Here is a 115,343-nt window from a genome sequence, read left to right as displayed (position 1 = left end):
TACAGCGACACTAGAAACCATCGCTTCATGGTATCCCGGCATTGATGTGGAAGAGGTTCGTTTACGTTTCCGCGCTAATATTGAAATTTCAGGTGTGCCTGCCTTTTGGGAAGATCATCTGTTTGCAAAAGCAGAGCAGACTGTTGACTTCCAAATTGGAAATGTAAAATTCATGGGTGTAAACCCTTGTCAAAGGTGCGTTGTCGTCACCCGCGACTCGCAAACAGGAGAAACTTACCCGAATTTCCAAAAAACCTTTGTCGTGAAGCGGCAACAATCTTTACCTGAATGGGCAGAGCGATCGCGCTTCAATCACTTTTATCGCCTCGCAATCAACACACGGCTACCTGCATCTGAGGAGGGGAAAGCGATCGTCATTGGCGATAAGCTTCAAATTTTCACCCGATAAGTAAGTAACACGACACCATTTTTGGAAATCTTGCTATCAGTGAGTTTTAAATCGGTTTGCTTGATGGCTCCTGAAAAGAGCGGAGTCTTAAAATGGCTATAGGAATTCTTCTTTGTGCTCTTTGTGTCCTTTGTGGTTCGTATTCAAAATCATTCTTAAAACTAAAATGAAATTTCTATAGAATACACGAGTAAATAGGCTTATTTTTGACTTAAATAAGTACACTTTTGCATGGATTAGTAGCTTTTTAAACGCAGAGGTACGTAGAGTCAGCGCGGAGAGGCGCAGAGCCTTTATGAACTTGTGAAATCCTGTACTCTTTAAAATCTCTCTAAGTACGCTGCTTGCTCGTTCTATAAATTCTTGTTCGGTTTCGTTTTCTCTCGGTTCACCTATCTGTTTGCTAAGAGATGAGATCACCTCATCACTAGTAGCATAATTTGCAACCTCTCTACTAAATTTCTCTGCTTTTTGTGCATTATTGAGTTCAAATAACCCTCCAACCATAGGTAATAAAAGTTGCTGAATGCTAGCACCTATACTTAATTGTAAATGCTTAGTATTATCCTCAGGTAATTGTTCTGATTTTTTGTAGAAATCCTTAAAGCTATTCATTTATCCCTCTAAATATTTTTATTCTTGTTGACGAGATTTATAGTACTGGTAGTATTTTTTGAAGACTTCTATATAGGCAGAAACTATAGATCTTTCAAGATGCTGCACTTATGGCTTGGGCAAATATCAGGGAAAATGTCCGCTTACCCTTAAAGTTAGCGGGAATGCCCAAGAAAGATTCCCTGGTATTGGTGAAGCAGGCGATCGCACAAGTAGGATTGCAAGATTTTGAGCAAAGCTATTCCCGCGAGTTATCAGGCGGGATGAAAATGCGAGTATCAATCTGATTTAGGAATTGTAAAAATGACAATCACCGATCCACAAGTAGAAACTGCCAAACCAAATGTTGCTATTATTCTTTTAGCGGCAGGGGCGTCAACCCGGATGGGTGTACCTAAGCAACTCCTAACCTTCGAGGGACGAAGCTTAGTTAACCGCACAATTGAGAGTGCGATCGCTTCAGTTTGCAAGCCTGTAGTAGTGGTTTTGGGAGCAAATTGCCAACAGATACGTGCCCAAATTAACCAAACTAGTGTTGAGGTGATAGAAAACCCGGAATGGAAATTGGGAATGGGCACTTCAATCAAGAGTGGAATTCTATCACTTTCCAAGTGTTTGGAAAGAATAGATGCAGTAATTCTTGCTGTTTGCGATCAACCATTTTTTTCTACTGAAATTATTAATAACTTAGTTGCAGCATATTGTTCTACAGGAAAACCGATTGTAGCTTCCCATTATGCAGAGACAATCGGTGTACCTGCTTTATTTAGTCACAAATTTTTCTCAGAACTAGCAGCCTTAAGAGAAACTGTAGGTGCCAAATATTTGATTGAAAAACATTTGAGCGAAGTGTCCTGTGTTCCCTTTCCCTTAGGCAAGATTGATATTGATACACCACAAGACTACGAGCAATTGCAGGGGATGCATTCTGCAAATCTGTTAGAAAAGTAAATAATATTTTTGGCAAAAAGAAGCGACTATAAGGTTTTATGATAGAGGAATTATTCCTCAATTAACGTCTACTATATAAAAGCATAGAAAATGAATGCTCTGTACCGCTTGAATCCGCTTGTTCGGATTATACAAATTAAACCCACGAGTATTTGTGGTATTTGGTGATGAAGAAATTAATTAAAGGTCTGCGTGAATTCAAAGCTAGCTACTTTTCAACGCATCAAGAACTGTTTGAGCAACTTTCTCACGGTCAAAAACCCAGGGTGCTGTTTATTACCTGTTCTGACTCGCGTGTAGATCCAAATCTAATTACACAAGCCCAGTTAGGTGAATTATTTGTTATCCGTAATGCTGGTAACATTATTCCACCATTTGGAGCAACGAATGGGGGAGAGGGTGCCACAATTGAATATGCTGTTCAAGCCTTAGATATTCAGCAAATTATTATTTGCGGACATTCTCATTGCGGTGCCATGAAAGGGCTAATGAAGTTAAACAGTTTACGAGAGGAAATGCCGCTCGTACATGATTGGCTCAAATATGCAGAAGCAACCCGAAGACTGGTTTTAGATCACTACAGTCAGTACCAGGGGGAAGAACTGCTAGAAATCATGATTGCCGAGAATGTACTTACCCAAATTGAAAATTTGCGAACCTATCCAGTAATTCATTCTAAGCTTTATCAGGGACAACTTAGCATTTATGCTTGGATTTATCACATTGAGACAGGAGAAGTTTTAGCATACGATCCGCAAAAGCACGCCTATGTCTTGCCCCAAAGCCAGCTTCCAGAAACAGAAACAGATGAGAAACTGCTACACCAGTTTCCAGCTTGCGATTTAGCTATTCATTCTCATCAAAATCAGCACATAGAGGTTGAACCTCCTGAGAAACAAATTATCTCTACACATGAGCGGTTTCCAATGACACGGCTTTCTCCAGAGCAGATGGAGCGAATTTATCGAGGATCGAATCAGGCAAATTGAGGTGAGAAGTTTGAATCTCTCTGACAGTGGCGATCGCATGATTTGTAAATGTGCTGCATCTCGATTTCTCGTTCCATATTTTTCCTTGAAGAATGGGTAGGGATGCGATCGCCGATCTGTTCTATAAAGTCGGTTACCAAAGCAACTCCTCCATCAAACTCAAGTGGCGATACAAAATGCACTTTATCCAGTTAGTTCACCTGACTGGAGATTTTGGACAACTTCTGGACAAACTTGATTATGCGGCGTCTTGTACTCGCTCCCAGGTGGTTGCAGATTCTAATTGTTGTAGTGTTGGCGGTTGGTATATTTTTTCGCTTTGTAAATCTGAATAGTAAAGTTTACTCCCATCATGAAATTTATACTTCATTGCGGATTGCTGGTTACACAAATTTACAAGTAAAACAGCAAATTTTTAATGGGCAAGTAATTTCTAAAGATACTTTTGCTAAATTCCTGGATCTTAATCCTCAAAAAGGCATCAACGACACGATTAAGTCATTGGCTGTAGAAGCTCCTCAGTATCCGCCAATGTATTACTTAATTGCTCGATTTTGGGTGCAAATTTTTGGTAATTCAGTAACGGCAATCAGAAGTTTATCTGCCATGATTAGCTTACTGGTGTTCCCCAGCATTTATTGGCTATGCCGAGAATTATTTAAAGTGCCTTTATCGGTACCTGGGATTGCGATCGCACTCGTAGCTATCTCTCCTATTCACCTCATCTACGCCCAGGAAGGGCAAGCATATATTCTTTGGATTGTCACTATTTTAATATCCAGTGCTGCTCTACTGCGAGCTTTGCGATTAGAGTCAGCACGGCAAACAGAAGAAGCTCGCATTTATAATTGGGGAATTTATACAGTTAGTTTGGCTTTTAGTTTCTATACTTTTTTGTTAAGTGGATTTATAGCAGTTGCTCATGGTATTTATGTAATTGCAACTACAAAATTTTTTCGGAATCAGATAGCTAGAGCATATTTATTATCTTCGGGCATAGCATTTTTAGCATTTACACCTTGGTTTATAGTTGTCCTTGCTAATATCTTCCAATTCTCATCTTACTCGCAGATAAGCCATTCTTTATCACCTATAAATTTAATAGCATCTTGGCTAGTACAAATAAGTCGTATTTTCTTTGATTTAAACTATAGCTCGGATAATCTATTTATCTACTTATTTACCTTCATATTTTTAGTGATAACCGGATATGCCATATATTTTATTTGGTGTAGTAATCATGAGAAAACATCATTATTTATTATTAGTTTAATAGCAGTTCCGGTAGTACCTTTGCTACTTCCAACTTTAATTTTTGGAGGAGCAAGTTCGATTCAGCGTTCATATTTGATACCTTCTTATTTAGGGATTCAAATAGCTTTTGCTTACCTGTTTGCAGTTCAACTATATAATGGTCGTTTTTCACGACGGCAAATCTGGCAAATGATTCTAGCGCTGTTGATTAGTGCTGGTATAATTTCTTGTGCTGTTAATTTACAAGCAGAAACTTGGTGGAGTAAATTTGTGAGCTACGGTAATCCACAAGTTGCTAAAATCATTAATCAAACTTCTCGCTCATTGTTGATTAGCGATGATTTTGAAAATAACTATGGAAATTTATTTTCTCTTAGCTATCTTGTCGAACCACAAGTTCGTTTTCAGTTAGTAAAAGATAAAAATCTACCTAAAATTCCCCAAAGTTTCAGGAATGTATTTTTGTTTAATCCTTCGCCAACTTTGAGAAAAGGAATAGAAAAAAAATATAAGTTCAAGACTCAAATTGTTTACAAAGATAAATATTCTTCGCTTTGGAAAGTAGTAAAGCTGACTTGAAAATAGGTGACAGGGTACAGGGAAAGAGATTTTCATCGCCTCGTTGTAGGTTTTTCCCATGAGGGGCTGTCTTGAAAATAAGGCAGAGGGACGTTAGGAGACGATAATTAGAATATTTTGGAAAAAATTGCCGAAACTTTTATCCAATTCTCAGCTTAAATTAATTTTGGGAATACAAGTAAGATTTAAATTGTATCTATAAGTAGAAGGAATAAATAGAGACTAAGGACAAAAAAGAGGACAAGGGAAGGAATTGTACCAGACGCGATTAATAGCGTCTCTACCCAATCCCCTCTTAGATTACTTAGTTCAGCGATATCTACTTGGTTAATTATATTACTTGCAATTTATGAAATTCAAACCTTTTGTAATTCTTGGTATCGCTACTCTTTTAGTAGTAGGTTGTACAAGACAGGTAAGCTCTAATCAGGCAAATACTGAAACTACACCAACAGTAAATGTAACTGCACAAAACACAACATCTGCTGAAAAGACTGGTGTGTTTAAATCTGCGGAAACACCAACTCAGGGAATGGTTAAATTTATAACAGAAAAAGGACAGCGTTATCTAGAATTTGACCAGAATTTTAAGACTAACCGAGGCCCTGACTTATTTGTTATCCTTTATCGAAATAGTACAGTGCCAGTATCTGGCATTAAAGAAAAAGATTACATCAGAATTGCCCGTTTGCAAAAAACTAGTGGCACTCAGCGCTATGCTATTCCTAGTAATGTGAAACTGGAGGACTTTAAATCGGTGGCGGTTTGGTGCCGTGCTTTCAATGCAACGTTTGGCTACGCACCTTTAGCTAGTTAGTTTAATTACACACTTATTGCACCCTTCTCAATAATTCTAAGGTGGGCACTGCCTAACTTTCCTCAAACCCTTATTTTTAGGTTGTGGATAGTGCCCACCCTACAAAAATTGTAATAAAGCAACTTATGTTTGATAAATAGCTATAATTTTGTTTTATAAATCGGCAGATTATCATGCCGATCGCATTACTCACTCTCCTAAAACTAATAGTGAATGAAATTACCAAAATTTGGAGGAAAATAGATGCCTGTTCGTTAAGATTACGTTTAACAGTTGGGATTGCTGTAGTTTCAGCTTTAGGTATTGGTAGCATTGCTATCTGGGCAGGCTGGGAAATGCAGAAAATCTTAATCAACAGTCACAAGCAAAATATAGAACACATTGCTGTCAGATTTCCGCGTGATGTAGAACTATATAGTGAAATGATGCCACCAGAAACTGGTGTGCAAAAAGCAATTAATAATTTGACTTCTACAAATATATTTTTATGGGTAAAAAGTCCCGATCGCAGAATTCTGGCAACATCAACAACTGCCGATAATTTATCTCAGGCGAGACTAACTCAGCTAATGTCTCTAGCCGAGATGCCGCTGAATCCGCAAATTCACCAAATTAACCAGCGCTACTTTATTTTTTGTGGTAATTCTTTACAAGTGCAGGGTAAGGATTTGGGGAAGGTGTTTGTAGTGCAGGATATCAGCCGCGAACAGCTAATGTTTTTAGCGAGCAGACGCAGCATGGGAATTGCCAGTTTCTTGGTAATTATAGTGATTACAGGAGCGATCGCATTTTACGTTCAGCGTTCATTGCAGCCCTTACGCCAACTCAGCCAGATGACAGCTGTCATTTCTGCCCAAGATTTACCACAAACGCAACTGCATCTAGAAAATGCACCCAAGGAGGTGAAAGAATTAGCTCAAACCTTCAACATGATGTTATCTCGTCTTTCCCAATCTTGGGAACAAGAGCGACAATTTGTGAGTAATGTTTCTCATGAGTTACGCACCCCGTTGACGATAGTACATGGATACTTGCAAAGTGTCTTGCGACGGCAGCATAACTTAACAGAAATGCAAAAAGAAGCCTTGGCAACTGCGGCATCAGAAACAGAACATACTATTCGCCTGCTACAAGATTTACTTGATTTGGCGCGAGCAGATAGCGGTTATTTGCATTTTCACATTCAGCCGTGTATGTTGAATGATTTAGTAACAGAAATAGTAGGAATGGCAGAACAGTATAGTGAAAGAGTCATTAATATTGAAGCGAGTGATATTATTCAAGTGAAAGCTGATCGCAACCGCCTCAAACAAGTACTCTTAAATTTAATTGACAACGCTGTTAAATATTCTGCACCTGATACGCCCATTTTCATAAACTTAAGTCAGCAAGGGCAAGAAGCAATCATTCAAGTCTGCGATCAAGGTGACGGCATTCCTTTGCAATACCAATCACGAATTTTTGAGAGATTCTATCGCGTAGATGAATCTCGCAATCACGCTACTGGTGGCACTGGTTTGGGTTTATCAATTGTTAAGACGCTCGTAGAAGGTATGGGTGGAAGTGTATCAGTGCGATCGCGCTTGGGTGAAGGTAGCGTGTTTACAGTGACTTTACAGCTTCACTACTGAGAATAACTGCCTTATACTAAATCTTATGACTCTAATTCTCACTAATGATGATGGTATCGACGCCCCAGGCATTAGGGCACTGATGAAAGCTATCAATGATCTCAACACTGGTAATCAGGGATTATTAAATGAGAGCTACCCAGTCGTGATTGCTGCTCCCAAAGATCATTTATCAGGCTGCGCCCATCAAGTTACCACAACTAGCCCTATTTACGTTCACCGCCGCTCAGATTCTGAGTATGCAATTGCAGGTACTCCCGCCGATTGTGTGAGAATCGCGCTTACACATATTTGCAAGAATATTCAATTTGTAGTTTCAGGTATCAATGCGGGTGGCAACTTGGGAGTAGATGCTTATATATCCGGTACTGTAGCCGCCGTGCGAGAAGCAGCTATGCATGGTATTCCTGGAATTGCAGTTTCTCACTATCGTAAAGGTAAGCTGAATGTTGATTGGGATGTGGCTGCACGCTGGACGACTAATATTTTAGCTGACTTACTTACTCGTCCCTTAGAGCCAGGAACTTTCTGGAATGTGAATTTACCGCATCTGCTACCAGGAGAACCCGATCCTGAAGTTGTGTTTTGCCAGCCCTGTACTAAACCGTTGCCTGTCAACTACCGAATTGAGGGCGATGAATTCTATTATGTTGGCGTTTATCAAGAGCGCGATCGCACTCCTGGCAGTGATGTTGATGTCTGTTTTGCAGGTAAAATTGCAGTCACTAAGTTAAGGGTTTAAATTCACAAATAATTGGGCGAATAGAATTCGCTACTATACGTCTAATGTGAATTAGCCGAACTCACCTTGAGTCGCACTCTCATAAATAGATTGATTGTAAAATCCAATTTTATTGTGATAACGAACACAGATGGACACAGATAAACACAGATAAATTATCCGTGTGCATCTGTGTTTATCTGTGGTCGATTTTTATAATATGATTTTTGCTTGCTATTTTAATTCACATCAGACGTACTATACAAATAAAGTCCAGATGATGCGTAGACTTGATAAAATAACCTGCGCAGGCAGGTTTTGATTGTGTAACCGCGATTTCTAATCGCCAAGGCTTGATTTCTTTCCCAATCAAATCTCTTCATTGTTAATCATCTGACTCTTCAACTAATGTCATCAAACGTTCTAGAGATTGTGTAAGTTGGCTGAGTTTTTGCAGGGAATTATCTTGGATTTCAGCAAGAGTTTGCACCGCGTCGCACAATGCCAAAATTTGATAGCCTTGTTGCTGTACTTGTTTTCCCTGTTCTTCAACTTGAGCTGAGAGATTGTCTACTCTATATGCGAGACGCTCAATTGTCTCCGTCGTAGAGAGTACTGCTTCTCCAATTTGCTCAACGATTGATTCTAAACGACCTAATTTCACTTCTACTTCTGCTACAACCATTTTTTAACTCCTCAATAATTGAGATGAATGACAGCAAACTTTTTTACTTGATTTTTAAATATTTTGAATAATTGAATACAAACGCCTGTTTCAGCAGATTTTGTCAACGTATTTTAGATTGATGACGCTATTAGTTTAGATATTGCCTATATATGGCAAATGCGACTGTGGAATATATCTAAGTACGTTAGTTGACTTTCACACAAGTAAAGTACTGATGATATCCACTAAGCACAGCTATGCTCAGTAACCAAAAAAGCCACTTAAGAAAAGTAGGTGCTTGCGATCGCTCCCCAGATAAAGGAATAGAACTGCTATTGATAAATAACTAAGATAATCGTTAAATCTTCAAATACGCAATGTTTTGATAGCAAAATATAACACAACTATCCCCAGTATCTACATAAAAAGTAGATATTCATCATCCCTAAGGGATATTCCAGTGACTTTATCCGAATTTTATCAAAAATAATCATTTCCCTGAATTTTGATGAAGATTCAGTGAATACACGGTTGTAATTGTGTGCTTGAGTGAATAGTGAGCTTATATTCTAAAGGTAAATCTTTGTAAAAATAAATTATTAGCTCAACATTCGGCTTGACAATGTACCAATTACCATTCACAACCGTTGTTGAAAGTGCAACTTCCAATACTAAAAAATTAGAATTAGTAGTTCACCCCTCGGTTAGTTCAAAATTTAAACGTTATTTAGATATAGTAGGTAGCTTAGTAGGACTTTTAGTTCTAGCAATCTTATTTATACCGATCGCGATCGCTATTAAAATTGATAGTCCAGGCCCTATATTTTTTACACAACAGCGCTACGGACTGCAAGGGCGTCCATTTCGTATCCGCAAATTCCGTTCCATGGTAACTGATGCCGAGCGGTTAAAGTCTCTAGTCAGTAACGAAGCAAACGGGTTGATTTTCAAGAACAAAAACGACTTTCGCGTCACAAAAATCGGGCGGTTTTTGCGGAGTACCAGCTTGGATGAACTGCCTCAATTTTGGAACGTCTTAGTTGGTGAAATGAGTTTAGTGGGAACACGCCCGCCAACGGCGGATGAAGTGATGCACTACAACCAGCGTCACTGGCAGCGTTTAAATGTCAAACCAGGATTGACAGGTGAATGGCAAGTTAACGGGCGTTCTCGTGTTAAGGATTTTGAACAGATAGTCGATTTAGACTTGCAGTATCAGAAAAAATGGTATCCATTGTATGACATTCTGTTGATTGCCAAAACTTTTTATGTCATCTTTGGCAGGATTGGAGCTTGTTAAAGGAGCTACTCTAGTCGTTCATTGTATCTCTACGTAAGTGTCCTAAAGAAATAAATGGAACAACTAAATTAAACGTAAAACGCGCCCTGCAAAATCCCCGACTTCTCACCAGAAGTCGGGGATTTGTGTTTTTAGTTAGGCGATTTACCTAAAGACAAATCTGTAGAGACGTGCCATGGCACATCTCTACAAAAATCGAAACTCACCACAGGCAAGTGAAGATTTAATGCAGTAATTCCTCGACTTGATGCTGGCTCCATAAAATTCTATACAGCCCTGGTTCTTTAAGCAGATCTTTGTGCGTACCTATTTGTACGATTTGGCCTTTATCCATCACAAAAATTCGATCAGCAGTCGCCGCAGCAGATAGCTGGTGCGTAATAAAAACTACGGTTTTGCGTTTTGTGCCGCTAGAAAGATTGTTGAGAATTGCTGTTGCAGTTTGATTATCAACGCTGGAAAGGGCATCATCCAAAATTAACACGGGAGCATCCACTAGTAGTGCCCGTGCGAGGGCAGTACGCTGTCGTTGTCCGCCAGAAAGAGTGATACCGCGTTCACCCACAATAGTTTCATATTGCTGTGGAAAAATGCTGATTTCTGGAGCAATTTGGGCAACTGCGGCGGCAGATTCTACTTCTTCTTGCTTGGCAACAGGATCGCCATAGCGAACGTTATTTTTAATCGTGGTACTGAAGAGAAAACTATCTTGAGGTACGTAGGCGATCGCGCTTCTTAAATCTGGCAACTTGATTTTAGTAATGTCGATCCCATCCAAAAATAGCTGTTCCTTCCCAATATCCAATAATCTAGGCAAACAATTAGCCAAAGTAGATTTTCCGGAACCAATAGCTCCCACAATTGCTACCGTTTCTCCAGGTGCAATCTTAAAGCTGACGTTATCTAAAGCGGGAGTGTCGGAACCAGGGTAAGTGTAACTGAGACTTTTAGCTGTGAGTTCTCCTTTTACTTGCTCTGTTGGCAACTCAACTGCATCTGATGCATCTTGAATTTTGGGCGTGACACCTAAAATTGCCTCAATCCGATCTATACTCACTTCACCTCTTTGATAGGCAGTGATTGTAAATCCTAATAAAGCAGTAGGGAAAACCAAGCGCTCCACATACAACAGCAATGCCACAAAGTCTCCAATATCCAGCACTCCAGAGGCAATCCTCGTCGCTCCTAATAAGATAATCACCAGCGAACTGATATTAGCTAACCCGCCAATCAAAGGAAACAGCGTATTTCGACTTTTTGCTAGTTTGAGATTAGCTTGCAACAGTTGTTGATTTCTCTTAGCGAAGGCGCGACGCTCATTTTCCTCTTGGGCATAGATTTTAATTAAGGCAATGCCGCTGATATCTTCTTGAATCAAGTCGCTGGCATCAGAAAGTCGATCCTGCACTTCTAGCTGCTCGTTGCGGAGGCGATCGCTAAATAAATGTACCACCAAAAACATGAACGGATAAACTGCCAACGAGAAGACAGTTAGATCCACACTGATAGAGAGCATGACTGGCAGCGTCAAAGCATAGGCAAACACCGTATTTGCCAAACTCAGCACAGCAAAACCCAACAATCGCCGGATATTGTCTACATCACTAGTAGCACGACTGATTAAATCACCAGCCGTGTTAGTCACAAAGTAGGCTGGTTCCAACTTTAGTAAGTGTTCAAAAATTCGTTGTTTGAGTTCAAACTCTACCTGACGCCCCACACCAAAAATCCAAATGCGGGAAGCCATGCGAATTAGCCACATTGCCGAAGTAAGTAAGACAATGGGTACTACATAATTTAGTAATTGGTTAAAGCTAAAAGCTGCCGAGAGTTTGTCAACAGCCGAACGAATTAATAAAGGTATGTAAACACCCAATCCGTTCACAGTTAACAAAGCAAATATACCTAATGTTGCATCCCGCCAATGAGGACGTAAATAGGCACCAAGTTTAGCAAGGCGTCGCGTTTTTGCCATTCCAGCAATTGCACTTTTTTAATCGTAGAGTAAGCCAAAATCTGGCATTTTGTAGCTACCGACAGAAATATAAAATAAAAAAAGGTCACTCAGCTACAAAAGTAACATTATGACCTTTTTTAGAGCCAGTTTTTTTAAACTTACGGTTGGCGTCCGCGCAAGAAAAAATAAACTTGATTAAGATAACTTTCCCAAACTCGCGTTGTTAGCGAAAGTGTTTCAGCATTTGGCACAAAATCTTCTAACCGCAATCCGCGCCTGGGTATGTCATTAGGAGTTTGCAACAAATAAGGTGAAACTGCTGTGGGAGACAGAATGCTGCTTCCTACATCTGACACGCTAGCCACAGTCGAGTCTTGTTTGAATGCCACTAGTGTTGGAGATAGAGTGGAAGTGAGGGCTTGGTTGAGATTACTTGCCGTTGCTACAGGCGATCGCACCAAAAAGTAAGCGACAGCTGGAGTGCTTGCTAACAGCATAATTGTTAACGCCCAAGCTAAGTAGATTCCTCCTGGTTTATCTATCGCTCCAGCTTTAATCTTCTGGGCAGCAAGAATTAACAGCAAAAGTGACGCTCCCAAAGGCTTGAGGGGAAAAGAAACTACCCTCCATAGTGAGGCGACAGCTGGTTCGTTGGGGTTAATAAACGATAGTAAGATAATCAGGAATAGAACGACTAAAAGCAAGCGTCCGACAAAAGTCCCTGAAGGATAAAATCTTTGAAACAAAGTGACTAAAATCGCTATCAGCAGCAGCCACAGAAGTACCCGGCTTAACAATATAAACATAGATTAACTCTCACATTTTTTCGTGCGGTCAGCCTAATTGTTTTGGAAAATTGAGTTATTTTACCGTCAAATTGTAATCGCACAGTCACTAACTGCAAATACCCCACAACGTCACTTCATGAAAGGATATTTCCGCAGGCGGATGACTATCCTTCACATCAAGACTACCGTCGTAGTGATTTTAGAGCAATTTTTTTCAACTGACTGCAATATTTGTAATCTTCTAGATCAGTAATCCTGTTCAGGTAAATTAATTTAATTGAGTAGTTGTTTAATTACAAGGAAAAACTATGTCGCCTGGAAAGCCCACTATTTTGGTTACAGGCGGGGCTGGATATATCGGCTCCCATGCAGTACTTGCTTTGAAGCGAGCAGGTTACGAGGTGGTAATTCTTGATAATTTAGTGTACGGGCACCGTGAATTGGTAGAAAAAGTTTTAGATGTAGAACTGATAGTGGGAGATACAGGCGATCGCCCCCTGTTGGATAAGTTATTTCAAAGCCACGATATTGCAGCTGTAATGCACTTTTCTGCCTATGCCTATGTGGGAGAATCAGTTGTCGATCCAGCCAAGTACTACCGCAATAATGTTGTCGGCACCCTGACATTGTTAGAGGCAATGTGTGATGCCTCTGTCAAGAAATTTGTCTTTTCTTCCACTTGCGCAACCTATGGGGTTCCAAATGTCGTACCCATCCCAGAAGATCATCCTCAAAAGCCCATCAATCCCTATGGCAATAGCAAGCTGATGGTAGAGCAAATTCTTGCTGATTTTGATGTCGCTTACGATTTCAAATCAGTAAGTTTCCGCTATTTCAATGCCGCAGGCGCAGATCCGAGTGGTTTGTTAGGAGAAGATCACAATCCAGAAACTCATTTGATTCCTTTAGTATTGTTGGCGGCTTTAGGTAAGCGCGAATCTATTTCAGTTTTTGGCACCGATTACCCCACACCAGACGGCACCTGTGTTCGAGATTATATCCACGTCAGCGATTTAGCAGACGCTCACGTTTTGGGCTTGGAATATTTATTAAAAGGCGGTAACAGCGAAGCTTTTAACTTAGGAAATGGCAACGGCTTCTCTGTCAAAGAAGTCATTGAAACCGCCAAGCAAGTAACAGGCAGAGATATTAAAGTAGTGGAGTGCGATCGCCGCCCTGGCGATCCACCAGCTTTAATTGGCAGTGGCGATAAAGCCCGAAAAATTTTAGGCTGGCAACCACAGTACTCAGCCCTGTCGGAAATTATCACCCATGCATGGCAGTGGCATCAAAAACGACATCAATAACAGATAGGGAAAAGGGGATAGGGTTGGGGGAACAGCAAAATAATGTGTGTAATTAATTTTGTGTGAGTACTTAAATGGTAGGGGCATCCACAAGGGATGCCCTTTTATTGGTGCTTGATTATTCCGCGCCAAAGCCATACAACCTACTCCCTATTTAATTGTTGTACTACGGCGAGAAAAACACCAACTATAATAAGACCGAAAGAAGCGATCGCCCAAAACGGCAAACCAGAAGTTCGTGCCTGTGTAAAATTCTGATTCACATCCTGCGTACCTTGCACGTTTTCTGACACTTCATTACCAGCTGCCACAGTAACATTAAACTTTAATTCAAAAGGTTTAAAACTTGCCCCTGTTTTGGGTTTACCGCGCAGTTGTAATTGGTAATTGCCTTGCCTGGGAAATGTAATTTCTGTGCCAGGTACTCCCTGGTAGCGCTCCGCAGTCAATGCTTGTAATGCAGGTTCCAACAGAGGAGGTTCTCCAGAGGCATGAGGTTCTGCGTAAACCTGCAACTGACAATTGCACTCTGCTAATCGAATCACCTTACCGCCTTTGCGAGTCAAGGCAAACCATGCTTTTGTCCGTTCCCCAGCGCGAGGATTGTCATTTGGTTCTATGTGGAGAATTGCACCCACATCCCTTGTCGTTTTCACTTGATGGGCAGATGCAGTGGAATGAGGAGAAATAAAATTAACAAATAACAGTAGTGATAATACATACTTTGCCGTTACATGACAGTGCCGAGAAGTGCCTTGTAACAAACTTTGTCTGAGCATTGTGGAGGTAGTAGCCTCTGATGAAAGTGAAAATGCGACTGCATTTGAGAACGGCAAATCAAATCCTCCCTAATGTGAAACACTTATTTTTGAACATAGAGAATATCATTACAAAATTATTGCCATACAAGCAAATTTTTAGTCGAATAAGGATTCTTGAAATTATTTTTTGTATTTTATTATTTAAACATTTGTTATTTTCAGATTATCACCATTAAGGTTTACGGAAAATTTCTCTAAAATCCTCTTTAATCAGTGTTCTCCGTGTCCTCTGCGGTTTATTATTCCATAACTTGTGCGTAAAAATTGACCATTTTCTAAACTAAATTTGACCAGATACTTGTATATTTTTCATCAATGTATAGACGCCTTTTTATATTTTAATTTAAATCAAAATTGTATAAATTTAACGTGACTTACTCAACGGTACGTAAAATTTTTCTAAAGATAGCATCGACCAAAAAAAACGGTTTCTCACTATCAATACACCAAGAGTAATTATTACCAACAGTACTGATGCTAATTTATTGAAATCTGTTAATCGCAAAGAACCCAGGTAATGCGAGCCAATCATAATTGTATGAATGGTAGCCAATACCAAAGCCGGTATGCTCAATAAATGAATTTGCCGCCAACGCTTGCCCAAAATCTTTTGCAATGAATCAAAACTTGTTAATGCGGCGGGAGTCATCAACACCAGTGCCACCACACCCGCAGCCATTCCCCACTGAAAATCTGGCGGCAAAAACCAGAAGGCAGCAAAATTCCATTGCAGCGAGTGTTCTATCATGTGGGTAGTGTGAGCAACAGAAAGCACAAAAGCGCCTACTCCCAAAGCACGACGATAACGCAAGGGAGCAGCCCACAAACCGCTTACAGGACGAGCAATCAGCGCCAGCATTAACAATATTAGCGCCGCGTGTCCAGTGTAATCTACCATTGTGTCGCCCGTCCGCAGCAGTGTAAGTACACCAATGGTGAGAGTTACCCAACCACCTAAGCGAAACAACTGACTGCGCCTGTCTTTACTTACCAACGATGTAGAAACACCAACACCTAACATCGTGGGTAGGGTTCCGATGCCAAAAGCCAGCATCGTTGCTGCACCCATCCACAAATTGCCTGTTTCCGCAGCTTTAATTTGGGCAGCATAGAGGAAACCACAAGGCATTAAACCCCAAGTCATACCTAAAGCTGCTGGTGTCCACCATTTGCTTTTGAGGGAAAGTTTAACCATCCCCGCACTCAAGCGGTTGTGTAAACCTCCTTTCAACAAGGGGTGCAATACTGGTATTCGAGGCAAAAAGTCTGGTTTGATTTGTCCTAGCCCAAACCAAATCAACATCATGCCAGTGATAATTGCAATCCATTGGCGTAAATCACTACCAATTCCCGCAATTTGTCCACTCTTGAGCAAAACAGAACCTAACGCGCCAATCCCAGCACCAACAAGGGTGTAGCTCAGTAGTCTGCCGAAGTTAAGCAAAGTATGAAATGTTAATTGCTGCCGCCAATTGAGAGTTTCTTGTTGATGAGATAGAGAAAATGCTACAGCTAAAGGGCCACACATCCCCAAGCAGTGTCCAAAACTTCCTAGAAACCCCAAAGATATGATGAGCAAATAATCTAGCATATTGGCGGCTAATGGCTAATCGAGAACATTTTACGATTAGCAATTCTTAAAATTTTTACTTGTTATGTAAAATCAGCTAGTCCAATTGTTGCGAAAAATTTCGTGGGCATAGCCAATCATGAGGAACTTTAAAGTAAATTTTCAACTCTGTCAAAAGACAAGTTGTCAAACTTGAGTCAAGCGCTATCCTAAATCAGGAAGGCACGGAAAAATCAGATGAAAAAGTGGATTTGGCTGGTGCTGGCAATACTGGTGGCATTTGCGGCTGTTGTTGGTAGCGGATTTCTCAGACAAGGTGAGCAACCATCGGTCATTGAAACTATTAAAGTTGAAAATCCGCACTTAGGGAAAGAGGACAAGGGGACACGGGGAGGTGGAGACACGGGGAATGTTTCTCTCTCCGCGTCACCGCGTCTGGTGCTCTTTGCGTCATCTGCTCCCCAAGTATCTGCCAACAAGCTGTTTGCCCATGTTCAAAATTTAAACTTCAAGCGTTATACCGATGCAGAGCGATCGCGTACCCGCACGTACATTACCAGGGAACTAAAAAAATTAGGCTGGAAATCCCAATTACAAAAGTTCTCTGAGGGTGTAAATGTATTTGCAGAACGAAAAGGCACTGACAAACAAGCAGGAGCTATTCTCGTTGGTGCACATTACGATACCGTTGCCATCTCTCCCGGTGCTGATGATAATGCTAGTGGTGTTGCCGTGCTTTTAGAAATTGCCCGACTTTTGGGTTCTCGTCCAACACCAAGAACTTTACAATTAGTGTTTTTTGACAAAGAAGAAGCAGGATTGTTGGGTAGCAGAGCTTTTGTTACCAAAACCGCACACTTATTGAAGAATCTACGCGGCGTCATTGTTATGGATATGGTGGGCTACGCTTGCCACACTCCAGGCTGTCAGAAGTATCCTGCGGGTTTGCCTATTACACCACCCAGCGATAAAGGTGATTTTTTAGCTGTAGTCGGTGATACAGAAAATTTGCCACTGCTCAACGTTTTTCAATATTTAAATTCAGTTGCAGTCAAGCCAGAAAACAAGCGCAGTTTTGATAACAAAAATATCTCCGTGTCTCCGCATCTGGGTGCCTCCGCGTCAATTTCTCTACCACCCATATTTACCTTACCAGTTCCGTTCAAGGGCTTGCTCATACCAGATACCCTCCGTAGCGATCATGCTCCATTCTGGCTACAAGGAGTGGGTGCAGTATTGGTGACAGATACTGCCAATCTACGCAGCCCACACTACCATCAACCCAGCGATACACCAAAGACTATAGACCGTAATTTTTTTACAGGAGCAGCACAGGTTGTTGTCAATGCTACTACGGTTTTCTTAGAAAATCAAAAAGCTTTAGATACACCAAAATCAAATTCGTGAAATACTCAGAACATCAGGAGTGATGAAAAAGCAATACATTGCTTGATTTATTGACCTTATAACCTTATTTGAGATTCTGCCCATACTAAAAATTGATTGGCTATAGCTTCAAAACTCTTTGGCTCTAGAAGCGCCTCGTGTATTTTCATATCAGAAAGTGCTCTCCATATTAACCTCTGCTTACCACTTTTAGTTTCAACAAGAATTAGATTAAATTTATCTGAGAAAGAAGACATGCCAAATGAATCTAAATGGAAGCGTCTTTCAATATTCTCATAGAGAAGTTGAGCTTTATCATTAGATGAATTATAAATTGAAACTATTTCACTCAAAGTTGTTATCCCAGTTGGAATTGTGTAAACAACTGAATCAAAAATCAACTGAAAAACTTCTTCTTTAGACTTTTCATCTAAATTAGGCTCATATCTATCGCCAGTAAACTTTAAGAAATCTAACAAATAGCTGATACAGCTGGATAAAACTATTTCATCTTCATAGTCACCGATGGGCTTTCCTCCAACCCATAACCGAAGGTGAGCAAATGTTTGACCATCAATCACACGTGAGACTTGACACTCAATAGCAAAGCTCGATTTATCCCCAAAAATACTCACGTTTTAACTCCTAAACACCTTCAAAGCATAGTCAGTAATATTTCTTATTTCATCTCCAACGTCACTTCTAACACTAGCAACTAGTCTTTTGCAGAAAAATAATTTAATATCAAACTTCTGGTGACAATAAAAGGTTTTAGACTGTTGTGGATGAAGCTTAAATCAAAAATTACAATCGCAGAATTTTTAGTGATTGCTAATTAAAAATAGCGATCGCATTACTGGGAAGGTGATTTTGCAAGCCTTTAACTCAAACATGTTTAGTTTATGAAAATTAGATGCGTTTGCCCTGTTGGGGGACTGCGATCGCTACAGAAAGCAACGAGTAGCGAACCTCCTACCCTTCGGGAACGCCTAGCCTGCGGCAAGGGCTACGCCCAACGGCGAACAGAGGAACTTCACTAACGCTCGTGCTTTAGTAGCTCAACTAAAATTAGTCCTAGCAGATGAACCAACTTCATCATTAGATGATAAAACTTAGACACCAAAAGACTTTTAACCCTATCACCTGCTATATCTACAGCCCATGATGTTAGTCACAGGAAACCTTCACACTAAAGTTACAGTTGTATTTGTTACGTCTGACACTAGCGTAGATCAGCTTTAATTTATACAATGCCAGAGAGAAAAAGCATTTTATGTACAGGTAAGCAAATCAGGGGGAGAATTTATCAGTGAGTTACTACAATTTTGATGAACATTTCTGGTCTGCCCAGACGGTTTGTAGCAAAAAAGCATTACCAAAGTCAAATCAAAAGATTTCTCGTAAAAGTAGCGTCAATATATTAAGAGTAATTTTGGCTTCAATATGTATTGGGATTTGGACACCATTGCTACTCCAAATCTTAATTCCCGTAGTAAATCAGAATCAGGAAGAAAGTTCTTTGTATGCTGATAACTCTGGAGTTCATCGCCTGTATCTCAAGCGAGCCGTAATTTTAAATACGAAGTAAGTAGAAGGCAGAAGGGATAAATAAGGGATAGTTTTGTAGGATGTGTTGTCGCGTAGCGCAACGCACTATCTTAACTAGATTCAAGGCTAATGTGGATGAGTTTTTCCGAATTGTATGTACACCTTAGCCTATATGGGGAGAGGTTAATAGACTGTGTAGAGACGCGATATATCGCGTCTCTACAAAATTATATGTGTATCGTGATTAAGGTGAAATTTTATTAGTATCAATTGAGCTGTTGTGAGGGTTGAGTCAAACGTTCTCTAAAAAATCCTGCTACATTAGCCACCTGCGACACTACAAACAATACTGAAACTAATATTCCTGGCTGACTAGATTGTTGTAACAACGGATACGTCAACAAATTAAAATAGAATTTCAATGGCTCAACTTTAATACGCCCTTCGCTACGTTGAGATCTGCGAGCGTGAAAACAGAAAGCACCGCGTCCATAGTTAAAATGCTGACGCCAGAATGTAGATAGGGTGAGCTTATGGGCATGATAGACATGAACTTCTGGGGCGTAAATCATCCTATAACCGTGATGCAACCAGCGATCGCAAAATTCCCGATCTTCTCCCGCAGCCAAAGGAAAGGTAGTGTCAAAGCCGCCCAGAGTGTGGAAGAGAACTGCTGGCAATGCTAGGTTGTTGGAGGCAAAGAAGCTGACTTGATGAGAGTTAGTGTTGTAGTATTTATAAAGATAATCTATCAGTACTTGGCTGGCGGTGGAATACAGATTTTCAGGAAGCGCGTTGAGAGTTCGACCACCAATCATGCTATTGTCTGCTGTAGCAAAACGAGCAGCTAAATTTGTCAACCAATCAGGCGCAGGCATACAGTCATCGTCAGTGAAAGCTAGGAACTTTCCTAGTGCTTGTGCAGCACCTGTATTACGTGCTTTTGCCGGGCCAGTATTATCTTGCCTGAGAAACTTCAGGTTAAGCTGTTCTTGGAAACGAGCGATAACAGGTTCCAAAGACACTTGACTACCATCATCAACTACAATTACCTCAAAGTCAGCACGGGGATATTCTAAGCGCACCAGAGACTCAAGACAGGTAGCAAGTCGCTCTGGACGATTGTAGGTGGGGATAATAATTGAAAATAAAAGTAGTTCTTGTGCCATTAGAACTTGTATTTTTTAAATTTACTGATACGTTCAGGGGAAATATATTTTTGCAGTCTTTCTTTGAAGGGTATGGCAACTTGGGTGAGGGTATGCAGTGGATCTAGCCGCATCGCCCAAAATAAGCTGGACAAAGCTGCTTCTTTTTGACCAAGTTTGTATGACATACGGGCGTGTTCGTATACAAAGTTAGCAAACATCTTGGGATGTGCTTTAAACAACTCCTGATGCTTGGCAATCATTCTGTGAAAGCTTTCCTGACGCAGAGACGGATTGCGAGATACGCGATTTCCCTCGTAAGTATATAGTTGGTAAGTAATGATAGGCACACCAATAATAGAACAGGCTGGGTTGAGCCGCAGAAACAGTTCAGAATGGACGCGAGAGCGAAATAACTCGTCCCAACCGCCGATTTGACGAATAACCTCGCGCTCTACAACCAGAGTTTGTTTGGTGTTGTAAGAACTACCAGGTTCTGGCTCCTCCAGAAAAAAGTGAGCGCCTCTAGCTCGAAATGGAGGCGGAAGGCGTTTGTTGATGACTTCTCCTTCGGCGTTCACCACTTCTATGCCGGAGATGACAGCTACAGGTGATGGTAGTGTTGTTTCAGCCAGCGCCTTGAGAGACACCTCTGCCATGTGGGGAAGGAGGCGATCGTCGTCGTCGAGGTATGTAATCCAACGACTTCGCGCCGCTTCAGTGCCAACGTTGCGCGCTCCTGCGCCACCGCGAGAGGTATCAAGGCGTAAAAGCCGCAGCCGTGGCTCCTGTGGTAACTTAACTGGCTGCGCTGAACAGTCATCTACGACAATGACTTCTAAATCGTCCACAGTCTGTTCCAAGGCACTTTTGACAGCGCGGGGTAGTAAGTGAGGGCGATCGCGCGTTGGGATAATGATGCTGAGTAGAGGATTGCTCATTTTCCGGATCTTAGTTTTTGGAATTATGCGATCAGATTAACCTTGTTTAATCATGTATTGTTTCCGTAACTGCATGACTGATAACATTCCAATTTCTTGGTTGATAAAACAAACATTTACTGATGTTTTTACTTGCTCTCACCATAAATCTAAAAGATTCAACTATATCGAAGGAGCGTACCCCTTCTCTGATGTAAATTTTGGAAGTGTAAACACCAGGAATTAAACCACAGTAGGGCATTCGCATCTGAATCTCTACTATGCCTGGAGATATTTTTAAAGGCTCATTATCACTCGCTGAAGTCAGATACAATATATTCTCATTTTCTCCTGCTAAAGCTTTAACTAAAATTCCTAAATTTGCATTATCAACTTTTTTATAAGCTTTGCATTTTACACACAGAGTAACAGACTCACCAGTCATTGGTTCTGAAATCACATTCCCTTGGTCATCCTGAAAATGTATGGCAAGAATGTCTATTCCCAAACTTTCTCTTTCAGGTTTTTCTGGCAATACCATTGACCCTAAAATATTTTTCGTTCCATTTAAATAGAGGTCTTCTTCGTATTTCCGAATGACTGATTCTGTTTCTCCGGCTAAAATTAACTTACCTTTTGCAAGATAAAGTGAATGATTACATATATTTAATACGCTGTGAGAATTATGAGAAACCAGCACAAAAGCTGTACCTTTTTCCCGCAGTTTTGCTAACTTGTTATGACACTTGACTTTAAATTTTATATCTCCGACAGAAAGCACTTCATCAATCAACAAAATATCTGGCTCGATATGAACTGCACAAGCAAATCCTAACCGTGCCGCCATGCCAGAACTATAAGTTTGCACTGGTGCATCAATGGCATCCGCAATTTCTGCAAACTCTACTACATCTTCAAATTTCTCCTTAATTTCTTTTGTGGATAAACCTAAAATTGACATATTTGCATAAATATTTTCTCTGCCAGTGAGGATTGGGTTAAATCCAGCTCCTAATGCAATCAAAGGAGCCAACCTACCCCTAACCTTGACAGAGCCAGTATCTGGCTTAATCAAACCACTAATAATTCGTAGCAGCGTACTTTTACCAGCTCCATTCGCCCCTACCAAACCTAGCGCCTCTCCCCGCCGGATTTGAAAATTAACATCCTTAAGTGCCCAGAATTCTCCCGCTCTCAGCACATCACTCTTGCGGCGTCCCCCTACCAACTCTGTAGCGATATCTTGAACACCGTAAAATAAGGACTGCTTTAAATCCCGACAAAACTTTTTAGAAACATTCTCAACTGAGATAAGTACATCATCATCTGTAGATTGAGTAGCAGTTTCTGTATCAGTTATTCCACTTACGATCATGAACTCACCCTCTCAATCACAAAAGGCATCGCCAGACGAAACGCTACCCACGTTAATAGTAAGCCAACCAAGGTAATAGCACTAACAATCCAAAATCCATAAGCATTTGATATCACTCCAGTGGTTGCCAATTCTCGTGTTGTTACCAATAAAGGAGTGACAGGATTGAGTTTTACCAATAAACCAAAGGTTCCACTAGTTGGCAGAGGATAAATGACTGGAGTTAGGAAAAGCCAAAAACCTGTCACCATTGTCAGTCCCTTTGACACATCCTGATATAGTATCCCCAATGGAGATAGTAAAGTACCAATGAATGTTCCTAGCAAAATCAGGTGAATTAAAGCCACGGGAGCTAAAATAACTGTCCAACTGACAGGCACCCGAAACCAAATAAAAAAAGCCGCTATCAAAATCAGCTTGATGGCAAAGTTAAAAAACACCTCACCCAGCTTTGCTAAAATAATTGCCTCTCGCGGAAAATTGACTCTGGCTAACATTGGTTTTGCTACAGTCACCGCTTGCACAGGGCCGTTTAATGCTTCTACAAAAGTCTGCCACAAAGCCGTGCTAAACATCACATAAACTGGATAAGGAAAATCTGTTACCCCAACATTAATCACCTTTGCATCATTTGCCAGAGTAAATCCTGCTGCCATCACAATTGGCGGTAAAAAAGCCCAAGCAAAACCTAGAACTGACTGGCGATACTGGGCGCTAATATCTCGTACCATCAATCGCCAAGCCAGTTCTCTAGAAGCTAGCAAATCTCGCCACATGAGTCTGAATAATAGCAAAGGATGCCTGAGCAAACTCTCTGGCGTGTAAATTACCTCCGGCAGCATCTGCAATCTGTCCTCGTGCTTTTTCCTTATCCTTTTCACGGCATTATCCATAATCTTTTCTTCTAGTTCAAGTTTGCGATAATGCTCTAGTTGTTGATTGGTGTGCCTGCTCTGACGCTTGCTGTTGCATCCGTTGAGCTTGCTGTTTAGCATAACGATCAGTGAGATAGCGGTTCAACATCTTGTCTAAAGGAATTAAGATGCGATCGCCCAAGTGATTGCTCAACCCAAAGGTAAGGAGACGGTTTAAAGGACTCAGAATTGACATTTGTCGCCTCCATCCCAATTTCTTGTATTTGGCTTGGAAATATCCATCCTCAGCTAGATTCCATTTGTCACGCAAGCGGTGTAAGCTACCAAGCTGCCAGGCATCACTCCAACGCAGCATATAGTAATGTAAGTCTGTCCACTCTAAAGGCGGCCCTGGAACATAGGTCACAATAGAGGCAGGTTCAAAGTAGACAGTACCGCCTGCCTGCCTGACACTCATGCAAAAATCTAGATGCTCTTTGGTATTGAGCATCGCTTCATCTAAAAAGCCAATTCGCTCAAATATTGCCGTGCGCGCGAGTACGCAGTGGAACTCTGCTAGTTCAGTTTGGGTGCGTTGCAGTTGGTTGTGTACATCCTTGACCAACTGACCTTGTTTGTACATTTTCTCTCGCAGCCGCTGTCTAGCTTGCTCGCCCGTTTTATCAAGCCAAATATGCGATTCTCCGCCTGCAAAATGTACAATTTCGTGTAAAGGCTCATTTTGGCACATTAAAGGCCCGACAACAGTGGCTTCTGTTGCCTCAGCACACTCAACCAAAGCTTTCAGCCAGCCAGGAGAAACAATCACGTCGTTATCAATAAAGACAACATACTTTGTTTTCACCTGACGCAAACCCAAGTTTCTAGCATGGTTAGGCCAGAGGTAATAATCAGTCCGAAGCAGTTGAAATCCCTTAGCCTGTGCTTGCGCTTCTAAATAACGCCGAATCTTAGCAGGTGAATTACCATCTACATAAACTAATTGGAAGGGAAAATCTGTGTGTTCGTAAATACTCTCCAGCGATTCATGAGCACAGCTAAAACGCTCTCGCGGGACAACAACAATCGTAACTAGTTCGTCGTTCATAATTGGCAACTCCATAGTAAATTTCGACTAGCTCGTCGTTAAGCTTTTCGATGTCATAGTGTTTTTCTACATATGCACGCCCAGATTTGCCCATTTGGGGCCAAATTTCTGAATGCTCGATCAGATAACCTAATTTCTCAGCCAAAGCATCTACGTCACGCTCTGGAACCAGAAAGCCAGAAACACCATCTTCTACCAGTTCAGGTACACCACCGTGTAAAGTGCTAACAACTGGCAAACCCATTGCCATCGCTTCTTTTAAGACATTCACTGGCGCATCTTGGTTGCCATCTTTAGCTGTGACGCAGGGTGCTGTAAAAATATGCGAGTTGTCGAGAATTTCAATCAGCTCTTGTTGGTTTTTCTGACCTAGTAAATTGACTATATGACTTACATCCAACTCCTGTATTAATTCCTGCAACTCTTGTTTTAAAGGGCCATCACCAATGATGTTGTACTCAATATTTGGGTTGGTTTTTGCTAGTTTCGCCACTGCCCTAATGCTGTACTCTATACCTTTTTTTTCTACAAGGCGACCAGTGGTAGCAATCCGCACTTTCCCGTCGGGGTGGGGGTAACGGGGGGCAAAGCGAAAACAACTGCAATCAATTCCCGAACCATGTACGACAATTTTATTTGGGTCGCAGCCAAGCGCGATCGCTCGTTGTCTAAAATACTCGCAGTTAGCAAGAAAAAAGTCTCCGCTGCGGAATAGTTGGCTGTAAATGCGATCGCCGCGCTGTTGAACATAGCTGCTGATATCATGCCCGCGAAATGTGGTAATTAATTTTGCTTTAGGAGCATTCATGTGACGAAATGCCATGCCGCTGAAACTTTGTGTCCCAAATTGGCAATGAATGATATCGTATGACTTTTGCAATAAAGGTATGGCTGTATACAACAACCACAACGAAATCGCTTCTTTACCATACTTAAAAAAGTTTAGCGATCGCAGATATAGCAAGGGGTCTTTGTAGAAATTGACGCACAGCAATCCAATACCTTTTACAAACCGCCACAGAAGATTTTTTGGTATTTGATTTAAATAGTAAGTACGCTCAAGTAGTTGATATTTTGTCACATCTGGATGGACTTTCGAGATATCGCCCTGTTGGCTGGCATAGATATCAACCTCATGCCCCCGTTTAATTAAACCGACAATTTGATTCAATATAAATGTTTCTGATAAAATTGGAAACTCCCAGACAATAAAAGCTATTTGCATAATAATTATTTTCTAGATTTTCACTTCGAGTTACTGTTGAGTTGCTTTTATTTTAATGCCCTTAATAAATATAATTCTTAATGCTTAGTCACTGCTATTCTTATTATTTAAAACTTACGCAAAATCCCTCTAAAATCCTCTTGACTCCGTGTCCTACCCTTACGGGAAGCCGCTCCGCGTCTAATGTGTACTCTGCGGTTTATTATTCCATAACTCGTGTATAAGTCCTGTTATTCTCTTGCAGAAACACCTCCAAATCTCAGCCGTATTAACTCCCATGCATATGTATATCTAATAAAGAACATCACAAAAGCAACCTTGATTTTTTCATCAAAATTTTTTAATCTTGCATCTAAAAAAGCGCTACCAACCCACATCAAAGGAGGAATCAAATTTTTAACTAAATTCTCCAAAAATAAAATATTTTGTCTCAAATTAGAGGATTGCTTCTTGATTTGCAAATCAAAAAATCCCCCAGCCAATCGGATTGTTCTTTTATAGAGTTGAGCAAAAGAATATCTGGCCGGATGAGCTACGCGAGTGTCATCTGCATAAATCTGTTGATAACCAAACGAATAAACACGCTGTCCCCACTCAGCATCACCACTAGATTTTAATGTGGCATCAAATAACCCAACTTTTTCAATCACACTTCTAAAAGTAAAAACATTAGCCGTTGCTCCATATTTATGCTTTTCCAGAAATTCCTTTTGGGGAAGAGCCATAATACTCTCGTAGAGTTCCACAGGCGTTGCTCGATTTGGATCTTTGAGGAAGACTTCTACTTTGCCTGCAACTAAACCACAATTAGGAACTTGCAGCAAATTTTTCACACCCTTTTCAATCCAATCACTAGCGGGAATGCAATCGGCATCAGTAAAAGCAATTACCTCTCCCTTTGCCAAAGATATTCCTTTGTTGCGAGCTGCGTAGGAGCCAGGAAGACTTTCTGAAGTAGCGATCGCCTGTCCAAACTGAGCAACCACACCCTCGATATCTTCGTCTTGATCCGAACCGTTATCAACAACAATAACCTCGTAAAAATGCTTTGGATAAGTTTGATTTTCTAAAGCCTCTAAACAAATTTTCAGATTTTGAGCATGATTGAAAACTGGAATGATAACGGAAACAAGTGGGCTATATTTATCAGCCGTCAGTCTATTTTTATCTTGATAATTTAGACTGTTCATATTTCTAATTGATTGCAAAATCCAATTTTTAGATAATAATGGCCACCGGATAAACACAGATGCACACGGATAAATTATCTGTGTTTATCTGTGTCCATCTGTGTTCGATTTCTAAAACATGGTTTTTGGTTGCCATTTTAATTCACATCAGATGTAAATTACTTGATTTTAGATTGGCTTACAAGTTCTTGCTCCTGATTCTGACTATCTACCTCTAATACAGTTACGTAATTTTTATTATCTAATGACAGTTCTTTCGACTGCCATTCCTGTTTTGTAAATTCCTCGTAGTAAGAGCGCTCAGTGTTAACATTCCACAAATCGTGTTTTTCTCCCAAGATATTTCTGACAGCAAGCATTCCTGTTAGCATCGAGTGGTCTTGATTATTATATCGATGCATTCCATTGCGACCAACAGTTTGTAGGTTTTCAAAGGTTTCTAGATAATCTTGAATCACTTGCAGATGTTGGCGATATTCACCGTCGTACACCGGATAGGCTTTACGCTGTCGAATTACAACTCCATCTTCTATATTGCTGAACTTTTTTACTAAACCCAATTCAACAATTTCACGACTAGCTAAATCAATCAGCTTTGTGTCAGACATTTCCCAAATTTCATCGCCCTGACTGCAAAAGTATTCCATCCCCAAGCAAGTTTTGCTTGGATCGGGTACCATTGCTGGACTCCAATTTTTAAAATTCTGAATCCGTCCGACTTTGAACTCTGGGCTGTGGATGTAAAGCCAGTTGTCGGGAAATAGGCTTTCTTCATCAATAATTAGCGACACAATCAAGAAATCTCGGTATTTAAGACCGCGGGAAGCTTCCAAAACATACTCAGGTGCTGGAGGATCTAGTCGATTAATCAATGCGCTCACCGGCATACTAGAGATGAAGTGGTCACCAGAATATTGGATTGTCTTCTCTCCTTGTCGGACTGTAATACTCTGAATGCGATCGCCTTCTCGTTCTACACGGGTTACTTGAGTATTAAGAAGGACTGGAGCACCTTTACTTTCTACCTCTTCCTGAAATCGCTCCCACATCATTCCCGGCCCTAAAATCGGATAGTCAAATTCCTTGATTAAGCTTTTGGCATTCTGACTTCCGAACACAGCATTGATAACTGCTCTTTTGAGCGACATTCCTTGAATCCGTTGTGCTGCCCAGTCTGCACGAATTTGAGTACAGGGAATTCCCCATACCTTCTCGGTATAAGTCTTGAAGAATATTTGGTAGAGACGACCACCAAAGCGATCGCTTACCCATTCTTCAAAATTTTCAGGTTCAGCCCCAGGTTGCAATCTCGCTTTGAGTTTTGCCTTGAGGTAGCTCAATAAAATCAACAAGCTTTGTTTGATACCCAGATTGGACAGTGTATTGAACAGAGAAAGGGGATAGTTGAAAAATTTACCCTGGTAGTAGATCCGCGACATCCGAGGGACTTTGATGAAATCGTCTTTTAAAACTTCTTGCCAAAGCTGTTGCACTTCTGTAACTTTGGTGAAAAAGCGATGACCACCGATGTCAAAACGATAGCCTTTGTACATCTCTGTGCGGGAGATACCGCCAACTTTGTCAGCTTGTTCAATCACAATAGGTTTAATACCTTGTTTAACTAATTGATAAGCAGCAGTCAAACCAGCTGGGCCAGCGCCAATAATGACAACAGGATACTTTTCCATTGATATTTTCCTATTGGTGATGATTGCAGATGTATTTTTTCTAAAATTTGTATGTAGCATTAAATACACTATGCCTATGCAAACCTGACAGAAAAAATGTAGCGGGCTGTCCCTATTACAAATGCTAGACCGCCATAAAGGTAGTAAAGCCAATGCCACGGAATGACACGCAGCGCAAACCAAAAACCGCGCTTGTGATGGAAGAAACGATAAACTTGGAGATTCAACACGAAAAGTAAAAAGCCTAACACAAAAGCTACTGCTAGAAATCCTGGTGACCACCAAGCAGCAAGCAATGAGATGACAAGTCCATAGGTCAAAATCACGCTCAAGCGGCTATTAAGCCCTAGATTCAAATCGTTACTTAACTGGCGATCGCGCCAAATCAATTCAGTCCAAGGTAGAGCACGGTAAAAAATCTCAGCTTTTAATAAAGAAACTATACCCCAATACTTTAAGTGCTTAACTTGCAAATCTTTGCAAAGTCGAATTTTGTAGCCAGCGTTTTTCAAACGATAGCCTAACTCAATATCTTCAATGCTCGGTCGGCGATAACTTTCATCGAAGCCTCCTAAGCCCAGGAATATCTCACGTCGAATAGCTCCGCAAGCACCCCAGAATGTAAACGCTTCTTCCTTTGCTGTCTGATGAGTATAGTGGTGAAACAAGTTTTTATACTGCGACAAAAAATTGCTTGCACCAGGTGCGTCGTCATATGAGCCAATCAGAGCAGCCAATTCTGGTTCATCACTAAAAGCCTTCTCCACCTTGCCAATGGCATCTGGAGTGATGGTTACATCAGCGTCTATAAAGAAGAGAATATCACCTATTGCGGCACGCGCACCTAGATTACGCGCTTTAGCCGGGCCACCAGATGTAGGTATTCTCAGTACTTTTGCGCCAAATTCCTTGGCTACAAGCCATGAGCCATCTGTATCTCCATCCGCTACAACGATGATTTCAGCGGGAGCAGGCATGGCATTAGCCAAACTAGATAGGCAGTAGCGAAAGCTAGCACCTCCATTGTGAACTGGAATAATGACTGAAATCACCAATTTAGCAGGTAAAGTCATTTTTACAATCGGTTGTGGAAGGTCTAATTAACCGTTCAAACGAACGATAAAAATAACTAAAAATTTCTACTACTTCATTTCTCATGTTTGACTTTTTACTTAATTTTAGAAGTAATAGAAACAATTACAGAAAATTAACTACATCTCAAATCTTACATCCGATATAAAAATGATTTATGTAAATATGGCAAATAATTTTGTCTACATCTTTACTAAAATTTCATATTTAATTCTAATTCTAATATTTTATGATTCCCAGATTTGTTATTAAAATTCTTGATAAAAACATAGTAATAATTTTTACTTCTAGTAGCTAATATTTTTGATAAATGCGCATATAAATAGCTACAATTACGCGTTTTTAAGTATAAAAATAAACATTTATTGTTAGATAAGCTTGTCAAATATTTCAAACTAAATAGTAATAAGATTTAGGAGTTGCCAAATCATTTGCTAATGTTTTGTCTGTTCAAAAGGCTTACTCAGTAATCATTTCAAGCTTTAGATTAGTCCCGGAATTATTTATTAGCGCTTTTATTTATATTTAGGTTAACAATTATTATGTAAAGGTTAAAGAAGGTTATGAAATGGTTAAAAGACTGAAAAAAATTTTATTTATTGGGATACTACTGATACAAGCTAACAGCCGAACTTTTACCACTGTCAACATTCTCTGCCGAAATTATTAGTTATTGGATTTGGCTGCGTTTCCCATTCTCTTTGTTCTACTAAATATCGAGAAATATAGAAAAATAGAATTATTTTTATTCGTATCCAGTCTAAAATTCAAAATTAGATAGTAAGCCAACACAAATAAACTAAAAACACAGATCCCCCAATTCTGGTGAGAAGTCGGGACTCTTGTAGGATGGATATTACAAGGCAAGGATTTGCAGTGACAAAAAAACAAGTCTTAATAGGGCGACGCCATTTTTTATTGGGCATGGGTAGTTTTGTGGGAACAGATGCCTTGGCGATCGCTAGTAGATATGGGCATGGCAAAAATCCTATTCAAGTGACTGCTCAAAAGAGTAGAGATTTTTCAGTGGCAGAGAATACTCCTTTGCGTAACCGAGCGGCAGCAAAAGGATTAATTTATGGAGCTGCCACTCAAACATCTATATTGCGCTCAGATACTAAGTTCGCGACTAGGTTTGCTCAAGAATGCGCCATGCTAGTACCAGAGAATGAACTGAAGTGGAAAATGCTTCGTCCTAGTCTAAACAGTTTTGACTTTACTCGGAGCGATTGGCTAGCTAATTTTGCCAGCAAGAATAATATGTTTTTTCGCGGGCACACTTTGGTATGGCACAAAAGCTTACCGGAGTGGTTTAAGGCTAGAGTCAATAGTCAAAATGCCGAGCAGATCATGCTGAAACATATTACAACAGTCGTTAAGCATTATGCTGGGAAAATTCACTCATGGGATGTGGTTAACGAGGCTGTTTTTCCTGAACACGGGCGAGCTGATTATTTGCGAAACACACCGTGGTTGAAGTTTTTAGGGCCAAATTATATTGACTTTGCCTTTCGTGTGGCAGCACAAGCAGATCCGAAAGCGTTATTAGTTTACAACGACTATGGATTGGAGCACAGCACTCCTAATGATGAAGCGAAAAGAACTGCTGTTTTAAAGTTGCTAGAGCGCTTGAAGTCAAAGGGAACACCAGTGCAGGCTCTTGGCATTCAAGCTCACCTAGAAGGAGAAGCTCCTTTTAACACTAAAAAGTTAAGGGCTTTTTTGAAAGATGTTGCGGATATGGGTTTGAAAATTATGATTACCGAACTGGATGTGGCAGATAATATGCTGCCTAAGAATGTTTTGGTACGCGATCGCCTCATTGCCGGAATTTATGAAGATTTTCTGTCGGTAGTTTTGGATGAAAAAGCAGTAATTGCTGTTTTGACTTGGGGATTAAGCGATCGCTATACCTGGCTGCGCGATCGAAAATCTCGGAAAGATAGTGCATCAGTGCGCCCCTTGCCACTTAATGCACACATGGAGCGCAAACTAGCATGGTATGCCATAGCACGCGCTTTCGACAAGGCTCCCAAGCGCGGATTCTAGGAGTTACCATACAAATCTACTTTCTTTGCACCAAATACAAATAATACTTTTCGTCGCCAGCAAGTGTTTTACTAAAGCTTTGGAGCGGAGATATCTGAAGGTTAGGGGGTTCGATTGTCAAAGGAGAATTTAAAATTAATAGAATCTGATTGTTTGTTTGCATAACAAAACTATTAACCTGTTCTATCACTTCTTGCGACTTGACATTTTTTCTTTTACCCCAATCAATAAAGCTGCCAAAGCTATTAATTTCAGGATAATAGATTTTTCTATCTAAAAGAGCAGCCAAAGGAGAAATTATATAATCTTTACTGCCAATAATGATATTGTTATTTAATTGATTATTAATAATATATTTAGCTGCATCTCTACTAGCAGAAAACGGATAAGCTAAATCTATACTAAATGCAAAGATTCCTGCAAACAGATGAGTTAATAAAATACTAGTTATTAATTTATCTTTTTGTTTATACCAAAAATTCGTAAACCTTTTAAATCTCGGAATAGACCAGCTAGAATTTTGATAATAATGGTAAAGCCATAAACAAGCTATAAATAATATAAATAAGTGTCCATGATGTCTTAATACTCCTCGAATTTTTGTGTATGCAAACAAAAGAATGCCAAAGGTTCCAGAACAGTAAAGAAAAAGTACAAATGGTTTTCGGATAAAAATACATATAGCAAAACACAACAAAATTATTGAAAGTAATAGAGATATTGCAGGTGGAAAGATACTAGTATTCCAAAATTGAAAATTCAAAAATTGTGGTATAGGAATGTAACTTCTTGATATTAATGTAATTATTCCAGCAAGTTTTTTTACACTATTAATTAATATTTCAAACTGTGTAACTACAATTGTATTTCCTGCTTGTGATGGAGTATTAACAGAAGTCACTCTTAGAATTTGGCTGAGAGAAACTATTAATCCTAAAGAAAATATAGCCAAGCTGAAAATTAGATTTTTCTTGTTGCGAGAGTAATGATTCCTTAGATTTTGATTAAAAACATATTCAATAAATAATGTCATTGCTAAAGACAAAGCAATTATCATTATATAAACATTTGTATTTACCATTAACGCCAGAAGAATAGCTAACCATACATAACTCTGGTGACGTTTTGGGAACAAACAACAAAACAGAAAAAGAAAAAGAACTCCTAAATTGTAATTCCTACTGATTAAGTTATATTCAAAAAAAGGAAAATATCCGAAAGTAAATAAAGCTTTTTGTAATCTATTAAAAGGTGAATATTTGACAAAAGTATAAATGACAAGCGTAGCAATCAGCAAATGAAAAAACTGCATTGCAATCGGATTATGGGTGAAACGAGTGATGATATACAAAAAGGTGTGCCATAATCCGGGATGTCCTTCGTATCTCAAATTGTTGAATACATCAATCAAGGATGAGCTATCTCTAGCTATCAGCCATGCTTGTAGCTCATCTCGCCACATTTCATGATTAACAATACCAACAAGACTCAAAATAAAGAAAATGGAAACTAGTAAAATTGTAAAATTAGTTTGATTTTTCAAACTTAGATTTAGGAATTTATTCCGAACATTAGTTTGGCTATTTTCCATAGCAGTATATTAAGACTTAAGTTGACAATCAAATGTGGACATTAAGTTAAACATTGACCTAGTAGCCAAGTTTGTGGAGGTAGAGGCACAGGTTTTGAATAACGGATAAGTGGTTAGGCAAAATTAAAGTTACGGGTGGAGGCAAGGGAACAGGGAAGAGGGAACAGCATAGAAAATGTGTAATTAATTTTGTTTAGGTACTTATTTCTAGCTGGTTGATGCAAAAGTTAGTCCAATAATACCAATAAATCTTAAATCATAGTACTGAATATTCGTATTTCCCTGAGCGTCTACGGTGTACACACAAGCTTATTTTTTCTCATTACCATGCTCTGCATGGTGATGAAAACTGTAAGGCTGTGCCTCCTCTTCATCAGGCAGAGCCTCAATCAATGCTTTCTTGGGCTGCCAGCCTGGGAAAGAGAAAAAGGGAATTTAGACTGCTTGAGTTTTGATTCCTTTAGAAATGACTTATAAAGTCAAGTTTTAATTGTAGGAGAGTGATGACGGTGAATGGTTTTCCCTACTTCTAGATTTAGACTCCTTGACTCTAAAGTAAGTGCTTTTGCTTATGCTGTATTTTATTGCTAGCTGGACTGTTTTGCTCATCAGTTGCAGTGTAATTGGAATTGCGCTGTTAAATTACTTAGGGGCAAACCTTTTTACTAGAGTTGGCGATCGCCTCATGGCTGCTGAATGGCTAGGCATGATCGTGCTCTCTATCTGTTTATTAGCAGTTTCTCTAGTTTTACCATTATCTTCGCTGACTGGCATACTGGTTGCAGTCACTCTTTGTGGAGTCTCTTTTGTATCTAGACGCACCCGTATTGAGGTAGTGGCGTTGTTGAAAGCATCATCCTGGCAACTAGTTCTGAGCTACATCGGATTAGCGATCGCTGTGGCTGCTTTCACAAATCGGCAAGTGACTTGGATTGACACAGGGCTTTACCACTATTCAGTAATTCAATGGCTTCATCAGTACGGAACAGTCACAGGTGTCGCATTAATTTTCAGTAATTTGGGCTTTACCTCATCGTGGTTTGCACTGGCAGCTCCGTTCAATCCACCTAGTCTGGAGGCACGGGTAAGTGCTGTCACCAATGGATTTATTTTCTTGCTAGCAATATTACATTTTCTAGCTTGTCTGAGGCACAGTATCAAAGGAAAAGCTTTATTCAGCGATTGGTTTGCGCTCGCCTTTCTGGGGCTGCTCTTGCCCTTTACGCTTTTATATAACCTTTTTCGAGAAATCCTGATTTCTCCTTCTCCAGATTTGCCTACGGGATTGCTAATTGGGATTGGATGTTGGGCAATTTTAGTAGTGTCAAATCCTCAGTCATCAACCTTGCCAGATTCAAAAAATCTAGGTAATGGTAACGCCCAGGCAGTACCGCTGATCCTATCGGTGGGAGCTTTGACGATTAAGCTAACAGCCATTCCCCTCATGCTTGTGACGAGCCTATTTTATGCAGTTCACCATCGGCGCTCAATCACAAAACTTTGCATTGGTGGTGCGATCGCTTTGGTGTTGCTGGCTCCCATGCTAGCTGCTGGCATCAAAGCATCTAGCTGTCCATTGTATCCTTCTTCTATCTTCTGTCTCGATTTACCTTGGTTGCCTGATGCACAAAATATCAATCAAGTTGCCCAGGGAACCCACGGTTGGAGCAACTGGTACGGGAAGCCCCCAGAGGGGAGAAATCGGTGGCTGTGGTTATTGTTGACTTGGCTAAACTCTGAGCGCCCCAATCAGGTAATGGTGGCAGTGGTGATTGCAACTATCGTAGGGATGATTATTACCTTCAAATCATTTCGCAAAATTCCAATCAAAGGCAAGTACTGGATTGTAGCAATTGAAGTCTTGGGTTTCCTGTTTTTAATGATGACTGCTCCCTTCTTTCGGTTTGCTCTGCCTTACCTTCTTTTGATTCCATCCCTATTAATAGCCATTTATGCTCAGTCGCTACTGTCGCAGAGCGTGTCGATGGTGTCTAAATATTCTCAGCCAAGTGCGATCGCTTTTTCACTTGCCTTCATAGCTGCTATCGTTGCCATCTTCACTCAAACTCACACAACATCTCAATGGTTGTTGCCTCCAGCAATGCAAAGAGTTCCGGTAATCCAAAGACGGGTAAATGATATTGTTTACTTTTATCCTCTAAATAAGAAACTGTGCTGGGCAACAGAACTACCCTGCGGATTTGAGATTGAACCAAATGTCAGACTACGCGATCGCGATCGCGGCATTGCAGGGGGATTTATTTACACCAAGGATTAACACAAAGTCAATAGAATATCAGCAAGTTGAGCAGGATGAGACAAATAAGGGCAATGTCCTGCGGATAATTCTATCGCATCAACTCCCAGACGCTTACGTGCAGCATATCTTGACCATTGAGGGGAAATTATTCTATCCTCGGTGCAGACAATATAGACAGACTCTATATCTGGTAAAGCTGCCAAGGGAAAAACCTCTGTTATATGTGCAGATGATAGATGATTTCGCATCTTAGATATTGCCCAACTCGCGACATCAGGTTTGCAGTCGTGAAAGAAAAATTCCATCGCCACTGCTTCATCTTCAAAGTTTTTCCCCAGCGAAGCCGGATTAAATATATCAGGCTCGTCACGCACCTGCTCAAGTTTACTGGCTTCTGGCTGCTCGTAACCTACTGCCTTCGCCATATCAGGAGGAATATCTTCATAAGTTTGTTCAATCATATTCATGCCTGGGTATGGGATAAGTGCGGCAAGGAACACGAGCTTGCGAACTGGGTGCTGGTTGACAACAAGGGGAATCACAGTACCAGCCATTGAGGTTCCCACAAGTATCACATCGTTTTCATCTGGTGGGAGCGATCGCACTACGGCTTCTGCAAAATCTGATAGAGTGGCGGAGGGATTTTCAATAGGTAAATCCATTGCTATCGCCTTGTGTCCTTGGGCTTGTAAATAGGGAATTACTAGATCCCAAGCCCACGCACCTAGATAAGCGGCGTGAACTAAACAAAAAATACTCATCTTAACTCCTTGCTCAAAATCTGGCGTTGCTCAATTGCGGTATGAATCTGGATGTAGAGACGCGATATATCGCGTCTGGGCAGGGGTTTTGGCATTACGCAAAATTATTTTCATAGATGAAATCAGCAACGCCCAAAATCTGATCTTCCGTTGCATAATCCAGCAGCCAAGGTGCGGCAAATTGCTGGGCTTGTTCGGGTGGATGGCTTCTTTGCCAGTCAATAGTTCGTCGCAGTGCCTCATCTAGTGGCGCAATTTCGCTGTATCCCAATTCTTGACGAATGCGAGTTGTATCTACAAACCAGTCTTGCTCAGGATTCAAAGGCAATTGCCAATCTGCGGGCAAATCCTCTTGAGGCACGACAACAACTCTGCCTTGCCATCCTGCTACTTCCTTGACTTTGGCAATGCGTTCCGCCTCGCTCAGTACTTCTGCATCCGCAACGTGATAAATACGACTTGCTGCCGTTTCCTTTGTGACTGCTAAAGCGATCGCATACGCCACATTCTCTACATATCCATAAGAACCACGCCATCTGGCAATCTTCTCTGGCACTACGATAGCAGGGCGATTTTCATCCATGCGTTGCAAGTAGGGAAAGAGGCGATGTAGTGGATCGTTAGCACCGTAAACCATCGGCAATCGTACAATTGTCCCTGGTAAGTTGGAGTTGCCCATTATCACTCGTTCCACTAAAATTTTTTCATAATCTATCGGTGCATTGAGAGGTCGATTGGGCATTTCTCGAAATGGATAGAATGAGGAACGTAAAGGTGAATCTTCAGTGAGCGGCACTGGTAAAACATCAGATTCTCTGCCCAAAATCACCCCATAGGCACGATAGACATCCATACTGCTAATTACAACCGCACGTTGAGCAATTCCCTCAAATGTATTTACTAGAGTTTGTGCATCTTGCTCAGTGTATGCAACCATATCTAAGACGACATCGAGCGAAAGCTGCTGCAACTCGTTTTTCATGTTCGGAAGTTGGGAGCGATCGCCCAAAATTTCATGCACATTTGATGGCAATTTAGCTGTTGTTTTCCCCCGATGAAATACTATTATCTCATGCCCCATTTTCACAAGCTGAGAAACTACAGGAGGGCCGATAAAATTGGTGCCGCCAATGATTAAAATTTTCATAATTATTCCTCCAAAATATGCTTTATTATAATGTCCGCTAAATTACCCATAATAAATAGTTTGTAGTAAGGACTTCAGTCCTGGCTTGAGGACTTTAGTCCTCACTACGAGCAAACATTTTTATTCAGTTTGATTAGCTGGATATGATATTATAAACCACTACAATCATGTGGTACGTTACAGCTAATTCTCATTCTCTTAAACTCTCAAATCCTTGCATAGCCGTAACACACCCTACTGAACTAACTACTGTACGGACGGGTTTTATTAGTAATCTCTCAAAATAACGAAATATCTAAAATAAACCCGCCCCTACTAATGACCAATGACTAATGACTATATCGTGGTGTCTTCAAAATGATGCTGTCAATTAAGCCATAATCTTTAGCTTGTTCAGCACTCATAAAAAAGTCACGTTCTGAATCCATTTCTATCTTTTCTATTGATTGCCCGGTATTAGCAGCTAAGATTCTGTTAATTAATTCTCGGAAATACAAAATTTCTTTGGCTGCTATCTCAATATCAGTTGCTTTACCTTCAGCACCTCCTGAAGGTTGGTGAATCATAATTCGAGCATTTGGTAAAGCATATCTTTTACCCTTAGCTCCGGAAGAAAGTAAAAATGCTCCCATTGATGCAGCCACACCAACACAGACAGTAGAAACTTGAGCGCGGATTTGGTTCATCGTATCGTAAATAGCCATGCCAGCCGTAATTGATCCGCCAGGGCTGTTGATAAATAATGAAATATCTCGCTCTGAATCTTCAGCATCTAAAAATAGTAATTGTGCAACAACTAAATTAGCTGTTTCTTCATTTACTTCTCCTCTCAAAAAGACAATGCGTTCTGCAAGCAAGCGAGAATAGATATCTAAAGCTCGCTCTCCCCTTTCTGATGGCTGAATAATAATTGGTATGTTGGGTTGAATGGGAGAATTCATATTTTTTATCTCCAAAATTCAATATTTTAGAATTAGAAATTCCTGAGAAATTGCAGTATTTGTGTTCCTGGAAATTTCTCAACTTTTAGCCATTGTTGAGTATTTGTATTAATAAAAGCTTGTTCAAGCATATATATTTAATTGCTTAAGGATGAAATTTATCTGACCAGATTTTGTAATTATGCCAAGCTTCTGTTGTATCCACTTCTGGCATATGCTTTTTCACTAAGACAAATATTTCCTCTATCAATTCACCAAGTTGATTAACCGCTATTTGGGGTTCTTCACGAAAAATCTGCTGAAGACGAAATGAAAGTTGATTGGGAGCGATCGCCATTTTATTAATAAACTTATCCATTCCTTTAAATGGCACAGAATTAACAGGATGATACAAGCGATTTAAGCCCAGCAACACCCCAATAATGTTCTTGACTCCATTCAATAATTCATTAGTCAAAAAAAGCACATCATCTCTTTCTATCCCATAAAGTTGTAGCACCCACAAAGCACGAAAATGTAAATGCTTTTTCACCATTGCTTGAGCTAATTTATCGGGATAGTTGGCTACCTTCTTCTGCCATTGTGCAAGCAGTTCACCATTGTACAATGGCAGCATATCAACGATGCCAGCTAGCACATTTAGCAGAGGATCGTCAGGGTTGCACTGCTCCAGCAAATTGTCTATATCCCGCTCGCAACACTCAATTGTGATATGACCAAAATCACATTTGACGCCTTGAACAAAGTACTGTTCGACTATGTATCCTGCTTGGCGATCGCTAGCATGAAGTCTATAGTCAGATCCTTGATTTTGTTCATAAGCTACTTTCAATTCTTCATCTGTTGGTAGTTCATCATAATAAATACTCATGTCAATATCTGAGTAGATATCGGCTTTTCCACGAGCAACAGAACCAGCGATTCCAATTGCTTTCAATTTTGGATTAACTAAGTAGCTAGCCGCGTTTTTTCGCGCCAAAGCAAGTAGTCGTTTGCTGGCGTCATTCATTTTTTCTCCAATTCATCTGTTATTGATTGTTACTGGCAAGACTAACTAAGACTTGTGGCATTTTTTCATTAAGCCTGTAGTCCCACCCACCATTAAAAAAGGAATTAAGAATTACACTATCTAACGCTGCATACATACCAACAGGTATTGACGGTAACACGATACTGCGAGCATTTGGTGCTAGCGTCTGAGTTACTACTGTAGACTGATGCGTAAATTGGCCTTGCCATGATAGAGAATGGTGCATTGACTCTTGCACAGACGCGGCATGAGGTGTCTGTACAAGTTCGTGCCTCAATTCTTTGTGCTCAAGTTGCACTCGTGTACCGCCATCTACAGGTTTGAGCGTCCAAGTCACAATCGAAGGCTGGCGCATCATACTATCCTGCCAAGTGTACGAAAGCCGCTTTGGCTCATCTAATTCAATCACTTCACAATCAATGCTTCCATTTAGCCCTGGCAGTGGCGGGCACATAAATCGAAATCTATGACCAATACGCGGTTCAAAGTCATTTTCCATCAGCCATGCCGCCAGTACTTGGCTATTAGTAAGTACCTGCCAAACTCGTTGGGGAGGATAGGGATAGAAAATTTCTTTCTTCAAGTTTCGGAGCATTGATTTTCCTCCAAATAGTCGCCAAGGGCATCTAGTTTTTCTTGCCAGAACTGCTCGTAATGAACAATCCAGTTAGATATCTGCTTCAGTGGCTCTGGATTCAACCGATACAAGCGCTGTCGCCCTGCTTTCCGCATTTCTACTAAGCCTGCTTCACAAAGAACTTGCAAATGCTGAGAAATTGCTGGCAAGCTCATGGCAAATGGTTCTGCTAACTCTTTAACTGGTTGCTCTCCAAGACGCAACCGATCTAGTAGCGCCCTTCGAGTTGGATCTGCGATCGCAACAAAGACATCGGCACTGGCAGCAGGTCTACTCATCTAGGTAAACCAAATATTTAAGTATTTACTTAACTATCTTCTAATAATATATAAGCAATTGCTTAAATGTCAACTTTGACTCGTAAAAATTTTGCTAACAAAAAAAGATGTGTTAAACTTAACACACCTTCGGTTCTTAAAAATGGGTATTGGGTACTAGGATTTCTTAATTCCTAGTTCCTAGCACCGAGTCCCTAGTCCCTATTTTCAAGACAGCTAAACTATGGTGAGGTCTCGTATTTTACCTCGTGTACATGAGTTTGACTCGTATAACTCATCCAACCATCACCCTTTTCTACAGTAGTTGTAGTATTTTCATCAGGCTTAGTAGTACTTGCAGATGAAGGCACACTAAATATACCCATCATGGGAACAAAGGAAGGGTAAATAAATGGCACAAACATACCGCCTGCAACCATTTCGCTCTCATCATTGCTAAGTTCTTTACACAAACCAACAGATTCAAGCTCAGAAATTTTTTGGTCAAATAAATGACTCATAATTGGCTCCTAAAACTTTCGACTCATCTATGCGATCGGTTATTTTTTTGTCGTCTAAATTTGATCACCCTAATTAAAATTTAATTCCAGTAAATATATATTTCCAGGTTAATTACGAAATCTAAATTGCATAAATCTGAGTACAAAATTTCGTGTTTAAGAAATTTTTGTGTCAGTTAACAACAAATATTCTTTCATTTCTAAGTATTAAATACAGTAAAAGTTTAAGCTCAAAGGCTTAAAATGATAAAACAGTGCGCTTATTTATTTGAGCTATATACTAATAAAAGCAATTATTACTTATGGAGGATGAATATGCGTCAGATATCTGTGTTTGCTCTCCTCATGCTTGTAGGTAATATTCTTTTCTCAAATGCGATCAATGCTGAGGAACCTGTTACCATAACTAGTTTGGTAATGCGCGATCGCATAGTTGTAATTGCGAATAGCAAAGACGGGCTGAAGTACTCAGTCAAAATGAAGGATGGTACTGTGCTGAGTGCTAATTTAAGCGAAGATGAACTAGCCCAACAGCATCCTGATATTCACGATCAGGTTCATCCAGCCTATGCTAATAATAAAAACACCCCTGGTTTGCTGATGTGGGTGGGAGACTTAGAGGTTAAGTAGAAGGCAGACGGCAGATTGCAGAAGGGAAGTAAGGTAATAGGGGAACTCGGGGCCCCCACGACCGCCAGGGAGTGGGGATTAGGGGCGAAGGGGACAGGAGACAGATATTAATTGTCCTGTTCCCTCGTTTTTAAAACAAATAAGCGCAGAGTAAACACGGAATTTACTCATCCGAGTTTACGAAATGTAGTAATTAAAACTAAAGTACTCTTGTTGAAGAACGATTTAATTGTTCAACAATCCAATCCCGAACAACTTGGGTAACTTCATCAGCCACTTGATCTAAGCCATGATCGGCATTCGGATAGAAAATAATGCGCTTGGGTTGCAGGGCAAGTTGATAGACACGTTGCGAACAATGAGGAGGCAATACCCGATCCTCTGCACCGTGCAACAACAAGAGCGAGCAACGCGTTGCTAAATCAGCAACTGTCTCTGTACCGTAAACTTGGGTAGCAATGGTAACTACAGTACGAACATCTGGAGCTTGAACCGCAGCCTTAATTACTACCGCACCACCAAAAGAGTGTCCAACCAAGGCAAAATTTTGTATGCCCTCGTCATGTAAATAGCTAATACCAGCTAAAACATCTAAGACTGACTCTTCAAGTTCTGCTGGATAGCGGTAGCGTACTCTCAAAGAAGCTATCCCTTCTTTAATTAGCTGCTGGCAAAGTAACGGATAAAGCCCACGAGCAGGTGTATCCCAGTCACCACCCACACCACCAACCCAAATCACCGCCCGATCGCTATCCTTTACTGGGTAGTAACGGCATTGTATGGTACCTCTACTCGCGATCAGTTTAACTGGGTAATATTCTTCTTGCTGTTGTCCGATCTGAACGTCTCGGACTATCCTCTCAAAAGATTCATCGTATATGTGCTGCATATCATCCTCCGCTACCCACCTCTCTACAAATTCCTAACAATTAAAGAAAAACTTTTGGCTCTCCCAAATTACGATGGGAAATAGCTGTTTTGAAAATAGGAATTAGGAACTGGAAAGGAAAAATTTTTTATTTAGTTGCAATCATTTTTTCAATTAGTATCATGTTTGCTTTTATTCAACCCTATAGCGTCAAGCAATTAGTGTGCCTTGACCTTTAGGAATATTTTCGTATTTTCTCTTATTCATAGGTCAATATGGTTTAGTTAGTGATGCACATTTTGTACGATCCCTCTTATACTATTTCATTCACATCTTGCACCAGTTGTTTGATTGCGATTGTTGTAAGGTGGAAAGAATTCCTGTAGGCGGGTTTCCCACGCCCAGGGAACTTCGCAGCATTGCTTAGATTTGACTCAAAACCTTATTTTGACGTTACAGGCAATGCGCACCCTACGGTTATTGAGAAAGTTGCAAGATCTCAGTTCACAAAAAATCTGATACATATACAGACTGTGCCCAGACGCGATCTATCGCGTCTCTATAAATTTCATATGTATCATAATTAACTTGAAATGGTATTAGTCCACGGTAATAAAGCGAGAACTCAGAGCGGCGGCTACTTTCAGAAGCCCTACAAAGTAACTCGTTAACATTAACACCAAACAACTTTCGTTACTGGATGCAGTAGCACGAATATCTCATTCAACTTAAACTATGCTCATTTTGTATATCTTGTACAAATTAGCTGATAGGAAGAGTTTGTCTAGTATTGAGTTGTTCAAAACCTTGTTAATGCAACAGGAAAATAGGGAACTATAAAGCAGAAAAGTGAGCAAGAAGTATAGTGACTGATTTTGCTCTCTTTCATCAGCAGCTGTTTCATAAAAACCAAGCATTAATAAAGGCTTAAAAGTCATGACAAGATATTTATCCTGGCAATATAGATCCTTAGCGATCGCTTTGGCTTCATTGCTTACCCCACTGGGTTTTGGTTGTACATCGCCATCCTCAGATAACAATCCCCAAGCGTCAGCAACTCCCGCTAGCAGTACTGAAAACCAGACAGCAACGGTGCACGTTGCCGTTGTTCCCTGGCAAAGCCGCGAAGAACAGCAAAAGAAACTACAGCCCTTAGCAGACTACCTGCACAAGTCAACTGGACGTAAATTTGATTTCCAAATTACCAAAGACTATAAAACATCGGTTGATTTATTGGTAAATGGCAAAGTTGATATTGCCTACTTGGGAGGTTCAACTTACGTTTTAGCGCGACAGCAAAATCCTAACGTCGAGCCAATTGTTGCGCCCATCGACCAAACTACGGGACGTCCCTGGTATAGTGCTGTGATTGCGGTGAATACTGGCAGTGGCATTAAATCTCTTGCAGATTTGAAGGGCAAACGCTTCGCCTTTGTCAGCCCAAATTCTACCTCTGGCTACCTGGTGCCAATGGTAAAGTTTAAAGCCACGGGAATTAATCCTGAGCGCGATTTTGCCTCAGTCAAATATTCCGGCAGTCATGATAAGGTGCAAGCAGATTTGGCAGCAGGCGTTGTGGATGCGATCGCAGACGAGAAACCTTCTTTCCTGCGGAGTCAAAAGTCAGGCAAGCTTAATACTACCAAGTATAAAATTATCTGGGAATCCGATCCCATTCCTACCGGGCCAATTGTAGTCTCAACTAAGCTACCACCGCAGTTAATTGCCGATCTCAAGCGAGTATTAATTAACTCTCCTGCGGGGCTTGTAGATGTCAGTGGCACCCAGTCAGCCGGATACACGCTGACAAAAGATAGTGACTACGAACCGATAAGACAACTGAAAACTAGCCTGGAGTCAAACACAGGTGCAGCAAAATGAAACTTCTGCATAAATTCCTCGGTTCTTCAGCAATTGTTGTGGGATTGGTTGCCTTGCTGATGGGAGGTAGCACCTTTGTAATTAGAGGTGCAGAAATAGCACAAGAAGTGAGTCGCGAGAAAACTAGTCAAGCGTTGCAAAAAGCCCTAGCTTTGCAACTTACGCTTGAAAAACAAACTTCAGCCTTGAAAAATTTTCTGTTGCTCAATCGCAACACCTCCGACATGACGGAGTATCACCAGGCAATGTCGAATTTTTTATTGCTGGTGGATGAATTAGATCGCTTGATGCCAGAAGCGACTGAGCCGGCTGTGGTGCGTCAACGTCATCAGTTTCTCGTTAACTTAGCGAATGAATTGGAGAACAATACTAAGTCTACTCAGGCGCAGTCTCAGCAAGATGTCAAAGCGATTAATTCATTTGGTGATGACATTGCTTTGTATTTAGATCTGCTGGTTGGTAATGCTCAAAAGCAATATAACCAAACTCAGCAAGCAACAGAGCAATTCAAGCAAACTGCTCAAATTGTTACTTACAGTGCGATCGCGTTAATTCTACTAATTTTTGTCGGGCAGTTTTTGTTGATCCTACTTCCTGTAATTCGTTCAATCCAAAAGCTACAGCTAGGTGCAGCCAAGATTGGTTCAGGCAATTTAGATTACCGTCTAGAAATTAAAACTGGAGATGAGATTGAGCAACTATCTCACGAGTTTAACCAAATGTCGGCAAAACTAAATGAGTTCTATCGCTGTTTGGAAGAAAAAGTAATTAAACGCACCAATGAACTAAGTATAGTTAACGAAAGTCTCAAAAGCGAAATTAGCGATCGCAAACAGACAGAGTCAAAATTGCAACAGGCGCTAGAAGAACTACAAGAAACTCAAATTCAACTGATTCAAACTGAGAAAATGTCTAGTCTCGGTCAATTGGTAGCAGGGGTAGCGCACGAAATTAACAATCCCATCAATTTTATTTTTGGTAATATCAATCACCTAAATGAATACACGCAAAATTTACTGGAACTGGTGTGTTTGTATAACCAAAATTTTCCGAAACCTGGCGAAAAAGTTGAACTGAAAATAGAAGAAATAGACTTAGAGTTCCTCAGTGAAGATTTGCCCAAAATCCTAACTTCAATGAAGATGGGAGCTAACCGCATTCGCGAAATAGTTTTATCTTTGCGTAATTTTTCTCGTCTGGATGAGGCGGAAATGAAGCCCGTTGATATTCATGAAGGAATTGATAACACTTTGCTAATTTTACAGAATCGGCTCAAAGCCAAGCCAGAACATCCTGAAGTAAAAATTGTTAAAGAATATGGTGATTTGCCCTTGGTAGAGTGCTACCCAGGACAATTGAATCAAGTATTTATGAATATTATTAATAATGCTATTGATGCTTTAGAAGATTATGATAAACAACGTTCTACTGAACAAATGCGCGATCGCCCCAGCACAATCGCCATTACTACCAATATCAGTGGAGCCAACTCAGTCACAATCAAAATAGCTGATAATGGGCCGGGAATGCCAGAAAAAGTTAGACAAAAATTGTTTGATCCCTTTTTTACGACAAAGGCAGTAGGTAAAGGAACTGGTTTAGGATTGTCGATTAGCTATCAGATAATTACAGAGAAACATCGAGGCACAATCCGGTGTATATCAGAGCCGGGACAAGGTGCAGAATTTTGGATTGAAATTCCCTTACGGCAACAGGCTAATTTAATTGGTTTGTAACCATAAGTGCGATCGCATTCGACAAAAACGAAATCAGATCGCAGTTATCATCAAGATAAATAATAATATTTTCCCAGATAAGCTGATTTAGCCAAAGCAGAAGATGAGACAAACAAAACAACTCATTGCAATTATTGAGCGCGAGGGTGATGGCTATGTAGCGCTGTGTCCAGAACTTGATATTGCTAGTCAGGGTGATACCGTTGAAGAAGCAAGGAATAATTTAGTTGAAGCATTGGAGCTATTTTTTGAGACTGCCGATCCTTCAGAAATCGAACAAAGGCTGCATACAGAAGTTTTTGTTACACGTTTAGAGGTGAGTATTGGGTAAACTGCGTGTTCTTTCTGGACGGGAAATTTGCCAAATTCTGGAGCAACACGGCTTTGTGCAAGTACGTCAACGTGGTAGCCATATTATTATGCAGCAGCAAACGGAAGACTCAACAATAACGGTTCCTGTTCCTGATTGCGAAGAAGTACGCATAGGCACTTTGCGGTCTATCATTCGTCAGTCAGGACTACCACGTATTCTTTTTGAAGTGAACTAATATCAACAGCGATCGCACTGAAAATGTGAGTTAAGAAAAAATCACGGTGATGACCCTGGAAAAAGCAACTATATTTTAGTTACCTTGTTTTGAGAATCCAATCAAGCAATACCCAAAACTTTCCGCAATACAACTTGGTCTTCTAATTTTACTTTCAGGCGACCTTTTTCGATATCGCGAATCCAGCTTTGACTTTTACCAGCCAGCTTTGCTAGTTCTCTTTGCGAAAGATTGAGATTTTTTCGCGCTCGTAAAATCTGATCGCCAATCAAATCACTTGTGGTTTTTGACTTTCTTTTGTTTTTTGCGGTTCGCTGTTGCTTTTTTTCGGAGTCTGCAATTTGCTGTTCCCAGTCTGGAGGCAAATCGAAAGCCAAGATGCGGGCATTCATCAGGAGATTCCATTTGCCACGAGGGCCTATATCTGTAAGCCGCGAGGTGTTGCCACCATCATTCATCCAAAATTCTAGTGCCTCATCTGGATCTTCGGGAATATCAACTAACTTCGCCCACAATGGTTGAATGGCAGGTGGGTAAGTAACTGGATCGAAACAGGGTTTCATTCCATAATGATTCAGGACTTCTAAATCATGCTCAAAAGTCCGCAGCAATCGTTTGCGTTCCTCTCTTTGCCTGAATGCTAAGGTAATTTTTTCTTCACCGTAGGCAACACGCATTAAGGTAGGAACGGTAATGCGTTGCTCTTTACCCATCTTGGTTTTAAACAGCAACCACAGCATCAATCGCGCGGCACCTTCATGTTGCTGCCAAATGCTCATCACTGTAGTTAACAAGGATTTTGGCAGACTACCGTATTGATAAAATGCGGTTCTTTCCTTGCATCCCTGTTTGTTTAAAAAGTGTTGTGCCCAGATACCTGCTCTAACTTTAAAGGTTAAGCCAACCAGATATTTACAACCAAGTTCATCTTCTTGAAAGTGGTGCTGAATTGAGACTAACTCCCACAAACGACTTCCTGTGACAGAAAACCCCTTGACTTGCCCTTGTTGAGGCCAGTCAATAGAAATCATGAGTGAGCAAGCTTGCTGTACCAAGTTTTTCATTAAAGCCAGCTTGACAGCTTTGCTCAAGTCTTTGCGTTTCTCTAAGCCCAAATATTTCTCTAGTTGGCGCTCATCAATTGCAAACTCTCGCTCCCAAGGTCGATCCAAACTTGTAGCATAAGCTGCAAAAATCAAATGGATACAAGCATTTCTAATATCCAGCGCCTCAATCGCTCCTAGATCTGTTACTAGTTTTTGTGGCACCTCAGTCACAGATGTGCTTGGTTCTGCTGATGCAAGGATATGAAAAGCGATCGCTCCCTTACCTTGGTAGACTTGGCGGCGATAACACAAATTTCCTTGTTCATCTGTTTCCCAAGGCAGCGATGTGCGTTGTGCCAGCACATTGCAAGCTTCCCAAATCACAATTGCCGAAGCAAAGGGGTTGCTCTTGCCATTAGAAAACAAGTCTGGGCTAGTCACCTCTCTCGGTTCAACTCTGCATCTTCCCCTTTTTGCTTGCCAGGGAATAGGAGAGTTAGTAGGACACGCTACCACACATTGAGGTTCGGGATAATAACCCTCGCAGTTGTTACAAAGACTCGGATCGATCCAGTATTCATCGTTTTCGATTTTGATAGCACCTGTAGGACATTGAGGACGGCAATTATCACATCCAACGCAACTGTTATTCGGAATTGTATAAGGCATAAGGCTATTGCCACTATATTCGTTGAGATGTTTGGCTCAAGTCTCCCCTGGATGTGTCCTTTCTATGCACTACTCACTACCACATTCTTCTTTCGGCAGCAATAATTTATGACTGTAAATTATTACTGTACTAACCACCCACATCCATACTCGGACAGACCATCCAATTACAAGCTATTTACAGCTGTTAACTACGATCAACAGAGCCAGATTGCTCTAGTTCTTGTTACCAGGTTGAACCTGGTAACGAGGGATGAGCCATCAAATCTTGATTATCTATAAATTTCATAATCTTTTCCAGAAATGTGTTCATCATGAGCGAAAGTTCATTTCTTTATTTTTCTGACCCGTAATTACCGAACATTTTTCTCTTAATAAAAACTCTTACTGAATTTATCTGTGATTACTAACATTTCAAAATAGAAGTTAGTGGCTTGAAGTTGAATTATTAATAATATTAATCTTTAACAAATCTTATTATTCTGTCAATTGGTTTACATTTTTTTGTTTTTCACTCATATTTTGGATGAAATTTTTACCATAATTTGTATGATAAATGGCTGAAAAAGGCATTAAATGCAAAATGAGTGATATAAAAGTTGCTAAATATACAACTAAGAATTCAGAATCCAGAATCTCTGATGGAAAGCCGCCCTTTTGAGAGAGCCAGAGGCTCTACTTTTCGTTACCAGGTTAAACCTGGTAACGAGGGTTTGTGGGCTGCTGCATGAGGAACCCCATTCCCTGTTCCCTTTTAATGCAAACAAGTATCATCATTTTTGAGAGTTACAATAAAACCTCCCCAACCCTGTTCCCTTTTAATTTAGATGTATTATCAGTACACCTTTTATCTAATGGTATTTTGCTATTCATGTTCACAAACATATTGTTGGTAATTAATTTCATTTAATATTTAGACTATAAAAAACAAGCCAAAAATTTTGTGCAAGTTATAGAATTTTGATAAAACAAAAGGTTAAATTAGAACATTAAAAAAATCAAATGAAGGTTATGTTAGGATGAGCTTAAAGCGCAAACATATTCGTCAACAAAATTGCAGAAGGTACTTACATGGCAGTATTAACAGGATTGACATTAGGTGGAAAAACTTGGACGCCAAAATTCATTGAGTCAATTGACCAAGACAAATGTATTGGTTGTGGCAGATGTTTTAAAATCTGCGGACATAATGTGCTGGAACTAAAGGCGATGAATGAAGAAGGAGAATTTGTAGAAGATGAAGACGATGATGAAATCGAAAAGAAAGTAATGACAGTTGCTCATCCAGAAAACTGCATTGGCTGTGAAGCCTGTGCCAAAATTTGTTCTAAGAACTGCTACACCCATGCTGCATTAAATAACTAGATTTTTGGGTTGAAGAGAGGTATTTTTGTGAAAGGAAATACTGTTTACCTTGAAGTGTAATCAATGTAGCAAGAAAGCTAGAGGGGAAATTTAGATATTTACAGTAACTCTACAAAAAGTTCACAGTAAACAAATCCGTAAATCACAAATTGTTAGCTATTAACAACTTAAATCTTGCTACTAAGTTAGCCTCATGATTTTTAAGGAAACAGTTCACTATCAACAATAAAACTTCTCTACGAGCAGAAATATACTGGCAAATAGGAACAAATATATAGTCTCAAATTTGGTGGGGGAACATAAATTAAAACATGATTAAATTCCCCCAATTATTTATTAGAAACAGAGAAAATAAAATAGTTAGATAAAGTTGCCTGATAAAGGTGTAAATCAAAATAAGCACAAAAATTGTAGCAACTGCGAATCTAGACACTAACCTAACAATTCTCTTCTTTGGTGTGACGTATGCATCGAAAGCACAGGATGCAATGTACTACTTTACAACAGGCGAGAATCACACCTTGAACGACGTGTTAAAGAGCAGGTATATATGCAACAAATTCCTGTTTCGCTGTTAACCTTAGTTGCTGGAGTAGTAATCACACTCTTCAGTATTTGGGTTGGTCAACACCACAGTCTACTACCGGAACAAGCATCTCAACAAGCGCCTTTAGTAGACGGTTTTTTTAATATTATGGTGACAATTGCCACCGCACTATTTGTAGTGGTAGAAGGAACCATTCTGATTTTCTTGTGGAAATTTCGTCATCGCAAAGGTGATGATACAGATGGTGCGCCCATCGAGGGTAACTTGCCTCTCGAAGTTTTTTGGACGGCAATCCCAACCATTATAGTTATTGTCTTAGGAATTTACAGTGTAGATGTATACGGGCGCATGGGTGGGTTAGATACTCACAATCATGCTCCATCTCATGTTGCTCAAATGCCTGGAACTGCTTTAGCTGCAACGTTGAATGATGCATCTGGGATGGAAATGGCAGCACCAGGAAATGAACCGGAAATAGGGATCGGTGCAGCTAGCGATCGCCCACAAAAACCCGCCGATTTAGCAGTCGATGTGACGGGGATGCAGTTTGCTTGGATTTTCAACTATCCCGACAGCGGCGTGATGAGTAGTGAATTGCACGTTCCGGTTGGTGCTGATGTACAGCTAAACCTGACTGCCACAGATGTAATTCACTCTCTTTGGGTGCCGCAATTTCGTTTAAAGCAAGATGCAATTCCCGGTATCCCAACTAAATTGCGGTTTGTCGCCACTAAAGTCGGTACATATCCCATCGTTTGTACAGAATTGTGCGGTGGCTATCACGGTTCGATGCGATCGCAGGTAGTTGTTCATCCTCCCGCCGAGTTTGAAAGCTGGTTGACAGAAAACCGCATTGCCCAACAAGAACTAAAACAAGCAGTTGCGGTTAACCCTGCTGAATTATCAACATCAGATTTTCTCGCTCCCTACGCCCAAAAGATGGGGGTAGAGACGCGATATATCGCGTCTCTACAACAGTCAAGAGTCAAGAGTCATTAGTCAATAGCTCTTTCTCTGTAGACTACAGACTAACTGCAAATTATCGCGGAAATTGCTTATGACGCTCGAAATTCCACGGAATCATCCACCGGGAAGTGAAGCCTCTACTGTTGTGGTTGCCGGAACCACTCATCATCCCCAAGCGTGGAAATGGTATCACTACTTCACTTTTAATGTTGACCATAAAGTTATCGGCATCCAATACTTAGTAACGGCGTTTTTGTTCTATCTCATCGGTGGGCTGATGGCAGTTGCCATGCGTGCTGAGTTGGCAACACCCGATGCTGATTTGCTAGAACCGAATCTTTACAACGCTTTCATGACGAACCACGGAACGATCATGATTTTCTTTTGGATCGTTCCTAGTGCGATTGGAGGATTTGGCAATTTCCTGGTGCCATTGATGGTGGGCGCTAGGGATATGGCTTTTCCGAAGTTGAATGCGATCGCTTTTTGGTTGAACCCACCTGCGGGTTTACTACTATTAGCTAGTTTCTTCTTCGGTGGTGGTTCCCAATCTGGTTGGACAGCTTATCCACCTCTGAGCCTGGTTACTGCTCCTGTTGCTCAAACCCTATGGATACTCGCCATTGTTTTGGTAGGAACCTCCTCCATTTTGGGTTCGCTGAACTTTGTCATCACCATCTTGTTCATGAAAGTTCCCAGCATGAAGTGGGATCAAGTTCCCCTATTTTGCTGGGCGATTTTGGCAACTTCTGTCTTAGCACTGGTATCTACACCAGTGTTAGCAGCAGGATTGATACTACTGTTATTCGACCTTCATTTTGGCACATCCTTCTTCAAACCAGATGCAGGCGGTAACGTAGTCCTTTACCAACACCTATTCTGGTTCTATTCCCACCCGGCAGTTTATCTGATGATTCTGCCCATCTTCGGCATCATGTCCGAAGTCATTCCCGTACACGCCCGCAAACCTATCTTTGGCTATAAAGCGATCGCCTATTCCAGTTTGGCTATCTGCGTTGTGGGTTTGTTCGTGTGGGTACACCATATGTTTACCAGTGGCACACCCGGCTGGATGCGGATGTTCTTCACCATCTCTACCCTGATCGTTGCCGTTCCCACTGGTGTGAAGATATTTGGTTGGGTTGCTACCCTCTGGGGTGGCAAAATCCGCTTTACCAGCGCCATGCTGTTTGCGGTTGGCTTATTGATGATGTTTGTTCTCGGTGGGATTGGTGGTGTCACCCTGGGAACAGCACCCTTTGATGTTCACGTTCACGACACCTACTATGTCGTAGGACACTTCCACTATGTATTGTTTGGCGGTTCCGTATTTGGTATCTACGCTGGCATTTACCACTGGTTCCCCAAAATCACCGGACGGATGATGAATGAAACCTTGGGTCGCATTCACTTTATCCTTACGTTTATCGGTACAAATTTGACCTTTTTACCCATGCACGAATTGGGTTTACAAGGAATGCCCCGACGAGTGGCAATGTACGATCCGCAATTTACCTCGATTAACGAGATTTGTACGATTGGTGCATATATTTTGGGCTTATCGGTAATTCCCTTCACGATTAACATTCTCTGGAGTTGGGTTGCTGGTAAGAAAGCTGGTGATAATCCTTGGAATGCTATGACTTTAGAGTGGACAACCAGTTCTCCGCCTCTAATTGAAAACTGGGAAGTCTTACCAGTGGTTACTCATGGCCCTTACGATTACGGTGTTCATAATGCTGAAGTTCAGGCTGCTACTGTAACGGAAGCTAGTGCTTAATCACTAAAGTCTTACTGTCTCTTTGTGCCTTTGTTTTGAACGAACCACAAAGGACACATAGACACCCGGAGGGTGGCTTCCCGTACGCCGGAGGCGTTCCCGCAGGGAAGGGTAGGACGCAAAGAGAAGAGGTATAGAGAGAATTTATAGTGCAAACAATATGGCGATCGCAACAACGACGAGTCCAGCTCATCACGAAGAACATCAAGATTTACGAGTCAAGGGACTATTAGCGTTCCTGATTTCTGAGTCGTTAATGTTTGGCGGATTTTTTGCTACTTATTTGTTCTTTCGAGGAAGTAACGAAGTTTGGCCTCCAGAAGGAACGGAAGTAGAGTTATTATTGCCGACAATTAACACTATTATTCTGGTGTCTAGTAGTTTTGTGATTCACTTTGGTGATACGGCAATTAAAAGGAATGATGTTCGAGGAATGCGCAAGTGGTATATCATCACCGCAATCATGGGCGCAGTTTTCCTACTCGGACAAGCTTATGAGTACATGACCTTGGGATACGGTCTAACTACTAACATATTTTCCAACTGTTTTTACTTAATGACAGGCTTCCACGGGTTACACGTTTTTGTGGGACTGCTGTTAATTTTGGGTGTGTTGTGGCGATCGCGTCGTCCTGGTCATTATTCTGCCACTAAACATACTGGCATCGAAATGGCAGAAATTTACTGGCACTTCGTAGACATTATTTGGATTATTCTCTTTACTTTGTTGTACGTTCTCACAAAATTTTAGGGAACGGGGAACGGGGAACAGGGAACAGGGAACAGGGAACAGGGAAAACTGTAACCTGTATCCTGTAACCTATTCCCTTTTTCTCAAGAAGAGCCAGAGGCTCTAGTTCTCGTTACCAGGTTGAACCTGGTAACGAGGGTTTGGTGGCTCTGCCTGGTGGCTGTCGGTAGGAGTGCAAGAATTATATACAAAGGAGATTTATATCAGGTGGATGCAGAAAAATTTTCATGGTTTAAAGTGCCAGAAGATATCAAAAATTTATTAATATTAGCAGCAGAAAACTGGGAAAACTCCTCTTTATCTGAAAATTATATAAATCAAGCTTTAGCCAAAACTGGAGAACAAATAGATGTTTTGGTAGCAGCATATAGATACTTTTATTACAAAAATAATTATGCTATGGCGTTAAAAATAGCAATTAAAGTCATTGATAAAATTGAAAAATCAGCAAATCTACCAGATGATTGGAAGCAGCTAAAGCCAATACTAATTAGGCGGAAAGAAGACTCAGAAATTCGTATGTATTTAAATGCTTGTGCTGCTTGTGGATTGGTATTAGCGAAATTAGGAGAAATAGAAAAAGCAAAAAAAATATGTACTCAAATAAAAGAAATTGATGATAAGCATGATTTTGGTGCCGGACTATTATTTGATATTTTGACACGCGCACCAGAAGAAGATGACGAGTAAATTTAAGCTATATTAATACCTTCAAAAATATGCAAGGAAAAAATTGGCTTGTCACTGGAGATGGAAATTATCAAATCTGTAACTCTATGAGAGCATGGGATTTACTCAGGGATAATTATCGCCTTTACAGATTTTTAACTGAGTTAGAAGATGTTCTTGAAAATGTAGAGGATGAAGCCAGCCGTCTACCAGAAATTCAAATGCTAGTTAGACGATTAATTGTTAACTCTTACTGGGTACAAAGCCAATATTTAGAACCTTGTCCTCAAACTGGCACTTCGGTTTTACTCCTATATGATGAATTAGGTTTTCCGTTTACAGTACAAACAGTAACATTTGCACCAGAAACAACTTCAAATATTCATAATCACGGTACTTGGGGAGTGGTTGCAGTATTAAAAGGACAAGAAAAAAATACCTTTTGGCGACGCAATCCTGACTCAGAATCACCAGATAAAATTGAAACAACGGGAGAATTAACTTTATTCTCAGGTGATATTATTTGCTTTACACCTGATGCAATTCATAGTGTAGAAGCAGTAGGTAATGAACCAACTGTTACTTTTAATTTGTATGGAGAAACCAACCCCAAACAACGCTTTGAGTATAATTTGCTAACTCATACTGCTAAAAATTTCTAGTCGCTAAATGGTAATTATTTTTATTAGCAAAATAATTTGGTTTTTTAATTAAAATTTAATTAGGTGAGTAATTTTCAGTGAACAGTAAACAGTTATCAACTGGTAACTGATAACTGGTAACTGAACATTTATTTTCTATTCTTAAAACCAGTAGGAGTTACTGTAATGGCAAGGGTAATTTTTTATGAAAAACCAGGTTGTAAGAATAATACTAAACAAAAAACTTTGCTTACAGCCGCAGGTCATGAAGTGATTGCCTACAACCTACTCACGGAACCTTGGACTATTGAGCGTTTGCGCTCATTTTTTGGCGATCGCCCTGTATCGGAATGGTTTAATCGTGCTGCTCCACGAGTGCAATCGGGCGAGTTAGTACCCGAACAAGTTGATGCTGAGACTGCTTTGCTGTTGATGCTCAAAGATCCATTGTTAATTCGCCGTCCTTTGATGCAAGTAGGCGATCGCTACGAGGTAGGTTTCGATACCGAGAAGATTGATGCTTGGATTGGACTAAAACCTAAAGATGCAACTCTCAAAGAAATCACCGAAAAACTGATCGAACAGGATTTACAAAGCTGTTCCCACAAGCACGGGCACGGGCATCACCAAAATGAACACGAGCCAAAGCAAGGTTCCTGCAATCATTAATTCCAAATTAGCTGCCAAAAAATTCGCGATCGCCAGCGTGCGATCGTGTTTTTTTTCTCATATTTTTCATTATTTAAGTAATATTTCTCAGTGTAAAGTATTTTAAATTACTTTAAGTCTTGAGACAAATCCCACTTTGGATATTGTGTTGTTACGCCTTTTCTTCGCGAATTAGTGGTTTATCCTGATATGTGCAGTACAGAAATAGCGTAAATCGGCGAACTAAAGCCAAGCTGAAGTTAGATTAGCCTATATTTACAAGCTAATCTGCACAAAATACTACTTAAATTGACAAATATAAGTAATTTCCCATAAAAAAATAGGTTGTAATAATCACGGAAGACTTTGGCTAGAAGTAAAGCTAAATTGTAAGCAAAAGCAGTGAAAACAAAAGCAGTACATCATATGCAGCTTATTTATTAGCATGAACTATGCGATAGTAAAAATCTGTTTTTAATCTTCAAAGTCTACTAATTCATTGGCAGTTTTAATTTAGCTCTGCTATAGTTTTGGAGTCATAAATTATCCTTTTTAGCAAAAGATTTGTACGTAAAAAATTAGTTTAGTATAAATTATCTGAAAATACTCCAACATAGCTCAGGACGGGGTTTTTCAGATTAAATCTCATTGCTAAATATTAATTAGAGAGCAATTTTAATCAGTAAAACTTGAATAATACTCAAGCTCATCTCAACTAATTTTAATGCTAGCTGAGACTAATTGTTGCAGATATAAATTCATGCAATGACGATGTTACTCATGTTTTTTCATGAGAATTCAATTTTTTTGAAAATAAAAAACTGAACTGAAATCTTTGCTGAATCAAGAGTGGAGGTTGTAATGCTACGTAGGGTGTATCTGATATGTTTAGTGTTGATTGGAACTTTAGTGTATCCAATCAAAGGAACAGCTGAAAGCGAAGGTCAAACTGATAGTTCAAATCTCACGATTCAAGATTTTATTGAGCTAGGATCTCAATCTCTCAAAAGTACGGATGCTACCAAGATAACTGGCGCTAACATAGATGAATCAAAAGTATCTCAAATTATTTATGTATCAAAAAGTACAGAAGCATCTGACACTAACGATGGCAGCCAAAAAAAACCACTTTTAACAATAGGTGCAGCATTAGAAAAGGCTAGAGGATATTTATCACAGGGTATCTCAACGAAAATAGCATTGAGTGCCGATGTCTATCGTGAGGGTTCACTCAAAATAGATTACCGCTTTCCAAAAGTTCCCGATGGAGTGGTGTTAGTGATTGAGGGACAGGGAAGTACACCTACAGTTATCAAGGGTTCTGAGTTAGTGCCGCTTTCTGCATGGACACCAACGATTAAAACTGACAAAGGCTTAATATATCGTATCCCTTGGAATTATGATTTTGGTAATAATGGCGGGCCATACGGTAAATATGGGCCAAAGAACATACTTGCACATCGAAGAGAACTTGTATTTGTAAACGGCAAACAACAGAGGCAAGTTTTACTTGAAAAATATAAATATACATTCCCTAACGCTTTCCGAGGTACTGGCAGTTACGAGTACTTAGAATTTGTAGAGCCTCAAGATGCACTCCAGCACTCTGGGAGCTTTGGTGTCGCCGAAAAAAGCGAAAACGGAGATTTTCTCTACCTTTTGCCCAATAGCAATGTGAACTTTAAAAGTGCAACCATCGAAGTAGGAGTGCATCCATTCCTGATGCGGTTTTACCAAGTGCGTAATGTAGTCTTACGAAACATTTCATTTCGGCATTCAGTCGGCGCGTTGGGTGGAACTGCTGCTGTGATCTTTGGTGAAGAGTGGAATGATAAACAGTCTCTGATTAACCGAAATATTTTAATAGACCAATGCCGCTTTGAATGGAATAACTACCAAGGGCTTTATTTGTTCAAAACCCAAGATGTAACAGTAAAAAATAGCGTCTTTAACTACAACGGCTTCATGGGTACATCCTCAGATAATATGGTAAATGGTCTGTGGATTGGGAATAGTACGAACTTTAATAACTGGCGTGGTAATCTCTCGGATTGGAGAGGCTGGGCAATCAGTGGTGCAAAACACCACTTCGCTAAAAATGTGCTGTTCAAGGATCAGCAGGCGATCGGAAACCTGACAAGTGGGATGTGGTTCGATCACGAAAACAAGAATGTAGTAATCGATAACTTTGTTGCGGTGAAAAATTCGGCAGGATTGTTTTTAGAGGTATCACCGGGGCCGTTTCTTGTCAAGAACTCTTTCATTTCTGACTCTATGCACAGAGCAGGAATTGATATCAGCAATGCTCAAAATATAACAATTCTAGACTCAGTTATTGCCAATAACCCAAATCAAATTGCCCTTGTGGGAACGTCCCGATACTACTCTAATTCTACTGCTTACCATCTAGGAGAAGTACAGGAAATTAGTAATGTTCCCGTTGGGGTTGGGCCGATCGCTATCCGAAATTCGCTAATTTCTTCAGAAACATCAAACCAGATGTTGTTCTTTGCCAACACTGGAAATAATAGGATGTATACTTCGGTGTTTCAAAATAACTATGAATCATCTAACAACATTTATTGGGCACCAGAACCCAAATCTTTTCTGTTAGAACCAGACTATCCTTCTGTTCCTGGTTCTCCAGTAGCTGACATAGAAAAGTGGAAATTGTACACGGGCGACAACGGACAGTGGATAGAACCAAACTTCAATTCGCCCGAAATCTACGATTACAATCTCTCAAACCTTGAAGTGCGCTCCTACTCTATGCCTGAAGAATTAAGACAAAAACTGCAAAGTTTCGAGAATTTTGTGAGTCAAATTAATCGAAAATAAGAATTTTCACAAAGCAATAATGATTTTGTTTGCCATTAACAATACAGCGTTACATCTTCGCCATGGCAATCTGCTAAATAAGTTAAAGCTCTAAAACGTAGCTCAACTAACTGTTCATAGAAAGGATTGAGTTTGCACAGAGGAGGAATATAAAGAATAGTACGCTTGTAAATTTTAATTTCTCGTTCAAATGGGCAACTAGCAGGAATCAATTTGCAGAGCAAGCGTGCAAATTTGTGGTCTTCTATTTTGAGAGATTGAAGTTGTTGACGAATTGGTTGCAAGAGAATATTTACAAATGAGATTGAAGTGAAGATATTAGTTGACATCATATTGTTAGTGAATGAATTTGTTGAGGAACTAGCAAGACTTTTTCAAGTAACAGACTATCTGATGCAGAAGTATCTGTCATTAACGTGGTTTTTGTATTTTCATTGAGTAGAATTTTACCCTCAGAAGTAAAGCTGAAGTCTTGACCGAGAATAAATCCTTTTTGGATGAGTTTGCCGATAGCAAATCTAGTAACGCTTTCAAACAAATCAGTATAAGGTGGACAATCAGAAAAGTTATCTAATACCCAGCGACAAGTATCAGTATCTGTGGCAGATAATTCAAATACGGCTGCTGTTAAAAGAGAGTCTGTATATTGATAGTCTAGGCTCAGATGTAGATGCTCTATCCAGTACTCAACTAGCTGTTTATCTTGAAACTTTAAGACATAGATAACTCTTTCGAGATGAAAGTGAAATAGTTCTAGATTGTTCATAAATTTTAGATATAAAATACGGTGACAAAACCTAACCAACTTAGAAATTTTCCTGCTGGTAAGTTTTTACTCCACCTTTAGGGAAAGTGCAATTGATTGGTTGGTCTGTTGGTTATTTTTAACTTTAAAACTGAAAAATGCAGAAATTGTGGAGATGAAAGAAATTTAGAAAAAATTTTTTAACTCTCCCAGTTGAGAGCGGCTGCAATTTGAGCAGGCAATTTCATGGCTTTGAAAGGCTTGGTAATAATTGCTCGCACTCCTAATTCAGCAAATCGTCGCTGTTCGGCAGCTTGCGTTTTGGCTGTCAGTAAAATCACGGGAATTTTATTGGTGGCGGGATGTGCTTGTAGTGCTTTAAAAGTAGCGATTCCATCCATGTCGGGCATCATTACATCCAGAAGAATCACATCTGGCTGTTCGGCAACCGCCTTTGTTACTCCTTCATTGCCTGAGGCAGCAGTCGAAACTTGCCAAGCTCCTACTGCTTTTAAGGAGAGTTCAGCTACTGCCCGGATATCATATTCATCATCAATAATGAGAATGTGTCTCGTGGTCATATCAACTCCACCTCTACACTAGTAATTAGTTTCACTATGGCTGCCAATCATTCGGTTAAGTAAATTTATAACTCGTTGTTCAAATTCCTGCGGGGTAATGCGTCCTTTCGTGAGAAATAGAGTTTGTCCTAGCCTTAATCGTTCGCGATCGCCCTCATCCAAATCGCGGGCTGTGTATACAACTAACGGTACTTGGCAGAGGTGGTTGTGCTGTCGCAGCCAATCTACTACAGTAAAACCATCGCATTCTGGCAGCCCCAAATCCAGCACTAATAAGTCAGGAATAATGTTTTGGCTTACCTGTATAGCTTCTCGCCCGGTTTGGGCATAAAAAGTGGCAATGTTGTGGCTGTTGAACATGGCAATGAGTACCTGTGCCAAATCTCGGTCATCTTCTACAATCAGTACTTTGAAAGTTTGATTTTGTCGAGTGGTAGCTTTTTCTAAAGCTTGGCACAACAACTTGATATTTGGAGGTTTGACAATCCAGTCACTCACTCCCTCCGGAAAACCTTTGCTGGCATCGGGTAACAAGCCACTGAGAATAATCACGGGGATATTTTGGGTATGTGGCTGCTGTTTGAGAATTGTTAGGGTTTCCCAACCGTTCATACCGGGCATCATTAAATTGAGAATAATTGCATCAGGATGGTTCGCTGTTGCTTCCTGCACAGCCTCTTGTCCCGATGCCACTGCCAGAACTCGATAGCCCCGTTGTTCTAGCATTTTTTGCACTACAACTCGAACCGAAGGATCGTCGTCACACTGTAGAACTAGAGGAGGCTTTGCTAACGCGGTTTCAGAAGACGCGGCAACATGGTGAGTATGAGATGCGCACAATTGATTAAAAACATTCTCCATGTCTCTTTGTGCCCTTGTCTCACCCTCCTCTTCTGGGAGGATTGGCAGGGTAAAAAAGAAAGTGCTACCTTCTCCTAAGGTACTTTCAGCCCAGATTTGTCCGCCATGATGTTGCAATATACTGCGACAGATAGCTAAACCCAAACCTGTTCCCCCTTTTTGGCGAGAGTCTGAGGCATCAACTTGTCCAAAACGCTCAAAAATAGTTTCTAATTTCTCAGCCGGAATCCCCCGCCCTTGGTCTGTGACTTTAAATAATATAGAGGGAGATGAGGAGAAAATATTTTCCCTGTCCCCTGTCCCCTGTCCCCTTCTCCCCTTGTCCTCTTCCGCGCTCAACCAAACCGTAGAACCTGGTGGCGAAAATTTAATTGCGTTACTGAGTAAGTTAGTGAGTACTTGGATAATGCGATCGGGATCTGCCCAGAGGCGAACTGATAAGGGAGAAACTGATAATGTCACCCCTGCTTGTGCTGCAATTTCTTCCATAAATTCAACTGACTGGTTGATCAAGCTGGCAGAATCACAGCTTTGCTTTGTCATCTGGATCTTTCCTGACTCGATACGTTCGATATCGAGGATGTCGTTGATCAGACGTACCAGCCGATCTGTATTATTGGCAGCAATCTTTAACATTCGTTGAGCATCTTCGGGCTGCGTTTGCAAAATTCCACTGGCTAGCAGATCCAAAGCTCCAGAGATGGAAGTTAAGGGTGTGCGCAATTCGTGGTTGACTACCGAAACAAATTCATCTTTGAGGCGCTCGACTTCGCGGCGATCGCTAATATCCTTCATGAAGCAATAATGCCCGATAAATTGCTGTTGATCGTAGGCTTTAACCATCACTACTTGTTTATCAAAAACCGAACCGTCTTTGCGCACAGCCCTAGCTTCTACTTCCGCCTTGCCGTTGGCGAGCATTTGTTGGTAGGCTGTATTCAATTTTTCCCGATCGTCTGGATGGACAGTCAAAACCCATTCCATACCAATCAGTTCCTCGCTTTGGTATCCAACCATATTGGCATAAGCCGGGTTTACCTTGAGATAAAGTCCCTGCCTATCCAACAGCGAGATCCCTTCTACTGCACTTTCCAGTGCATTACTGAGGTGGCGAAGTTCTTCTTCGGCTCGCTTGCGATCGCTAATGTCAATCGCTACGCCACCAAGAAATAATTGCCCGGTGCGATCCCAAATTGGAAACTTAAAAACTAACCAATTGTGGAGAGCGCCATCGGGTGTTGGCACTGTTTCCTCTATTTCAGCTGTTTGTCCTGTAGATAAAACACTCCGATCGTGCTGATGAAGTTCCTGTGCTATCTCTATGGGAAACCTGTCAAAGTCTGTTTTTCCTCGTATATCTGCTAGCTTAACTTGGAATATATGCTCAAATGTTTGATTGACATAAACATAACGTCCGTAAGTATCCTTCATAAAGCTAACTGTGGGACTATTATTCATGAAGGCATGAAAACGCTGTTCACTTTCACGCAGTGCCTCCTCTGCTCGCTTGCGATCGGTAATGTCACTACCAATACCGAGAAATCCCGTAATATTGTTCTGGGTGTTACGCAAAGCTGTGATTGAGAGCAACACTGGAAAACGCGAACCATCTTTGCGAATATAAGTCCATTCGCGCTCGTCTACTTCCCCAAGGAGCGCATGGGCAACAAAAACATCAAACCCTGGTTCAATCGTGAATCCTAGTTCTTGCGATAACTGTTGTGCCCTCTGTACAATTTCGTCTCGATCGTGGATGATAACTGGGGTTGTTTTTCCAACAACTTCTGCTGCCGTGTATCCTAACAATCGCTCTGCGGCGCGATTAAAGGTGAGGATCGTACCATTTACTGTTGTGGAAATAATGGTGTAATTGGCACTATCCAAAATTGCTCGTTGTAGCATTGTTGTCTGTTGGAGAGTTTCTTCTGCACGCTTGCGATCGCTAATGTCTAATGTGACGCCGATCATGCGAGTAGAGCTACCATCAGCCTCACAAATAGCGCTTCCCCGTGCCAATACCCAATGAACGCTATTATCAGGCCAGATGTTGCGGTACTCTGCCTCATAATCAATCTTTTGTTCCAGCGCTCGACTGACAGACTCCCGCACATAAGCACGATCTTCGGGATGGATACGTTCAAATAGCATACTGTAGGAAAGCTCTACTTCGCTTGACAAACCAAAGTTTGCCTTGCACTGATGGGATGCAGATAACTCCCCTGTTTTCAAATCGAGTTGCCAAGCTCCAAGTTTAGCAGCCTGCAACGCTAACTTCAGTTGTTGTTCGCTTTCTTGTAGTGCTTCATTAGCTTTTACTAGCTCTTTTGTTCGTTCTTCGACTCGGATTTCTAACTCATCGTGCGCTTTACGCAATGCAGCTTCTGCTTTTTGACGTTCTCCAATCTGCTGTTGCAGTTTTTGGTTTGCTGCTTCTAATGCGGCTGTACTAGGTATTTCCAGTGCTTTAGGCACTAATTCTACCAAGATAATTGCCGTGTACAGTGAAACTAATGCCGTAATGGCTTTTATCGAGCCGGATAGCCAGTAAATCGGGTGCCAAAGCGTCCAAACCTCCATTAAATGAGTCGTACCGCAGGCGACGATAAACGCTCCAAACAATAAAAACATCCTTTTGAAAGGAACATCTTGTCGCTTCTGGACGAAATAGAACAATGTGAAGGGAATCGAATAATATGCTAAGGCAATGAACGAGTCTGATAACAAATGCAACCATACCAACCCTGGATTCCACAGATAGCAATGTCCGTGAGGGATAAAGGGACTGGAAGTGAAAAAGGTATGTAATAATTCCGACATATAGCTTTCTATTGACGGGGATTAGTTGAGGATAGGGGAATAGGGAAGAACTGTACCCTGTCACCTGTTACCTGTAACCTAGTATTTCTAATTACTCAGTATTTTATTTCTTCCCGTTGTTTTTGCCTGCTCAAGAATTGTGTCAGCAGCCTGGTAGAGGGCTTGGAGATTGTTACCAGCTTGAGGATACTCGACAACTGTTGCACTGAAGGTGGCATGAAACTTTTGAGCGTTGGTAGTTGTAAACTCAATCTGACGAAAACTCTTGAGAAGTTCTAAAAGCCTTCGCGCTCCGTCACTTTTATTCATTCCTGCCATCCCCACTACAAATTCCGTACCTCCCCAACGCCCAACTACATCCTGAGTATGAAATGCCTGCCGTAACACCTGCCCTAATCGGGATAATACGCGATCGCCGATCGCATGGCCGTAGTTGTGGTTAATTTGCTTAAGATTATCTAAATCCACAATAGCGAAGCAAAAGGGTTGATGGTGGCGATCGCTCCACGCTAGCTGCCGTTCTAGATCTTGGGTGGACTTGCGACGATTGGGTACAAAAGTTAGAGCGTCGATTTCTGCTAGATGCCTTTGAGCACGCGATCGCTCCAAACGATTGAGAATCCGAGCAATCAATTCTGGCTCGACAATGGGCTTACTAATGTAGTCGTCAGCACCTGCCGCAAATATCTGCTGTTTAGTTGTAGTATCGCTATGACCTGTGAGAAACAAAATAGGTAATCCGCTCCACTGGGGAGCATTACGTGCAACTTGGCATAATTCTATACCACTGACTCCGGGCATTTCTACATCTAAAATTAGCAGTTCCGGTTCAGCAATTGCTATTGCCTCCAAGAATCGAAGTGGATTGTCTAGAGTGTAAACTTTCAGTCCCCAAGGCACTAGTAAAGTCTGGACAGCAATTAATATTTGCGGATCGTCGTCTACAACCATTACCTTGGCTTCAGTTGGCAGGGAAGATTGTAATATTTGATTTACTGTTTCCAGTACTGTGGTTGGAGAAACAGGCTTTTGCAAAACTGTACGCCCACCTAAACGAGCGACTTTGACCCGGTCGAGCAAGCTATTTTGCTCTGTGATAATTATTACAGGTATTGGTGGAGTACGGTGACTCAGTTCTGCCAGCAAAGCCAGAGCATTGTCTGTGGAGTCGTGAGCGGGTAGATCGAGCAACACAACATCAGGGCAATCTTCAGTAATCAATTCCTTCGCGGCGATCGCATTTGGAGCGATTTGCGTTCGTAGATCCCAATTCTTTGTCTCCCTTGCCAAAGTCTCAGCAAATTCCCGATCCCGCTCAACAATTAATAGTAACGGACGTTCATTTGCTAATTGATTGAGCGATCGCAATCCCGGCTTATACTTGAAGTTCAAAAGTTGCAATTCTTGGCGCAATTCCACAACCAATTGCAACAAATGCTGTTTTGTGGCTGGCTTGAGCTGGTTGCCTTTTTCCAATAAGGATTCTATTTCTTGGGCTAAACGAGAACCTTCATCAGAGCCAAACATACCCAGGGAACCAACTAACTTATGAGCCTCTAGCTTTGCTTGTGATTGCATTTCCTCATTTAGCTTGCCTTGTAGCAGTATGGTAGAAGCTTGCCCAATCGCCACTACTCGCTCTTCAAGTTTGCGTACTACCTCCTCCCAAACTTTAGAAATTCCATTGTCAACTCGACTTTGGCTAGGGGAAGAAGACGCGGAGAGCACCAGACGCGGCGACGCGGAGAGAGAAATATTCCCCTTGTCTTCTTTCTCCGTGTCCTCTTGGTTCCCCCTTTGTCTCCTTTTCCCCTTGTCCTCTTTCCCTGCTGGCTTCAATCTATATCCAATGCCATAAACTGTCTCAATTGGATCTTCTGCAACTCCCACTGCTTTGAGTTTCTGCCGTAAACTTTTCATGTGGGATCTCACCGTATCTTCTGTGGGTGGTTCCTCAAATGACCACAAATGATCTATTAATGCACTACAGCTAAAAATCCGGTGATTGTTACGCAGAAAAAGTTCGAGTAAGCCGTATTCCTTAGGAGTCAAATGCAGAAGCTTGCCATTACAGGTAACTTCGCAAGTACTGGGATCGAGTTGCAGGTTTTTCCAGTTCAATACAGGGGGTAATGCTGAACCACTGCGACGTAACAAAGCACGGATGCGAGCTAATAATTCCTGAAAATCAAAAGGTTTAGCAACATAATCATCTGCACCAGCATCTAACCCTATTACCTTAGTGTTGCTGGTATCTTGAGCTGTTAATAAAAGAATAGGTGTTTGATTACCACTTGCTCGTAATTGCCGACAGAGACTAATTCCGTCTAGTTTGGGCAGCAATACATCGAGTAATATCAAGTCATAAGTAAATAAATCGACAAAATCCCAACCTTCTTGCCCATCCTTGGCAATATCAACAGCATAATGCTGATTTGTCAGGGATTTGGCAAGTGATTGGGCTATAACTTCATCATCTTCAACTAATAAAATTCTCATAGCGGCTCATAACCGCAAATGCTTCATTAATTTAATGAAAATTATTAAAGATTTTTGAAAGATGTATTTTTAGCCTAGCTTGAATCAGCCAGTAGTTTAACTTGCCTTTGTAAATGTCAACATCTTATATTATCTATTTCAAATGAAAGATTGACTTCCCCCCACCGATCATTTTTCTCAAATTGAACTAGAAAAAGGCAAGGAAGAAAAGAGCAGTGGAAAATTCTTTGCCTCTTCCAGTCGCTGAGTTCCTGGTCATGAACCTTCAGCATTCAGACTCTCGCTAAGTTTTTTGGTAAAAATCAAAGATAATTACAAATGAATTGCATCAGTAATCATAATGTATAGTTAATCACGTCTTATTAACAATGTTTATCGGACTTTTGTCCTTAAGCGTGTGTAATGTGGGCACTGTTCACAAGGTACAAATAAAGGTTTGAAGAAAGTTAGACAGTGCCCACCCTACAAAAATTGCAATTAAGCAACTGGTGTCAGAAGTGAATTAATCGGACTTTTGTTCTTAATAATTGCGAAAATAGATTCCTATTTCTTCATAAGCTTAAAATTATTTAATTTTGAGCTAATAGGTGAATAAATCTGACATAATACTTTAGTGAAAATCTAAATGTAAAAGCTCACCTTAGGGGTGAGCGCACTAAGTGAATGGATACTGTTTTTAATTGACACCTACCAACTATTCGTCTTAATTGACGCTCAAAACAAGAGGTGGTTGGAGGTGTTTTTTTATTTTATATTAAGCTACCAACTATCTTAAATAATTGTGAAATTGTCTGGTACTAATTCATATAAATATACGATAAAAGCAGTGCTTATATATCTATGATAATGATTATCAAAACCATAATTACTGCTTCATCAAATGACTTTTACAAGTGAAGATAGAAATTGAAAGATTTAACTTTATTAATTGTTTTTATATAAGTTTTTTAAATCGGGGCAGTCGAGTATGGAGTTAGTAACCCAAAACGGACAGCCAGCAAGCATAATTGGTTTGGCGGGGAATTCAGGGCTAGATGCTAAGGCAGTAGCAATGGCATTCGAGGCAGGAGTAAATTACTTCTTCTTTTACAACCTAGAATTTGAAAGCTTATTAGAGGGGCTAAAACCTCTCATCGCAGGAAAACGCAAACAAATTTTGGTTGCAACGGGATACCAAGAACGAGATATCAGTGGGTTGCGTGCTTATTTTGACTCTGTGCGTCGTTGTCTAAATCTTGATGAAGTGGATGTATTTTTTGTCGAGTACGTTTCTCCTGATGATGATATGGCTCAAGTCCAGGCAATACTTGATGAATTATACTCCTGGCAGGAAAAAAGACTTGTGCGTTACGTAGGAGTTACTACCCATAACCGATCCATTGCCTTGGAATTAATTAATCTGGGTAAGTCTCAGGTGTTAATGCACCGCTACAACATGGCTCATCGTAAAGTGGAAGAAGATGTTTTACCATCTGCCCAAAGAGCTGGCATTCCTGTTGTTGCATTCACCTGTACGCGTTGGGGAACTCTTTTACAAGGACATCCCCATTGGCAACAAAAATCTCCTACGGCAGCAGATTGCTATCGCTACGTACTAAATCAAAAAGCTGTAAGTCTAGCACTTACAGCCCCACAAAATTTACAACAATTAGAGGCAAACCTTTCTGTCCTCAATGCTCCACCACTCACCCCTGAAGAAATTGCCCATTGGCAAGCATACGGCAATTTGATTTATGGAACTGGACAAGATGCATTTGAGACTCAATGGGTGTAAGTAGAAGGCAGGAGGCAGCAATTTTTGTAGGGTGGGCACTGCCTAAATTGCTTCAAACCCTTATTTTTACGTTATGAACAGTGCCCACCTTACGGTTATTATTTCTTAAGTAGTCAACAACTCAACGGGTAAACGCTTGAAAGCAAGGCGCTCATTTTCGACATCAACAAAGATGGTGTCGCCGTCGTTAAATTCACCACGCAAGATAGCTTTAGCAATCGGAGTTTCTAACTCCCTTTGAATAGCCCGCTTCAAGGGACGCGCACCGAATACAGGGTCGTATCCTACTTCAGCTAAAAAGTCAAGAGCAGCATTCGAGAGTTTGAGAGACATTTTGCGATCGCCCAATCTTTGCTGCAATCTGTTGACTTGCAGTTGGACAATTTTGCGCAATTCCTCTTTCTGCAAACCGTGGAAGATAATGATTTCATCAACGCGGTTAAGGAACTCTGGACGGAAACTATTTCGCATCGCCTCCATGACTCGATGGCGCATTTCGTCGTAGCGGGAGTCATCTCCTGCCAAATCGAGGATGAACTGCGAACCGATGTTGCTAGTCATGATAATAATCGTATTCTTAAAGTCTACGGTATGACCTTGAGCATCGGTAACGCGTCCGTCATCAAGAATTTGCAACAAGATATTGAAGACATCCGGATGTGCTTTTTCGATTTCGTCGAAGAGAACTACCGCGTAAGGGCGACGGCGAATAGCTTCGGTTAATTGCCCGCCTTCTTCATAACCTACGTATCCTGGAGGCGCACCAATCAGCCGGGAAACTGCGTGTTTTTCCATATACTCGGACATATCAATTCGCACCATCGCCTCCTCGGTGTCAAACAGATAAGCAGCCAAGGCTTTTCCTAACTCAGTTTTACCAACACCCGTGGGGCCGAGGAAAATAAAGCTAGCGATAGGACGATTTGGATCTGCTAAACCAGCACGAGAACGCTGAATAGCATCGGCAACTGCTGTGACTGCTTCATCTTGCCCAATCACGCGTTGGTGCAGTTCATCTTCCAAGTGCAACAGTTTTTCTTTCTCGGATTCCACCAATTTGCTGATGGGGATACCCGTCCATTTAGAAATTACTTCCGCAATATCAGATTCGGTGACTTCTTCACGCAACAGAGATTTACCACTGCGTTGAGCTTGTGTTAATTCACTTTCTGCTGCTTCTAATTTACGGTGCAAATCGGTTAACTTGCCGTATTTCAACTCAGCCGCACGGTTGAGATCGTAGTTGCGTTCGGCTTGCTGAATCTCTAAATTAACGCGATCAATTTCTTCTTTAACAGACTGAATTTTGGTGATAATGTCTTTTTCAGACTGCCATTGGGCATTTAACGCCCTTTGTTCTTCTTTTAAATCTGCAAGTTCTTTTTCCAGTTTTTCCAATCGTTCCCTGGAGGCAGCATTGCTTTCTTTTTGCAGCGATAGCCTCTCCATTTCTAATTGCAGAATCTTGCGATCAATTTCGTCAAGTTCCTCTGGTTTCGAGGTAATCTCCATTTTCAGTCTGGCTGCGGCTTCGTCTACCAAGTCAATGGCTTTGTCTGGCAAGAAGCGATCGCTAATATACCGACTCGACAATGTCGCAGCTGCAACCAAGGCACTATCAGAAATTTTCACCCCGTGGTGAAGTTCGTAGCGCTCTTTCAACCCGCGCAGAATGGAAATAGTATCTTCTACAGTAGGTTGATCTACATAAACTTGTTGGAAGCGCCGCTCTAAAGCAGCGTCTTTTTCAATATACTTACGATATTCATCTAACGTTGTCGCACCAATACAGCGCAATTCACCCCGCGCCAACATTGGTTTGAGCAAGTTGCTGGCATCCATTGCCCCTTGGGTAGCGCCCGCACCGACAACTGTGTGAATTTCATCAATAAACAAAATTATATTGCCACCAGATTCAGTGACTTCTTTAAGGACGGCTTTGAGGCGTTCTTCAAATTCACCCCGGAATTTTGCCCCCGCAATCAAAGCACCCATATCTAAAGCAATCAACTTGCGATCTTTGAGAGATTGGGGTACATCACCAGCAACGATGCGCTGTGCTAAACCTTCCACGATCGCTGTCTTACCCACACCCGGTTCCCCGATCAATACAGGGTTGTTCTTGGTACGGCGAGAGAGAATTTGAATAGTACGGCGAATTTCATCATCACGTCCAATCACTGGATCAAGTTTACCTTGACGTGCTGCTTCGGTGAGATCGCGTCCATATTTTTCCAGTGCTTGGTATTTGCCTTCTGGATTTTGATCCGTCACTTTCTGGCTCCCCCGAACTTGTTTAATAATATCTTTTAATTTTCTTTCGTCTAATCCAAACTCTTGAAATAGACTTTTGCCAAAGCGATCGTCTTTGGCGTAAGCAAGTAATAAGTGTTCAATTGAAATATACTCGTCACCAAACTCTTTGCGATAGGTATCAGCTCGATCTAAAAGTGTATCTAAACTCCGTCCTAAGTATACGGAACTGCTGCTACCAGATACTTTTGGTTGACGTTGGATAAATTGATCGGTGCGATCGCGCAGCTTTTGAACGTTGACACCTGCTTTGTTAAAAATCGGGCTGGCTAAACCTTCTTGATCTAGCAACGCCTTCATCAGGTGTTCGCTTTCGATTTGCTGTTGTTGGTATTGTTTGGCAATATCAGGAGTATGCGCGATCGCTTCCCAAGCTTTTTCTGTAAATTGGTTTGGATTGGTTGGTTGCATAGGCTTTTAGAGGAACGAACAACAAAACGCGCACAAATAAGCTTTGTTCTTATAAAGTCATTGTAAAAAAAGGCGGGTCAATAGCTGGATCGGTCTTCACGTCTTTCTAAAGTAGTATTACCGTCCGAGAAGAGGACAAGGGGACACGGGGACACGGAGACACGGGGACACGGGGACAAGCGGACACGGGGACAAGGAGACATGGTGATGAGACGCGGTGACACGGAAAGTTCTCATTCCCAGGCTCCACCCCCTAATTCTCATTCCCAGGCTCGGCCTGGGAATGCTATTAAAGAGGCTCCGCCTCCTAATATTTACATCTTTCTTTACACTATGGGTCGTTCTCGCTACCAATTTCTAGAAAGCCAACCACATTTTCTCACCTGCACAGTAGTTAACTGGATTGCCATATTTAGCAAACCTGACTTAGTTGAGATTGTTCTTAACTCATTAGAATTTCTACAAAGCCAAAAGCGTTTAGCCTTGCATAGTTATGTGATTATGGAAAACCATCTTCACTTAATTGCATCTGCTGAAAACTTATCTAAAGAAATAGCAGCGTTCAAATCATTTACAGCCAGATCCATAATTGATTATTTAAAGGAAAACCGAGCAGAGTTTTTGCTAAGACAATTAAAGTTTTATAAGCAGTCACACAAAATTTCGCAAGAATACCAGCTTTGGCAGGAAGGATCTCACCCACAAGCAATATTAAACCAACAGATGTTTAAGCAAAAATTGGAATATATTCACAATAATCCAGTCCGACGTGGTTATGTTGACGATCCTGCTCATTGGCGGTATTCCAGTTATCGTAATTACGTGGGCATAGAGGGAATTTTAGCTGTTGATTTAATTGATGTATAGTTGCATTCTTCTTACTAATTAAGAGCCAGAGGCTCTAATATTTTGTTACCAGGTTGAACCTGGTAACGAGTGTATTTTTCTCGTTTTCTCGTTCCCTGCCTCTGGCAGGGAATGAAAGCGTTAAGAGGCTCTGCCTCCCGAAACTTTAACAGAAGCTGATTTCTCGTTCCCTGCCTTGTTTTCTCGTTTTCTCGTTCCCTGTCTTGTTTTCTCGTTTTCTCGTTTTCTCGTTCCCTGCCTTGTTTTCTCGTTTCCTGCCTTGTTTTCTCGTTTTCTCGTTCCCTGTCTTGTTTTCTCGTTTTCTCGTTCCCTGTCTCTGGCAGGGGATGAAGCATTAGGAGGCTCTGCCGACTCTGCCTCCTGAAGCTTTAACAGAAGCTGACTGTATCGGCAATTATGGCTCTCAAGGTGAGTTTGGCGGCAATTTCTGATAAAAAGCTTGATCAGCTAGAATTTTATCGTGATTTAGTGACGTATCTTGAGAGCCACTTCCCTTTGGCGCAGGAGTAAGGCGTAAACTTTGTGTTTTTGGGGGTAAATAGCCACGTTCAGACAAATATTCTTTAAGGGCAGCTTCTACAATGGCTGTAGCAGGTAAGGGAACTTCCCGATCGCCGATCTAAGCATTAAGAGCGTTGGCGATCGCATCTGGCAGTGTGATGTTGAGAGATTTCATTAGCTTGTGCTATTGTCAACAATTAATTTAAGAGTAACGCGATCGCCCTTTCTCAAATACTTCAGATGTACCTGGATAGCAAGTCTATTCTTTTATGTGGTGGCGATAAAAGCACTCAAGCACAAGATATTGATACAGCTAAGGAATATTGGCAAGACTATAAAAGTTTTGTATATGCTTGTCCTAATTGGATGAGTTCGGATGGGCGATCGCTTTTTGCTGATAGTAATTTTGCTTACATAAATTCAATGGATTGATTCAGTAAATTCCACTATTTTCTCTTCCAGTGTAATCACTTAATTCTAAAATTATTGACTATGTAATCATCCCAAGGCACTGTTTTACCTACTGCACAGCGAGTTACGATGATTTTAGGTAAAGTAGCGAATGCGAAATGATAGAGATTATAAAACTTTAATGACAAATGACTAAAAAACAAAAATTTCCTTACTTAGTTGGTTCTAAATGGACAGCTCAAAAAAAAGTCGATGGGTGGCGTCACTTCCAAGTTGTCAACCGTAAAAATCAGGGTAAGTGGGTATATGCCGAAATGGTAGCTTCTTGCGATCCCAATGTCCGCTTTTGGATCAACGCTAAATTATTGCAAGATTCTTCCCAATGGCACCCCGGCTGGCAATCGTTGCAAGAAATTGAGGCGCTAGAAGAAGATGTTTCGCGATCGCCCTGCTCGTCATCAGGCTAATTTTGCGAAAATTAAGTCAGTTTTTTTAAATGTAATAATTTTTTATATCTTCAGGAATTAGAGGCTAGGGACTAGAGGCTAGAGGCTAGGGAAAGAAAGTTTTCATCAATATGTTTAGGCTGTTGCCTGTGGGAAACTAGCTTGAAAAGGGCTACAGGGGAGCTAGTGCGCCTTTGCTGTGTAAGATCCCCGACTTCTTGGAGAAGTCGGGGATCTAGTTTTTGCGACTTTTGACATAAATTTTTTGATTATGAGCATATATTTCATAAGGTTTTCAGTTTTTTGTATTTTGTAACTAATTTATATTATGTAAGTTTATAAATTCATTAATTTATATTTTTAAGCGCTCCAGAAGTTTTTTAAGTTGCTATAAGCTAAAAAAACAATAAATATTTCAATAAATCAGACAATAGCGTTCTGATAGACTTTAATAACCCCTTTCTTTTCGGTTTTATTTGGACAATAATGGCACTCAAAGACCTCACACATCGTCATCTAAGGCGGTGCTGCAAGTGTTTGAGCCAAGAGTTTGATAAAAAAACGATAAGAGGCAAAAACAGTGAAATTAGCAGTTTACGGAAAGGGCGGTATCGGTAAATCTACAACAAGCTGTAATATATCTGTGGCTCTAGCCAAGCGCGGCAAGAAAGTGCTGCAAATTGGTTGCGATCCCAAACACGACAGCACCTTCACCCTGACTGGCTTTTTGATTCCCACTATTATCGATACCCTTCAGGAAAAGGATTACCATTACGAAGATATCTGGCCAGAGGATGTTATCTACAAAGGCTATGGTGGAGTAGATTGCGTAGAAGCTGGTGGGCCTCCTGCTGGTGCGGGATGCGGTGGTTACGTAGTCGGCGAGACAGTAAAATTACTTAAAGAGCTTAATGCTTTTGATGAGTACGACGTAATTTTATTTGACGTTTTGGGTGATGTGGTTTGCGGTGGTTTTGCAGCTCCTCTCAACTATGCTGACTACTGCATGATTGTTACCGACAACGGCTTTGATGCTTTATTTGCCGCTAATCGCATTGCCGCTTCTGTACGCGAAAAAGCACGTACTCACCCTTTGCGTTTAGCTGGTTTAATTGGTAATCGTACTTCCAAGCGGGATTTGATTGACAAATATGTAGAATCAGTACCAATGCCAGTATTAGAAGTATTGCCTTTGATTGAAGATATTCGTGTTTCTCGTGTCAAGGGTAAAACTCTATTTGAAATGGCAGAATATGAACCCTCTTTAAACTACGTTTGCGATTATTACTTAAATATTGCCGATCAACTTTTGGCAATGCCAGAGGGTGTAGTTCCGAAAGACGCTCAAGATCGGGAATTGTTCTCTTTGTTATCTGATTTTTACTTAAATCCGAATAAACCACAGGTTCCTAATCCGGAAGAGGAATTAGACTTGATGATTGTATAAATCATTTTTTCTCAGGATGAGGGACAATATGGCCTTCTTTTACAGCTTTACAGATTCATTGAAGCAGAAGTGGTTGCATTTTTTTCAGGTCAATCGCGATTGGATCAAACTTCACATGGAGGTTGAATCAGTTTATACACCTGATGGCGGAAAGCGGCCACCTTCTTACCTCATCTTGGGAGTAGCCAACGCACTAGAACCAAAACTAGCGCAATTAATGCTACCCTTTTCCAGACTTAATCCTGATGCTGATACTCTGATTGAGGTGCTGGGTTTAAATTTCGATCCAGACTATGCTCTCGGTAACTGCGTAATGCCCAAATCGCAAAGTTCGGAAGATGGGGATGAAGCAGTGTGTTTGGAAGAAAAGCTCCATGATGAAACATTGACAATTCCTCAAAACAATGGCTGTGGGAACGGTGCGATCGCTCAAGATTTGGGAATGAGTGATAACCATGAACAAAGTTTTATGGTGAGCGAAGCAACTGTGCGAGATCAACTCAGAGCAGTTGCAGTCGAAACCTTAAATGGGTTAAGCGAAAATTCCTCATCCCCAGATCAACAATCTACAAATGAGTTCCAAGAGCGATCGCAAAGCGATGAGGAGGATGAGTTTGGTGATATTTCCTTTGATGAATTAAATGAAATAGGCAACCAAATTTCCGCTACCGTTGCACCAGAAAAGGATGATTTTACCGAAGTGTTGTCAGATGTCTGGGGTGACGAAACAGCAGCTCTACAGGGCGAAAGCAATACTGATATTTTTGTAGGGGAAGAACTGACAAATAGCACTTTTGATGACTCGGAAATTGCCCGTCTCTTCCCCAACGCATGAGTTGGCTAATAGCTAATTGCCATTAGCTATTAGCTATTAGCGATTAGCTATGCCTTAAAATCAAGGGGAGAATATAACAAAATGACTGTTGCTCAACCAGAAGCTTTAAATTTTGAATGCGAAACCGGTAATTATCATACTTTTTGCCCAATTAGCTGTGTGGCGTGGTTATACCAAAAAATTGAAGATAGCTTCTTTTTGGTAATTGGTACCAAGACTTGTGGTTACTTCCTGCAAAATGCGATGGGGGTAATGATTTTTGCTGAACCGCGTTATGCTATGGCTGAGTTAGAAGAAGGAGATATCTCAGCGCAGCTCAACGATTATGATGAGTTAAAGCGGCTGTGCTTGCAGATTAAACGCGATCGCAACCCCAGTGTCATTGTTTGGATTGGCACCTGCACTACCGAAATTATCAAAATGGATTTGGAAGGCTTGGCACCAAAGCTAGAATCTGAAATTGGTATTCCCATTGTTGTAGCTCGTGCCAATGGTTTAGATTACGCTTTCACTCAAGGAGAAGACACGGTGTTAGCCGCAATGGCTGCCCGTTGCCCTGATAAAGCTCCTGTGGTAGAAGCTGATAAGAATGAGCGTAACGCTATTCAAAAGCTGCTCAACTTTGGCAAGAAAAAAGAAGAAGTTGCCCAAGAAGAAACTGAATACGTTAATCACCCGCCTCTGGTTTTGTTTGGTTCTCTCCCCGATCCTGTGGTTACTCAGTTAACCTTAGAACTGAAAAAGCAAGGCATTAAAGTTTCTGGCTGGCTACCTGCCAAGCGTTTTACAGAACTACCTGTAATTGAAGAAGGGTATTATGTTGCTGGTGTTAATCCCTTCCTCAGCCGTACTGCTACTACCTTAATGCGTCGTCGCAAATGCAAGCTGATTGGCGCACCCTTCCCAATCGGGGCTGATGGTACTCGTGCTTGGATTGAGAAAATCTGTTCGGTGTTTGGTATTACTCCCAAAGGATTAGAAGAACGCGAAGCTCAAATCTGGCAAAGTTTAGAAGAGTATATTAAACTAATTCGCGGCAAGTCAGTCTTCTTTATGGGTGATAACTTGTTGGAAGTTTCTCTAGCGCGGTTCTTGGTACGCTGCGGCATGATCGTTCAAGAAATTGGCATTCCCTACATGGATAAGCGCTATCAAGCTGCTGAGTTGGCTCTGTTAGAAAAGACTTGTCAAGAAATGGGCGCACCTATTCCAAAGATTATCGAAAAACCAGACAACTACAACCAAATTCAACGTATTTATGAATTGCAGCCTGACTTGGTAATTACTGGTATGGCTCATGCTAACCCATTGGAAGCACGTGGTATAAATACTAAATGGTCTGTAGAGTTCACCTTCGCTCAAATTCACGGCTTTACCAATGCCCGTGACATTTTAGAATTAGTAACTCGTCCCTTGCGTCGGAATAATAATTTGAAAGATTTGGGTTGGGAGAAATTAGTTAAAGAAGAAGCCAAGATTTAAGAATCTGCTTTTTCTAATCTTTAGCGAGTATTTTACTTGTTTGTCTAGAGATTGAGTAAATCTTGATAAGAGCGATCGCCAAAATGCGATCGCTTTTTATTTATTGTCCAGACGCGAAATTTCGCGTCTCTACACTAGTGTTCTATCGCAAAAGTTTTGATAGGTTAATCAACTTTTCAATTTCTCTTCTTTCCCTCTTCCTTTGTGTTCTTCGCGTCCTTTGTGGTTCGTTATTTTACCCAGCAAAATTAATGCGATAGAACACTAGTTACTGGATTTCTCAATTGAGCAGCAAATATTCAACTATCTTTAGACGTAATTTTTAAATTCTTAAATGCATTTTTATAGAGAATAAGTATTCCCAATAATTGGTATAAGCTAGTAAAGAAGTCGAAGCTGCTTGCATCAAGCTTAACTATAAAAGTGAAGGGTTCTTCAATGAAAGCAGTTAAAAAGTTTCTCAAACAACAATTTCATAGAGCTTTGCTAAAAGTATTTAGACGATTAGGAAATCGCAATAACTATTATTTAATTCGAGGCAACATAGAACAAGCTAATCGTTATACCAATCCGATCTTGAATAAGCCCGAATCTTGGTTTGTAGATTTTGGAGAATGCTGGTTTTATAGTCTTGACACTGTTAGATATGGAACATTAGAACTACTGAGTCGAGAAATTTACGAACACGAAATAGAGGGTTCTGTTGCAGAAGTTGGCGTATTTCAAGGAATTTTTGCTTCAGCAATTAACAATTACTTCCCAGACAGGAAGCTTTATCTATTTGATACTTTTGAGGGCTTTGACGAGCGGGATGTTCAAATTGATCGACAGATGGGATACGGTACACAAAGTTACCATGATTTTAGCAATACTACTATAGATTTAGTTTTATCTCGAATGTCCCATCAAGAAAAAGCCATAGTCAAGAAAGGATGGTTTCCAGAATCAGCAAGTGGATGTGAAGATGAAAAATTTTGCTTTGTAAGCTTGGATGCGGATCTGTATCAGCCAATATACGCTGGTTTGTGTTGGTTTTATCCAAAACTAGCTCATGGAGGCTACATCATGGTAAATGACTACAATATTGACAACTATCCAGGAGCCAAAAAAGCTGTACGTGAATTTGCAAAAAATAATAGCATTAGTTACATTGCACTTCCTGATATGGGTGGAAGTGTAGTGATAGGAAAACCGTTGCTCTGAATTAGCTTTTATTTTGCTACGAATTTGTAGAATTTTTTACCCAATTTTGTGTAAAATCCCACCGCTGGAGGACGTAGGCATTCTATCTGCTTTTCTACTCTAAACATGAGAGCAAATATGATGCAAAGTTTCCCATTCTCTCTTAAGATTTCCCTATTTTCAAAGTATCGATATGATTTAATCACACAACAAAACTGATGAAAACTTCTCTTTCCCAGTCTCTAGCCTAAGCGCCCTTATTTTCAAACTAGATAGTCATGTAATAAATCACACAACGAGGGAATGAAAACTGTCTTTCCTTATGCCTTCTGCCTCCTCTGCCTTATTTTCAAGACAGAGTAAATAAAATTTTTCATTTATTTACTTTAATTGTCATTTTCCTGTCACATTTGCTTTTAACTATGAAATCAGGGGCATAACTCAAGATTCCTCAGTTTTTTACATACATACACAAAGATTTTAGTTATGTATTTTCGTCTGATCGGGCAAATTGTCTCTCTACTAAGTGTTGTGGTTGCGATCGCAGGATTTAGCGGATTCAAAGCCAATGCCCAAACAACCCCTGTATCTACACCAGTTGCCGAACAAGAAGCAACTTCTTTGGCTACTCCTCAAAAGATAGCGCAAGGATTTTCACCAGGTAGAGCTACCCGTAGTGGGCGTAGCTATATTGGGGTTGGCGGTAATATTGGCTTGGGCGGCGATACCACTCTCAGTGAAGGTGCCTTTTCTATCATTACCAAAATCGGTTTGAGCAGAAACTTGTCCGTTCGTCCTACTGCTTTAATTAAAGACGATCCGGTATTTCTCATTCCTGTGACAGTTGACTTTGCAACTCAATCAGTAACAGGTACGCCCCAACAACAACTGAATGTGGCTCCTTACTTGGGTGCAGGTGTGCTGATTTCCACGGGTGACGATGACGATCTGGGCTTTCTGGTGAGCGGTGGTGTTGATGTCCCCTTGTCAAATCAATTTACGGCAACTGCTGGGGTTAATATTGGTTTTATTAATGATACTGAAGTTGGACTGCTACTGGGCGTTGGCTACAACTTTTAGAACTTTCACGCAAGGGTACTTTTAGTGAATAGACGTGAAGATTACGCTTTTGTTAAGCAAGGAGCTACAACCGAAGTAGCAAGCCCAAAGCCATCACTGACATTTTTTGATGCAGTTGCTTTGATTGTCGGTATTGTGATCGGCGCAGGTATCTTTGAAACTCCTGCTGTAGTAGCTGCTAATACTGGTAATGGGTTGACTGCACTGCTGTTATGGTTAGCTGGGGGCTTGATATCTCTGATTGGCGCTTTGTGCTACGCAGAGTTAGCCACTACTTATCCGGATGTAGGAGGTACTTATTATTACCTCAAACGTGCCTTTGGGTTAAATGTTGCCTTTTTGTTTGCCTGGGCACGAATGACTGTGATTCAAACAGGTTCTATTACTCTGTTGGCATTTATTTTTGGGGATTATCTTTCTGAGGTGTTGCGTCTGGGCAACTTTTCCTCTTCTTTGTATGCAGCAGCAGCGATCGCTTTACTCACTGCTTTAAACATTCTCGGTTTGCAGCAAGGCAAGTGGATGCAAAATTGGCTAACGGCGGTGAAAGTCCTTGGCTTGCTGTTAGTAATTGGGATTGGAATTGCTGTTTCTGGTTCTCCTGCTGCTCCTAGTTCACCTCCTCCCCCTACAGAAGGAACTTGGGGACTAGCAATGCTATTTGTTTTGTTGTCTTATGGTGGCTGGAATGAAGCAGCTTTCATCTCTGCAGAAATTCAGAATCGACGGCGCAATATTTTGCGATCGCTAATTTGGAGTATAGGCATTATCACCGCGATTTACTTGCTGATCAATGTTGCTTATTTGCGGGGATTGGGATTAGCCCAAATGGCACAGTCGCAAGCAGTAGCAGCTGCTTTAATGCGAAACATACTTGGGCAGCCAGGAGCAGTATTTATCAGTCTTTTGATTGCTGTTTCTGCTTTGGGTGCAATTAATGCCACTATTTTTACAGGCGCACGCACAAATTATGCTCTAGGACAAGACTTTTCTTTGTTCGGGTTTATGGGGCACTGGCAGCAACGTTCCAGCGCTCCTACGTTTGCCTACCTTTTACAAGGGGCGATCGCTCTAGTTTTGGTGTTATTAGGCACCTTCACCCGTAGAGGTTTTGAAACGATGGTGGACTACACTGCACCAGTTTTTTGGTTTTTCTTTCTACTTTCAGGTATATCTTTGTTTGTGCTGCGCCGAAGAGAACCCAATGCGCTACGCCCATTTCGCGTACCTTTTTATCCAATTACACCACTGCTTTTTTGTTTAGTTTGTGGCTACTTGCTCTATTCCAGCTTGGCTTACACCAATGTAGGGGCAATTGTGGGCGTTGTGGTAGTGGCTGCTGGTATCCCGTTTTTGCTATGGAACCAGCATCGTTACCGTAGAACTTAGTGTTTAATCACACAACAAACATCCCTAGTCCCTATAGATCTCAATTTTTAGTTCAATACTTAATTCAGGATAGAAATTATGCAGACAAAAAAATTATTTCTTGGAATACTCACTGGAATTAGTGTTGCAAGCTTAAGTATTGTTGGATGCACTGCCCAACAGGATAATACCGCAGTAGAGTCGCAACAAACACCTGCCTCCACCACCGCAGCACAACGAGAGCCTGTTAACAACACTCAAGCCCAAGCACCCGCACCCACTACTACAACCAAACCCCAAGAACGCCCAGCCGATGTTCCCTACGTACCAACACCCCAGGAAGTAGTAAACAGAATGCTACAACTGGGACAGGTGGATAAGAATGATGTAGTTTACGATCTCGGTAGTGGTGACGGGCGAATTCCAATTACTGCCGCGCAGAAATATGGAGCACGGGGAGTTGGTATTGACATCGATCCAGAACGCATTCAAGAAGCGAACGAGAATGCTCGTAAGGCAGGAGTAACCGATCGCGTGCAGTTTCGCCAGCAAGACTTATTTAATACTGACTTGAGTGAAGCAACAGTAGTCACGCTCTACCTACTGCCTGATATTAACGTCAAACTCCGTCCCAAGCTTTTGAAGGAACTCAAACCCGGCACTCTTGTTGTTTCTCACGCTTTTGATATGGGCGAGTGGAAACCAGAGAGGGTAGAGCAAGTAGAGGGAAGAACAATTTACGTTTGGAGAGTTCCTAAGAATCCTCCGGCTAATTTGCTGTAAATGTGACTACCCCGCAAGCTATTTTCTAACTAGAGTCTGTTTTCAAAGTTTTGCTATCCCCCCTAACCCCTCTTTCCAAGGGGGGAAAATAGATTTGAATAATGATGTCGTGCCAGGTTCGTTTTTCAGCATCGATGCAAAGCTCAAATGCAATCACCCATACTATTTGGTAATCCAGCAATGGAGTCTCAGAGTAGTGGGTTTTTGTTTATGGTATCACCGTACCACTTTGGCTATGCCAAGCTTGATAAAACTCCTGATAAGTCATATTTTCGGCACAGTACCACATCAATTTGTAATCATCTCGATGGGATTCTAACTCGTGTTCCTGTAATGTATCAGTAAAATAATCTTTTAGGTAAACAATCACTTTTGGCAACTGTTCATCAATCAGAATTTCTTTTAAATTATCTACTGTACGTTTGCGTAAGGATATATTTTGGGTTGATTTAACTAATTGTAGTAAGGTTGTAAATGCAATAGTATTTCCTGGGTCAAATTGGGCTAATTTATAAGCTCTGCGTCTTTTGGTGTCTTCATCATCAGAGGAGGAGATACCACGGATTAAGGCTGTAATTTTTTCAGGTAAAACAGACAAAGATAATTTCTTTGTTTGTGTTCGTTTCCTCTGCGATTTATTTGTAATTTCTTCACCGCGTAGAGTAGCTAAATTCTCTACCGCTTGGCGACGCTGAGATGAATCTGTGGCTGATGCGGCAATTTTTTTTAACGTAGAAATAGCAAGTAAATTTTTGGAATCAATTTTACCTAAACTATAGGCAGCCTTGCGGCAAATAGATTCATTGTTAGTAGTATTAATAATTTCTATCAATGCAGTAATAGCTGTTTGATTTTCTGCATCAACTCTGGCTAGGCTGTAGGCAGCTTGCCAACGGATAGTCTCATGACGAGCTATTTTAACAAGATTTTCCAGAGAGGCGATCGCAATCTGATTACCAGGGTCAAAAGTTTTGCCTAAACTATAGGCTGCATTCCAACTATCAAACTCATTTTGGCAAGAAGTAATAAATTTTTCTAAGCAGGCGATCGCTTGAGTGCGATCGGTTTTAAGTAAAGCTATTCGCGCACCCTCAACAATTGGTGATGGATATCTACACCATTTTTGTTTTTGGGGATGAAAGTAACCAAAACGCCACTTGATTAACTGCCAAACAATTTCATCAGCTTGTTGGCAACTTGTAAACTCAGCAATTCCCTGCGCCGCCAGAAAATAAGCTTGATAATTATAAAATCCCCCGCATCCATCCTCAAATTGAGTGAGTGCTTGAATAAACTCCTGTTTCTCAATTTGTGGTACATCATCCCTACCCAGCCAAAGCAAAATTACCTCTCGCCACTGCGGTTCAAAAATCCGGTAACTGCTTTCATGGGAAAGTAAATAATCTTCCCCACTACCGAATAGAAAAAAACGCCAATTTGTAATAGCTTGAGCCGCAAAATATTCCTGAAAAGTCGGATGGTAGAAAGCATAAACTTTTTCTCCCGTTATTTCCGACATACCCACTTGATTCAACCACCCTAATTGGAGTGCTAATTGAAATAAACCATCATCAGGAGTGCCTAAAACTTGACAAACAAAACGATGTCTCAGACGGAACTTGGTTTGTTCGCGAGCAATAGCTAATAGTGCTAATTTTCCTAGTGCTTTATTTAACTGCTGTCGCTCTTTTTCAGTAGTAGGAAAAAGGTCTTGTTTCCACTCATAAATTGCCTCAACAAATTGCTGATAAAGCATCGCTTTACTATTAGGCAATTCTCCTTGAGTGATGCCCCAAATCCGACACAACAACGCCAAGCGTAAAGGATTTTTTACTGTATCCTTGATTCGTCGTCTTTCTGGTTGGTTTAGCTCAGTTCGCAATTTTTCCCCTAAAGCCGGGTTGTGTTGAAACCAGCGACAAATAAATTGCCCTACCCGATCCTGTGTCTGAGCTTCGCCGTAAGTAAAATGCAGATTGCAATAAGTGTCAAAATTTTCTAAAGCATTCTTCCCCCCATCCCAAATATTTAGCCGAGAGGTAAGAATAACTGTGGCATCGCCTACCCAACCTTTCAGGAAACTAGCAATTTTCGCCAAGGTGTTAGTAGATTCAATTACCATTTCATCTACTGCATCCAAAAGTAACCAAACTCTTCCCTGGTTAAACTGTTCGCAGAATGCATCTTCGATTTCTGGTGGAACCCTCAACTTATGAAGAGCTGAAGGTAGCCAGTCTTGAATTAAATACTGTTCTAGAGTTTTACCTTGTAAATCTGCTAATGAAATCCAAACAGGTAAATCTGTAGTATTATCCAACAACCAAAGAGCAATCTTTTGTAATAAAGTAGTTTTTCCTGCTCCTGGTTCGCCAACAATTGCAATTCGCTGACTTTGCTTATTTCCTAACACTTGTTGGATAAACTCATCATGGTCAAAAGTTTGAGTAATATCCAAGTCTTCTGGTTCATATAACCGCGAACCCTCTTGCGGAGTCACATCAGTGCGATCGCTCAGACGTTTTTTTCGCTGCACCAAACCCAAAGGTACGTAAACTTGTTCCAAATCAAAAGTTACACCATCTGCACAGGTGAGAGGATTAGTAGTCAGGCGACTATTCAGATTAGCGCGACATATTTCTTGCCAGTCGAGTGATGGCAGAGATGAAGATAAGGGAGAATTTTGAGCTTGTCTGACTTCTCCCCTTGTCTGTGCTGTTACTTGTTTGGACTTCTCTGGGCGGCGGCTTTCCCACTCCCAATCAAATTTTTGTAAGTTGGCTGCTGTATCTTGGCGTTTGTACCAGAGATTTAAAGTGAAGTGCCAAGTTTCTGAGCCTCCACGAGATGGGCGATTATCTTCTAAGATTTCTAAAAAATCTGCAAACCGCTTTAAAGCTTCTTTGATTTGTTCAGATGTTAATTGACTTGATGTTAACCCTGTTAAAGCTTGCAAAAATCTCACCTTAGTTCTGACAACTAGACGAGTTTCACTTTGCCAGCGAGTTTGGATCTGAGGGCGCAGGGCATCTAAAGCTGCTTCATCACAATCTATGGCGTCATTAGCATAGGCTAACAGCGTCTCTAATAAATGCCGCGATCGCTTTTTCGCCTCTGGGCCATAACTTGCTCTTGCCATTGTCGTTATTATCGACTGAACAAAGTTCGGGGATTCCCCCAAGTTTAGCAACTTCCCTTAACTGTCTAAACTCGATTTCACAAGCATTTCCGATTGTACATCCACAATTAGCTGAGGGGAAATTCCCCCGAATATTCTGATTTTATAGATTCAGTCAACCAAAGCACACAAATAATAACTATTCCCTTTTTATTTTATATGTTAAAACTGACTTACACCAAAAATAGCTTTAACCTAGATTATCTCAATATACCTTTAGAAAATTGGGTAAATCAAAGAGTAAATTTGGCTCTCACCACTGGCACAAATATTTATATGGAACCAAGCACTGCGGCTTTTCTATTACCTACTGAATCATCCCTTTTAGCTATTTTAGAAAAGCTAGCTCAAGCGAATTTGATAGAGTTTTGTTTTTGTGATTCCTCATGGCTGGAAGTTACTCTAAAAGGTATTTGGATCACATCAACTGCCAATAGTGAAACAGGAGTTTTCCTCACAAATCTAACTCCATCTGTGGAATTATTACTGCAACAGCTATCTCAAAAACAACAACTCTGTCACGCTTAGTAATTCAGTCTTGCTGTTCGCGGGACTCTGGCATGATTTCCGAAACCAGATTCTGAAACTGTCCTAGTTAGTCGTGCCGCCTTTCCCCGAACAGCACCCCAATCAAATTGAGACGCAGAGAATTTATTGTTCGCGGGACTTTAGTATGACTTCCGTTCCAACCTGTTAAGTTGTCCAACCTAATCATACTGTTCTTTCCCCGAACTCAAAATTACTTTTAACTCTTTCTCTCTGCGTCTCTGCGCCTTTGCGTGAGTAAACTTTATGAATAATAACTATACCAACCGTGTTGAACAAGTAGCGCGAGAAGACTTAGTAATGTTCATCAATGCCTGTCTCGCCTGCACCGGACAAAAAGAATTTTATGATGATGCTTACGGTCAACGTGTATCAATTGACTTTTTACATGATTACATTCTCGGTAATTACCGCTTGCTATATGCCCGGACTTTAGCAGCAGGTATCAACCACTTCAACCAAGCTCAAATCATCTTAAAATTACTAGCGACAGGAAAAGACACACTCCCAGAACATCGCCAAGAAGAAGGCGCACTAATTGCCCATGCACTCAACGCCTTACCGCCACAGCGAGCTTGGGGAGTTTTACAACAGTTACGACAACGCAGAATTAATAATAGACGCAGTAGAGCGATCGCCCGCGATTATTTAAGTATGCGGCGTGATATAAGTTTTGATGCTGTTAAGTACCGCGCTAAAGTCAGAGTGATCGCCACGCACGCACACCTCAAACTGCACGGCGAATTAGGTACTTTCCTCTTCCGTAACTGGAAGCAAAAGTCTTACTCAACCCAGTTATTTGAACAGTTTCGCCAAGCACATTACAGCGCCGAAGCTATTTATAATTTACCTTTCACCATCGCCGAAGGATTTGCGGTTAAACACAAAGTTCCCCGTGATGTGTTCTTATCTCGAATTCAACAGCAAATGACTTTAGGGGAAAAGTTGCGTTTGCAAGGTGCGGCGGAACGTACAGAAACTGAAATCAATGTGGATTTTGGTCGTCTGCCCTTAACCAAGCTGGCATTATACATCCTTTCCTTACCTGGGGAGATACGACAACAACAACGAGAAATTTTACACCAAGCCTTAGAGCGATCGGCGCGTTTAATGTTAAAAAAAGCACCCCTCAAACTAGGAAAAGTTGCAGCCGTTTTAGATTGCAGTTACTCTAGTTCTGGCTCTAGCGAAAAGCGCCGCCGTCCCCTGGGTGTAGCTATGGCTGCACACTATCTGTTACAAGCCGCAGCTAGAGAATACCGAGCTTTTTGGACAGTACCCGTAGAAGATTCATTACAAGTAAGCGCCCGTGGACAGACTGACTTAGCAACACCACTGTTAGCAGCTTTGGGATCGGGAGCCGAGTTAATAGTAATTATTTCCGATGGTTGCGAAAACGATCCACCCAATGGAGCAGCCGAAGTCTTGCGTGTCTACCGTCATAAATTAGACCCCAAACGGCGAACTTCTATAATTCATTGCAACCCTGTATTTAATTCCGACGACTTTTCCTTACGCACCCTCAGCCCATTCATCCCCACCGTAGGGCTAAGAGACGCAGAAGATTTACCAACCATGCTCAACTTTGCTCGTTTTGCCGAAGGTTCTGCACCCTTATCAGAACTAGAAATATATCTAGCACAAAGAGTAGAGCAATTTTTAAATTGAGAGAGCCAGAGGCTCTAGTTCTCGTTACTAGGTTGAACCTGGTAACGAGGGTTCATGGGCTGCCGCCTCCAGGCTGTTGGAACTGGTGCAAGATGTGAATAACCCAAAAACCTAGATTAATAAAAATCGCTATGGCAAAAACAAAAAGTTTATTAACAGATATATCCCTGAAAGGACTGCAAATTGCGCCTTCCCAAATCCGGGGTGCAGTGCGTATTGTGCCATTACTGCGGCAACAAGTGCAGGGTGATTTGCGCTTGCTACGTCGTTCCTACGATGAAGATATTGCGGTTGTCTCCCTAGAGGGTAAAATCACCGAACCCGGCATGAAATATTTTTCTTATGTGCCTCATGGCTTGGTGATGTCTTGGAGTGATGACGGCAGTCCAGTAGCCAGCTTTGGTGGACAGATGCTCAAGCGTGATGGTAAGAGTTTTAATTCCTGTTGTGCAAGCGTGCGCTTAATGCACCGCATGGTTAAGCGGGAATCAAGCAATCAACTGAGATTTTTACCTTTACACCTAGCAATGGAAGGTTTCCTATCATTGTTTTTTTCTGGCCCGGACATTGCTTGGAGCGAGTATTCTAAATATGCCCTGTCTCACGGACTGGGTTCACGCTACGAATCATCTGTTAGCGGACGTTACATCGCAGGGTTGGAAGATGCTTTGCGAGTGTTTGAAATCCATGAAAGACAAGTTGGTGTATTAGTATTTGTCGCTGAAGCTTTAGCCTCTGCTTTTGTAGTTCCCACGCCAGAAGATTACCGTGCTTTGCACACTAGCCTTTTAGAAGACTTTTACGGTGAACTGATTTACGAATACAGCCTTATGTACAATACAACCTACCCAATGGCTCTATCTGTGGATGATGCTCAAATTCATAGTTTGACAGATTTAAGAGGAGCGATCGCTAAAATGCGCGCAGATTGGGCTTCATTTCAAGGATTCATGGCCGAAGGGTTGCTACAACGCCAGATCCAATCCCAGATAGTATATACTGCCGGGCCATTCCAAATGCAACGGTTTATCACTAACCTACTACCCAAAGAAGAAAACCATATTGGCGAGGCGATCGTGCGAGATAACGGAGAATTAGAATATCTTAAAACTTACCGTTTATCAGCTGCCCAAACTCGTCGCGTGTACTTACTCAGCCAATTAGCAAAATATAAATGGAATATTGACGCTACAGCTAAAGCCTTGGGACATACCCGTGATGAACTAGTTTCTCGTCTCGAAGCTTGCGGCTTTGGATATCTGCTGAATCAACAAGTACGCGATGCAGCACGGAAAAAAATTAAATAAATGCGTCTCAAGAACTGAATTTTTGGCGTTGCTGATTTAATGTATGAATTTGTCACGCAGAGGCGCACCAGCCGCGGAGAATAAGAGTTTTTAATGCCTGATTTTTAAATTTCATACTGCAATTGAGCAACGCCGAATTTTTTATTGTTTGCGAGCAATTCGCGTTTACCAATGCCACACAGTTGTACCATCTGGTTTATCGATTAATATTACTCCTACTGCTTGTAATTGGTTGCGTATGCGATCGGCTTCGGCAAAATTGCGCTCTTTACGTGCATCTTGTCGCTGTTGAATTAAAGTTTCAATGTCTGCATTACTTAAATCTTCTTGTTTAGTATCCGCTTCCTCATTTAGCACTGCTTCTAGTCCTAAAACCTGTGCTAAGTGAACTAACGTTTGCCACTGCTGCTCAATCGTTTCTAAAGGGGTATCAGTCTTGCCTTGATGGATAAGCAAGTTTCCTTCACGACGCAATTCTTTTGCCAATTCAAATAGAACCGCTAAGGCAGCAGCTGTGTTAAAGTCATCATCCATTGCCCTCTGAAAGCTTTCAACATAGGGATTGGGCATTGCAAGAGGTAGGAGGCGGAAGTTCTTTAATTTTGAATTGAAAAGCAAAGCTTCTTTGAGCGTCTTCCAAGCATTTTCAGCGGAAATGATGGCATCTTTTGTAAAATCTAGAGGCTTACGATAATGGGCTTGCAAGACAAATAAACGGATTGCATTCGGATCGACGCCTTGATTGAGTAACTGGCGAATCGTTGTAAAATTACCCAACGATTTAGACATCTTTTCACCGTTCACTGTCACCATGCCGTTATGCATCCAGTAACGTGCGAGTGGCTTAAGAGTAATAACTTCCGATTGGGCAATTTCGTTTTCATGGTGGGGAAATACCAAATCGCCGCCACCACCGTGAATATCAATCGTATCACCTAAGAGCGATCGCACCATTGCTGAACATTCAATATGCCACCCCGGACGCCCCTTACCCCACGGCGAATCCCACGCTGGTTCCCCTGGTTTTGCCGCTTTCCATAAAGCAAAATCAAATGGGTTATGCTTCTTGTTAACAGATGACTCTTCTGAATCTACCCTACCACTTGCCCCAGCTTGCATATCTTCCAAAGAACGCCCAGAAAGCTTGCCATACTCAGAAAAGTTTTGCACTTGATAATAAACATCCCCATCAATGGCGTAGGCGTAGCCTTTTTTTTCTAGTTCCCGAATTAACTGGTGGATAACCCAAATATTTTCCGTGACGCGGGGATACTCAGAAGCATCCATCACATTTAAGCGCCTGATATCCTCAAAGTAAGCTTGGATGTAACGCTCAGAAACCTCTTGCATAGAAGTTCCCTCTGCATTAGCTCGATTGAGAATTTTATCATCAATATCAGTAAAGTTTTGCACATATTGGACTTTATACCCCCGCCACTGTAAATAGCGACGCACTATATCCCAAACAATGTAAGAACGTCCGTGACCCAAATGACAATAATCGTACACCGTAACACCGCAGCAATACATTTTTACGTGACCTGATTCTTGCGGCTGGAAGGGTTCTTTGCGACGAGTGAGAGTGTTGTAGATTGTCAAAGTCATAATTCAAAATTCAAAATTAAAATTTATTGCCCTCTTTTAGAGCATGAATATGAATTCAAAAAATTAGATTGAGGATATATTTGTACAGCATTAAAAAAACAACTTCTTGCACCAGTGTGACAAGCAATATCACCAATTTGGTCTACTTTCAGCAAGATGGTATCTCCGTCACAGTCGTAAAAAAGCTCTTTTACCTTTTGAATATGTCCAGATGTTGCGCCTTTATGCCATAATTGGGAGCGCGAGCGACTCCAATAATGAGCTTCACCTGTAGATAGTGTTTTTTTAATTGATTCATAATTCATCCAAGCCATCATCAAAACAGTACCATCACGGTAATCTTGAGCTATGGCAGGAATCAAACCTTGCTCGTTAAACTTCAGTTTTTCAATCCACAATAAATTTTGATTCATTAGTATTTACTACAAACAGTTCAATAGCTATAGAATTCATATTTAATGTTTGTTGGCGTAGCCTGTGCTTTGCACTTAAAAAACTCAGTACACTTTTATTCTTTTTTCCCTGTTCCCTGCCCCTACGAGTGAATTAAGTATTTTTTGTTGCTATCCAACCTTTGAACCAGAGGGCTGTAAAAAATTGAGTAATCTTACTAAAATTTGCTTCTTGTAATAGTTCAATAGTTCTTTGTTCAGAGATGCAATTAATATGTATGACATTGCTTGCTGCTTCCTCTACTACTTCTGGTGACATTCCTAAGTTACGTGCATGATATTTGTAAGCGGTGAGGAAATCGTTAAACCTTTGTGAGCCTTTCTCCTCACATAAATCAACCAGAATCAATTTAGCTCCTCGTTTGAGACGTTGCGAGATGCTTTGAAGCAGTGATAGTTTTGCTCCATCATCGGGGAGAAAGTGCATTGCAAGAATGCAAGTTGCTGCATCATAGAGGGGAGTCAGAGGCAATTCATGCGTTAATCCCTGGTGGAGCTTCACACGATTTGTTAACCCATGTTCCGCTACTTTTTCTTGGGCGATCGCTAGCATTTTAGCCGAAGGATCAACTCCTGTCATATACCATTGCGGTTGCGCTTTTCCAAAAGTTGTGAGTTCCATACCACCGCCAGCGGCAACAATCAACAGATGAGCCTGCTCTGAAACGCTTGCATCTAAAAGTGCAACTGCCATATCGAATATCGACTCATAACCAGGGACAAAATTACGTGCTGCAACTGCATAATCTATCGTTTGGAATTTTGGATTTGAGTCAAAATCAAAGCGGCTCTGCTCTTTATTCATATTTCAAAATTTAGGATTAATGATAATCGTTATCATAATAGCGCAAAAAAGGGGCGTTGCTGAATTGAGGTATGAAATTTAAAAATCAGGCATTTAAAACTCTTACTCTCTGCGACTGGTGCGCCTCTGCGTGACAAATTCATACATTAAATCAGCAACGCCAAAAAAGGTTTGATGGTGCAATCTGAAAACAGAAGAAAAATTCAAGGGTGTCTTAGCGATGTCTACAGTTGGATCTCGCCTAGATGTAACTCAAGCTTTTGGGTAGTGCGATCGCTTGCAAGCTTCTGACTAAAGAAAGTGGGATTCTCTCTTTGGAATGTAGTTCAAGCGATCGTAAAAGTTTAAAATCAACCACTAAATCTAAAATCTTAATTACACAGCATAATCACACCCAGGTAAGAAAAAATGACTTATAACAGACAAATTACTTATCCTTTGGCTGAACAAGAGTACTTAGAACCCATAGACACAGGTAAGTTGCTCGTCCATAATCGCCGTGTCAAGCGTCTGAGGTTAAAACAAGCCCTAGAGCGTCGCATTCTAAAAATCATCATGATTTCCTCTATCATCAGCACAGGCTTATTCGGGATTGCCGCATTAGGATGTTGGGAGCAAGAAATTATCGAAGCTAACACAAAATCGATCGTAGTCAGCAAGCAGTATGAATGGCAGACGCGAAAGCATATCTGCTTGGGGTGGATGCTATTTGCGTTTTCTAGTTTTCTTGGCAGCGCTTCATTGAGTAGAAAATCGGTGACTACAGCAATTAATAGTGGTGAGTTGGGAAAGGTACGAAGATATAAAGGTGTCAACACACGCTAAAGTTTGTGTCAAGGAGCAGCGATCGCACGCACCCCCAACTCCAAATTTATCATCATTACGGCTACCGCTTTGTATTTGAATCTGCCCCTAGTTACTTGTGATTCTAAATATTCAGTCCATCAACAATGTCCAAATCATCTGGTAATTAAAACTGCTAGCGTTGCTGAATCGCGGTATGAATCCGGATGTAGAGACGCGATATATCGCGTTTGGGCAAGGGTTTTGGCATTACGCAGAATTAATTTCATACATTAAATCAGCAACGCCAAACTGCTTATATTCAAGCTCACTCACCCAGAAAGTCGAATGGTGTTGCATGAAAGTTGCATCTAACTTTACAAGACAATAGATAATATGGAATTCTTATTCTCATATCATCACTCTCTAAAGCACTATCCTGTATTGCGTTCCTTGTAGCCAGTGGAGTTCTTCGCACTGGCTTTTTTATTTACCACCTCGAACAGATATGCGCTCATCCTCAACTAAGATAACGGGAATTGGACTTGATTCTAATACTGCTTGGGATACAGAACCCACAAGCACCTCATCCCAAGCTCGATGCCCCCGCTTACCCATAACAATCTCAGCAACTTGATAATCTTGAGCAACACGAACAATTTCCTCTGGTACTGAGCCTGTGACAGTAATGAACTTGTGGCGGATGTCTGCGAGGAGGCGTTGAGATTTTTCTCGTAGATGAGCTACTCCATAAGGCTCGTTAGTGCGGATGACGTGCAATACAATTATCTCGCCATCACTGCGGCGGGCAAGCTCGGCAACTTTAGCTAACACTTGACTGGCTAAAGGGGAACTATCAACAGCGGCTAGCAGCACAATCCGACGAGCGATCGCTACCTTGGTGGGATCGACTTCACCTCGCTCTAGTAGTTTGGGTGCAAAGGTGGGAATAGCCCAGGCTCCTAAGGGTGCAGTAACTAGAATAGATAAGGCTGCAATTGCCAGAATTGTCTCCCCGCCCTGAATCCCCTGTGTCAAGGGAATTGCCCCAATCGCCGCTTGAACTGTGGCTTTAGCAGAGTTCCCTGATAGCAAAAATAACCGCTCTCGCCAGTTCCAGTTACTACCTAAGGTAGATAAGTACCATCCTAAAGCACGTCCAATCAATGTCCCAATCGCTAGAATCAGCAATCCTGGAAGTAGAGTTTTTTCTAATACTTGCAGTTGAATACTTGCGCCCAAGAGTACAAACAATACGATTTCTGCCACAACCCACAAGCTATCAAAACCTGAACGCAAGCGCCGTGCTAAAGGAGCATCAAGTTCAATTAAGAAAAATCCCGTCGCCATGACTGCCAGATAGCCAGAGAAGAAAGGAAATTTTTCTGCCAGAACTACCAATAACAATGCAAAACTTGCTGCAACTAGGGTATCTTGTACTGCATTTTGAGTCCAGTTCTGCTTTGCTAGCAATACTACCAACAGTCGTGCTGTCACCAAACTGAGAATGACTCCCAGAATAATCTGGCAAATAATTTGCAGCGGAAGGAGTTGAACCGCACTCAGAGTAATGCCAAAAGGTAATGTGACTCCTCCTGCTTCCTGTGCCAAGAAGCTCAACAACAAGTTAAATACCAACAGTAGCAATACATCTGATAAAGCGCTGCCAGTAAGAATTGCATCGGGAATTCCCTTCGTCACTCCCCAACCCAGACTTTTCAGTCGCAGCATTCCCGGTACAATCACAGCAGGTGACTCCGCCCCAATAATACAACCAAGTAGCAATCCCGTCGGCAAGTCGAATTTAAAGAGCCATATGGCAGCGATCGCAACAAATAGGGCTTCGCACAAAGCGGGTAGAAACCCCAATCGCAGTGCTACTGTTCCTTGTTGGAGCAGTTTTTCCCTGTCTAACCCCAAACCAGCTTTCATCAAAATTATCATTACAGCGATCGCTCGCAAAGGAGCAGATGCTGCCAGTACATCAGGGCTAATTGTATCGGTAACTTGTGGCCCCAGTATAATTCCCACCAAAGCCATGCCCACAAGTGCGGGTGCTTTCAACCGTCGAGTAATTTGTCCGACAAAAAAACCTGCAAGTAAAATCCAAAGAATGCTTTCTAACATCACGCAGTTGCAAAATCATGAGTGGGCAAGCGTGACTTGCTAGCGGAAGTTAAAAGCAAATAGCCCTACTCTTCCATAGCAAGTCGGAAAAGTAGGAGCCATCAGCCTTTCTATTCAATACTTAAGGCGGTTATGGCGAGCTCCATCGCCTGATTATTACTTTACTGCAAATCTCCCAAATAAATACCCAAACCACGAGCAGTTTTTACTAAAGTATCCTCTGGATCGACAGTTCTATATTGAGCGATCGCTTCCGCAATTGGTACAGTCATCACCTGGCGATTTTGCCAGGTTACCATGTAGTCATATTTACCATTGTCTATGAGATTTACTGCTGCTACACCAAAAGCAGCTGCCACTAACCGATCTAGTGGTGAAGCGGTTCCACCCCGTTGAATGTGTCCTAAAACTGTGACTCGCGTTTCTGCACCAATGCAATCGCTAATTTGATCGGCTAAGTATTGACTGATACCACCATATCGAGATTGCCCCAAACGATTTGTCATAGTGACAGTTTCGCCTTCTTGAGTGCGAACCGCTTCGGAAACTATGATTAAACAATAGTTTTTGCCTTTGTCTTGTCGCTGTTTAATTTTGTCGCAAATGCGGTCAATTCTGTAGGGAATTTCTGGAATTAATATCACATCTGCTCCTCCGGCAATTCCCGCAGCAATGGCGATGTGTCCTGCGTCACGACCCATCACTTCTAAAATGATGACTCGACTGTGAGAAGCTGCGGTAAAATGTAAGCGATCGAGTGCTTCTGTGGCAATATTAACTGCTGTATCAAAACCGATCGCGTGTTCGGTAATGCCAATATCATTATCGATTGTTTTGGGAATGCCCACTAAATTAATACCGCCTTGTTGTGCCAAGCGACGGAGAATAGCCAAGCTACCATCGCCACCAATGCCAATCAAAGCATCTAAACCTAGTTGATGGTAACCTGCAATAATTTCCTCTGAGCGATCGCATAGACTGCCATCAGGCATAGGAAAAGCAAAGGGATCGCCTTTGTTGGTGGTTCCTAACATTGTCCCACCAGAAGTTAACAGCGGATCGACTTGATCAATCTCCAGCTTTGTAAATTGGGGTGGGTGTGCCATTAATCCCAGAGTAGCTTGACGAATTCCCAGTACTTCCCATCCCTTTCCACAAGCACAATGGACTACTGCTCTGATCGCTGCATTTAAACCAGAGCAATCCCCTCCACTAGTAAGAATGCCTATTCGCTTACATTCTCCCATATGTTTTTTATATTTCAAACGTGGGCGTTGCACAATATATGATGCAACGTCGAGAGTGTAAATTAACCTAAGTTAGTAAATTAAAATATGGTTGGCGCAAAAGCACTCTTCCCAATAACCGTAGGGTGGGCATTGCCTAGAATGTAAACATAAGATTTTGAGTTAACTTTAAGCAATGCCCACCTTACAAAAATCGCAATCAAATAGCTGGAGCAAGATGTGAGCGATCGCGGTAAAGACGCAGCACATATGCGCCAGCAGGAGTTTCACGAAAGGCATTAATTTCAGCTGCCATATTGGGCGGTAACTCCTGCAAAGGACTGGGTTTACTGGGGTGTTGTGGTGGTAGTACAACAGGAGCAGCCAATGCCGCGAAGGTGAGATCGGCAGCCGAAAAACTATTTCCTACTAAAAATGTGCGTCCATCAACCAACAACTCACTAACTTTGGCAAAAATGTTATTAATTGTTTCATAAGCTTGGGCAGTAGCTTCTGGAGTTATATTTAGTTTCTGTCGAGCCATTGAGCTAGTTATAGGAAAAGCTAGCGGGAATAATATCCGTTCATAAAAAGGAACACCCTGACACCATCTTTTTTGCATAAATTGATAGTCATTCATAACATGAAAATAACCCCAGCGCCGTGTAGCCGGGCCAAGTTGCTCATCAAATAAATCTTCTAATTCTTCTACTTGTTGACACAAATTTGAGTCTGTGGGATAAAGTTTGGCATTAGCGGGAGCCATGGAATTCAGATATTTCAAAATAGTCGTGGAGTCAGTAAAAACACCTGCTGTAGTGACTAGAACCGGAGTTGTTTTGCCGCCAACTCTACCTGTTGCTAATAGATGAAACGGTGGTGTATGTCTCTGTTCTATGTAAGGTAATTTCAGTTTCTCAAGTGCCCATCGTGCTTTTTCACAATAATGGCTGATGGGAATAGTAATCAAACGAAATACTTGTTTCTGACTATCAAGATTCTGATTCATAGTTGGTAAATTTTATTGATACTCGCAATATTTTTTCTGCAATTCTTCTGGAATTGGAATTGGACGACCATTTTGTAAATTGATAAAAGCACCCTTTTGTGTCGCTATTGCTGCTAGTTCATGATTAGATAAAATTTCTGCTTTGACAGTCCATTTCAACCTACTTAAATTACTCAACCACAAGCGTCCAATAACTTTGTCAAAAAGTTTAATCGGACGTTTATATTCAATTTCAGTTCCAGCAATGATAGGGCAAAATCCTGCTTTTAAAGGTTGAGCAAGTGGTAAGTGTTCATCTAAAAGCTTGATGCGTAAATCCTCTAGCCATCGAATGTAAACACTGTTGTGAACGATGCCAACAAAATCAATGTCGTATGTTTTTACAGGTATTGCAAGTTCTACTTCTAATGGTCTTTGTAAAGTGCGATCGCCCATCATAAATATTCCCTCATTTTCCCAATTAATTGCAAAAAATTTCGTCTCAATAGTTGCTAGTATGTCGAGGTGATTTACCACTCAGTACTTCCCACGAAAATGGTAGTCCCACTCTCTAAATTGCGATCGCCAGCAGCATTGACAATCGCACGGGCAAAATCTTCAACACTGGGTAGAAAACCTGCGGATTTGCGGCGAGACTCGATCAAATCCGGATCTTGGCGCTGCATTAGTTTTGGGGTAATAGTGCCTTCAATCAAATCACCGCTTACCACAACTAACTTTATTCCTCTAGCTGCCAGTTGTGGTATGCGGGCACGCAAAGCTTCCTCACCTGCTTTTTTGCTCTTTGCCACTGTTTCATAAATTGGATAGACAGGCTTTTGACTATAAAAATGAGCTAGGTGACTGGTAACGAAGACAATACATCCACCTTCTGGCATGAGTGGTAAGAAGATATCAACAGCACGCAACTGGGCAGTCAGGTTGAGCTGCATAGCATAATCAGCAGCCTTATCTTTCTCCATTCCACCGCTAGCATTGAGAATGAGGAGGTTGAGTTTACCAAATTGCTTTTCTACTAAATTCACCATCTGCCTCATTTCGCTCTCGTTAGTAATATCTGCTTGAGCAAGAAGGGCTTGGCAACCATTGGCACGAACAACATCGGCTACCTCAAGAGCACGATGACTTTTGCTGCGGTAGTTAATTACCACGTCAGCTCCACCCTCAGCTAATATCTGAGCAATACTTGCGCCAATCCCTCGTGATGCTCCAGTTACCAGAGCTACTTGATTGCGAAAATCACTCATAGCTTTCCTCGTCTTAATTTACTAATGTCAAAGTTTTCAAGACCGAGCGGTCTGTTTTTGCTCAAAAAAAAGAGGTTTAATTATGTCTAAATTGGCAATTGGGTTTCAATGTAATCATTTAAGTGCTTGATTAATCTTTCGATATGAATTGCATCTCCATATAACTTACTCATCATCACACCGCCTTCCAATGTAGCAATCATAATAGTTGCAACTTCATCGGCATCCACGGTTGGACGAATTTCACCTTTTTCAATTCCTTTTTGAATAATTCGACAAATCATGTCGCGCCATGAATTCATCGCTTGTTGAGCACGATCGCGTAAAGCTGGATGAGCATCATCACTCTCAACAGCTGTGTTCAGTAAAGGACATCCTCCCTTGATCGGTGGATTCTCTATTAAGGTGTAGTATACATCTATGATTGCTTGTAAACGCTCAATAGCATGACGCTTGCTTCGCAAAGCAGTTCTATGAAGCTGTCTCATTTGAGCGATCGCATAATCAAAAGCCATTAGTGCCAATTCGTCTTTGCTTTGAAAGTGGTTGTAAATACCTCCTTTCTGCAATCCTGTCACCCGCATGATGTCTGAAATAGACGAACCCGCATACCCCTGTTGATTAAACAGTTCGGCTGCTAGTTGGAGAATTCTTTCTTTTGTTTGTTCGCCTTTTGACATCTAAATTTATTTGCGACCGATTGGTCTGATTAAGTTTAACTTGATGGATAGTTTATAGTCAAGTCTTTTATGTGCTGTTCTCCGTTCCCTTTTACTATATAAGTGCGATCGCGTTATACAATTGTGCAAAATATTAAGAAAAAACTCACAACGAACTTCCCACACCGCCAATGACGGCAAGAGGACACCATGACTCAGAACGGACGACAGGATAGACTTGACCGGATTGAGCGGATGCTGCAAACTCATGCTGAGATGCTTAACCAGTTGTCTCCACTAATGACACAGGTAGCACAGATAGCCACTAGCACCGTTGAAAGCGTAGCTCGACATGATGAGATACTAGCTCGTCTTGCAGAACAATCTCTGCAAAACGCTGCTACTCTTAACAGATTAGAGCAAAGTGTAGATCAGCTAGCCGAGCTGGTAAAGACTTCTACCACTGAAACCATGCAGCTTGTGAGTGAGAATAATCAACAAATTCGCCGTATCTGGGACTACTTGATGAGTCAAAGTGGTAATTTCAAGGGTGAGGAATAATTAAATACAGTTTTGCGTAAAATCATAGTGTTTTTAAACGCAGAGGCACGCGGAGTATCGCCAACAGCTTCTCAGTCAGACTCAAGAGCTACTAGTTGCTTACCTGTGTCCCCACGTGGAATCTAAAACAACAAAATCTTAGCTCTGCAAACTTTTCCCATTTACCTGGGTAGACGAAACACTATCTGTTTTGAGTTAGCTTCTAAGTACCTGGTAATTGTGGGTGCGATCGCCTTCATTGTTTTGACTACAGTATTGACACATTCCCACTCTGGCTTTGTACCCGTGACGACAACATCAGCACCAGCAGCAGCCAAAGCGTCTCCGACAGCGGCGAATTTTTGTGCTGCCCACCTACGTCGGCGATCGGTTGCGCCGGGATGAAGAACAACAAAGTTGCTGATAGATTTGGAAGTGCGATCGCGCTACACTTGACCAACTAAATTTTTCTACAAAAGTACGACCAGATTCACCTAAATGCCTACATTGCTCAGGATTGTTCAGTAATTGGCAAAGTGCATCTGCCAAAGCATCTATATTACGAGGAGGCACTAGCTGCACCCTCATTTCATCTGGTAGAGGTGTAGAATGTTCTGTGGCAATTACTGGCAAATTATGAGCTAACAAAGTTAAGAGTGAACCACTTTTCATTGTTGTTCCGTGGTTGAAAGGTAATACTCCTATATCGGCACCAGCTAGATATTTTGAAGCAGTTTCAGCATCCAGATAGCCCGTGAAATACACTTGATTACCTAAATTCAATTCTCTTGCTAGAGTGTGAAGTTTATCCCAATAACGTTTTGCCTCTTCTCCTCGTAAAGCTAAACTTTCCACACCACCAACTAGTAACAGTCGTGCTTGGGAATGAGTTCTCAGCACTTTTTGGAATGCGCTTAAGAGAGTTTCTAAGCCTTTAACTGGGTGAAGAAAACCAAAAAAGACAATCACAACCGTATCTGAACCCCAATGGCAGATTTTACGCAATAGCTGACGTGCTGTAGTTCGGTCAATAGGTGTACACTCAACATTTGCGGCGATCGGGATATTAAATATATGTTCGTTAAGCTGTGGTAAGCGTTTGTGAATTACTGCTTCTGCTTCAGAATTAGTTGTAATGATTGCATTACTTAAAGTTAGTAAAAATCCATCTTCTCTATCCCACCAACCGTGATTTTGTCCCCACATTTTTAACCATTCCACAACTTGTGAAGGTAGATACTTTGGTTGCCATTCCCACCAGCCGTACTCATGCACAGTTGTGACTATTGGCTGACTGTAGCCCGTAGTTTTTAGAAGTAATGGTAACAAAAAGATAGCAAGTTCAAATCCATAAGTTCCTGCTGCGTGTTGGATATGTAGGATGTCAACATCAATTGAATTTACTGCTTGCACCAAAGACATCAAATCAGCAAATCGCCAATCTTTTACCACACCTTTTATGTTGAGTTCATTTGCCTGCATAGCAGCTGTATGTGTAGTGAGAATAACAGATTCAATATCTAGCTTTTGTAGAGCAGAACGCAAACGTGAAGTGTAGTGAGCGACACCACAATGTTTAGGCTTGTAAGCACCAGCAATAATAGCAACATGAGTCATAGGTAGTTAAAAATGCTCAAAATATAGCATTACTAAATTTGAGTATGAATTGTTTTTTAGCCTCACACAAAAGTCAATAAAATTATGGGCATTACTGAATTGAGGTACGAAATTTAAGAATCAGGCATTTTTAAAACTCTTACTCTCTGCGACTCTGCGCCTCTGCGTGAGACAAATTCATACTTGGAATCAGCAACGCCAAATTATGATTCATACTCTTATTCAGCAACCCCTAAAACATAATTTAATATTTGCAATCTCTAAATTTTTTCACACCAAAGTATGAAGATTTTCCCTATTCTTTTGTCTTTAAGAGAGATTGATGCAAGGGAGAAATATTCATGCGTATTCATCATCTCAATTGCGGTTGTATGTGTCCGATTGGCGGAGCGCTCTTCGATGGCTTTAGTCGCGGGCTAACAGCTAGCCTTGTCTGCCACTGCCTGCTGGTTGAGACAAATCAGGGACTCGTTCTCATCGATACTGGCTTTGGAGAGCGGGATATCAAAGCACCATTATCAAGACTCAGTCCGTTCTTCATGAATTTGAATCGCATCCAGTTTGAACAAAAATACACAGCGCTTGCTCAGATTAAGCAGCTTGGCTTTAACCCAAGTGATGTACGCCACATAGTGCTTACCCACCTTGATTTCGATCATGCGGGTGGATTAGAGGATTTCCCAGAGGCAACCGTGCATATAATGCAGTCTGAAATTGAAACAGCACAGAAAAGGCGTGGTTTCATCTCATCGCAACGTTATCGCCCAAGTCATTGGGATGAAGTGAAACAATGGAAATATTATTCACCAGGGGGCGAACCTTGGTTCGGTTTCGAGGCAGTACGCAATCTTGATGGTCTGCCACCTGAGATTCTCCTGATACCCCTCGCTGGTCATACACACGGTCATGCTGGCATTGCCATTGAGACACCGGAAGGTTGGCTCCTACACGCGGGTGATGCCTATTTTTATCGGCACGAAATGAACACTTCCAAACCACATTGTACCCCAGGTTTGAGTGCTTACCAATGGTTGATGGAAGTAGATCGCAAGGCTCGGCTCTACAATCAAGAACGGTTACGTGCGTTATCGCTCTCACACAGTAGTGATGTGCGCCTCTTTTGCAGTCATGATGCCATTGAATTCAAGACGTTTGCTGACAAACTCTAGTCAAATTTAAGCAGTTCTAATCCTGTTACGACCACTTCTTCGGGTGAGATATCTAGACATTCCAAATTGTAGGGACACCTAAAGGCATAGCACGGACTACAGTGAGTTGGACGACGCAACAAACGAGAATAACCGTTGCGCGGTTGCCATTGTGACTCAAGTTCAGTTCCGGCAAACATCACAACAGTAGGTGTGCGAGTAGCATCAGCTATATGCATAGTTGAGGTATTGTTAGTTAGCACTAGTTTGGCATTGGCGATTAGTGCTGCAAGTTGAGGTAGAGTTGTTTTGCCAATTAGATTTATGGCATAGTCGCCTAACATCGCCAATAAAGATGCACTTTTGTCGCAGTCTTTTTCTACACCCGTTACCACTACGGGCATTTGTGTTGCTTTCGCTAATTGTAAGGCAGCGATCGCAAAGCGTTGTGAGTCGTAATTGCGTGATTGGCAGCTTGTCCAGGGATTTAGTAACAGATAGGGGGGAAATTGTGAATTTTGATATTCACTATTCCCAGATAGCAAAGCCAAAGCTTCTTTTTGTGCAGTTTCTGGAATTTGGATGCAAAGATTACGGTCAATCACTTCAAAACCAGCAGCCTCAATCAGTCGTAAATTTCTCTCTACTTGATGGATTTCATCTGGTGCGGCTGGAAGCTCTAATGTTAATACACCCTGTCCAAATTCCTTAGACTCTCCCATTCGCAAAGGTATACCAGCCAAATAACATACAAAAGCAGCTGGATGAGGACTCTGGCTAAAGCTGGTAAAAATAATCGCCGCGTCAAACTTGCCGGCTTGTAAAGTCCTGATTAATTCCCACTCCCGTTCTGGGTTGAAATCTAACTTTCCCAAATCTTGCCAAAGAACCCGCCACGGCAATACTTCATCCACCCAAGGTAGTAACGTAGCCGCCTGTGCGCCACCTGGACTCGCCATCAACGTCAAACGACAGTCAGGCAAATTTTCCTTAATCGCCCGTAAAGCCGGACTCGTCATAATCACATCACCAATATTATCGAGGCGCATCACTAAGATGTTAGTCATTGGTCATTTGTTAGTGGATAGTAGGGGTGGGTTTTGTTGATAATCTTGCCGTTCAAAATGATAATTTATCTTTTAAACCCGCCCGTACAGTGGTTAGTTGTTCTCCTCTGCTCCCCTGCCTCTGAAGCTCCCCATCTCCATCTCTGTGTTCTCTGCGTTCTCTGCGGTTAGTTCAAAAACTTCTCCACAACAGCTAAAACCTCATCAACCGAAATTTCTTCCATACAACTTTGCCAACCTTTATCTAGAGGGCATATGCCACTATACCAACACTCCTGTACAGTAAAATTACTGATATTACGTTCTGGGCATTCCGGATAGCCTTGCAAATTGATATGAGGTGGCGGCTGACCATAGCGCCCGTGCCAAGAAGGGCCAAATAAAGTAATTGTTGGTACATTCAGCGCCGCAGCAATCCGAGCGGGGCCAGTATCAGATGCTACTACTAAATCAGCACAAGCTAAAGCAGCTGCTAAATCCCGTAACTTACCACGGGGTAAAATCTGCGCTTCTTTACCAATTCCTTCCACAATGTTTGTTGACTGATTGAGATTGGAACCGACTGGAACAATTACAGTTGCGCCCCAACGCTGCTGTAAAATTTTACCTAAAGTAATAAAATTAACTTCTGACCAGCGCTTGATTGCCATCCCCGCATCTGAACAGAAAAATACAAGGGGACGGCGCAGAAGATGAAATAGCTTTTGTGCTTTGTTTAGTTCTGTTGGGGTGAGGTGGAGTTGGGCTGGTTTAACTGCATCTTTTTTAATTAAGCCTTCTGAGAGGAGGATTTGGAGAAAGCGATCGCCTACTCGTTCATCTGGTGGAGGTTGTCGCCATAAATTCGTCACTACCTGTGATGCACCACTTAGACACGCAAAATTTCGCGTCTCTACATCAATATCGTCGTAGTTCGTATCTGAGACAATCAAATCAAATTTTTCACGAGTTAATAACTCAATAGCCGATTGTTTTGCTTTACCTGGTTCAGCATAAACAACTCGATGAATGAGGCGATCGGTTTCTAATAGTTCACCTCCTGGTGGGAAAGTTAAAACTGTAAGTTCAGCTGTTGGATAAGAACGCGAAAGTGCTTGTATGGCACCGAGAGCAATTAACACATCGCCAATTCCACCTAATAATTCTACGAATAAAATTTTACGCATAATAAATTTTAATTTTTACACTTATCTACTTTCTATATACGTATTTATCCGCAGGTACATCACGGTTGACAATTGTCGTTGGCAACTCTTGATGGTAAACACCAGAAGGAATAATTCCGCAGCCACCATGTAACGCCATTAGTCGCTTTTGCACCAAAACATCTTCACCACAATGTTCTGGGGGAAGTTCTCGCCAAAAAGAATAGCCGCCTATACTACGAAGTTTGGCAGTATCATAGATGACACAACCACCCACCCAAGCAACATGGTACTTGCGTTGTTGCTTCGGTGTTAAACCCAACTGTTGCTGAACGTGATAAAGATTAGCAGCATTATGCAAACGCCAGCGTTCCCATTCCGGGGTTTCTGGTTTAACAATCTCTGGCTGCACTCGCCCTTCCCACAACTCTATTTTTTGCTCCTGTGGGCGAATATCATCAATAAAGCTGAGTCCGATCACTGCACTGCCAACAAAACCACAGCCTTCTTCTTTAATCGCTGCGAGCATTCGTTCAACTACATAAGGTTCTAAAATCAAGTCATCGTCAAGAAAAAGCACATAGGGAGCAGTGGCTTGCTCCAGCAAAAACTGTCGCTGTTCTGCAATACCTCGACGGGGCAAGTGTTTGTGTACTTCCACATTATGATTGTGAGCGCGAAGCACCCTTAACACCGCTTGAACTTCACCACTTTCTGCTGGGTTACTATCTTCAGTTTGATCGGAAATAATAACACGAAAGCCACGATAAGTTTGGGCTATCAAACTCGTGAGAGTTACAGCCAAGGCAGTTGGACGATTATAGGTGGGAATCAGAATATCGACTGTCATTTCTGGGCTGTTCTTCCTTTGTGTCCTTTGTGTTCTTTGTGGTTCGTTAAATAAATATCTTTGAATGGAAAGAGAATAAATTTTAACTTTGAATTGCAAGCTCCTTTTCTACCTGAATTTGCAGCAATTCACACGCAGCATCCACTACAGACTCAGGCGTTACAAGACTTAGACATTGATGATGTCCTTCAGGGCAGATACTTTTGTAGCAATATTTGCAAGGTACATCGTGGAATAGCACCCGATTGGGAATACCCCAGGGAGTATGCTGAGGGTTGGTAAGGGCGTACAAATCAACAACTGGTGTACCAACAGCAGCAGCAATGTGGACGGGGCCAGTATTATTGGAAATTAGTAGGGAAGAAAGTTGCAATAGTGCCGCCAGTTCACTAAGATTCAGGTATCCCACAAGTGAATGAACAGCAGCAGATTTTGGAGATAAATCATCAGTTACAGCAATTTTCTGATAGAAACCTTTAGCGATCGCATCCGCTGCCATCATTGCCTTTTCAATTTCTGCCACCAATTCTTGCTCTGATTCAGTACCAGTGAAAACAACTTGCATACCCATATCCATAGCTAAAGTTCTGGCAACCAGAGCAAATTTTTCTGGCGGATAGCGTCGTGAAGCAGCAGTCGCACCAGGATGAATCACAATTAAAGGACGCTGTTTATCAATGCCTATGTTTTGGAGAATGCCCTCCACTACTGCCAAAGCTTCGTTTGGGACACGCAAAGACAATCTTTCATCATCTGTATAGCAGCCGATTGTGCCAACCAAGTTGAGTTGACGCTGCACCTCATGGCGCACAAACTTTTCTGGTTCTGGATCTTTTACCCAATCTGTTAGCAACTGATACGGATTTTCATGGCAGTGAGCTAACCGCAGAGGAATATCCGCCAAATAGCATAAAAATGCTGAGGGTAAAGGATTTTGACTATATACCGTGAAAATGATAGCACCATCGAAGTTTAAAAGCCGTAAATGTTCAGCCATTTCATACTCAGGACGGCTATTTAATCGCGGTGCTGTTGCTTTTAACCAAGGTGCATCGTAAACCATAACTTCGTCAATTTCTGGCACAAGTGAGGCAGCGGCTACACCCGCAGAAGAAGTTAGCAGCGTAATTCGACGGCGAGGATTTGATGCTTTCAACGCGCGAATTGCTGGTGTAGTCATCAGGACATCGCCAATTGTGTCCAGTCTGATGCATAGAATATTTTCAGCAGATTCCCAGGTAGTCATTTGTTGTAACAATTTTGGATTTACGCTTGATGTAAATTGAAGTTGTGAAAAAGATGATGTTTTAGAAATCGACCACCGATGCACACAGATGGACACAAATAGACAGAATTCTCTTTACTAATCCCCAATCCCTTTTCCAGCTAGTTCACGAATGCGCTCAATTATGCGAGTAGTGGAACGATTTTCTACAAACGGCAGCAATCTTACCTCTCCACCCAACTGTTCTACTAAAGGTGCTTCTGGTAATGTTTCTTTGGTATAGTTACCACCTTTGACAAAGACGTCGGGGCGAACTATACGAATTAAATTGCTAGGAGTATCTTCTTCAAAGGCTATTAGATGATCGACACAACCGAGTCCACTCAGAACTTGAATGCGGTCTTCTAAAGTATTAATGGGGCGACTTGAACCTTTTAGACGTCGGATACTGTTATCGGAATTCAAGCCAACAATCAAAATATCGCCTAATGCCTTAGCGTAATTGAGATAGGAAACGTGCCCGGCATGGAGAATGTCAAAGCAACCATTCGTGAAAACAATTTTGCGTCCTGCTTTGCGGTAAGAGGTAACAAGGGCAAGGAGTTGGTTGAGATCCGAAATGTATTTTTGGGGTGGCACTTCATTAGACGCAGCTTCAAAGACGCGGGGAGATTGTATTGAAAAATTCCCCGTGTCTCCGTGTCCCCGTGTCCCCGTGTCCTTTTCTTCCCCCGTCTCTCCATTCAAGAGAAATTCCCGTAATTCTTCGGCAGAACAGACGCTTGTACCGTCTTTTCCTACAACTACAGCAGCAGCAGTGGCAGCGAAATCGGCTGCTAGTGGTGTAGCAGCACCAACAGCAAGGGCAAGGGTGAGGGCGCTAACAAATGTATCTCCAGCACCTGCGGTACGAGATTGAATTGTCGGTTGGGTATAGGTGCGATGGGGTTGTGAACCTCTCTCAAAAATAATTCCACCTTCAGCATCTAAGGTGACGGCAGCAATTGTTGCTCCTGTAAGTTCGAGTATCCGATCGCCATAAGGTAAGATTTGCTCAACACGCGATTTGACGCTCTGATTATCCGCTTTTAGAGGAGGAATATTCAGCAGTTTCAAAACCTGCTCATAATTTGGTTTAACTGCGGTAGTACCAATATGACGATAAGCTGCAAGATTTTTAGCATCAACAACTAAGACGTGGTTATGGCGTGCCTGGAGTTGAGATAATTTATCAATCACCCTTTGAGTCAAAATTCCATAGCCGTAATCCGACACGATCGCTGCATCACATTCTGGATATCTACGCTCAAGTTCATCTATCAACGCTTGTTCAGAATCTTCATCAATAGCATCTGTTGTACCAAAATCAAATCTTACTAGTATTTGTGAAGACGCCATCACCCTTTGTTTAGCCAGAGTTTGCCTGCCTGACTGTACAATTAGGTGTTTTGAGGGAACGCTGCGCCGTGAGAGTGCTTGGCATAGCAAAGAACCCTCGCCATCATCTCCAATCGCTGATATAAATGTTACTTTGCCACCCAGACTGCGGACATTAACAGCTGTATTAGCCGCTCCACCTGGAACATACTCGCTATTGGTAACAGTAACAACTGGCACCGGAGCTTCTCGACAAAGGCGATCGCTAAATCCTTCTAGATAGCAATCAAGAATCGCGTCACCGATAACAATGATATTTAAATTAGTAACTGCATCCAGTAAAGAATTTAAATGCGCTGTGGAGAATGCAGAATGCTGAAAATTAAAAACATGATGCTTCATAACTCATTTTTTGAGATTTCTTATAATCACTTGTGCTGCTGTTATCAAGTCAGCAACAGTGTAATGTGGGATTCGCATCCCAGACAGCAGCCATTCAGTCTCGTTGCCGTTGTCAATTAAAATCGTTTTACATCCAACCCGATTACCAGCTTCCACATCGTTGAGGATGTCACCGATAAACCAAGAATTTTGCAAATCAATATTGTGTTCGCAAGCTGCGCGTAAAATTAATCCTGGTTCTGGTTTGCGACAGTCGCAAGTAATTGCATATTCTGAAACCACGCCATCAGGATGATGGGGACAGTAGTAAAAACCATCTAGCGTTACACCTTGCTCAGAAAAAAGTTTGAACAGGTACTCCTTAACCCCTACCAACTCAGATTCTGGAAAATAACCCCGCGCTACACCCGATTGATTGCTAATGACAATTAATTTGTATTCATGTGCTTGCAGTAGTTGCAATGCCTCAATTGCACCCTGCGTTAACTCGATCAAATCGGGGTTAACGTTGTATGGCACATCCTCAATCAGAGTTCCATCTTTATCTAGAAAGACTGCTCGATTAGTCATTGGTCATTTGTCATCAGTTATTAGTTATTCTCCTTGTCCCTGTGTCTCTCTTCTACGGCCAAGATCCCTCACCCATTGGCAATACCATCATTTCGGAGATCACTGTTCCTTCTGGTGTTGATAGCAAAAAGCGAATGGTTGCGGCAACATTTTTCGGATCTTGCAACTTAGTGAGATCAATATCTGGGAATCGATCTAGCAAAAATGGTGTTTGCATACCACCAGCAACCAAGGCTGTAACTTTGATGTTATGAGGACGTGCCTCTACGTGCAAAGCGTGACTAAAGCCCAAAAGTCCCCATTTGCTGGCATGATAAGCGGAAGCATTAGCCCAAGCACGTTTTGCTGCTGTAGAAGATATGTTAATAATGTGACCGCTACCTTGTTCTTTCATCACAGGTAAAGCAAACTTGGATAGGATAAAAGGAGCACGGAGGTTGACCGCAATAATTCTGTCCCAATCTTGAATCGAAAGCTCTTCAATCGATACAGTTACATCCGTTCCTGCATTGTTAATCAAAGCATCCAAGCGCCCGTACTGGGAGACAATTTTATTGATGGCGGTTTCTGCTTGCACTTCATCAGTGACATCTATTACCAATGGCATTGCTTGCAAATTATTTGCTTGAATTTCGCCAGCTACTTTTTGTGCCAATTCGTCTCGAATATCAGCAACCACAACACTCGCACCAGCTGAAGCTAAAGTGTGACATACAGCTTCACCTAATCCGCGCCCGCCTCCAGTCACCAATACCACTTTGTTTTTGAGTTCTTCCATAGTTATTTTTCCTTTGTTGTAATTAGATTGGTTAGTAGTTAGTAGGGGAGCCAGTGCGCCCTTGGGGGTTTCCCCCGTTGTAGCAACTGGCGTGAGGGTTTTGCTGATTATCTTTAGGTTGAAACAGATAATTTATCTTTATAAACCCGCCCGTACAGTGGTTAGTAGTTAGTGGTTTATTACTCCCCTTGTCTCCCCCTCTCCCACTTGCTCCTCAACCAATTCACACAAAATATGCAGTACAAGGTGTTGCACCTCTTGGATGCGTTGGGTATCGGTTGCAGGAACGACGACTGCTAAATCTGCTAATGAAAGCAATTCGCCACCATCGCCGCCCAATAAGGCAATAGAGTTAATATGAGCAGCACGTGCAGTTTTGAATGCTTCTATCAAATTGCGCGATCGCCCAGTTGTACTAATCCCAATTAACAAATCTCCCGGTTGGGCAAAAGTTTCTACTTGCCGAGAAAAGACATACTCGTATCCGACATCATTTGCCCAAGCACTCAAAAAAGATGAATCTGCTGTCAGCGCCATTACGGGAAGCCCCGGACGTTGGGAGCAGCGAAATTTACCAACAAATTCTGCCGCAAAGTGTTGAGCATCTGCTGCGCTTCCACCATTGCCACATACCAGCACCTTACCACCCAAAGCAAAACAAGTGCTAATTGCTGCTGCTGCCTCAACAATTGCAGGTGCAAGAGTTTGTCGGGATTTTTCTAGTGCAGAAATCGCAGCTGTAAAGCTGTCATCTATAAGGGTAGAGGGTGAGGGAGAGTGGGGGAGTGGATGAGTAGGTGAGGGGGAGATGGGATAGATGGGGGAGAAAGTAGAGACGCGAAATTTCGCGTTTCTACTTTTTTCATCTGTTTGGGAGATTGTCAAAAATCTACACTCTTTGGAAGTGGTGGTTAAGTGTTCTGTTTGAGGGTACGAACCGTAAGGAACTTTTTGCAAGATTTCCTCGCTAATTTTTATGCTTGTCTGCTTGTAGCGTTTTACTGTAGTTAGAACTTCCTCATACAAAGCGGCAACAGCACTTGTTACCTGTTTCCAAGTAAATTTCTGATGAACGCGTTGTATTGCCTGATGACTCAAGCAATCAAGTATTTGAGGATTTTTGTAGAGGTAAGCAATTCTTTCGGCAATGGCATCAGGATTATTTGGTGGTACAAGATACCCTGTTTCACCATCTTTGACTGTAAATTTAATACCACCGACATTGGAACCAATCACAGGCGTTCCACAAGCCATCGCCTCTACAGGCGTAATTCCAAATGGTTCATATAAAGGCGTTGTAATAAATACATCCGCTGCACTGTAATAATATTTCAGTACTTCTCGCTGACGGCGTCCAACAAAAGTCACTTGCGACTCAACACCTTCTTGACAAGCTATAGCCTGCAAACGAGCGATTTCAGGGGTGAGGCGAGGATCTGGTTGTTCTGATTCACCGCCGACAATCAAAAGTCTTGCTTGGATGTGATCCTGTCTGAGCAAACATCCGAAGGCACGAATCACTGTATCGACACCTTTACGGGGTACTAAACGCCCCAATTGAAGGATGAGATTGTCATCAATTGGTAAACCAAGCTTCTGACGGGCTGTGGTTTTTTCTACTTGCCAAAATTCAGCCGTATCAAAGCCACAGGGAATGATTGTGATTTTCTCTTGGTTGGCATTGTAAAGACGCAATAGATCTTGTTCATCTTGGGGACATTCTGCGATGATGCGATCGGCTTCTGCTACAATGCGATCTTCAATGGTAAAACGGCGATCGGGAAATTCATCGGCATCACCTTGCCAAAAGCGACGCACTCTACCGAGAGCATGAAACGTGACAACAAAAGGTATGCCTAAAGCCTGCTTGATATCTGCTGCCACCATTGCTGACATCCAGAAATTTGCATGGATTAAGTCATATTTTGGTCTGTGCAAACTGCCGATTTCGTCAAAGCTGTGAGCAGGATTTTGACAAAAATTCAGAATATAAGCCGTAAATTCTTCCATATACGGCAGTATGTCTTCTTTTCGCACATATTTGGCAGGGCCAGCAGGCACATTAATAATCCGAACGCCATCCATCCATTGGATGATTTCTGGCAATTCGTCGTTGTCTCGTCTAGTAAAAACATCAACTTTGTAGCCAAAGGCAGCTAGATGTTTTGCTAACTGTCCTACATACACATTTTGTCCACCGCTATCTACACCCCCGAAGGTGCCAAGGGGTGAGGCGTGTTCGCTAATTAGGGCAATGCATTTAGTCATTGGTTATTAGTCATTGGTCATTAGTTATTAGTCATTTGTCATTTGCTATGAACCAGAGACAAAGGACAAAGGACTAATGACAGATTTAAAGGTTGCATCCCAATCGTTGATAAAGCGTTGGATATTAAAGCGTTTTTGTGCTGTTTGTGTTGCGCCTTGACTGAGATTTTGAGCGTGGTTTTGATTGCTTAAAAGCTGGCGCATTCTGAAAATCAGGTTTTCTAAATTCGTATCTACGTAACCCGAAACTCCGTTTTCTACTACCGTTGCCATTTCTGTAGTTGCCAGTCCAATGATTGGTAAGCCCACCATCATTGCCTCGCATATGGCAAGTCCAAGGCTGGTGTAGCGGATGGGATTAAAGAAAAAGCGGTAACGTGAGGCAAATGCAGGCAGTTGGTGATGGGGAATCTCGCCCAGTCCATCCAGTTTTTCTGAACCCATGCCCACCAAATCTAAAGGAATTTCTTGGCGAATGCGGGTAAATACATCAGCACCCAAACGACGACCACGCGATCGCAAACCATTCACTACTACCAGTCCTTTTTCTAACTCTCCTGTGTAGCGAATACCTTCAGGTACAATTACACCATGTTCAATCACACGAGTCGGGGTGCAACCGTTATCCCACATTAACTGGTTGAAATGCGTGACATGAACTAGCAATATATTTGGATCGTCTACGATGTGGCGTGTGTTGGTTGGATTTTCTCGTGGGGGATCGTGTTCTAGATAGATTCTGGGCAGTTGTCGCTGGGACTCAGAAAGAATCTCATACTGGTCTTCTAGATAATTTCGCTTAGACTGAAACAAAATACAGTCAAAGTTAAGGTTTTTGACTTCAGACGCCGGAAGATCGTAAACATTATCTGACCAAGGCAAACCACCCAAACGGCCACCGTAACCTTCAGGTCGTTCTGGTTTAACAGGCAGGTAAAATTGATGCTGACTTTGGGTGAGGTAGTAAAGATAGCTGCCGTGAATATGCCAGGTAAGGATACGTAATGGTCGCATGGTTAAGTGAAGGGCTAGGGACTAGGGGCTAGGGGCTAGGGGCTAGGGGCTAGGAAAGAAGCACCAAGAGCTTCAGGGGCTTCAGGAGCAGAGGGGAAGAATTCTTCTCCGTGTCCCCGCGTCCCCGTGTCCTTTTCATTCCCCGTTGGTTTGACACAATGAGAAAGAACGCTGCCACCGAATTCTTGTGACTGACCGATGCGAATGGGAATTCCTGCTAGATAGCAAATGTAAGCTAGAGGATAAGGAGATTCGCTGGGATTGGTAAAAATTACAGATGCATCAAAAGCAAATTGGCGAAGTTTAGCAATTAAAGTTAGTTCGCACTCGCTATTCCTAAATTTGTTGTCAGCACCCTCGTATATCAATACGTCATCTATCCAAGGCAGCTGTAAACCTAATTCTTTGCCGCTGGGAGATACCATTAAAGTAATGGCTGCATCTGGTAGCAATTGACGCAACTGCTGTAATACCGTAATTGTCAGCATTAAATCTTGCTGACTACTTACTTGCATCACCAATACTCGCCGTAGATTTTTACACAAGTCAAGTAACAATTACAACCTCTTTAAAAAGTAAATCTTCTACCTGAGCCATTACCATTTCTGGGGTAACGGCAAGATAGGAGTTAGCAAGAAATATCGGACTTAGGGAACGGTGAATTTTACAGTTTAATGGTGCCCATCGATGCTGGGAGGAATTAGTAAAAATTACTACGCTTCCAACTTTTAAAGCAGCTGCTAAATGCGATACTCCTGTGTCATTACAAACTAGTAGGCTAGCCCTACTTAAAAGAGCTGCCATTCCACCCAAGCTTGTCTTTCCAGCCAAATTAATTGGTTCGCAATGCATCATCTGTGCTAATGCCTGCGTTAAAGTTGCCTCTGATTCTGAACCAGTCAGTACTACCTGAAAACCACGAGCAGCGATCGCATCACCAACAACTGCAAAGTTTTCTAAAGACCAACGCTTTTCTGGTAAACTTGCACCCGGATGAATGCAGACATATTGGCTTGGTATTTGCTGTATAGTTGCAAAATCTTCATCCTTGAGAGGAAATTCCAATTCATTACCTTGGAGTGGTATCCCCAAAAACTCCATTAGGCGCAGGTGACGCCAGATTTCCGGCTGATCATCTGGGTAAGGCAGAAAGTAATTGGGATCGGGGCAATAATAACCAGGAAGATAAAAACCAGCGTGAATACGAGCACCAAGCAAGGCAGTAAATGAATTAATGACAGTGCCGTTACCATGCATTTGCAATGCCAAGTCAAAGCATTGCTTATGGACACTGGTAAGAAACTTTGATAATTTACCAACAGAAGGTGGCACTTCTGGAATTCCTGGATAGCCAGGAAATTCCAATAAATCATCTAGGTAATGACTGAAGCGCTCCACAAAAGAACGTGCCCAAGGTAGACCAATTAAGGTAATGTGGGCTTGTGGAAAAGCAGCTCTAAGCGCTCTAAAGGCAGGTACAGCACAAAGCAAATCACCTAAACCAGGGAGCGATCGCACAATAGCTATCCGAGAAATAGACAGTTGCTTCAAGAGTTGATGCTCGTGTGACATACATCTTACAAAGGCAACTATCTTAAAAGTTACTTATTTAAGAGCCTAACTTCATTGGGCATTTGACTAAAGTATGCTTTTTATAAGCAATGGTAATTATGCAAATGCACAATGGTTTACTACATATCTGCTAGGGCGATCGCTACTTACAAGCGATTATTTGTATCCTACTACTCAAAAAATAATCAAAGCAAAATATAGCCTCACTCTTAAGTTAGAGAAAGTGTTTATCGTTTATCTTTCTATGTATAGATAATGTTTTGGAATTAATAACATAAATTATCGAAATTACTATCAACAATCACGCTAGAAAACATCGAATAAATCAGAATGGTAGCAATTTGGAAAAGCAAGGACAGAGAGACTTGCGGAGGCTACCATTTCAGGTCTTCCTTAGCCTAAGCACCTAAGCGCCCCTATTTTCAGGTGAGTCGGCCACGCTACTACGTATGAAAAGCACTTTAAATGTATCTTTATTGAACACTACTACACAATTTGAACAAGTTGCCACCATAGTTGCACAAAGAGTAGCGCATCTACTGTGTGCTGAGGTTTTTGTCGTCGATCAACACGCTTGTGTGATTGCCAGTAGCAACCCCAAACTAGTTAAGCTTTACTTCAACCACATCTATCAACAAAATTCCCTGAACTACATACGATTCCCTTTATCATTTAATACACAAATTGGTGAAGTAATAATCAGCAAACCACATAATGGAGAAGTCATTTCTCCTCGGTTGGTGCAGGAAGTTGTAGAACTGGTAATTAATCAAACTACGGTAATTGATACTCTGCTCAACCAACACCAGTTGAAAGATAAATTTATCTACGATCTACTCCACAATTTAATTGATGAAGAAACAACTGTTGCTCGCTATAGTAAGCTTTTAGGCATAGACTTAAATCCGCCTCGTGCAGTTATTTTAATTAATGCTGCTGATTACATTTTGATAAGTAATATCTCTCATCAATATAAGCAAGAAAATATTGAGAATCTGATACAACAACGGGCAAATTTAGTAATCGGTAGTATTGTGAGCTTTTTCCAATTGCCGAACGATACAATTTGTGCCTATCTCGGTGATGGTGAGGTGGTTGTCTTGAAGGCAAGTGATACCAAAAACTTAGGTAACTGGGCAAATCGTGGAGATGTACCAGAGCAGTGTAGTTCTTCTTGGGCAAATCTTACAGCACTAAAGCGAGCAGCCAGAGCACTTTTAATGCGTTTGCAAGATGATACAGGTACGTCAATTAACATTGGTATTGGTCGTTATCATCCAGGAATTCGGGGACTTGCCCAATCTTATCAAGATGCGCGAGCTGCTTTGTCTTTGGGTAGTCGATTTCGGGGTCACAATCAAGTACATTGTCTAGATGGACTGGGAATAGCCGCCTTTATTGGGATAGGAGATGAACGCACAAAAATCGAATTAGCTACTTATTTGCTAAGTCCTTTAGATCACGAACCAGAATTAATTGCTACCCTGGATGCCTTCTTTGCTGAAGACTGCTGCCCCTCTACCACTGCTAATCGACTTTCTATTCATAGAAATACTCTTAGTTACCGATTAGACAAGATTAACCTCCTGACTGGATTCAATCCGCGTCGTTTTGATGATGCAGTGCAGATGCGCCTGGCTTTGCTGCTGCGGAAATTGAGTAATTCAAGATAAAGGGGATCGGGGACTAGTGACTGGGGATTGGGTTCAAACCGAAAAATTATGGAAAGGGCTTAAATAAAACTTTGAAAACTTTTCGTATTATTCCCAACTAACTACTCACTTAGGGATACAACCTATCTCCAGTAGCAGTATCAAACACAAACAATTTACTTAAATCCAATTCCAGCAACAAGCGATCACCTGGGTGCGGATGCACATCAGCACCGGCTTGTACATTTACCATTACCCCCGAACCAGGCAAAGCTGCACGAATTAAAGTCTCTCTTCCCAGTGGCTCCACTACCTTCACATCCACCACTAACTCTGCCAATTCTTCTCTTTGTGTCCTCTGTGTTCTCTGTGGTTCGTTAATTATATATATATGTTCCGGACGAATACCCAAATCAAAC

The 115,343-nt window shown here is 41.4% G+C and carries 104 protein-coding genes and 1 riboswitch (1 of these 105 running past the window's edge); of the genes, 46 read left to right on the top strand and 58 right to left on the bottom strand.

Annotation, left to right across the window (positions count from 1 at the left end):
• Positions 1–409 carry the 3' portion of an MOSC domain-containing protein gene (locus UYC_RS0121865; RefSeq protein WP_016875169.1) on the top strand. 389 nt of this gene lie to the left of the window's left edge, so 409 of the gene's 798 nt are visible here — the last part of the coding sequence; its start codon lies off the left edge, out of view; it ends in the stop codon at positions 407–409.
• Between the two features lie 96 nt (positions 410–505).
• Here UYC_RS0121865 and UYC_RS0121860 read toward each other — a convergent pair whose 3' ends face one another.
• Positions 506–1,024, bottom strand: coding sequence for a hypothetical protein (locus UYC_RS0121860; RefSeq protein ID WP_016875170.1), 519 nt, complete (start codon positions 1,022–1,024; stop codon positions 506–508).
• Between the two features lie 110 nt (positions 1,025–1,134).
• Between UYC_RS0121860 and UYC_RS39040 the strand changes: the two genes are divergently transcribed.
• The 3 genes from UYC_RS39040 to UYC_RS0121845 all read left to right on the top strand — a co-directional run bounded on the left by UYC_RS39040 (position 1,135) and on the right by UYC_RS0121845 (position 2,964).
• A complete protein-coding gene (locus tag UYC_RS39040; protein ID WP_016875171.1) occupies positions 1,135–1,311 on the top strand; it encodes a P-loop NTPase family protein in 177 nt (58 codons plus the stop codon).
• A gap of 16 nt (positions 1,312–1,327) precedes the next feature.
• On the top strand, positions 1,328–1,975 hold the full coding sequence (locus tag UYC_RS0121850; protein WP_016875172.1) for a nucleotidyltransferase family protein: 648 nt from the start codon (positions 1,328–1,330) through the stop codon (positions 1,973–1,975).
• A 167-nt stretch (positions 1,976–2,142) separates the two neighbouring features.
• A complete protein-coding gene (locus UYC_RS0121845; RefSeq protein ID WP_016875173.1) occupies positions 2,143–2,964 on the top strand; it encodes a carbonic anhydrase in 822 nt (273 codons plus the stop codon).
• Here UYC_RS0121845 and UYC_RS38000 read toward each other — a convergent pair.
• The gene (locus tag UYC_RS38000; protein WP_162140488.1) at positions 2,952–3,104 is read right to left on the bottom strand and encodes a hypothetical protein; all 153 of its coding nucleotides are present in this window, start codon (positions 3,102–3,104) and stop codon (positions 2,952–2,954) included. The genes UYC_RS0121845 and UYC_RS38000 overlap by 13 nt on opposite strands.
• Before the next feature lie 100 nt (positions 3,105–3,204).
• Between UYC_RS38000 and UYC_RS0121840 the strand changes: the two genes are divergently transcribed.
• From UYC_RS0121840 to surE, 4 genes are all read left to right on the top strand, one after another.
• The gene (locus UYC_RS0121840; protein WP_016875174.1) at positions 3,205–4,797 is read left to right on the top strand and encodes a glycosyltransferase family 39 protein; all 1,593 of its coding nucleotides are present in this window, start codon (positions 3,205–3,207) and stop codon (positions 4,795–4,797) included.
• 349 nt (positions 4,798–5,146) lie between these two features.
• Complete coding sequence (locus UYC_RS0121835) at positions 5,147–5,614, top strand: DM13 domain-containing protein (RefSeq protein ID WP_016875175.1); 468 nt, start codon at positions 5,147–5,149, stop codon at positions 5,612–5,614.
• Between the two features lie 209 nt (positions 5,615–5,823).
• Entirely contained in the window at positions 5,824–7,245 is a 1,422-nt protein-coding gene (locus tag UYC_RS0121830; protein ID WP_026087486.1) for a sensor histidine kinase, read from the top strand.
• Between the two features lie 25 nt (positions 7,246–7,270).
• Positions 7,271–7,987 carry a 5'/3'-nucleotidase SurE gene (surE, locus tag UYC_RS0121825; protein WP_016875177.1) on the top strand — a complete coding sequence of 239 codons (717 nt, stop codon included), beginning with the start codon at positions 7,271–7,273 and terminating at the stop codon, positions 7,985–7,987.
• Between the two features lie 364 nt (positions 7,988–8,351).
• On the opposite strand, the gene UYC_RS0121820 is transcribed toward surE, so the two are convergent.
• The gene (locus UYC_RS0121820; RefSeq protein ID WP_016875178.1) at positions 8,352–8,651 is read right to left on the bottom strand and encodes a hypothetical protein; all 300 of its coding nucleotides are present in this window, start codon (positions 8,649–8,651) and stop codon (positions 8,352–8,354) included.
• A 604-nt stretch (positions 8,652–9,255) separates the two neighbouring features.
• On the opposite strand from UYC_RS0121820, the gene UYC_RS0121815 reads away from it, so the two are divergent.
• Complete coding sequence (locus UYC_RS0121815; protein ID WP_016875179.1) at positions 9,256–9,933, top strand: sugar transferase; 678 nt, start codon at positions 9,256–9,258, stop codon at positions 9,931–9,933.
• 223 nt (positions 9,934–10,156) lie between these two features.
• Here UYC_RS0121815 and UYC_RS0121810 read toward each other — a convergent pair whose 3' ends face one another.
• Together UYC_RS0121810 and fraI are read right to left on the bottom strand one after the other, a co-directional pair.
• Positions 10,157–11,908: an ABC transporter ATP-binding protein gene (locus UYC_RS0121810; protein ID WP_016875180.1), complete on the bottom strand. Its 1,752-nt coding sequence runs from the start codon at positions 11,906–11,908 to the stop codon at positions 10,157–10,159.
• 140 nt (positions 11,909–12,048) lie between these two features.
• The gene (fraI, locus tag UYC_RS0121805; RefSeq protein ID WP_016875181.1) at positions 12,049–12,696 is read right to left on the bottom strand and encodes a septal nanopore formation protein FraI; all 648 of its coding nucleotides are present in this window, start codon (positions 12,694–12,696) and stop codon (positions 12,049–12,051) included.
• A gap of 290 nt (positions 12,697–12,986) precedes the next feature.
• On the opposite strand from fraI, the gene galE reads away from it, so the two are divergent.
• Entirely contained in the window at positions 12,987–13,985 is a 999-nt protein-coding gene (gene galE / locus UYC_RS0121800; RefSeq protein WP_016875182.1) for a UDP-glucose 4-epimerase GalE, read from the top strand.
• A gap of 143 nt (positions 13,986–14,128) precedes the next feature.
• Here the strand turns inward: galE and UYC_RS0121795 are convergent, their stop codons facing one another.
• Together UYC_RS0121795 and UYC_RS0121790 are read right to left on the bottom strand one after the other, a co-directional pair.
• The gene (locus UYC_RS0121795; RefSeq protein WP_016875183.1) at positions 14,129–14,764 is read right to left on the bottom strand and encodes a hypothetical protein; all 636 of its coding nucleotides are present in this window, start codon (positions 14,762–14,764) and stop codon (positions 14,129–14,131) included.
• 406 nt (positions 14,765–15,170) lie between these two features.
• Positions 15,171–16,397: an urease accessory protein UreH domain-containing protein gene (locus UYC_RS0121790; RefSeq protein ID WP_026087487.1), complete on the bottom strand. Its 1,227-nt coding sequence runs from the start codon at positions 16,395–16,397 to the stop codon at positions 15,171–15,173.
• Between the two features lie 216 nt (positions 16,398–16,613).
• Here UYC_RS0121790 and UYC_RS0121785 point away from each other — a divergent pair, with 216 nt between their 5' ends.
• Complete coding sequence (locus UYC_RS0121785) at positions 16,614–17,783, top strand: M28 family peptidase (RefSeq protein WP_016875185.1); 1,170 nt, start codon at positions 16,614–16,616, stop codon at positions 17,781–17,783.
• A gap of 56 nt (positions 17,784–17,839) precedes the next feature.
• Here UYC_RS0121785 and UYC_RS0121780 read toward each other — a convergent pair whose 3' ends face one another.
• Positions 17,840–18,397, bottom strand: a complete 558-nt coding sequence (locus UYC_RS0121780; RefSeq protein WP_016875186.1) for an Imm42 family immunity protein — start codon at positions 18,395–18,397, stop codon at positions 17,840–17,842.
• A gap of 267 nt (positions 18,398–18,664) precedes the next feature.
• Here UYC_RS0121780 and UYC_RS37995 point away from each other — a divergent pair, with 267 nt between their 5' ends.
• Positions 18,665–18,802: a hypothetical protein gene (locus UYC_RS37995; protein ID WP_157171263.1), complete on the top strand. Its 138-nt coding sequence runs from the start codon at positions 18,665–18,667 to the stop codon at positions 18,800–18,802.
• Positions 18,803–19,071: 269 nt separating this feature from the next.
• On the top strand, positions 19,072–19,350 hold the full coding sequence (locus UYC_RS0121775) for a hypothetical protein (RefSeq protein WP_016875187.1): 279 nt from the start codon (positions 19,072–19,074) through the stop codon (positions 19,348–19,350).
• A gap of 226 nt (positions 19,351–19,576) precedes the next feature.
• On the opposite strand, the gene UYC_RS0121770 is transcribed toward UYC_RS0121775, so the two are convergent.
• From UYC_RS0121770 to UYC_RS0121730, 9 genes are all read right to left on the bottom strand, one after another.
• Positions 19,577–20,479, bottom strand: coding sequence for a glycosyltransferase family 2 protein (locus tag UYC_RS0121770; protein WP_016875188.1), 903 nt, complete (start codon positions 20,477–20,479; stop codon positions 19,577–19,579).
• The gene (locus UYC_RS0121765; protein ID WP_016875189.1) at positions 20,479–21,399 is read right to left on the bottom strand and encodes a glycosyltransferase family 2 protein; all 921 of its coding nucleotides are present in this window, start codon (positions 21,397–21,399) and stop codon (positions 20,479–20,481) included. Before UYC_RS0121765 ends, UYC_RS0121770 begins: the two co-directional genes overlap by 1 nt.
• Positions 21,400–21,445: 46 nt before the next feature.
• A complete protein-coding gene (locus UYC_RS0121760; RefSeq protein WP_016875190.1) occupies positions 21,446–22,753 on the bottom strand; it encodes an ABC transporter ATP-binding protein in 1,308 nt (435 codons plus the stop codon).
• A complete protein-coding gene (locus UYC_RS0121755; RefSeq protein WP_016879655.1) occupies positions 22,750–23,595 on the bottom strand; it encodes an ABC transporter permease in 846 nt (281 codons plus the stop codon). Before UYC_RS0121755 ends, UYC_RS0121760 begins: the two co-directional genes overlap by 4 nt.
• 67 nt (positions 23,596–23,662) lie before the next feature.
• The gene (locus tag UYC_RS0121750; protein WP_016875192.1) at positions 23,663–24,715 is read right to left on the bottom strand and encodes a glycosyltransferase family 2 protein; all 1,053 of its coding nucleotides are present in this window, start codon (positions 24,713–24,715) and stop codon (positions 23,663–23,665) included.
• A complete protein-coding gene (locus UYC_RS0121745; protein ID WP_016875193.1) occupies positions 24,666–25,940 on the bottom strand; it encodes a glycosyltransferase in 1,275 nt (424 codons plus the stop codon). Before UYC_RS0121745 ends, UYC_RS0121750 begins: the two co-directional genes overlap by 50 nt.
• Positions 25,941–26,170: 230 nt before the next feature.
• The gene (locus UYC_RS0121740) at positions 26,171–27,130 is read right to left on the bottom strand and encodes a glycosyltransferase family 2 protein (RefSeq protein WP_016875194.1); all 960 of its coding nucleotides are present in this window, start codon (positions 27,128–27,130) and stop codon (positions 26,171–26,173) included.
• A 158-nt stretch (positions 27,131–27,288) separates the two neighbouring features.
• Positions 27,289–28,818, bottom strand: a complete 1,530-nt coding sequence (locus UYC_RS0121735) for an NAD(P)/FAD-dependent oxidoreductase (RefSeq protein ID WP_016875195.1) — start codon at positions 28,816–28,818, stop codon at positions 27,289–27,291.
• Between the two features lie 74 nt (positions 28,819–28,892).
• Entirely contained in the window at positions 28,893–29,891 is a 999-nt protein-coding gene (locus tag UYC_RS0121730) for a glycosyltransferase family 2 protein (RefSeq protein WP_016875196.1), read from the bottom strand.
• Between the two features lie 868 nt (positions 29,892–30,759).
• Here UYC_RS0121730 and UYC_RS0121725 point away from each other — a divergent pair.
• On the top strand, positions 30,760–31,959 hold the full coding sequence (locus UYC_RS0121725; protein WP_016875197.1) for an endo-1,4-beta-xylanase: 1,200 nt from the start codon (positions 30,760–30,762) through the stop codon (positions 31,957–31,959).
• A 16-nt stretch (positions 31,960–31,975) separates the two neighbouring features.
• On the opposite strand, the gene UYC_RS0121720 is transcribed toward UYC_RS0121725, so the two are convergent.
• The gene (locus UYC_RS0121720) at positions 31,976–33,550 is read right to left on the bottom strand and encodes a hypothetical protein (RefSeq protein WP_016875198.1); all 1,575 of its coding nucleotides are present in this window, start codon (positions 33,548–33,550) and stop codon (positions 31,976–31,978) included.
• A gap of 571 nt (positions 33,551–34,121) precedes the next feature.
• Between UYC_RS0121720 and UYC_RS0121715 the strand changes: the two genes are divergently transcribed.
• Positions 34,122–35,828, top strand: coding sequence for an LIC_10190 family membrane protein (locus UYC_RS0121715; RefSeq protein WP_016875199.1), 1,707 nt, complete (start codon positions 34,122–34,124; stop codon positions 35,826–35,828).
• On the opposite strand, the gene UYC_RS0121710 is transcribed toward UYC_RS0121715, so the two are convergent.
• The 7 genes from UYC_RS0121710 to UYC_RS0121680 all read right to left on the bottom strand — a co-directional run bounded on the left by UYC_RS0121710 (position 35,825) and on the right by UYC_RS0121680 (position 41,104).
• A complete protein-coding gene (locus tag UYC_RS0121710; RefSeq protein WP_016875200.1) occupies positions 35,825–36,571 on the bottom strand; it encodes an alpha/beta fold hydrolase in 747 nt (248 codons plus the stop codon). The two genes, UYC_RS0121715 and UYC_RS0121710, sit on opposite strands and share 4 nt — an antisense overlap.
• Positions 36,572–36,665: 94 nt before the next feature.
• Positions 36,666–37,718 (bottom strand): NAD-dependent epimerase/dehydratase family protein, encoded by a 1,053-nt coding sequence (locus UYC_RS0121705; RefSeq protein ID WP_016875201.1) that lies wholly within the window; start codon positions 37,716–37,718, stop codon positions 36,666–36,668.
• 329 nt (positions 37,719–38,047) lie between these two features.
• The gene (clpP, locus tag UYC_RS0121700; RefSeq protein ID WP_016875202.1) at positions 38,048–38,659 is read right to left on the bottom strand and encodes an ATP-dependent Clp endopeptidase proteolytic subunit ClpP; all 612 of its coding nucleotides are present in this window, start codon (positions 38,657–38,659) and stop codon (positions 38,048–38,050) included.
• A 145-nt stretch (positions 38,660–38,804) separates the two neighbouring features.
• Complete coding sequence (locus tag UYC_RS0121695) at positions 38,805–39,668, bottom strand: nucleotidyltransferase domain-containing protein (protein WP_016875203.1); 864 nt, start codon at positions 39,666–39,668, stop codon at positions 38,805–38,807.
• Between the two features lie 19 nt (positions 39,669–39,687).
• The gene (locus tag UYC_RS0121690; protein ID WP_016875204.1) at positions 39,688–40,284 is read right to left on the bottom strand and encodes an SRPBCC family protein; all 597 of its coding nucleotides are present in this window, start codon (positions 40,282–40,284) and stop codon (positions 39,688–39,690) included.
• Positions 40,269–40,604 (bottom strand): ArsR/SmtB family transcription factor, encoded by a 336-nt coding sequence (locus UYC_RS0121685; protein ID WP_016875205.1) that lies wholly within the window; start codon positions 40,602–40,604, stop codon positions 40,269–40,271. The genes UYC_RS0121690 and UYC_RS0121685 overlap by 16 nt, the downstream gene beginning before the upstream one ends.
• Before the next feature lie 221 nt (positions 40,605–40,825).
• The gene (locus tag UYC_RS0121680; protein WP_016875206.1) at positions 40,826–41,104 is read right to left on the bottom strand and encodes a hypothetical protein; all 279 of its coding nucleotides are present in this window, start codon (positions 41,102–41,104) and stop codon (positions 40,826–40,828) included.
• 315 nt (positions 41,105–41,419) lie between these two features.
• On the opposite strand from UYC_RS0121680, the gene UYC_RS0121675 reads away from it, so the two are divergent.
• Positions 41,420–41,734, top strand: a complete 315-nt coding sequence (locus UYC_RS0121675; protein ID WP_016875207.1) for a hypothetical protein — start codon at positions 41,420–41,422, stop codon at positions 41,732–41,734.
• 199 nt (positions 41,735–41,933) lie between these two features.
• Here UYC_RS0121675 and UYC_RS0121670 read toward each other — a convergent pair whose 3' ends face one another.
• On the bottom strand, positions 41,934–42,623 hold the full coding sequence (locus tag UYC_RS0121670; RefSeq protein WP_016875208.1) for an alpha/beta hydrolase: 690 nt from the start codon (positions 42,621–42,623) through the stop codon (positions 41,934–41,936).
• Positions 42,624–43,538: 915 nt separating this feature from the next.
• On the opposite strand from UYC_RS0121670, the gene UYC_RS0121665 reads away from it, so the two are divergent.
• The 4 genes from UYC_RS0121665 (at position 43,539) to UYC_RS0121650 (ending at position 46,767) form a co-directional block, all read left to right on the top strand.
• Complete coding sequence (locus UYC_RS0121665; RefSeq protein WP_016875209.1) at positions 43,539–44,483, top strand: substrate-binding domain-containing protein; 945 nt, start codon at positions 43,539–43,541, stop codon at positions 44,481–44,483.
• Positions 44,480–46,219: a sensor histidine kinase gene (locus tag UYC_RS0121660; protein ID WP_016875210.1), complete on the top strand. Its 1,740-nt coding sequence runs from the start codon at positions 44,480–44,482 to the stop codon at positions 46,217–46,219. The genes UYC_RS0121665 and UYC_RS0121660 overlap by 4 nt, the downstream gene beginning before the upstream one ends.
• A 103-nt stretch (positions 46,220–46,322) precedes the next feature.
• Positions 46,323–46,550, top strand: coding sequence for a type II toxin-antitoxin system HicB family antitoxin (locus UYC_RS0121655; protein WP_016875211.1), 228 nt, complete (start codon positions 46,323–46,325; stop codon positions 46,548–46,550).
• A complete protein-coding gene (locus UYC_RS0121650; RefSeq protein WP_016875212.1) occupies positions 46,543–46,767 on the top strand; it encodes a type II toxin-antitoxin system HicA family toxin in 225 nt (74 codons plus the stop codon). Before UYC_RS0121655 ends, UYC_RS0121650 begins: the two co-directional genes overlap by 8 nt.
• A gap of 101 nt (positions 46,768–46,868) precedes the next feature.
• On the opposite strand, the gene UYC_RS0121645 is transcribed toward UYC_RS0121650, so the two are convergent.
• A complete protein-coding gene (locus UYC_RS0121645; RefSeq protein WP_016875213.1) occupies positions 46,869–48,482 on the bottom strand; it encodes a helix-turn-helix domain-containing protein in 1,614 nt (537 codons plus the stop codon).
• Between the two features lie 1,071 nt (positions 48,483–49,553).
• On the opposite strand from UYC_RS0121645, the gene fdxB reads away from it, so the two are divergent.
• The 8 genes from fdxB to UYC_RS0121600 all read left to right on the top strand — a co-directional run bounded on the left by fdxB (position 49,554) and on the right by UYC_RS0121600 (position 58,687).
• On the top strand, positions 49,554–49,847 hold the full coding sequence (gene fdxB, locus UYC_RS0121635) for a ferredoxin III, nif-specific (RefSeq protein WP_016875215.1): 294 nt from the start codon (positions 49,554–49,556) through the stop codon (positions 49,845–49,847).
• Positions 49,848–50,397: 550 nt separating this feature from the next.
• The gene (locus UYC_RS0121630; protein WP_016875216.1) at positions 50,398–51,393 is read left to right on the top strand and encodes a cytochrome c oxidase subunit II; all 996 of its coding nucleotides are present in this window, start codon (positions 50,398–50,400) and stop codon (positions 51,391–51,393) included.
• 58 nt (positions 51,394–51,451) lie between these two features.
• Positions 51,452–53,140, top strand: a complete 1,689-nt coding sequence (ctaD, locus tag UYC_RS0121625; RefSeq protein ID WP_016875217.1) for a cytochrome c oxidase subunit I — start codon at positions 51,452–51,454, stop codon at positions 53,138–53,140.
• Between the two features lie 160 nt (positions 53,141–53,300).
• Positions 53,301–53,891 carry a cytochrome c oxidase subunit 3 gene (locus UYC_RS0121620; RefSeq protein ID WP_016875218.1) on the top strand — a complete coding sequence of 197 codons (591 nt, stop codon included), beginning with the start codon at positions 53,301–53,303 and terminating at the stop codon, positions 53,889–53,891.
• A 207-nt stretch (positions 53,892–54,098) separates the two neighbouring features.
• A complete protein-coding gene (locus UYC_RS0121615; protein WP_016875219.1) occupies positions 54,099–54,581 on the top strand; it encodes a hypothetical protein in 483 nt (160 codons plus the stop codon).
• Between the two features lie 29 nt (positions 54,582–54,610).
• The gene (locus UYC_RS0121610) at positions 54,611–55,222 is read left to right on the top strand and encodes a cysteine dioxygenase family protein (protein ID WP_016875220.1); all 612 of its coding nucleotides are present in this window, start codon (positions 54,611–54,613) and stop codon (positions 55,220–55,222) included.
• 165 nt (positions 55,223–55,387) lie between these two features.
• Positions 55,388–55,870, top strand: coding sequence for an ArsC/Spx/MgsR family protein (locus UYC_RS0121605; protein ID WP_016875221.1), 483 nt, complete (start codon positions 55,388–55,390; stop codon positions 55,868–55,870).
• 840 nt (positions 55,871–56,710) lie between these two features.
• Entirely contained in the window at positions 56,711–58,687 is a 1,977-nt protein-coding gene (locus UYC_RS0121600; RefSeq protein WP_235082964.1) for a right-handed parallel beta-helix repeat-containing protein, read from the top strand.
• A 35-nt stretch (positions 58,688–58,722) separates the two neighbouring features.
• Here UYC_RS0121600 and UYC_RS0121595 read toward each other — a convergent pair whose 3' ends face one another.
• From UYC_RS0121595 to UYC_RS0121575, 5 genes are all read right to left on the bottom strand, one after another.
• Entirely contained in the window at positions 58,723–59,016 is a 294-nt protein-coding gene (locus UYC_RS0121595) for a Mo-dependent nitrogenase C-terminal domain-containing protein (RefSeq protein ID WP_016875223.1), read from the bottom strand.
• Complete coding sequence (locus UYC_RS0121590) at positions 59,016–59,453, bottom strand: hypothetical protein (protein WP_016875224.1); 438 nt, start codon at positions 59,451–59,453, stop codon at positions 59,016–59,018. The genes UYC_RS0121595 and UYC_RS0121590 overlap by 1 nt, the downstream gene beginning before the upstream one ends.
• A 179-nt stretch (positions 59,454–59,632) precedes the next feature.
• Positions 59,633–60,013, bottom strand: a complete 381-nt coding sequence (locus UYC_RS0121585; RefSeq protein WP_016875225.1) for a response regulator — start codon at positions 60,011–60,013, stop codon at positions 59,633–59,635.
• Between the two features lie 18 nt (positions 60,014–60,031).
• A complete protein-coding gene (locus UYC_RS0121580; protein WP_392407260.1) occupies positions 60,032–63,691 on the bottom strand; it encodes a PAS domain S-box protein in 3,660 nt (1,219 codons plus the stop codon).
• 87 nt (positions 63,692–63,778) lie between these two features.
• A complete protein-coding gene (locus UYC_RS0121575; RefSeq protein WP_016875227.1) occupies positions 63,779–66,190 on the bottom strand; it encodes a response regulator in 2,412 nt (803 codons plus the stop codon).
• Between the two features lie 967 nt (positions 66,191–67,157).
• Here UYC_RS0121575 and UYC_RS0121570 point away from each other — a divergent pair.
• The gene (locus tag UYC_RS0121570) at positions 67,158–67,964 is read left to right on the top strand and encodes an aldo/keto reductase (protein WP_016875228.1); all 807 of its coding nucleotides are present in this window, start codon (positions 67,158–67,160) and stop codon (positions 67,962–67,964) included.
• Positions 67,965–68,069: 105 nt separating this feature from the next.
• Here the strand turns inward: UYC_RS0121570 and clpB are convergent, their stop codons facing one another.
• Entirely contained in the window at positions 68,070–70,688 is a 2,619-nt protein-coding gene (gene clpB, locus UYC_RS0121565) for an ATP-dependent chaperone ClpB (protein WP_016875229.1), read from the bottom strand.
• A gap of 201 nt (positions 70,689–70,889) precedes the next feature.
• On the opposite strand from clpB, the gene UYC_RS0121560 reads away from it, so the two are divergent.
• Positions 70,890–71,555: an REP-associated tyrosine transposase gene (locus tag UYC_RS0121560; protein WP_235082965.1), complete on the top strand. Its 666-nt coding sequence runs from the start codon at positions 70,890–70,892 to the stop codon at positions 71,553–71,555.
• 14 nt (positions 71,556–71,569) lie between these two features.
• Here UYC_RS0121560 and UYC_RS0121555 read toward each other — a convergent pair whose 3' ends face one another.
• Positions 71,570–71,890, bottom strand: coding sequence for a hypothetical protein (locus UYC_RS0121555; RefSeq protein ID WP_016875231.1), 321 nt, complete (start codon positions 71,888–71,890; stop codon positions 71,570–71,572).
• Positions 71,891–72,296: 406 nt separating this feature from the next.
• Here UYC_RS0121555 and UYC_RS0121550 point away from each other — a divergent pair, with 406 nt between their 5' ends.
• The 9 genes from UYC_RS0121550 to UYC_RS0121510 all read left to right on the top strand — a co-directional run bounded on the left by UYC_RS0121550 (position 72,297) and on the right by UYC_RS0121510 (position 81,090).
• Positions 72,297–72,488 carry a type II toxin-antitoxin system RelE/ParE family toxin gene (locus UYC_RS0121550; RefSeq protein WP_016875232.1) on the top strand — a complete coding sequence of 64 codons (192 nt, stop codon included), beginning with the start codon at positions 72,297–72,299 and terminating at the stop codon, positions 72,486–72,488.
• 167 nt (positions 72,489–72,655) lie between these two features.
• Positions 72,656–72,934, top strand: coding sequence for a TIGR02450 family Trp-rich protein (locus tag UYC_RS0121545; protein ID WP_016875233.1), 279 nt, complete (start codon positions 72,656–72,658; stop codon positions 72,932–72,934).
• Between the two features lie 559 nt (positions 72,935–73,493).
• Positions 73,494–74,360 carry a ferredoxin:protochlorophyllide reductase (ATP-dependent) iron-sulfur ATP-binding protein gene (gene bchL / locus UYC_RS0121540; protein WP_016875234.1) on the top strand — a complete coding sequence of 289 codons (867 nt, stop codon included), beginning with the start codon at positions 73,494–73,496 and terminating at the stop codon, positions 74,358–74,360.
• A 28-nt stretch (positions 74,361–74,388) separates the two neighbouring features.
• Positions 74,389–75,195, top strand: coding sequence for a DUF5331 domain-containing protein (locus tag UYC_RS0121535; protein ID WP_016875235.1), 807 nt, complete (start codon positions 74,389–74,391; stop codon positions 75,193–75,195).
• An 81-nt stretch (positions 75,196–75,276) separates the two neighbouring features.
• Positions 75,277–76,677 (top strand): ferredoxin:protochlorophyllide reductase (ATP-dependent) subunit N, encoded by a 1,401-nt coding sequence (locus UYC_RS0121530; protein WP_016875236.1) that lies wholly within the window; start codon positions 75,277–75,279, stop codon positions 76,675–76,677.
• 438 nt (positions 76,678–77,115) lie between these two features.
• Positions 77,116–77,880, top strand: coding sequence for a TylF/MycF/NovP-related O-methyltransferase (locus tag UYC_RS0121525; RefSeq protein WP_016875237.1), 765 nt, complete (start codon positions 77,116–77,118; stop codon positions 77,878–77,880).
• A 465-nt stretch (positions 77,881–78,345) separates the two neighbouring features.
• On the top strand, positions 78,346–78,939 hold the full coding sequence (locus UYC_RS0121520; RefSeq protein ID WP_016875238.1) for a hypothetical protein: 594 nt from the start codon (positions 78,346–78,348) through the stop codon (positions 78,937–78,939).
• 24 nt (positions 78,940–78,963) lie between these two features.
• The gene (locus UYC_RS0121515) at positions 78,964–80,328 is read left to right on the top strand and encodes an APC family permease (protein WP_016875239.1); all 1,365 of its coding nucleotides are present in this window, start codon (positions 78,964–78,966) and stop codon (positions 80,326–80,328) included.
• Positions 80,329–80,406: 78 nt separating this feature from the next.
• Positions 80,407–81,090: an SAM-dependent methyltransferase gene (locus UYC_RS0121510; RefSeq protein WP_016875240.1), complete on the top strand. Its 684-nt coding sequence runs from the start codon at positions 80,407–80,409 to the stop codon at positions 81,088–81,090.
• Positions 81,091–81,298: 208 nt separating this feature from the next.
• On the opposite strand, the gene UYC_RS0121505 is transcribed toward UYC_RS0121510, so the two are convergent.
• Positions 81,299–84,226, bottom strand: coding sequence for a HEAT repeat domain-containing protein (locus UYC_RS0121505; RefSeq protein ID WP_016875241.1), 2,928 nt, complete (start codon positions 84,224–84,226; stop codon positions 81,299–81,301).
• A gap of 198 nt (positions 84,227–84,424) precedes the next feature.
• Between UYC_RS0121505 and UYC_RS0121500 the strand changes: the two genes are divergently transcribed.
• From UYC_RS0121500 to UYC_RS0121490, 3 genes are all read left to right on the top strand, one after another.
• A complete protein-coding gene (locus UYC_RS0121500; RefSeq protein WP_016875242.1) occupies positions 84,425–84,793 on the top strand; it encodes an alr0857 family protein in 369 nt (122 codons plus the stop codon).
• A 264-nt stretch (positions 84,794–85,057) separates the two neighbouring features.
• On the top strand, positions 85,058–86,479 hold the full coding sequence (locus tag UYC_RS0121495; RefSeq protein ID WP_016875243.1) for a hypothetical protein: 1,422 nt from the start codon (positions 85,058–85,060) through the stop codon (positions 86,477–86,479).
• Positions 86,480–86,610: 131 nt separating this feature from the next.
• A complete protein-coding gene (locus tag UYC_RS0121490; protein ID WP_016875244.1) occupies positions 86,611–87,786 on the top strand; it encodes an ARPP-2 domain-containing protein in 1,176 nt (391 codons plus the stop codon).
• Positions 87,787–87,951: 165 nt separating this feature from the next.
• Here the strand turns inward: UYC_RS0121490 and cysS are convergent, their stop codons facing one another.
• The 3 genes from cysS to UYC_RS0121475 all read right to left on the bottom strand — a co-directional run bounded on the left by cysS (position 87,952) and on the right by UYC_RS0121475 (position 90,648).
• The gene (gene cysS, locus UYC_RS0121485) at positions 87,952–89,391 is read right to left on the bottom strand and encodes a cysteine--tRNA ligase (RefSeq protein ID WP_016875245.1); all 1,440 of its coding nucleotides are present in this window, start codon (positions 89,389–89,391) and stop codon (positions 87,952–87,954) included.
• Between the two features lie 23 nt (positions 89,392–89,414).
• A complete protein-coding gene (gene hisI, locus UYC_RS0121480) occupies positions 89,415–89,804 on the bottom strand; it encodes a phosphoribosyl-AMP cyclohydrolase (protein WP_016875246.1) in 390 nt (129 codons plus the stop codon).
• Positions 89,805–89,937: 133 nt separating this feature from the next.
• Positions 89,938–90,648: a class I SAM-dependent methyltransferase gene (locus UYC_RS0121475; RefSeq protein ID WP_016875247.1), complete on the bottom strand. Its 711-nt coding sequence runs from the start codon at positions 90,646–90,648 to the stop codon at positions 89,938–89,940.
• 408 nt (positions 90,649–91,056) lie between these two features.
• On the opposite strand from UYC_RS0121475, the gene UYC_RS0121470 reads away from it, so the two are divergent.
• The gene (locus UYC_RS0121470) at positions 91,057–91,473 is read left to right on the top strand and encodes a hypothetical protein (protein WP_016875248.1); all 417 of its coding nucleotides are present in this window, start codon (positions 91,057–91,059) and stop codon (positions 91,471–91,473) included.
• A gap of 444 nt (positions 91,474–91,917) precedes the next feature.
• Here the strand turns inward: UYC_RS0121470 and UYC_RS0121465 are convergent, their stop codons facing one another.
• The 6 genes from UYC_RS0121465 to UYC_RS0121440 all read right to left on the bottom strand — a co-directional run bounded on the left by UYC_RS0121465 (position 91,918) and on the right by UYC_RS0121440 (position 97,720).
• Positions 91,918–93,558, bottom strand: a complete 1,641-nt coding sequence (locus UYC_RS0121465; RefSeq protein ID WP_016875249.1) for a cation:proton antiporter — start codon at positions 93,556–93,558, stop codon at positions 91,918–91,920.
• A gap of 85 nt (positions 93,559–93,643) precedes the next feature.
• Positions 93,644–93,717: riboswitch (Fluoride riboswitch) on the bottom strand.
• Positions 93,718–93,719: 2 nt separating this feature from the next.
• Entirely contained in the window at positions 93,720–94,805 is a 1,086-nt protein-coding gene (locus UYC_RS0121460) for an ATP-dependent 6-phosphofructokinase (RefSeq protein ID WP_016875250.1), read from the bottom strand.
• A 199-nt stretch (positions 94,806–95,004) separates the two neighbouring features.
• Positions 95,005–95,793 (bottom strand): glutathione S-transferase family protein, encoded by a 789-nt coding sequence (locus tag UYC_RS0121455; RefSeq protein WP_016875251.1) that lies wholly within the window; start codon positions 95,791–95,793, stop codon positions 95,005–95,007.
• Positions 95,794–95,805: 12 nt separating this feature from the next.
• Positions 95,806–96,309 carry an acyl-CoA thioesterase gene (locus tag UYC_RS0121450; protein WP_016875252.1) on the bottom strand — a complete coding sequence of 168 codons (504 nt, stop codon included), beginning with the start codon at positions 96,307–96,309 and terminating at the stop codon, positions 95,806–95,808.
• Complete coding sequence (locus UYC_RS0121445; protein ID WP_016875253.1) at positions 96,303–97,040, bottom strand: SDR family oxidoreductase; 738 nt, start codon at positions 97,038–97,040, stop codon at positions 96,303–96,305. The genes UYC_RS0121450 and UYC_RS0121445 overlap by 7 nt, the downstream gene beginning before the upstream one ends.
• Before the next feature lie 86 nt (positions 97,041–97,126).
• Entirely contained in the window at positions 97,127–97,720 is a 594-nt protein-coding gene (locus UYC_RS0121440; RefSeq protein WP_016875254.1) for a TetR/AcrR family transcriptional regulator, read from the bottom strand.
• A 189-nt stretch (positions 97,721–97,909) separates the two neighbouring features.
• Between UYC_RS0121440 and UYC_RS0121435 the strand changes: the two genes are divergently transcribed.
• Positions 97,910–98,260 (top strand): hypothetical protein, encoded by a 351-nt coding sequence (locus UYC_RS0121435; protein WP_016875255.1) that lies wholly within the window; start codon positions 97,910–97,912, stop codon positions 98,258–98,260.
• Between the two features lie 161 nt (positions 98,261–98,421).
• Here UYC_RS0121435 and UYC_RS37990 read toward each other — a convergent pair whose 3' ends face one another.
• Together UYC_RS37990 and UYC_RS0121430 are read right to left on the bottom strand one after the other, a co-directional pair.
• Positions 98,422–98,664, bottom strand: coding sequence for a glycosyltransferase family 9 protein (locus tag UYC_RS37990; protein ID WP_127011331.1), 243 nt, complete (start codon positions 98,662–98,664; stop codon positions 98,422–98,424).
• The gene (locus UYC_RS0121430; protein ID WP_016875256.1) at positions 98,615–99,856 is read right to left on the bottom strand and encodes a glycosyltransferase family 4 protein; all 1,242 of its coding nucleotides are present in this window, start codon (positions 99,854–99,856) and stop codon (positions 98,615–98,617) included. The genes UYC_RS37990 and UYC_RS0121430 overlap by 50 nt, the downstream gene beginning before the upstream one ends.
• 341 nt (positions 99,857–100,197) lie before the next feature.
• Between UYC_RS0121430 and UYC_RS0121425 the strand changes: the two genes are divergently transcribed.
• On the top strand, positions 100,198–101,025 hold the full coding sequence (locus UYC_RS0121425) for an MBL fold metallo-hydrolase (protein WP_016875257.1): 828 nt from the start codon (positions 100,198–100,200) through the stop codon (positions 101,023–101,025).
• On the opposite strand, the gene UYC_RS0121420 is transcribed toward UYC_RS0121425, so the two are convergent.
• The 11 genes from UYC_RS0121420 to UYC_RS0121370 form a co-directional block, all read right to left on the bottom strand.
• Complete coding sequence (locus tag UYC_RS0121420) at positions 101,022–102,071, bottom strand: glycosyltransferase family 9 protein (protein ID WP_016875258.1); 1,050 nt, start codon at positions 102,069–102,071, stop codon at positions 101,022–101,024. The two genes, UYC_RS0121425 and UYC_RS0121420, sit on opposite strands and share 4 nt — an antisense overlap.
• A 167-nt stretch (positions 102,072–102,238) precedes the next feature.
• Positions 102,239–103,237, bottom strand: a complete 999-nt coding sequence (locus tag UYC_RS0121415) for a glycosyltransferase family 9 protein (protein ID WP_016875259.1) — start codon at positions 103,235–103,237, stop codon at positions 102,239–102,241.
• Positions 103,238–103,262: 25 nt separating this feature from the next.
• On the bottom strand, positions 103,263–104,066 hold the full coding sequence (locus UYC_RS0121410) for a glycosyltransferase family 2 protein (protein WP_016875260.1): 804 nt from the start codon (positions 104,064–104,066) through the stop codon (positions 103,263–103,265).
• A gap of 82 nt (positions 104,067–104,148) precedes the next feature.
• A complete protein-coding gene (gene waaF, locus UYC_RS0121405; RefSeq protein ID WP_016875261.1) occupies positions 104,149–105,312 on the bottom strand; it encodes a lipopolysaccharide heptosyltransferase II in 1,164 nt (387 codons plus the stop codon).
• A 117-nt stretch (positions 105,313–105,429) separates the two neighbouring features.
• Positions 105,430–107,070: a D-glycero-beta-D-manno-heptose 1-phosphate adenylyltransferase gene (gene rfaE2, locus UYC_RS0121400; RefSeq protein WP_016875262.1), complete on the bottom strand. Its 1,641-nt coding sequence runs from the start codon at positions 107,068–107,070 to the stop codon at positions 105,430–105,432.
• A gap of 3 nt (positions 107,071–107,073) precedes the next feature.
• Positions 107,074–107,640: a D-glycero-alpha-D-manno-heptose-1,7-bisphosphate 7-phosphatase gene (locus UYC_RS0121395; protein WP_016875263.1), complete on the bottom strand. Its 567-nt coding sequence runs from the start codon at positions 107,638–107,640 to the stop codon at positions 107,074–107,076.
• Positions 107,641–107,692: 52 nt separating this feature from the next.
• A complete protein-coding gene (locus tag UYC_RS0121390; RefSeq protein WP_016875264.1) occupies positions 107,693–108,418 on the bottom strand; it encodes an SDR family oxidoreductase in 726 nt (241 codons plus the stop codon).
• A 168-nt stretch (positions 108,419–108,586) separates the two neighbouring features.
• On the bottom strand, positions 108,587–110,686 hold the full coding sequence (locus UYC_RS0121385; RefSeq protein WP_016875265.1) for a glycosyltransferase: 2,100 nt from the start codon (positions 110,684–110,686) through the stop codon (positions 108,587–108,589).
• Positions 110,687–110,731: 45 nt separating this feature from the next.
• Positions 110,732–111,700 carry a glycosyltransferase gene (locus UYC_RS0121380; RefSeq protein ID WP_016875266.1) on the bottom strand — a complete coding sequence of 323 codons (969 nt, stop codon included), beginning with the start codon at positions 111,698–111,700 and terminating at the stop codon, positions 110,732–110,734.
• A gap of 35 nt (positions 111,701–111,735) precedes the next feature.
• Positions 111,736–112,215: a glycosyltransferase family 9 protein gene (locus UYC_RS0121375; protein ID WP_016875267.1), complete on the bottom strand. Its 480-nt coding sequence runs from the start codon at positions 112,213–112,215 to the stop codon at positions 111,736–111,738.
• A gap of 31 nt (positions 112,216–112,246) precedes the next feature.
• Positions 112,247–113,272 carry a glycosyltransferase family 9 protein gene (locus UYC_RS0121370; RefSeq protein WP_016875268.1) on the bottom strand — a complete coding sequence of 342 codons (1,026 nt, stop codon included), beginning with the start codon at positions 113,270–113,272 and terminating at the stop codon, positions 112,247–112,249.
• Positions 113,273–113,721: 449 nt separating this feature from the next.
• On the opposite strand from UYC_RS0121370, the gene UYC_RS0121365 reads away from it, so the two are divergent.
• Complete coding sequence (locus UYC_RS0121365; RefSeq protein WP_016875269.1) at positions 113,722–114,945, top strand: PucR family transcriptional regulator; 1,224 nt, start codon at positions 113,722–113,724, stop codon at positions 114,943–114,945.
• A 109-nt stretch (positions 114,946–115,054) separates the two neighbouring features.
• Here the strand turns inward: UYC_RS0121365 and UYC_RS35695 are convergent.
• On the bottom strand, positions 115,055–115,343 hold a 289-nt coding region (locus UYC_RS35695; RefSeq protein WP_040432564.1), incomplete at its 5' end, for a TOBE domain-containing protein.

It is taken from the genome of Chlorogloeopsis fritschii PCC 6912, assembly GCF_000317285.1.
GTDB classification, from domain to species: Bacteria; Cyanobacteriota; Cyanobacteriia; order Cyanobacteriales; family Nostocaceae; genus Chlorogloeopsis; species Chlorogloeopsis fritschii.
Note: the sequence above shows the minus strand (reverse complement) of the source record. Positions and strands in the feature narration are given on the sequence as shown.

Bases quoted from the DNA above. Each gene is read 5' to 3' on its own strand.
- UYC_RS0121845 (WP_016875173.1), top strand. From the start codon at position 2,143: ATGAAGAAATTAATTAAAGGTCTGCGTGAATTCAAAGCTAGCTACTTT.
- UYC_RS0121760 (WP_016875190.1), bottom strand. From the start codon at position 22,753: ATGATCGTAAGTGGAATAACTGATACAGAAACTGCTACTCAATCTACA.
- UYC_RS0121475 (WP_016875247.1), bottom strand. From the start codon at position 90,648: ATGAATAAAGAGCAGAGCCGCTTTGATTTTGACTCAAATCCAAAATTC.
- clpB (WP_016875229.1), bottom strand. From the start codon at position 70,688: ATGCAACCAACCAATCCAAACCAATTTACAGAAAAAGCTTGGGAAGCG.
- UYC_RS0121530 (WP_016875236.1), top strand. From the start codon at position 75,277: ATGACTGTTGCTCAACCAGAAGCTTTAAATTTTGAATGCGAAACCGGT.
- UYC_RS0121570 (WP_016875228.1), top strand. From the start codon at position 67,158: ATGGAGTTAGTAACCCAAAACGGACAGCCAGCAAGCATAATTGGTTTG.
- UYC_RS0121810 (WP_016875180.1), bottom strand. From the start codon at position 11,908: ATGGCAAAAACGCGACGCCTTGCTAAACTTGGTGCCTATTTACGTCCT.
- UYC_RS0121365 (WP_016875269.1), top strand. From the start codon at position 113,722: ATGAAAAGCACTTTAAATGTATCTTTATTGAACACTACTACACAATTT.
- UYC_RS0121675 (WP_016875207.1), top strand. From the start codon at position 41,420: ATGCGTCAGATATCTGTGTTTGCTCTCCTCATGCTTGTAGGTAATATT.
- UYC_RS0121680 (WP_016875206.1), bottom strand. From the start codon at position 41,104: ATGAGTCATTTATTTGACCAAAAAATTTCTGAGCTTGAATCTGTTGGT.
- UYC_RS0121745 (WP_016875193.1), bottom strand. From the start codon at position 25,940: ATGCAAATAGCTTTTATTGTCTGGGAGTTTCCAATTTTATCAGAAACA.
- UYC_RS0121795 (WP_016875183.1), bottom strand. From the start codon at position 14,764: ATGCTCAGACAAAGTTTGTTACAAGGCACTTCTCGGCACTGTCATGTA.
- UYC_RS0121390 (WP_016875264.1), bottom strand. From the start codon at position 108,418: ATGGAAGAACTCAAAAACAAAGTGGTATTGGTGACTGGAGGCGGGCGC.
- UYC_RS0121600 (WP_235082964.1), top strand. From the start codon at position 56,711: ATGCTACGTAGGGTGTATCTGATATGTTTAGTGTTGATTGGAACTTTA.
- UYC_RS0121815 (WP_016875179.1), top strand. From the start codon at position 9,256: ATGTACCAATTACCATTCACAACCGTTGTTGAAAGTGCAACTTCCAAT.
- UYC_RS0121790 (WP_026087487.1), bottom strand. From the start codon at position 16,397: ATGCTAGATTATTTGCTCATCATATCTTTGGGGTTTCTAGGAAGTTTT.
- UYC_RS0121685 (WP_016875205.1), bottom strand. From the start codon at position 40,604: ATGAGTAGACCTGCTGCCAGTGCCGATGTCTTTGTTGCGATCGCAGAT.
- UYC_RS0121535 (WP_016875235.1), top strand. From the start codon at position 74,389: ATGGCCTTCTTTTACAGCTTTACAGATTCATTGAAGCAGAAGTGGTTG.
- UYC_RS0121850 (WP_016875172.1), top strand. From the start codon at position 1,328: ATGACAATCACCGATCCACAAGTAGAAACTGCCAAACCAAATGTTGCT.
- UYC_RS0121705 (WP_016875201.1), bottom strand. From the start codon at position 37,718: ATGAAAATTTTAATCATTGGCGGCACCAATTTTATCGGCCCTCCTGTA.
- UYC_RS0121690 (WP_016875204.1), bottom strand. From the start codon at position 40,284: ATGCTCCGAAACTTGAAGAAAGAAATTTTCTATCCCTATCCTCCCCAA.
- UYC_RS0121395 (WP_016875263.1), bottom strand. From the start codon at position 107,640: ATGACTAATCGAGCAGTCTTTCTAGATAAAGATGGAACTCTGATTGAG.
- UYC_RS0121495 (WP_016875243.1), top strand. From the start codon at position 85,058: ATGAATAATAACTATACCAACCGTGTTGAACAAGTAGCGCGAGAAGAC.
- UYC_RS0121505 (WP_016875241.1), bottom strand. From the start codon at position 84,226: ATGGCAAGAGCAAGTTATGGCCCAGAGGCGAAAAAGCGATCGCGGCAT.
- UYC_RS0121630 (WP_016875216.1), top strand. From the start codon at position 50,398: ATGCAACAAATTCCTGTTTCGCTGTTAACCTTAGTTGCTGGAGTAGTA.
- ctaD (WP_016875217.1), top strand. From the start codon at position 51,452: ATGACGCTCGAAATTCCACGGAATCATCCACCGGGAAGTGAAGCCTCT.
- cysS (WP_016875245.1), bottom strand. From the start codon at position 89,391: ATGACTTTGACAATCTACAACACTCTCACTCGTCGCAAAGAACCCTTC.
- UYC_RS0121440 (WP_016875254.1), bottom strand. From the start codon at position 97,720: ATGTCAAAAGGCGAACAAACAAAAGAAAGAATTCTCCAACTAGCAGCC.
- UYC_RS0121470 (WP_016875248.1), top strand. From the start codon at position 91,057: ATGACTTATAACAGACAAATTACTTATCCTTTGGCTGAACAAGAGTAC.
- UYC_RS0121430 (WP_016875256.1), bottom strand. From the start codon at position 99,856: ATGACTCATGTTGCTATTATTGCTGGTGCTTACAAGCCTAAACATTGT.
- UYC_RS0121620 (WP_016875218.1), top strand. From the start codon at position 53,301: ATGGCGATCGCAACAACGACGAGTCCAGCTCATCACGAAGAACATCAA.
- UYC_RS0121605 (WP_016875221.1), top strand. From the start codon at position 55,388: ATGGCAAGGGTAATTTTTTATGAAAAACCAGGTTGTAAGAATAATACT.
- UYC_RS0121595 (WP_016875223.1), bottom strand. From the start codon at position 59,016: ATGTCAACTAATATCTTCACTTCAATCTCATTTGTAAATATTCTCTTG.
- rfaE2 (WP_016875262.1), bottom strand. From the start codon at position 107,070: ATGAAGCATCATGTTTTTAATTTTCAGCATTCTGCATTCTCCACAGCG.
- UYC_RS0121585 (WP_016875225.1), bottom strand. From the start codon at position 60,013: ATGACCACGAGACACATTCTCATTATTGATGATGAATATGATATCCGG.
- UYC_RS0121730 (WP_016875196.1), bottom strand. From the start codon at position 29,891: ATGACTTTACCTGCTAAATTGGTGATTTCAGTCATTATTCCAGTTCAC.
- UYC_RS0121670 (WP_016875208.1), bottom strand. From the start codon at position 42,623: ATGCAGCACATATACGATGAATCTTTTGAGAGGATAGTCCGAGACGTT.
- surE (WP_016875177.1), top strand. From the start codon at position 7,271: ATGACTCTAATTCTCACTAATGATGATGGTATCGACGCCCCAGGCATT.
- UYC_RS0121555 (WP_016875231.1), bottom strand. From the start codon at position 71,890: ATGCTTCATCCCCTGCCAGAGACAGGGAACGAGAAAACGAGAAAACAA.
- UYC_RS0121720 (WP_016875198.1), bottom strand. From the start codon at position 33,550: ATGGAAAATAGCCAAACTAATGTTCGGAATAAATTCCTAAATCTAAGT.
- UYC_RS0121420 (WP_016875258.1), bottom strand. From the start codon at position 102,071: ATGACTAACATCTTAGTGATGCGCCTCGATAATATTGGTGATGTGATT.
- UYC_RS0121425 (WP_016875257.1), top strand. From the start codon at position 100,198: ATGCGTATTCATCATCTCAATTGCGGTTGTATGTGTCCGATTGGCGGA.
- UYC_RS0121375 (WP_016875267.1), bottom strand. From the start codon at position 112,215: ATGCAAGTAAGTAGTCAGCAAGATTTAATGCTGACAATTACGGTATTA.
- UYC_RS0121750 (WP_016875192.1), bottom strand. From the start codon at position 24,715: ATGAACGACGAACTAGTTACGATTGTTGTTGTCCCGCGAGAGCGTTTT.
- galE (WP_016875182.1), top strand. From the start codon at position 12,987: ATGTCGCCTGGAAAGCCCACTATTTTGGTTACAGGCGGGGCTGGATAT.
- UYC_RS0121740 (WP_016875194.1), bottom strand. From the start codon at position 27,130: ATGAACAGTCTAAATTATCAAGATAAAAATAGACTGACGGCTGATAAA.
- UYC_RS0121840 (WP_016875174.1), top strand. From the start codon at position 3,205: ATGCGGCGTCTTGTACTCGCTCCCAGGTGGTTGCAGATTCTAATTGTT.
- clpP (WP_016875202.1), bottom strand. From the start codon at position 38,659: ATGAATTCTCCCATTCAACCCAACATACCAATTATTATTCAGCCATCA.
- UYC_RS0121695 (WP_016875203.1), bottom strand. From the start codon at position 39,668: ATGAATGACGCCAGCAAACGACTACTTGCTTTGGCGCGAAAAAACGCG.
- UYC_RS0121590 (WP_016875224.1), bottom strand. From the start codon at position 59,453: ATGAACAATCTAGAACTATTTCACTTTCATCTCGAAAGAGTTATCTAT.
- UYC_RS0121500 (WP_016875242.1), top strand. From the start codon at position 84,425: ATGTTAAAACTGACTTACACCAAAAATAGCTTTAACCTAGATTATCTC.
- UYC_RS0121460 (WP_016875250.1), bottom strand. From the start codon at position 94,805: ATGGGAGAATGTAAGCGAATAGGCATTCTTACTAGTGGAGGGGATTGC.
- UYC_RS0121525 (WP_016875237.1), top strand. From the start codon at position 77,116: ATGAAAGCAGTTAAAAAGTTTCTCAAACAACAATTTCATAGAGCTTTG.
- UYC_RS0121655 (WP_016875211.1), top strand. From the start codon at position 46,323: ATGAGACAAACAAAACAACTCATTGCAATTATTGAGCGCGAGGGTGAT.
- UYC_RS0121415 (WP_016875259.1), bottom strand. From the start codon at position 103,237: ATGCGTAAAATTTTATTCGTAGAATTATTAGGTGGAATTGGCGATGTG.
- UYC_RS0121820 (WP_016875178.1), bottom strand. From the start codon at position 8,651: ATGGTTGTAGCAGAAGTAGAAGTGAAATTAGGTCGTTTAGAATCAATC.
- UYC_RS0121510 (WP_016875240.1), top strand. From the start codon at position 80,407: ATGCAGACAAAAAAATTATTTCTTGGAATACTCACTGGAATTAGTGTT.
- UYC_RS0121610 (WP_016875220.1), top strand. From the start codon at position 54,611: ATGCAAGGAAAAAATTGGCTTGTCACTGGAGATGGAAATTATCAAATC.
- UYC_RS0121465 (WP_016875249.1), bottom strand. From the start codon at position 93,558: ATGTTAGAAAGCATTCTTTGGATTTTACTTGCAGGTTTTTTTGTCGGA.
- UYC_RS0121560 (WP_235082965.1), top strand. From the start codon at position 70,890: ATGGTGATGAGACGCGGTGACACGGAAAGTTCTCATTCCCAGGCTCCA.
- waaF (WP_016875261.1), bottom strand. From the start codon at position 105,312: ATGACTACCTGGGAATCTGCTGAAAATATTCTATGCATCAGACTGGAC.
- UYC_RS0121575 (WP_016875227.1), bottom strand. From the start codon at position 66,190: ATGAGAATTTTATTAGTTGAAGATGATGAAGTTATAGCCCAATCACTT.
- UYC_RS0121710 (WP_016875200.1), bottom strand. From the start codon at position 36,571: ATGAGTATTTTTTGTTTAGTTCACGCCGCTTATCTAGGTGCGTGGGCT.
- UYC_RS0121665 (WP_016875209.1), top strand. From the start codon at position 43,539: ATGACAAGATATTTATCCTGGCAATATAGATCCTTAGCGATCGCTTTG.
- fraI (WP_016875181.1), bottom strand. From the start codon at position 12,696: ATGTTTATATTGTTAAGCCGGGTACTTCTGTGGCTGCTGCTGATAGCG.
- UYC_RS0121380 (WP_016875266.1), bottom strand. From the start codon at position 111,700: ATGCGACCATTACGTATCCTTACCTGGCATATTCACGGCAGCTATCTT.
- UYC_RS0121835 (WP_016875175.1), top strand. From the start codon at position 5,147: ATGAAATTCAAACCTTTTGTAATTCTTGGTATCGCTACTCTTTTAGTA.
- fdxB (WP_016875215.1), top strand. From the start codon at position 49,554: ATGGCAGTATTAACAGGATTGACATTAGGTGGAAAAACTTGGACGCCA.
- UYC_RS0121520 (WP_016875238.1), top strand. From the start codon at position 78,346: ATGTATTTTCGTCTGATCGGGCAAATTGTCTCTCTACTAAGTGTTGTG.
- UYC_RS0121770 (WP_016875188.1), bottom strand. From the start codon at position 20,479: ATGGCACAAGAACTACTTTTATTTTCAATTATTATCCCCACCTACAAT.
- UYC_RS0121860 (WP_016875170.1), bottom strand. From the start codon at position 1,024: ATGAATAGCTTTAAGGATTTCTACAAAAAATCAGAACAATTACCTGAG.
- UYC_RS0121455 (WP_016875251.1), bottom strand. From the start codon at position 95,793: ATGAATCAGAATCTTGATAGTCAGAAACAAGTATTTCGTTTGATTACT.
- UYC_RS39040 (WP_016875171.1), top strand. From the start codon at position 1,135: ATGGCTTGGGCAAATATCAGGGAAAATGTCCGCTTACCCTTAAAGTTA.
- UYC_RS0121580 (WP_392407260.1), bottom strand. From the start codon at position 63,691: ATGTCGGAATTATTACATACCTTTTTCACTTCCAGTCCCTTTATCCCT.
- UYC_RS0121410 (WP_016875260.1), bottom strand. From the start codon at position 104,066: ATGACAGTCGATATTCTGATTCCCACCTATAATCGTCCAACTGCCTTG.
- UYC_RS0121765 (WP_016875189.1), bottom strand. From the start codon at position 21,399: ATGAGCAATCCTCTACTCAGCATCATTATCCCAACGCGCGATCGCCCT.
- UYC_RS0121550 (WP_016875232.1), top strand. From the start codon at position 72,297: ATGTACCTGGATAGCAAGTCTATTCTTTTATGTGGTGGCGATAAAAGC.
- UYC_RS0121385 (WP_016875265.1), bottom strand. From the start codon at position 110,686: ATGACTAAATGCATTGCCCTAATTAGCGAACACGCCTCACCCCTTGGC.
- UYC_RS0121735 (WP_016875195.1), bottom strand. From the start codon at position 28,818: ATGGAAAAGTATCCTGTTGTCATTATTGGCGCTGGCCCAGCTGGTTTG.
- hisI (WP_016875246.1), bottom strand. From the start codon at position 89,804: ATGAATCAAAATTTATTGTGGATTGAAAAACTGAAGTTTAACGAGCAA.
- UYC_RS0121660 (WP_016875210.1), top strand. From the start codon at position 44,480: ATGAAACTTCTGCATAAATTCCTCGGTTCTTCAGCAATTGTTGTGGGA.
- UYC_RS37995 (WP_157171263.1), top strand. From the start codon at position 18,665: ATGAAAATTAGATGCGTTTGCCCTGTTGGGGGACTGCGATCGCTACAG.
- UYC_RS0121725 (WP_016875197.1), top strand. From the start codon at position 30,760: ATGGATATTACAAGGCAAGGATTTGCAGTGACAAAAAAACAAGTCTTA.
- UYC_RS0121715 (WP_016875199.1), top strand. From the start codon at position 34,122: ATGCTGTATTTTATTGCTAGCTGGACTGTTTTGCTCATCAGTTGCAGT.
- UYC_RS0121445 (WP_016875253.1), bottom strand. From the start codon at position 97,040: ATGAGTGATTTTCGCAATCAAGTAGCTCTGGTAACTGGAGCATCACGA.
- UYC_RS0121490 (WP_016875244.1), top strand. From the start codon at position 86,611: ATGGCAAAAACAAAAAGTTTATTAACAGATATATCCCTGAAAGGACTG.
- UYC_RS0121755 (WP_016879655.1), bottom strand. From the start codon at position 23,595: ATGCTGCCGGAGGTAATTTACACGCCAGAGAGTTTGCTCAGGCATCCT.
- UYC_RS0121545 (WP_016875233.1), top strand. From the start codon at position 72,656: ATGACTAAAAAACAAAAATTTCCTTACTTAGTTGGTTCTAAATGGACA.
- UYC_RS0121785 (WP_016875185.1), top strand. From the start codon at position 16,614: ATGAAAAAGTGGATTTGGCTGGTGCTGGCAATACTGGTGGCATTTGCG.
- UYC_RS0121435 (WP_016875255.1), top strand. From the start codon at position 97,910: ATGACTCAGAACGGACGACAGGATAGACTTGACCGGATTGAGCGGATG.
- UYC_RS0121370 (WP_016875268.1), bottom strand. From the start codon at position 113,272: ATGTCACACGAGCATCAACTCTTGAAGCAACTGTCTATTTCTCGGATA.
- UYC_RS0121645 (WP_016875213.1), bottom strand. From the start codon at position 48,482: ATGCCTTATACAATTCCGAATAACAGTTGCGTTGGATGTGATAATTGC.